This is a genomic window from Pseudomonas sp. IPO3747 (assembly GCF_013385245.1).
GTDB lineage: Bacteria > Pseudomonadota > Gammaproteobacteria > Pseudomonadales > Pseudomonadaceae > Aquipseudomonas > Aquipseudomonas edaphica.
Genome location: NZ_JACAQL010000010.1, coordinates 1 through 115,343 on the forward strand (window position 1 = coordinate 1; position 115,343 = coordinate 115,343).

Below are 115,343 nucleotides of genomic sequence, written 5' to 3' on the forward strand. Positions count from 1 at the left end.
GCTGCCGAAAACTTCGTAACTCGTTGTTTACCAAGGAGTTTTCCGTTTCGGCTGCGCCGGAAGTGGGGCGAATTATAGACAGATATAAAACGCCGTCAATCCTTAATTACGCTTTTGTCGCAGAAAGTGGTTTTTTCGCAATAAGACGGGGAATCCGGCGCATCACTGGCGGGATGCGCAGCACTAGCAGCAGCGCGCCTATAGACGCATAGATCGCCCATTCCTTCAGGTCGGCCCGCACAATCCACAACATGTGCAACAAACCAAGCCCAAGAATCACGTACACCAGGCGATGCAGCTTCTTCCAACGGCTGCCCAACCGGCGCTGGCTATAACGATTGGACGTTACTGCCAGCACCAATAAGCCAAGGAACCCCAGCGCACCGACAATAATGTAGGGCCGCTTACGCAGCTCGACGCCGAACTGCGACCAATCCAGCCCGAGGATGAATACGCAGTACGCAGCCAGGTGCAGTGCCACATACGCAAAACACCACAACCCCAGCTGCCGACGCACGGCAATCCACCCTGCCCACCCGCTGAGTTTCTGCAACGGCGTCATACCTAGCGTTACCAGCAACAGGATCAGGGTCCCAAGCCCCAACCGATCCATCAACACTTTGCCTGGATCAGGCCCGAGCACAGAGCTCCACGCCTCATACAGCCAGAAAAATGGCCAGATCGCCGCGGCTATAAAGACGCCAATACGCCAGATCGGATAACGCATCAGTAGTTCTTCCGCAGGTCGAGGCCCGTATAGAGAGAAGCGACCTCATCCGAATAGCCGTTGAACATCTGCGTCTCTCGCACATTCGGGCTGAACAGACCGCTCGGCAAACGACGCTCACGCGCCTGGGTCCAGCGAGGATGGTCGACGGTCGGGTTCACATTCGCGTAGAACCCATACTCATTGGCCGCAATGCTTTGCCAAGTCGTCTTTGGCTGCTCGCTGACCAGGCTGATCCGCACAATCGACTTCACGCTCTTGAAGCCGTACTTCCACGGCACTACCAGACGCAGTGGTGCACCGTTCTGGTTCGGCAACTCCCGCCCATACATACCCACAGCCAGGATCGCCAACGGATTCATTGCTTCATCCAGACGCAGCCCTTCTACATAGGGCCAGTCGATCAAGCCGAAGCTGGAGCGCTGTCCCGGCATGCTTTTGGGGTCCTGCAGCGTTTCAAAGCGGATGTACTTGGCTTTAGCGGTTGGTTCAACCTGCTTGAGCAAGGCTGAAATAGGAAAGCCCATCCACGGAATCACCATCGACCACGCCTCGACACAACGCAGTCGGTAGATACGCTCTTCCAATTGATAAGGCTTCATGAAGTCTTCCAGGGCATAGCGCCCAGGTTTACCGACTTCCCCATCGATCACCACACTCCAGGGTTCGGTCTTGAGTGAACCGGCGTTCTTCGCCGGGTCGCCCTTGTCCGTACCGAACTCATAGAAGTTGTTGTAGTGGGTGGCGTCCTTGAACGGGGTGATGGCTTCGTCTTTTACCGTAACCGCCTGCCATTGGGTGCTGGGCAGCTTATCTGCAAACCAGCCTGGGGCATTGCCCGGCTCGACATCGGCATAACGCGCGGCATCTTCGGCACTCGCCCAACGCGGCAACGCAGTGGCCGCAACACCGGCCAGCGCACCACCGAGCAAGCTGCGACGCGAAAGATAGAAGGATTCAGGCGTGACATCCGATTCATGACAATCGGACGCTTTGGGGATCTTGATTAACATGGCAACTCCGCAGCATTGGAGAACTGATGCACCAATAGACTGCGGAGTATGGGGGAAATTACATTAAGGCAATGTTTTGTCGCGGCGCAGATGCAGCAGGTACTGAATCGGCCCCGACGCGGCATACACCAGGAACGCCAGCAGCAGAATACGTGGCGGATCACTGAACACGACCGCAAACACCAGCACCACCACCAGGATAGCCACGAAAGGCACGCGCCCCTTGAGGTCAAACTCCTTGAAGCTGTTGTACTTGATATTGCTGACCATCAGCATGCCGGCGGCTGCAACCATCAAGGCCACCAGGAACGACATCTTCGAACCCTGGATGCCGTAGTCACTGAACGCCCAGACGATACCGGCCACCACACCTGCCGCCGCCGGGCTGGCCAGGCCGATGAAGTAACGCTTGTCAGCAGTACCCACTTGGGTGTTAAAGCGCGCCAGACGCAACGCCGCGCCGGCGACATAGATGAAGGCAACCATCCAGCCGACCTTGCCCATATCACCCAGCGCCCAGGCAAATGCCAGCAATGCCGGCGCAACGCCGAAAGCTACCATGTCCGACAGCGAGTCGTACTCGGCACCGAAAGCGCTTTGGGTATTGGTCATGCGCGCCACCCGGCCATCCAGGCCGTCGAGCACCATGGCCACGAAGATGGCGATAGCCGCAAAGCCGAAATACTTGCTGGCACTCGCCGCATCACCCGCCGCCAATGCGCTTTGCGCACTCATGGAGTTGATGATGGAGTAGAACCCGGCAAACAGGTTCGCCGTGGTGAACAGATTGGGCAGAAGATAGATACCACGATGCCGGACCTTGCGACCTTCCGCATCATGCCCTTCTTCGACATGCTCATCGATCGGTAGCAGGCTTTCGGCGTCAGAGGCCTGGTTTGGCTCTTCGGGACGTTCGGTCATGGACTTTACCTTGCAACGGTGTGAAAAGAATTCGACAAATACTTGCAGCGCGTGTTCGCCCGCAAACGATGCAGCTTTATACCAGAACCCGCCCCCAAACGAAAAAACGCGGCCTAAGCCGCGTTTTTTCTGGATACGTACGACTTAGTTTTTGGCTTTGTCGACGATCTTGTTGGCACCGATCCACGGCATCATGGAGCGCAGTTGCTCGCCGATCACTTCGATACCGTGAGCGGCGTTGTTACGACGCTTGGCGGTCATCGAAGGGTAGCCGGTAGCGCCTTCGCTGATGAACATTTTGGCGTATTCGCCGTCCTGAATACGTTTCAGGGCGTTGCGCATAGCCTGACGGGACTCGGCGTTGATGACTTCCGGGCCGGTCACATACTCACCGTATTCGGCGTTGTTGGAGATCGAGTAGTTCATGTTGGCGATACCGCCTTCGTACATGAGGTCAACGATCAGCTTCAGTTCGTGCAGGCATTCGAAGTAGGCCATTTCTGGCGCGTAGCCAGCTTCAACCAGGGTTTCGAAACCGGCTTTGACCAGCTCAACGGTACCGCCGCACAGTACGGCTTGCTCGCCGAACAGGTCGGTTTCGGTCTCGTCCTTGAAGGTGGTTTCGATGATGCCGGTACGACCGCCACCAACGCCAGCAGCGTAGGACAATGCCACGTTCTTGGCGTTGCCGGATGCGTCCTGGTAGATCGCGATCAGGTCAGGGATGCCGCCGCCTTTGACGAACTCGGAGCGCACGGTGTGGCCCGGCGCTTTCGGCGCGATCATGATCACGTCGAGGTCAGCGCGTGGCACAACCTGGTTGTAGTGAATCGCGAAGCCGTGGGAGAAGGCCAGGGTGGCGCCTTTCTTGATGTTTGGCTCGATTTCGTTCTTGTAGAGCGCGGACTGGAATTCGTCCGGGGTCAGGATCATGACCAGGTCGGCAGCGGCAACGGCGGAAGCAACGTCAGTCACTTTCAGGCCGTGGGCTTCAGCCTTGGCAACAGTGGCCGAGCCTTTGCGCAGGCCAACAGTCACGTCAACGCCGGAATCTTTCAGGTTGCACGCTTGGGCGTGGCCCTGGGAACCGTAGCCGATGATGGCGACTTTCTTGCCCTGGATGATCGACAGGTCACAATCTTTATCGTAATAAACTTTCATGAGGTTCCTCTATATATCCAGGCCGTAAGGCCATTCGCTAATTTGGGTTAGATGCTGAGTACTTTGTCGCCACGGGCAATCCCGGTGACACCACTGCGTACGGTTTCCAGAATCGAGGCCGTCCCGATCGACTGGATGAAGCTGTCCAGCTTGTCGCTTGTACCGGTCAGTTGAACGGTATAAACGCTGGCGCTCACATCGACGATCTGCCCGCGATAAATGTCGGTGGTGCGTTTGATCTCGGCACGTTGGGCACCCGTGGCCTTGACCTTGACCAGCATCAGCTCGCGCTCGATGTGGGCACTTTCCGACAAGTCGACCAGCTTGACCACTTCGATCAGCTTGTTGAGGTTCTTGGTGATCTGCTCGATCACCTCATCGTGACCAACAGTAGTCAACGTCAGGCGCGACAGGGTCGGGTCTTCGGTCGGCGCCACGGTCAGGCTTTCGATGTTGTAGTTGCGTTGCGAAAACAGGCCGACAACACGAGACAGAGCGCCGGGTTCGTTCTCCAGAAGCAGGGAGATAATGTGCCGCATGATTAGGTACGCTCCGTCTTGTTCAGCCACATGTCGCGCATAGAGCCGTCTTTGATCTGCATCGGGTAGACGTGCTCGCTGGTGTCCACTTGAATATCGAGGAACACCAGGCGGTCCTTCATGGCGAACGCCTCTTCCATCTTCGGCTTCAGATCTTTCAAATCGGTGATGCGCATGCCGACGTGGCCGTAGGCTTCAACCAACTTGATGAAATCCGGCAGCGATTCCATGTAGGAATGGGAGTGACGGCTGTTGTAGCTCATGTCCTGCCACTGACGAACCATGCCCAGCACGCCGTTGTTCAAGCACACGATCTTCACCGGAAGACCGTACTGCAGGCACGTCGACAGTTCCTGGATGTTCATCTGGATGCTGCCCTCACCCGTCACGCAGGCGACGTCGGTGTCCGGGAAGCTCAGTTTCACACCCATGGCCGCCGGGAAACCAAAGCCCATCGTGCCCAGGCCACCGGAGTTGATCCAGCGGTTAGGCTTGTCGAACTTGTAGTACTGCGCAGCGAACATCTGGTGCTGGCCCACGTCGGAGGTCACAAAGGCGTCGCCCTTGGTCACTTCGCACAGGGTTTCGATCACGGTTTGTGGCTTGATGATGCTGCCGTCGCCCTTGTCGTAAGGGAACAGGCCGCGGTCGCCGCGCCATTCGTCGATCTGCTTCCACCAGCTGGCAACCGATTCCTTGTTCGGCGTTTCGCCGATGTCCTTGAGCGCCGCAACCATTTCGGTCAGCACGCTTTCTACCGGACCTACGATCGGCACGTCGGCCTTGATGGTCTTGGAGATGGACGCCGGGTCGATGTCGATGTGGATGATCTTGGCATTCGGGCAAAACTTGCTCGGTCCGTTGATCACACGGTCATCAAACCGCGCGCCCACCGCCAGGATCACGTCGGCGTGGTGCATGGCCAGGTTGGCGGTGTAGCTGCCGTGCATGCCAAGCATGCCGACGAACTGACGGTCCGTACCCGGGAATGCGCCGAGGCCCATCAAGGTGTTGGTTACTGGCAGGTTAAGCAGCTTGGCCAATTCGGTCAGAGGTGCAGAACCGCCGCCCAGAATCACGCCACCGCCGGAGTACAGCACTGGGCGCTTGGCCGCCAAGAGCATTTCTGCCGCCTTGCGGATTTGACCCGAGTGCCCACGAACGGCCGGGCTGTAGGAACGCAGTTTGGCTTTTTTCGGGAAGACGTATTCGAACTTTTCCGCCGGGTTGGTCATGTCTTTCGGGATATCGACCACCACAGGGCCCGGACGACCGGACTGTGCAAGGTAGAAGGCCTTTTTCATGACTTCCGGGATTTCCGACGCGTGCTTGATCATGAAACTGTGTTTCACGATCGGCCGGGAAATACCGATCATGTCGGTTTCCTGGAATGCATCGGTGCCGACCATGGTGCTGGGCACCTGGCCAGAAATGATCACCATCGGAATGGAGTCCATATAGGCAGTCGCGATGCCGGTAATGGCATTGGTTGCGCCTGGGCCGGACGTTACCAGCACTACACCGGCTTTACCGGTGGCACGGGCATAGCCGTCAGCCATATGGGTCGCGGCCTGTTCGTGGCGAACCAGGATGTGGGTAACAGCCGGTTCCTTGAACAGTGCGTCGTAAACATGCAGCAGAGCACCACCTGGGTACCCGTAGATATAGTCGACGCCTTCGTCACGCAAAAAGCGGACGAGCATCTCACCGCCAGATAAAAGCTCCACGTTGTTCACCTCTAAAACGCCAGAATACCGTCCGTTAAAAACCGACGGGTCTTAATAGGTTTACTTCTCAACAGAGCATGAGCGACGGTGGTCGCCGACTACGTCAGCACTGACTGAGCAAGTATTGGGATCGTCCCAAGTGTTGCGGGCTTTTCCCACCCAGCGCGAGGTAACGCGTTGCGGGTGTTACAGGTCGGCGCGGATATGCGCCTCATGATCTGCTGAGCGGGCCTGCTTCTGGCAGTCCCGATACAGCGGACTTTGGATTCTTCTGTTTCAGCCCCTTCAAGTCAAGCAATAATTGCGCTTTTTTCCAACTAAGCGCATGAGAACGAAGATTAAAGGGGCTTGAGGAGGGATAAAACTCGCCTGAATGTCGTCAAGCGGTAGAAATGTGCGCAAGACTGCCGAAAAACCCGGCAGTCAGGCAATTAACGAGCGTCGACGATCAATTGGTCGAACTTTTTCAGCGCATTGCGTAAGCCTATGCTTTCAAGCGGGCGATCGGCGTAAACCATCTCCGCCATCTCGAGGATCCCCGAAGCATTGGGCAATGGCAGGTCCTGCTCGAGGATCTGCTTCATGCGCACCAGGAAGATCCATTGCAGCCACTGGTGAAAGTCCAGGGTGTCCACCGAAAACGGCTCGACGCTGCTAAGCGCTTCAGCGCTGGGGGGCACTTCGTCCCACCAACCCTGCACACGTAACTCACGCTCAATCAGCAACAGCTGTTCGGCAATTGCCGGAAACCGTGCATCCATCAGAGGCTGACCTTGGCTTTTTGCCGCGCCTGGGCAGCACCGGCGGCGTCGCCTTGTGCGGCACGCGCGTCACCAATCAAAGCCCACAGGTTGGCTTGCAAGTCGGGGCGACCGTTGGCCAGGGTCAGGCCGCGACGGGCGAACTGCTCGGCTTGCGGCGCGTCGCCCTGGGCCATGCGCACCTGTGCCAGGCGATACAGCACTTGCGGCTCACGCGGCGCCACACGCTGGGCACGCTCAAGGCTCGACGATGCCCCGTTCAGGTCACCACCGGCCTGTTGCTGCTGGGCGGTGGTCAGCAAAGCCAGCACCGGCCCGTCCAGTTGCTCGTCAGCCGACAGGCCACCCGCGTTAGACGACGACGGAATACCGCTCGGCGTGGACGGCGGCATGTTGTAAGTGCCCTGGTTGATCGGCGCCGTCTGGATCGGCGCGGAGTTGGCCGGCCCCGAAGTGCTTGGCCCTGGCGTCCAAGGCTCGGCACTGATCGGCGCCGACGTCGCAGCACCGCCGCCCGGCACCATCACCACCACGCCCGAATCCTGCGGTATGGCCTGAGGCGTGGCTTGGGCAGGACGCTTGACCACGGTCTGACGGAAACCGCCAGTGGCCGAGATACGGTCGTTATTGGAAACGTTCGTGCTTGAGTCCACCACGGGAATCGAACCGCGCTGCACGCTGGAGCAACCGCCGAGCATAACCAAGGCGGTAATAGCTGGAATCCACAACTTGTTCACTTGAAACCCTCTTTGCTTAATGCATCCAGCCCTTGACCCAATCCATCACCGAATCCGCGTCAGCGGGGGCACTGCCACCGCACGCAGCACCGGCGGGTGGCTCGCTGCCGCGAATATACGGCATCTGTACCGCGCCCGGACAGTTGGCATCGGAACCCTGCCCGGTATGCGGATCAATCCAGGCCTGCACGATGTTGTCCGGCTGCGGCATGTTAAGCGGCAACGGATCGGCCTTGCGCATGAAACTGGTCCACACCTGCAGCGCACCGGTCGCACCAGTGAACGGGGTTTTGCCGTTATCGTCGCGGCCCAGCCAGACCACGGCCAGCACATCCTGGCCGAAGCCTGCGAACCAGCTGTCGCGCGAATCGTTACTGGTGCCGGTCTTGCCCGCCAGCGTCAGGTTCGACGGCAGCACGCTGTAGACCGAACGCCCGGTGCCTTCACGCATCACGCGCTGCATGGCGTTCTGGATCAGATAGATGGAACCCGCGTCAAAGCGCTGCTGGATCTGGAACGGGTAACGCTTGAGCGGTTCGCCATCGGCGGTCAGCACACTGCGAATGCCGCGCATCGGGGTATTGAAGCCACCGTTGGCGAGGGTCTGGTACATCGTCGCCACTTCCATCGGGGTCATGGCGCCAGCGCCCAGCAGCATAGACGGGAACGCCGGGAACTCACGGGTGATGCCCAGTCGTCCCAGGGTTTTCAGCACATTCGGCACGCCCACTTCAAGCCCAAGGCGCGAGGTGGAGATGTTGTAGGAATGCGCCAGGCCTTGGTACAGGAACACAGTGCCGTGGGAGCGACGATCAAAGTTCTGCGGCGTCCATACCTGGCCATCCGCCCCTTTGACCGACAGCGGGTCATCCGACAACCAACTGGTCAGCGTGTATTTGCTTGGTTTTTCCAGGGCCGTGAGGTAGACCGCCGGCTTGACCAGCGAACCGATCGGCCGCACCGCATCCAGCGCACGGTTGAAACCGGCAAAACTGGCCTGGCGGCTGCCAATCATGGCCTGCACCTCACCGGTTTCCGGGTTGGTCACGACCATGGCTGCTTCGACTTCATCCGAACCTTTACGGCCGGTCAGGCGTTTGAAGGTGTCGTTGACCGACGCTTCGGCTTTCATCTGCAGGATCGGGTCGAAACTGGTAAAGATCCGCAGGCCTTCTTCGGTCAAGTCTTCGTCGCGGTAATCTTCACGCAACTGGCGTTTGACCAAGTCGATAAAGCCCGGGAATGAACTGTCGGCCAGCTTGCCGCGCGTGGTCACACCCAGTGGCATTTTTTTCGCCGCCGCAACTTGTTCAGCGGTGGCTACGCCTTGCTGTTCAAGTACATCCAACACCAGGTTACGGCGCTCAAGCGCACGTTCCGGGTTGCGGCGCGGGTTGTAATAGGACGGCCCCTTGACCATCCCCACCAGCAACGCGACTTGATGCAATTTCAATTCGGACAAGGGCTGGCCAAAGAAGAATTGGCTGGCCAAGCCGAAACCGTGCACGGCGCGCTGGCCGTCCTGGCCGACGAACACTTCGTTGAGGTACGCCTCGAGAATCTCCTGCTTGCTGTAATGCAGCTCCAGCAGCATGGCCATCATGGCTTCGGTGAGTTTACGGGTGAGGCTGCGCTCGTTGGTCAGGTAGAAGTTCTTGACCAATTGTTGCGTGAGCGTACTGCCGCCCTGGGTCATCTTGCCGCCGGAGGTGTTGACCCAAATGGCGCGGGCAATCGACTTGGGCGACACGCCCCAGTGGCTGTAGAAATCGCGGTCTTCCACGGCGATCAGCGTATCGAGCAGGTACGGCGGCACCTGATCAAGCTTGATCAGGATGCGATCTTCGAGGTTCTTGGGGTAAATACCGCCGATCAACAGCGGTTCCAGGCGCACCACGGGCAACTTGGAGCCATTGAGCGACGACAGTTCGGCAACGTAATCGCCGGAGAAGCGCACGCGCACCGGCTGGGCTTTCTCCAGGCCTTCATAGAACTGGAAGCCACGGGTATTCAAATCGACGGTATTGCCGCTGACAGCAGCGGCGCCGGGGCCATTGCTCACGGGTTCGCGGCGATAGCCCAAGGCGTCGAGTTCGGTAAGGAAGTCTTCCTTGCTCAGCTTTTGGCCGGTGAACAATTCCAACGGGCGTGCGTATACCTTGGCCGGGATGGTCCAGCGCTTGCCGGAGAATTTCTCCTGCACCACGGCGTCGAGGTACACCGCGAAGCCTGCGAGCACCACAAGGCCTACCAGGCTCAGCTTGATGGCCCAGCCCAGCCACGGGCGCAGGCCGCGTGAAGGAGGTTTTTTACGGGAACGGGGAGATCGGGTTCGAGTCATGGCGGCGGATTATACGCACTTTATTGAGGATCAACATGAGCCGGACAGCGGTTTGCACGACCGACCGTAACCGCCATAATGCCGGCCATGATTTCCCCCAGACTTTGAAGGATCGCCCGTGAGCCAGTCCCTGATCGCTGCCCTGCAAAACCCGGCTTTGTATCCCCATCCGGTTGAAGCGTTTCAAGTCATTGAGACCCATATTTCCTGGGTCATACTGACCGGCCCCTATGCTTATAAGCTGAAGAAGCCGATGAACTTCGGCTTTCTGGATTTCACCCAACTGGATGACCGCGGCCACTTCTGCCGCGAAGAGCTGCGCCTCAATCAGCGCCTGACCGAAGATTTGTATCTTGACGTGTTGCCAATCACCGGCAGCGCCGAAGCCCCGCAATTGGGCGGTGATGGCCCAATCATCGAATACGCGCTGAAAATGCGCCAATTCCCGCAGAGCCAGTTGCTCAGCACACTGCAAGCCAATGGCGAGGTTACCAGCGCGCACATTGATGATATGGCCAAGCAGATTGCGCACTTCCACCTCACTGCGCCGAAAGTGCCGCAAGACCACCCTGCTGGCACGCCGGATGAGGTGATGGCACCGGTTCGGCAGAACTTCGACCAGATCCGCCCGTTCCTCAGCGACAAAGCCGACCTGGCTCAACTCGAAGCCCTGCAAGCCTGGGCCGAAGCCAGCTTCGAACGCCTCAAGCCACTGCTGGCCCAGCGCAAACTCGAAGGCTTCACCCGTGAGTGTCACGGTGATATCCACTTGGGCAACGCCACCCTGATCGATGGCCAGGTGGTGATCTTCGACTGCATCGAGTTCAACGAGCCGTTCCGCTTCACCGATGTGTATGCCGACACGGCCTTTCTGGCGATGGACCTGGAAGACCGCGGCCTCAAATCCCTGGCGCGCCGTTTTATCAGCCAGTACCTGGAGCTGACCGGCGACTATCAGGGCCTGGAAGTGCTGAACTTCTATAAAGCCTACCGTGCACTGGTGCGCGCCAAGGTGGCGTTGTTCAGCATGCCGAGCGAGGCCAGCCCGGTGCAACGCGCCACCACCCTGCGCCAATACCGCAACTATGCGAACCTGGCGGAAAGCTACAGCACTATTCCATCGCGCTTCCTGGCGATAACCCACGGTGTTTCGGCCGTCGGTAAAAGCCACGTGGCCATGCGTCTGGTGGAAGCCTTGGGTGCCGTGCGCCTGCGTTCGGATGTGGAACGCAAGCGCCTGTTTGGCGAACAAAAGGTCGAGAACACCCCGCAAGCCGGTATCTACGCCGCCGAAGCCAGCGCTGCCACCTACGCTCGGCTCAACGAAATCGCCGATACCGTCTTGCGTGCCGGCTACCCGGTAGTGCTGGACGCGACCTTCCTGAAAGGCGCACAACGCGACGCCGCCGCCAGGATTGCCGAGGCAACGGGCGCGCCCTTCCTGATCCTCGATTGCAACGCACCGCAAGCCGTTATCGCCAGCTGGCTGGCGCAACGTCAGGCGGATAAAAACGATCCTTCCGACGCGACGCTCACCATTATCGAAGAACAACAGGCCAACCGTGACCCGCTGACCGCCGAAGAGCTGCTGCTGAGCAAACGCGTGGAAACCAACGAAAGCGGCACACTCGACGCTCTGGTAGCGCACATTCGCCAGCGCCTGCCCGGTCTGTAAGAAATATTTCTTGGTCGTGTCACCGATCTTCGGTGCACGACCGAGCAATAGTGGCACTATAATGGCGTCATAATTCCAACAGGAGTCGCCGTCATGAGTCAGCCCAAGCTTCTTGATACTCCGCTCTACGCACTCCTGCATAAAGACGACATCCGCGGCTTCAACCAGGAACGCCCCAAAGACGGCCCCATCGACATGCGTGGTGGCGACTTCCGGGGGTTGGACCTGCGTGACCTGAACGCCACGGGCGTGGATTTCACCGACGCCTACTTCCGCTCTGCCGACCTGCGCGGCCTGGACCTGCGCGAGTGCTCGCTGGAAGGCGCCAGCCTGGCCCATGCGCAGATTTCCGGCACCTACTTCTCCCCCGAACTGACGGCTGACGAAATCCTCATGTCGGTCAATTTCGGCACTCGTTTGCGCTACCGCACCAAGTAACTTCATCTTTCGGGCCCCAGCTACGCCTCACGCGTAGCGGCGCCTCCTGCCTGCTTGTCGGCAACACCCTCAAGAATTCTTATAAGCTTTTCAGCCGTTCCTGACCAAAGAACCACGCTTTTCCTACTGAGCGCTACACTCCTTTTCAGGCTTGCCTGGTCACGATACCCACCGCACCATTCGGCCGTCGCAAGGAGGCTTGATGAACGATGAGCTGCAACACCTGAAAAACCTGGGCAAGACGTCGGCGCAGTGGCTGCATGCGGTGGGCATCCACAGCGCGTCCGACTTACGTCGCCTGGGAGCTGTCGATGCCTACCGAGCCGTGCGCACTCGCGGGTTTCGGGCCTCGAAAGTGCTGCTGTATGCAATCGAGGGAGCCTTGATGGACGTGCATTGGAACGACATCCCGACGGAACGCAAGGAGGCATTGAACCGTCAGTTGGAAGCGATTTCAGCGCGTCAGAAAATTTAGGTCTGCAGAATCCCCAATGTTCATGGGCAGTTCGAACACGTGTTTGAGAAAAACGGCAGATCGTTGAAAAACAGATGTTGACTCTCAAATGAGAATCGTTATGATTATCACAACTGATCGCGAGATCAGCCGATAACTGAAAGACCATTGGTTCGGACTCTCAGATTATCTCCTCATCAGGCTAATCACGGTTATTTGACCCGGCTCTTGCCGGGTCTTTTTTTACCTGTAAAAAAGCCGATTCAGCGCGCAATGATCAACGGATGCCCACGCTCCGGGTGCGGCTGTACCAGCACCTCCAAACCAAACACCGCCTTAAGTGGCTCGGGCCGCATCACCTGCGCCGGCGTATCCAACGCGTGTGGGCGCCCCTGCTCCAGCAACAGAATCCGGTCGCAATAACGCGCCGCCAGGTTCAGGTCATGGAGAATCACCAGCACCGCAGCGCCGCGATCCGCGAAAGTACGTATAGCTTGCAGGGTCGTGTGTTGGTGCAAGGGGTCAAGCATCGAGGTCGGCTCATCCAACAGCAGCGTCTGCCCGGCTTCCCCCGGCCATAACTGCGCCAACACTCGCGCCAGATGCACACGCTGGCGTTCACCACCCGACAGCGCCAGGTAGCTGCGCCCGCTTAAATGGCCCACGTCTGCCGCGTGCAGCGCCGCCTCGATGATTTCGTCATCACGCACGCGTCCGGTCTGATGGGGCAAGCGGCCCATGCCTACAACCTCCTCGACACGAAATGCGAAATCCAGCGTGGAAGTCTGCGGCAACACTGCCAAACGTTGGGCACGTTGCGGCCCGCTCCAGTCCGTCAAGGCTTGCTGATCCAGCCACACCTTGCCCTGATCCGGCTTCAGCTCGCCGCACAACGCACCGAGCAGCGTGCTCTTGCCTGCTCCGTTAGGGCCGAGCACACCGAGCACTTCACCCGGCAGCAAGTCCAGGGTGACATCCGCCAGCACGGTTTTATCGCCACGCCGGACCTGCAACGCTTCTACTCGCAGCATCAGGCGCGCCCTCGCAGCAACAAATAAAGAAAAAACGGTGCACCGATAAAGGCCGTCACGATGCCGATCGGCAGTTCAGCCGGCGCCAGCGCCAGGCGTGCCACCAGGTCAGCAAACAGCAACAGGCTCGCGCCCGCGAGCACAGACGCCGGCAACAACACCCGATGATCCGGCCCGGCCAACAAGCGCACCAGATGCGGCACCACCAGCCCGACAAACCCGATCATGCCCGCCGCCGCTACCGCCGCGCCCACACCAAGGGCCGTGCAAAACACCAGTTCACGCTTGAGCCCTTCAACATCAATGCCAAGGTGATTGGCTTCGGACTCGCCGAGCAACAATGCATTCAAGGCTTTTGCACGGCGCGGCAACCACAGCGCCACACCGGCGCTCACCAACAGCAATGGCCACAACCGCGAATAGCTGGCGCCATTGAGGCTGCCAAGATTCCAGAACGTCAGCGTGCGCAAGGTGGCGTCATCGGCCAGATAGGTAAACAACCCCACCGCCGAACTGGCCAGGGCGGTAAGCGCGATACCGGCAAGCAGCATCGTTGCAACGTTGGTCTGGCCGTTGCGGCGCCCCAGGCGATAGACCAGGGCAGTGACGCCCAACCCCCCGAGAAACGCGCACAACGACAGCAGATAAGGCCCGAACGCATCCGGCAGGCCACCAAAAAAAGAACCGCCGACGATAGCAATCGCCGCCCCGAGCGCCGCGCCGCTGGACACACCGACCAACCCCGGATCGGCCAGCGGGTTGCGAAACAAGCCCTGCATCGCCACACCCGACAATGCCAGCACACCACCTACCGCCAAACCCAGCAAGGTTCGCGGCAAACGAATCTGCCCCAGGATCAATTCGGCCTGCTCCAGGCCCTGGGCTTCAATCGGTACGCCCATCAGGCGCAAGGCGGCCTTGAGCGTATCCAGCAACGGCAGGCTGACCGGCCCCAGGGCCAGTGAAAGCCAGATTGCCAGAAGGCATAACAGCGCCAGCCCGATAAACAGCGTTTTCGGTTTAACCAGAGTCGTCATGGGGCAGGTTTAGCCTGGGACGGATAAAACCCGGCAGACAATTGCACCAGGCTTTGCGGCAGACGCGGCCCGAGCCCGCCGACCAGCAGGGTCGGGTCCAGCTCAAACACGCGGCCGTTTTTGGCGGCCGGGGTCGACGCCAGAATCGGGTTTTCCTTGAACAAGGCCGCCCGCGCCGCATCACCGGTGAGAGCGCGATCAGCAAACACCAGCACATCAGCGCTCAGCCCGGCCAGCGACTCCACCGAAAACGGCTTATAGCCCGTGTGGGTCGCCAGGTTATGCCCGCCCGCCTGCTGCAACATCCAATCGGCGGCCGTGTCCTTGCCTGCAATCAGGGGTTTGCCACCTGCATGCCCTAGCAACAAAAGCACACCCGGCGCCTTTTGCGTGGCCTGGGCCTTGGTGACCCAGGCTTGCTGCTGATCCAGCTTTTGTTCATATCCGGTAAACAATTCGTTGGCCTTGGCTTCATCACCCAACAGCTTGCCCAAGTGCTGAAGGTTGCCTTTCAAGGTCGGCAAATCCGGCTCTGCCGAGAACATCTCCACCTGCACGCCCGCGCCGCGAATTTGCGCCAGCACCGTCGGTGGGCCCATCTCTTCAGTCCCGACCAGAACCTGCGGACGCAGGCTCAAAATCCCTTCTGCCGACAACTGGCGCTGGTAACCGATGCTCGGCAACGCCTTGAGCGATTCTGGATGCTGGCTGGTGGTATCCACCCCCACCAGCTTTGACTCCCCGCCCAGCGCCGTCACCCATTCCGATAGCGCCCCACCGGCGCTGACCCAGCGTTGCGGCAGTTCAGAGGCTTGCGCCCCGTGGTTGACCAGCAGTGAGGCAGCAAGCGCAATAGCGCTGGTACTCAGGCGCATAACAGGGTTTCCTTCCAAGGGCGGGGCCACTCAAGCACTCATGGATGTGACAGATAAACCCTGTCTGGCATCGTACAGAGCACCCAATCAGCTAACGGGCGAAGCCGGCATTTGATAATTGTTTGCATTTGAACGTCAAGGCACTTAAGGATTGTTATGAAGCTTCTCTGCCCCTCAGATGCCCTGGCGCCCAACAGCAGCCGTGGTTTTGAAATAGACGGTTGCAAAGTGTTGGCCGTGCGCCGTGACGGCGTGGCGTACTTCTACCTCAACCGCTGCCCCCATCGCGGCATCCCGCTGGAATGGCAGCCCGACCAGTTCCTGGACAGCAGCGCCAGCCTGATCCAGTGCGCCACCCACGGCGCCTTGTTCCTGATCGAAAGCGGCGAGTGCATTGCCGGGCCGTGCGCGGGCCAAAGCCTTAAAGCCCTGCCCGGCCGTGAAGACGCGCAAGGCCTGTGGGTGCAACTCTAGTCGCCGATCATCACGTCCAGGCGCCGGTCGATGATAATTTCCTGCGGCGTGACCCGCGCACCGTAGGCCAACACCTCCACGCCGGCCGCCTTGGCCTCGCGCAGCGCAGCGGCGTAGCCCGCATCGATTTCCACCGCCGGGCGTACAGCGTCGATCCCCGACAGGTTCACGCAATACAACTGCACCGCACGCACGCCCTCACGCGCCAGGTGTGCCAACTCGCGCAAATGCTTGGCGCCACGTTGGGTCACCGCGTCGGGAAACGCTGCCACCGGCGAGCCATCAAAGCCCAAGGTGACGCTCTTGACCTCCACATACGCCGCGCCGTGTGGGTACTCCAGGCGAAAATCGATACGGCTTTTTTCCTGGCCGTAAGGCACTTCGCGCTTCAAGGCGGTAAAACCGTTGAGTTCAGTGATCACCCCGGCACGCAACGCCTCCTCCACCAGTTGGTTGGCACGCGCGGTGTTGACGCATGCCAGCCGGCCTTGGGGGGTTTCGGCAATTTCCCAGGTGCCCGGCAACTTGCGCTTGGGGTCTGTGGAGCGACTGAACCAGACCTGGCCGCCCTCCACCATGCAATTGAGCATAGAGCCGGTGTTGGGGCAGTGAATGGTCAGCAACTCGCCGGTCAGCGTTTCGATATCGGTGAGAAAGCGCTTGTAGCGGCGGATCAGCCGCCCTTCTTCGAGGGGAGGATGAAAGCGCATCAGCCTTGCCAGCTCCGCAAGCCACGGGCGATGCGTTCCACCGCTTCCTGTAGCCGATCGAGGTTTTGCGTGTAGGCAAAACGCACATGATGGCCGGCCTGATAACGACCAAAATCCAGGCCCGGCGTAAACGCCACATGCTCGGTTTCAAGGAAATGACGGCAAAACGCGAAGGCATCACCGCCGAACGCGCTGATATCGGCGTACAAGTAGAACGCGCCTTCGGGCTCTACGGCGATGCCGAAACCCAACTCGCGCAAGGCTGGCAGCAGGAAATCCCGGCGGCGCCCGAACTCGGCGCGGCGCTCTTCCAGAATACTCAGGGTTTGCTCGGTGAAACACGCCAGCGCCGCGTATTGGGCCATGCTCGGCGCGCTGATGTAGAGGTTCTGCGCCAACTTCTCCAATTCGCCCACTGCCGCCGGGGGCGCCACCAGCCAGCCGAGGCGCCAGCCGGTCATGCCGAAATACTTCGAAAAACTATTTAAGACGAAGGCATCGTCGTCGACTTCCAGCACGCTGGCGGCATCGGTGCCGTAGGTGAGGCCGTGATAGATCTCGTCCACCACCAAATGGCCGTTACGCGCCTTGATTGCACTCGACAACCCCGCCAGTTCGTCGCGGGTCAGAATGGTGCCGGTCGGGTTGGCTGGTGAGGCCACCAGCGCGCCAACGCTGTCTGCATTCCAGTGTTTGGCCACCAGCTCAGCGGTCAATTGGTAGCGCACGTCCGGGCCAACCGGCACCAACTGCGCCGCGCCTTCCACCAGCCGCAGGAAATGTCGGTTACACGGGTAGCCTGGGTCGGCCAACAGCCAGTGCTTGCCCGGATCGACCAGCAGGCTGCTGGCCAGCAGCAACGCGCCAGAGCCACCGGGCGTGATCAGAATGCGCTCGGGGTCGACGCTCAGGCCGTAGCGCTGCTGGTAAAAACCACTGATGGCCTGGCGCAACTCGGGCAGCCCACGGGCCGCGGTATAGCGCGTCTTGCCGTTAGCCAGTGCGGCCTGGCCGGCCTGGATAATCGGCTCGGCCGTGGTGAAATCCGGCTCGCCGATCTCCAGGTGGATAACATCATGGCCAGCCGCCTGCAGCTCATTGGCTCGCGCCAGTAACGCCATAACGTGAAAAGGTTCGATGGCGCGACTGCGCGCACTGTAGGGCTGGGCCATTAGCCTTCCTTAAACGGTGAGGACAAAATTCGGATTCTACCGAACCCGCGCGGTAAAACATGCTCTATTGCCTGCTCGGTCCTCCGTGCTGAACCGGGCAAGCGCCTGCAAAACGACTAAAATCAACATTCGAGACACGCTATACCCAGCCATGGCGGGCCATGACAGTTTGCAAGCCTGCCACGTTGGGCCTCGACAACCGGGAGTGGCGCACCCCGAATCTATCTGGTAAGTTCGCCCGCTTGCAGCCGCAGGGCCGGCAGGTGTCGGTGACGTTGCAATCCTGCGCAATGGATTAGAAGAGTGAGAGGCGGTCTATTCATGTCCACCCAAGCAAAGCAACAGCAGACTCAAGGCCTCGGCGGCTTCGAACCCTATGTGGAAAAAAAGGGCGAGGAGTACATGGGCGAGCCCATGCGCGAGCACTTCACCAAGATCCTGAACAAGTGGAAACAGGACTTGATGCAGGAGGTTGATCGTACCGTTGACCACATGAAGGACGAAGCAGCCAACTTTCCTGATCCGGCCGACCGTGCGAGCCAGGAAGAAGAGTTCGCCCTTGAACTGCGAGCGCGTGATCGAGAGCGCAAGCTGATCAAGAAGATCGACAAGACCCTGCAACTGATCAAGGACGAGGAATACGGCTGGTGCGAATCCTGCGGCGTCGAGATTGGTATTCGCCGCCTGGAAGCCCGCCCAACCGCGGACCTGTGCGTAGACTGCAAGACCTTGGCTGAAATCAAGGAAAAACAGGTCGGCAAGTAACCCTGCCGGGCTGAATGCGACAAACAAAAAATGGGGCGTGCAAACGCTCCATTTTTGTTTCTGGCGTTCCGCGGTTTTCCAGTAGTATCCGGCCCATGACAGCCTCTACTTATATCGGGCGTTTCGCCCCCACGCCCAGCGGCCACCTGCACTTCGGTTCGCTGGTTGCCGCCCTCGCCTCCTACCTCGATGCCCGCGCCAATCACGGCCGCTGGCTGATGCGCATGGAAGACCTCGACCCACCCCGCGAAGAACCCGGCGCCCAGGCGGCGATCCTGCACGCCCTGGAAAGCTATGGCTTTGAGTGGGATGGGGAACTGGTCCGGCAAAGCGAGCGGCATGATGCCTACGCCAAAGTCTTGAACGACATGTTCAACCACGGCCTGGCTTACGCCTGTACCTGCTCGCGTAAACAATTGGAGCCCTACCACGGGATCTATCCAGGCCTGTGCCGAAACCTCGGGCACGATCAGCAAGACGCGGCGATCCGCCTGCGCGTTCCGGAGCTGGAGTATCACTTTACCGACCGCGTGCAAGGCGAATTCCGACAGCACCTGGGCCGTGATGTGGGCGATTTCATCATCCGCCGTCGCGATGGCCTGTATGCCTACCAACTGGCAGTGGTACTCGACGATGCCTGGCAAGGTGTCACCGACATCGTGCGCGGCGCCGACCTGCTCGATTCCACGCCGCGCCAGCTTTACCTGCAGGAACTGCTGGGTCTGCGCCAACCGCGCTACCTGCACGTGCCGCTGATCACCCAGCCGGACGGCAACAAGCTGGGCAAATCCTACCGCTCGCCGCCGTTGACACCCGACCAGGCCACACCTTTGCTATTGAGAGCGTTGCGCGCCCTCGGCCAGCAACCCGGCAGCGAACTGCTGCACGCCAGCCCACGGGAACTGCTGGATTGGGGCATTGCACACTGGGACGCCAGCCAGATTCCGCGCACACTCACGCTGGCCGAAGCGCAATTGAGCTGAAGGCGCTTGCAGCTTGCCAAGCATCCGTTACCATCGCGGCAGTTTTTTAATCAGAGGCCAACATGTACATCTATCGATTGGTCCTGCTGCTGGTCGTCGGGATCTACCTGTTTTCCCCGGCCATCATGGATTGGTGGATCGACGCCACGGGCGCCTGGTATCGCCCTTATCTGCTGTGGTTGATCCTGATCGTCGTGACCTTCATCCTGCAGAGCCAAAAAGATGCCGATGAGCTTTAGCCTCACCCAGATGCTGCTGATCAGCGCCGCCTACCTGGCCGCGTTGTTCGGGGTTGCCTGGATCAGTGAGCGCGGAATGATTCCGCGGGCGATCATTCGCCATCCGTTGACCTACACCTTGTCCCTGGGCGTCTACGCCAGCGCCTGGGCATTTTATGGCACGGTGGGGCTGGCCTATCAGTATGGCTACGGCTTTCTGTCCAGCTACCTGGGCGTGTCCGGCGCGTTCCTGCTGGCGCCGGTGTTGCTGTACCCGATCCTGAAAATCACCCGCACCTATCAGCTGTCGTCCCTGGCGGACTTGTTTGCCTTCCGCTTTCGCAGCACCTGGGCCGGCGCGCTGACCACGATCTTTATGCTGATCGGCGTGCTGCCGTTGCTGGCCCTGCAGATCCAGGCGGTGGCGGACTCCATCAGCATCCTCACCCGCGAACCAGTGCAGCACCGCGTTGCCCTGGCCTTCTGCGCACTGATCACGCTGTTCACGATTTTCTTCGGTTCACGCCATATCGCCACCCGCGAAAAACACGAAGGCCTGGTGTTTGCGATTGCCTTTGAGTCGGTGATCAAGCTGATCGCCATCGGCGGTGTCGGCCTGTATGCGTTGTACGGCGTATTCGACGGGCCGCAACAGTTGGAGTTGTGGTTGCTGCAAAACCAGACCGCCCTCGCCGCTTTGCACACGCCGTTGCAGGAAGGCCCATGGCGCACGCTGCTGCTGGTGTTCTTTGCCTCGGCCATCGTGATGCCGCACATGTACCACATGACCTTCACCGAGAACCTCAACCCGCGCTCATTGGTCAGCGCCAGCTGGGGTTTGCCGTTATTCCTGCTGCTGATGAGCCTGGCGGTGCCGCTGATCCTGTGGGCCGGCCTCAAGCTCGGCGCCACCACCAACCCCGAATACTTCACCCTTGGCGTCGGTATTGCCGCCAACAGCAAATCCCTCGCATTGCTGGCTTACGTGGGCGGTTTGTCGGCGGCCAGTGGCTTGATCATCGTCACCACGCTGGCACTCTCCGGCATGGCGCTCAATCACCTGGTGCTGCCGCTGTATCAGCCGCCAGCCGAAGGTAATATCTACCGCTGGCTGAAATGGACGCGCCGCGCGCTGATCGTCGCCATCATCATGGCCGGCTATGGCTTCTACCTGCTGCTGGGCGCTGGGCAAGATCTGGCCAACCTCGGCATCGTCGCGTTTGTGGCGACCTTGCAGTTCTTGCCGGGTGTGTTGTCGGTGCTGTACTGGCCAACCGCCAACCGTCGCGGCTTTATCGCCGGGCTGCTGGCAGGCATTCTGGTGTGGATGGTGACCATGCTGCTGCCGCTGGTCGGCAACTTGCAGGGCTTCTATATTCCGCTGCTGAACATGATCTACGTGCTGGATGACACCAGCTGGCACATGGCAGCGATCGCCTCGTTGGCCGCCAACGTGCTGATGTTTACCCTGATCTCGCTGTTCACCAACGCCAGCCCCGAAGAAACCAGCGCCGCCGAAGCCTGCGCGGTGGACAACGTGCGCCGCCCGCAACGCCGCGAGCTGCACGCCGCCTCACCGCAAGAGTTCGCCACCCAACTGGCCAAGCCGCTGGGCGCCAAGGCTGCGCAAAAGGAAGTCGAGCAGGCGCTGCGCGACCTTTACCTGCCGTTTGACGAGCGCCGGCCCTACGCCCTGCGCCGTTTGCGCGACCGCATTGAGGCCAACCTGTCCGGCCTGATGGGACCGAGCGTGTCCCAGGACATGGTGGAAACCTTCTTGCCCTACAAGGCCGGCGGCGAAAACTACGTCACCGAAGACATCCATTTCATCGAGAGCCGGCTGGAGGATTACCACTCACGTCTCACCGGCCTTGCCGCCGAACTCGATGCCCTGCGCCGCTATCACCGTCAAACCCTTCAGGAACTGCCGATGGGCGTGTGTTCCCTGGCCAAGGATCAAGAGATCCTGATGTGGAACAAGGCGATGGAAGAACTCACCGGCATCGCCGCACAACGTGTTGTGGGTTCGCGCCTGAATACCTTGGGCGACCCTTGGAAAGAACTGTTGCAAGGCTTTATCAACCTGCCCGACGAGCACTTGCACAAACAGCACCTGGCGCTGGACGGCCAGACCCGCTGGCTCAATCTGCACAAAGCGGCGATCGACGAGCCGCTGGCGCCGGGCAACAGTGGCCTGGTGCTGCTGGTGGAGGACCTGACCGAAACCCAGATGCTCGAAGACAAGCTGGTGCACTCCGAACGCCTGGCCAGCATCGGTCGCCTGGCCGCGGGTGTGGCCCATGAAATCGGCAACCCGATCACCGGTATCGCGTGCCTGGCGCAAAACCTGCGGGAAGAGCGCGAAGAAGACGCTGAAATCACCGAAATCAGCGGGCAGATCCTCGAGCAGACCAAGCGCGTGTCACGCATCGTGCAGTCGCTGATGAGCTTCGCCCACGCCGGCGCGCATCAGAACCATGACGAAGCGGTGTGCCTGGCGGAAGTGGCGCAGGATGCCATTGGGCTGCTGGCCTTGAACCGGCGCAATTTCGAAGTACAGCTTTTTAACCTGTGCGACCCGGACCACTGGGTTGACGGCGACTCCCAACGCTTGGCGCAGGTGCTGATCAACCTGCTTTCAAACGCCCGTGACGCAACGCCCGCCGGCAGTGCGGTACGCGTCAAGAGCGAGGCTTTCGAGCACACGGTCGACCTGATCGTGGAGGACGAAGGCAGCGGTATTCCACAGAACATCATGGATCGATTGTTCGAACCTTTCTTCACCACCAAGGACCCGGGTGAAGGTACCGGTCTGGGCCTTGCACTGGTCTATTCCATCGTTGAAGAGCATTATGGACAAATCACCATCGACAGCCCGGCTGACACCGAAAGCCAACGCGGCACCCGTATTCGGGTGACCTTGCCGCGTCATGTCGAAGCGACGTCCGCTGTGAACTGAGACCGTCGAGAGAATTGAATCAATGCCGCACATTTTGATCGTCGAAGACGAAACCATTATCCGCTCTGCCTTGCGTCGCCTGCTTGAACGTAATCAGTACCAGGTCAGCGAAGCCGGCTCGGTGCAGGAAGCCCAAGAGCGTTTCAGCATTCCCACGTTCGACCTGATTGTCAGCGACCTGCGCCTGCCGGGCGCGCCGGGGACCGAGCTGATCAAGCTTGGCCAGGGCACGCCCGTGCTGATCATGACCAGCTACGCCAGCCTGCGCTCGGCGGTGGACTCGATGAAGATGGGCGCGGTGGACTACATCGCCAAGCCTTTCGATCACGACGAAATGCTCCAGGCCGTGGCGCGCATTCTGCGTGACCGTCAGTCGGCTGGCAGTACGCCGGCCGAACAGCGTCCTGCCGGCAAGGCTGCCGAGAAGCCGGGGGCCGACAACAGCAACGGCGAGATCGGCATCATCGGCTCTTGCCCACCGATGCAGGATCTGTACAGCAAGATCCGCAAAGTGGCGCCGACCGACTCCAATGTATTGATCCAGGGCGAGTCGGGCACCGGTAAAGAGCTGGTGGCCCGCGCCCTGCACAATCTGTCCAAACGTGCCAAAGCGCCGATGATTTCGGTGAACTGCGCGGCGATTCCCGAATCCCTGATCGAGTCCGAACTGTTCGGGCACGAGAAAGGCGCATTTACCGGCGCCAGCGCCGGGCGTGCTGGGTTGGTCGAAGCGGCGGACGGCGGCACCTTGTTCCTCGACGAAATTGGCGAACTGCCCCTGGAAGCCCAGGCGCGCTTGCTACGCGTGTTGCAGGAAGGCGAGATTCGCCGTGTCGGTTCGGTGCAATCACAGAAGGTCGATGTGCGCCTGATCGCCGCGACCCACCGTGACCTCAAGAGCCTGGCCAAGATCGGCCAGTTCCGGGAAGACTTGTATTACCGCCTGCATGTCATCGCCCTCAAGCTGCCGGCCTTGCGCGAGCGTGGCGCCGACGTGAATGAGATCGCCAGCGCGTTTCTGCTGCGCCAGAGCGCGCGCATCAACCGTACCGACCTCAAGTTTGCCGCCGACGCCGAGCAGGCGATTCGGCATTACTCGTGGCCGGGTAACGTCCGCGAACTGGAGAACGCGGTCGAGCGCGCGGTGATTCTGTCGGAGAGCCCGGAAATTTCTGCCGAGCTGCTGGGTATCGATATCGAGCTGAGCGACCTGGAAGACGACGACTTCATCGGCCTGGCCCCGCAACAGGGCGGTGGCAGCAATACCAGCCATGAGCCGACCGAAGACCTGTCACTGGAAGACTACTTCCAGCACTTCGTGCTTGAGCATCAGGACCATATGACCGAGACCGAACTGGCGCGCAAGCTGGGCGTGAGCCGCAAGTGCCTGTGGGAACGCCGCCAACGCCTGGGCATTCCACGGCGCAAGACCGGGGTAGCCAGCGAAAGCTGAGGGCGCGCCCCCACAGGTAACACCCTCAGATGTGAAAAAACTGTTACCGCAGTTTTTTCACGTAACAGAAGCCGGGGCTTACGGTAACGAAGCCCCGGCTTTTTTTCGCCCCTCCAAAAGCCAAAACCGGTTCAACCCCCCGGTTTTGCTGGGCGACACAAAAGTTGGCACGCACCCTGCTATATGCTTAGTACAAAAACAATAACAAGCTTTGTACAAGACAATAAAAATAAGACGAATCGACTCACGCATAACAAAAACAACACGGCGGAGGCGCAGCTAACTGATTCTTTTGGAGAGGCGTTGCATTTGGGGCTTGCCCCGCAACCAGGCCGAGAACAACAAAAACTGCCCTAAGGCAGAGCCTGAACTGGTTGGATCGTAGATCAGCAACACAGCGACCAAAGCAATCCGTTTGCTCTTGGCTCCCGATTGGGAGTGTCATGAAGGTGAAACTTCATGGCGAGGGCGATCAACAAAAACAAAAAGCCCGCAACCATAATAAAAATAGAGCACGCAACTACTTCTGGGGGAGCTTCGGCTCCCCTTGTAGTTTCCGGCATTTGACCCGCTCACACCCTTCTTTAAGCTTCTGGCTCAAGCCTTGCAGCTTGTTCCTACACCATCCCTCGACTAAATGCTAGAATCCCGGCCCATCATGCGGTCATTCTTCGTTATGGCCGAACATTCCTTCAAACAGTGCATCCCATGCTGAAGAAGTTGTTCCAGTCATTCCGTTCCCCCTTGCGTCGTACGCAACACATTCGCAGCACGCCTGAAGTGCTTAACAGCAATCAGCATTCATTGCAGCGCGCTCAATTCAGCCGCTATGCAGTGAACATCGTCGAACGTTTGCAGAACGCCGGCTACCAGGCTTATCTGGTGGGCGGCTGCGTACGTGACATGCTGCTCAATATCACGCCCAAGGATTTCGACGTCGCCACCAGCGCCACGCCGGAGCAGGTGCGTGCCGAGTTTCGCAATGCGCGAATCATCGGTCGCCGCTTCAAGTTGGTGCATATCCACTTTGGTCGCGAAATCATCGAGGTCGCGACGTTCCGCGCAGGCCATCCGCAAAACGATGATGAGGAAGACACCAATCAGTCTTCCCGCAACGAGAGCGGCCGCATCCTGCGTGACAACGTGTACGGCACCTTGGAAGAAGACGCGCAGCGCCGCGACTTCACCATCAACGCCCTGTATTACGACCCGGTCAGCGAGCGCATTCTCGATTACGCCAACGGCGTACACGACATTCGCAACAACCTGATCCGCCTGATCGGCGACCCGACGCAGCGTTACCAGGAAGACCCGGTACGCATGCTGCGCGCCGTGCGCTTTGCCGCCAAGCTGAACTTCGGCATCGAGAAACACACCGCCGCGCCGATTCGCGAGCTGGCGCCGATGCTGCGGGAAATTCCTTCGGCACGCCTGTTCGAAGAAGTGCTGAAGTTGTTCCTCTCGGGTTATGCCGCCGATACGTTCGAAATGCTGGTCGACCTGCAACTGTTCGACCCGCTGTTCCCGGCCAGCGCCGAGGCACTGGAATACAACCCCACGTACACCCACACGCTGATCAGCGAAGCGTTGATCAACACCGACCTGCGCATCAAGCAGAACAAACCGGTAACGCCGGCGTTCCTGTTTGCCGCCCTGCTGTGGCCTGCCCTGCCTAAACGCGTATTGCGCCTGCAAGACCGTGGCATGCCGCCGATCCCGGCCATGCAGGAAGCCGCCCACGAGCTGATCGCCGAGCAGTGCCAGCGCATCGCCATTCCCAAACGCTTCACCATGCCGATCCGCGAGATCTGGGACATGCAGGAGCGCCTGCCGCGCCGCAGTGGCAAACGCGCCGACCTGTTGCTGGATAACCCGCGCTTCCGTGCCGGCTACGACTTCCTGCTGCTGCGCGAAAGCGCCGGCGAGCAGACCGACGGCCTGGGCGAATGGTGGACCGACTACCAGGATGCCAATGACAGCCAGCGCCGCGAGATGATTCGCGACCTCGGCAGCAAAGGCGATGGCGAAGGCACTGGCCCGAAAAAACGTCGTCGCAGCGGCACCAAGCGCAAGCGCAGCGCGGCCGATGCCTCGGGCGCTGCGGGCGAATAAACGTGGAACGTGTCTACATTGGCATGGGCAGCAACCTGGCCGCCCCGGACCAGCAATTGCGCAGCGCTGTCGAAGCCCTGGCGCAATTGCCCGGCACGGCCCTCGTTGGCGTGTCGGCGTTCTATCAAAGTGACTCCCTGCTCCCGGGCCAACCGCGCTACACCAATGCGGTCGCCGCCCTGGACAGCGATCTTGCGCCACTGGATTTACTCGATGCCCTGCAAACCATCGAGAACGACCAGGGCCGCGAGCGCCTTGAACGCTGGGGCCCGCGCACCCTGGACCTGGATATCCTGTTGTTTGGCGATCGCCTGATCGACACGCCGCGGCTGAAGGTGCCGCACTATCAGATGCATTTGCGCGCGTTTGTGCTGTACCCGCTGGCAGAGCTGGCACCCGCCGACCTGCAACTGCCCAATGGCCAAACACTTAGCGACTTGCTGGCCGCCTGCCCGTTTGTTGGCCTGGAGCGCGTGCCCCGAGACTGACTCGGTCAATGTGGGACCCGGCTTGCCTGCGATGCGGGCAACTCGGTACACCCGCTATTGCGCGATGCTGCCATCGCAGGCACGCCCGCTCCCACCCGTAACAGGGGTAACACCCCACTCGTAACAATGCGGTAACACATCCAATTGACTTCCCGTGTCCTCATCACGACTATAGGCGTCCCGCTGCCGCCAACCCGGCGCTGAAGGGCGCAATCCAGGCCTTATAAGCACTGCTCTCAAGACAGTGCGCCTGTATAAACGAAGACTCACGCGCGTTACTCGCTGTTTCCAAGCGCCTGAACGAGGACCCTTTCCATGCCAGACATTACCCTGACCACCTTGCAGAGCCTGAAGCTCAAAGGTGAAAAAATCACCATGCTGACCTGCTATGACGCCACCTTCGCCCACGCCAGTTGCGAGGCCGGGGTTGAAGTGCTGTTGATTGGCGATTCACTGGGCATGGTTCTTCAAGGGAATGACAGCACCCTGCCGGTCACCACTGACGAACTTGCGTACCACACGGCCAGCGTCAAACGCGGTAACAACGGCGCCTTCATCATCGCTGACCTGCCGTTCATGGGTTACGCCACCCTTGAACAAACCTTCCAGAACGCCGGCAAGCTGATGCAAGCCGGTGCACACATGATCAAAGTCGAAGGCGCGGTATGGCTGGCGGAGTCGATCCGGCTGCTGGCTGAGCGCGGCGTTCCAGTGTGCGTGCACATGGGCCTGACGCCGCAGTCGGTGAACATCTTCGGCGGCTACAAGGTGCAAGGCCGCAATGAAGCCCAGGCGCGCCAGATGCGTGCGGATGCCATTGCCCTGGAGCAAGCCGGCGCCGCGATGATCCTGCTCGAATGCGTGCCCAGCGAACTGGCGGCCGAAATTACCCAGGCAGTCAAAGTGCCGGTGATCGGCATTGGCGCAGGCTCGGCCACCGACGGCCAAGTGCTGGTGGTACACGACATGCTCGGCCTGTCGCTGACCGGCCGTGCGCCCAAATTCGTGAAAAACTTCATGGCAGGCCAGGACAGCATCCAGGCAGCCCTGGCCGCCTACGTGAGTGAAGTCAAAGCCGTGACGTTCCCTGGCGAAGAACATGGGTTCTCTGCATGAACACCGTTAAAACCGTAAGAGAACTACGCGCCGCCGTCGCCCACGCGCGCAGTGCCGGCAAACGCATTGGCTTTGTGCCCACCATGGGCAACCTGCACAGCGGCCACGCCACCTTGGTGACCAAGGCCGCACAGCAATCGGACTTTGTGGTGGCGAGCATTTTCGTCAACCCGTTGCAGTTCGGCGCTGGCGAAGACCTGGACAAGTACCCGCGCACGCTGGCGGCGGACCAGGAAAAGCTGCTGCAAGCCGGTTGCAATCTGTTGTTTGCGCCCTCCGTTGACGAAATGTACCCCGGCGGCATGACCGGCCAAACCCGCGTCAGCGTTCCGCAACTGTCTGAGGGCCTGTGCGGTGCCAGCCGACCCGGGCACTTCGAAGGTGTGGCGACGGTGGTGAGCAAGCTGTTCAACATGGTCCAGCCGGACATGGCCGTATTTGGCCAGAAGGACTACCAGCAACTGGCGGTCATCCGCGCCATGGTGCATGACTTGAACATGCCCATCCAGATCATCGGCGAGCCCACCGTGCGTGCCGCCGACGGCCTGGCGCTGTCGTCACGCAACGGCTACCTCAACGAAGAACAGCGCGCGATTGCGCCGGTGCTCTACCGCAGCCTCAGCCAGATTGCGGCGGCTATAAAAGGCGGCGAGCAGGATTTCGCCAAGCTGCGTGCCGAGCAGATCGCTCAGATTGAAGCTGCCGGGCTGCGCATGGATTACCTGGAAGTGCGCCAAGGCGTGCACCTGCGTGCGGCCACGCCTGAGGATCGGGATATCGTCATCCTCGTGGCGGCCTATCTGGGTGCGACACGCCTGATCGACAACCTGCATTTGACTCTCAACTGACCCCGCCAGGCACTTCGCCTGTTGCCCTGATCGCTGTGCCGGTATAAAAAAGTACCGGCAACAGCGCAGACAAAGCCAAGACATATCGACACGCTAGGTTTAATGTAATCGCCCTGCGCCATTGTTGGCGCTGACCGGACTCAAACGCCTGATGAAAGACTCAACGTTCCGGATTTAGAAGTGTCCTAAAGGCAAGTCCCCGTAATAAAAGGAAACCCGCAGCGATGGCGTACTACCGCACTCCTCATGACGTTACCGCTCTGCCCGCTTGGCAAGCGCTCAATCAACATCGCCAAGCCATGCAGGATTTCAGCATGCGCGACGCGTTCAATGCCGATCCCCAGCGCTTTTCCCAGTTCACCTTGAGCAGCTGCGGGCTTTTCCTCGATTACTCGAAAAACCTGATCACCAGCGAAACCCGTGACCTGCTGGTGGGCCTGGCCAAAGAAGTCAACCTTAAAGCCGCGATTGACGCGCTGTACGCAGGCGAGCCGGTCAACTCTTCCGAAGGTCGCCCCGCCCTGCACACCGCGCTGCGCCGCCCAGTGGGCGACAAGCTGTCGGTCAACGGCGTAAACATCATGCCGGACGTGCACAAGGTGCTGAACCAGATCACTGACCTGGTCGGCCGCATCCACGACGGCCTGTGGCGTGGTTACACCGAGAAGCCGATCACTGACGTAGTGAATATCGGCATCGGTGGTTCGTTCCTCGGCCCGGAGCTGGTCTCCGAGGCATTGCTGTCATACGCCCACAAAGGCGTGCGCTGCCACTACCTGGCAAACATCGATGGCAGCGAGTTCCACGAACTGACCCAGAAGCTGCGCGCCGAGACCACGCTGTTTATCGTTTCGTCCAAATCCTTCAACACCCTCGAAACCCTGAAAAACGCTCAGGCCGCCCGCGCCTGGTACCTGGCCCAGGGTGGCTCGGAAGCCGAACTGTACCGTCACTTTATCGCCGTATCGAGCAACAACGCGGCGGCCGTGGCGTTCGGTATCCGTGAAGAAAACATCTTCCCGATGTGGGACTGGGTCGGCGGCCGTTACTCGCTGTGGTCGGCCATTGGCTTGCCAATCGCCCTGGCCATCGGCATGTCCAACTTCAAAGAGCTGTTGTCCGGTGCCTACACCATGGACCAGCACTTCCAGAACGCGCCGTTCGAGCAAAACATGCCGGTGCTGCTGGGCCTGCTGGGCGTGTGGTACGGCAACTTCTGGGGTGCGCAGAGCCATGCGATCCTGCCGTATGACCACTACCTGCGTAACATCACCAAACACTTGCAACAGCTGGACATGGAGTCCAACGGCAAAAGCGTGCGCCAGGACGGCACACCGGTGTCTACCGATACTGGCCCCGTTATCTGGGGCGGTGTCGGTTGCAACGGTCAGCATGCTTACCACCAGTTACTGCACCAGGGGACTCAACTGATCCCGGCCGACTTCATTGTGCCGATCGTCAGCTTCAACCCGGTGTCCGACCATCACCAGTGGCTGTACGCCAACTGCCTGTCCCAGAGCCAGGCACTGATGCTCGGCAAGACCCGCAGTGAAGCCGAGGCTGAGTTGCGCGAAAAAGGCCTGCCGGAAGCCGAAGTGCAGAAGCTGGCGCCTCACAAGGTGATCCCGGGCAACCGTCCGAGCAACACCATCGTGGTCGAGCGCATCAGCCCACGTCGCTTGGGCGCACTGGTCGCCATGTATGAACACAAAGTGTTTGTACAAAGCGTGGTTTGGGGCATCAACGCCTTCGACCAATGGGGCGTGGAGCTGGGCAAAGAGCTGGGCAAAGGTGTCTACAACCGCCTGACCGGCGCCGAAGAAACCCTGGCTGACGATGCGTCGACCCAGGGCCTGATCAACTACTTCCGCGGTCGTCACCGCGGCTGAGGCCGGTACACCAAGGCCAACGTCCGTTTGGACGTTGGCCTTGAACCCTCTCCCCACAGCGTGCATCTTTATGCCTTGTCGCTAAAACAAGAATAAGGACCGCTCATGTTCGATATCCGCACATTCCCCCGCGCCGATGACGTCCGCCAGGCCGCGCAGCTCAGTCAAGACGAGTACCAGCGCCTCTACCGCCAATCCATTGAGCAACCCGATACGTTCTGGGCCGAACAGGCCAAGGGTTTCCTCGACTGGATCAAACCCTGGCACACCGTGCAGCACTCGGACATCACTACCGGCGCAGCCCAGTGGTTTGCCGGCGGCCAACTGAACGTCAGCTACAACTGCATCGACCGTCACCTGGCACAACGCGCCGACCAGCCGGCCTTTATCTGGGAAGGCGATGATCCTGCAAAGTCCTCCAAAATTTCCTACCGCCAACTTCATCAAAACGTCAGCCGCCTGGCCAATGTGCTGAAAAGCCGTGGGGTGAAAAAAGGCGACCGGGTGTGCATCTACATGCCGATGATCCCGGAAGCCGCCTACGCGATGCTGGCCTGCACCCGGATTGGCGCGGTGCACTCGGTGGTGTTCGGCGGCTTCTCTCCGGATGCCCTGCGCGACCGCATCCTCGATGCCGACTGTCGCACCGTGATCACCGCCGATGAAGGCGTGCGCGGCGGCAAGCCGGTGGCCTTGAAAAAGAATGTCGACAAAGCCCTGGCCAGTTGCCCGAACGTCAGCACGGTACTGGTGGTGGAGCGCACGGGGGCGAAACTTGACTGGGTAGAAGGCCGCGACCTCAAGTATCAAGCCGCCCTGGACGCCGCCAGCGCTGATTGCCCGCCCGAGCCGATGGACGCCGAAGACCCGTTGTTTATCCTCTACACCTCCGGCAGCACCGGCAAACCCAAAGGCGTGCTGCACACCACCGGCGGCTACCTGCTGCAAGCGGCGATGACCTTCAAGTACGTGCTCGACTACCGTGACGGCGAAGTGTTCTGGTGCACCGCCGACGTGGGCTGGGTCACCGGCCACAGCTATATCGTGTACGGCCCGCTGGCCAACGGTGCGACGTCACTGATGTTCGAAGGCGTGCCGAGCTACCCGGACAGCTCGCGTTTCTGGCAGGTCATCGATAAACACCAGGTGAATATCTTCTACACCGCGCCCACCGCATTGCGCGCGCTCATGCGTGAGGGCCACGGGCCACTGCAGAACACCTCGCGCGCCAGCCTGCGCCTGCTGGGCAGCGTCGGCGAGCCGATCAACCCGGAGGCCTGGGATTGGTACTTTAACGCTGTGGGCGAGCAGCGCTGCCCGATTGTCGATACCTGGTGGCAGACCGAAACCGGCGGCATCATGCTCAGCCCGCTGGTCAGCGCGCAACGGATCAAACCTGGCTGCGCGACCCAACCGATGTTTGGCGTACAACCTGTGCTGCTGGATGAACATGGCAAGGAACTCAGCGGTGCCGGTAGTGGCGTGCTCGCTATCAAGGCCAGTTGGCCGGGGCAAATCCGCAGCGTCTACGGTGACCCGCAGCGCATGCTCGACACCTATTTCAAACCCTACCCCGGCTACTACTTCACCGGCGACGGTGCGCGCCGCGATGAGGATGGCGACTACTGGATCACCGGCCGCATCGATGACGTGATCAACGTGTCCGGTCACCGCATCGGCACCGCCGAAGTGGAAAGCGCGCTGGTGCTGCATGACCAAGTGGCCGAAGCCGCTGTGGTCGGTTACCCCCACGACGTCAAAGGCCAGGGCATCTATGCGTTTGTCACCCCCATGAACGGCGTCGAGCCCAGCGATGAGCTGAAAAAACACTTGCTGGCGCTGGTCAGCAAGGAAATCGGCAGCTTTGCCAAGCCGGAACTGATCCAATGGGCGCCGGCCTTGCCGAAAACCCGCTCGGGCAAGATCATGCGGCGTATTTTGCGCAAGATCGCCTGCAACGAACTCGACAGCCTCGGCGACACCTCGACCCTGGCCGACCCGAGCGTGGTGGACGGTCTGATCGATAAACGCCTGAACCGATAGGAGCCACCCTGAGTCGCCATGGAATTTATCCGCAGCCGTATCGAAACCCAGTTGATGAGCCTCACCGGCTTGTCACTCGGCCAACTGGACCTGGAAAACCCCAAGGGCGACCCCGGCCTGTTCGGGCCGGACTCTGTGAGCTGGCAGGTGCATGGCGACTTCAGCAGCATGCTGATCGGCGGCATCAGCGCGTTGATGCTGCAAGCCTTGCACCCGCTGGCCCTGGCCGGCGTGTGGGACCATTCCAACTTTCGCCAGGACATGCTCGGGCGCCTGCGCCGCACTTCGCAGTTTATTTCCGGCACCACGTTCGGCTCGCGCCAGGACGCCGAATGGCTGATTGAGAAGGTGCGCACCATCCACCTGCAAGTGGTCGGGCATGCGCCGGATGGGCGAGCCTATGCGGCCAGTGACCCGGAGCTGCTGACGTGGGTACACGTGGCGGAGGTCAGCAACTTTCTGGCGGCACACCTGCGTTATCGCAACCCGCATCTGTCTGGGCGCGACCAGGACCGCTACTACAGTGAAATTGCCTTGGTTGCCGAGCGACTGGGCGCACGGCACGTGCCGCGTTCACGCCAGGAAATTTCCGATTATCTGGCGCGCATTCGTCCACAACTGCTGTGCGACGATCGCAGCCGCGAAGTGCTGCGCCTGCTGGTCAATGCACCTGCGCCCAGCACCTTGGCCAAACCCTTTGGCAGCTTGATGATGCAGGCCGGCATCGACCTGTTGCCGGACTGGGCCAGCGCTATGCTCGGGCAACACCAAAGCTCGATGCAACGCTTGGTGATCCGCGCGGGTGTGAAGCGCAGCGCGCCCTTGCTGCGCTGGGCGATGCGCAACGGTTCGGTGCAACGCGCCCAGCGGCGGATGGGGTTGATGTAGACGGCGGCCCATAGCTGTTAAACTTCGCGCCCTCTTTTACCCGCAAGGCGCGCTCCATGACTCCCTTGAATCAGGCGCTGCGCGCCGCTCTCAACCATCGCCAAGACCTGATCAACGAGTTGCACGTCCAAGGCACAGACTGCTACCGGCTGTTCCATGGCAGCCAGGAAGGCGCCGGCGGCTTGACCATTGACCGTTACGGCCCGCAATTGCTGGTGCAAAGCTTCCACCAGTCGCTACAAACCGAGGAGCTGCTGGACCTGCATCAACAGGTCAACCAGTTCATGGGGCTGGAATTGCAGCTCGTGTACAACGACCGCTCCCGTGGCAACTCGCGCATCGACCGTGAAGACACGGTGTACCGCGCCGAGCCTGCGGCATTGGCAGATCAGGTCGGCCACGAATGGGGCCTCAACTACCGTGTACGCGGCCGCCATGCCGGGCAAGACCCGCTGCTGTTCCTGGACCTGCGCAACACCCGTGGCTGGGTCAAGGACCACAGCGCCGGCAAAAGCGTGCTGAACCTGTTCGCCTACACCTGTGGCGTAGGCTTGAGCGCCGCAGCCGGGGGCGCGCATGAGGTGTGCAACCTGGACTTCGCCGAAGGCAACCTGGCGGTCGGGCGCGAAAACGGCCTGCTCAACCCGCACTTGCCGACCATGGAATTCGTGCAGTCCGACTACTTCCCGGCGATTCGCCAACTGGCCGGTTTGCCGATCACCCAGCGTCGTGGCCAGAAGCTGCCGAGTTATCCACGCCTTGAGCAGCGCCAGTTCGACCTGGTGCTGCTCGACCCACCGGCCTGGGCCAAGAGTGCTTTCGGCACCGTCGACCTGTTGCGCGATTATCAGAGCCTGCTCAAGCCCGCACTGCTGACCACCGCCGACAATGGCGTGTTGATCTGCTGCAACAACCTGGCAAAAGTCAGCATGGATGACTGGCGTGAGCAGGTGCTGCGTTGCGCCGAAAAAGCCGGCCGCCCGGTACGTGAGTGGCAAATCATGACGCCTGGGGCTGACTTCCCGTCCCTGGATCAGCAGCCACCGTTAAAAACACTGATCCTGCAGTTGTAGTACTTTTCCCAAGGAGTCCAGTACTTCGGAACCGAAAACCCGTGCCATACTCCAAGGCACTCTCGTTCTACATAGATGGCGTCACTCATGCCCAAAGGATTGATCCGCGCCGCTGGCGCCTTGTTGACCGCCCTGGCTCTGTACAGCTTGCTGGGCTTTCTGATTCTGCCGGGCATTGCCCTTCGCATTGCCAACCAACAACTGGCCAATTACGCCACGGTGCCGGCCCGTATCGAGCGTATCGAGCTCAACCCGTTCAGCCTGGAACTGACGGTGTGGGGCCTGAAGCTCGGCGAGCCGGGTAAGGAGCAAGTCGGTTTCGAGCGCCTGTACGCCAACCTGCAGATCGACAGCCTGTGGACGCGCGCGCTGCACCTGGCAGACGTACAACTGGACCAGCCGAAGACCGAAGTGCTGTTCGACAAAACAGGCCAGTTGAACCTGGCGCAGCTGTTCAAGCTGCCGCCGAGTGAGCCGACCCCGGTCGACCCGAATGCCAAGCCGTTCCCGCTGCGCATCGACAGCATCAAGCTGGCCGGCGGCTATGTGTACTTTCGCGACCTGCGCCCCAGCGAGCCAATCGAATTTCTCTACGACAAACTCGACTTCGAGCTGAAAAACCTCAGCACGTTGCCCGAAGACAATGCCGACATGACCCTGGTGGCGGCCGGCCCAGAGGGCGGTCAGATCGATTGGAAAGGCAATTTCAGCCTGGTGCCAATCACTTCCGAAGGCACCTTGAAAGTCACCGATGGCAAGATGAAAGCCTGGTGGCCCTATGTGCGGGATGCCCTGCCGCTGGTGCTTGAAGACGGCGTGCTGAACTTCAGCACCGACTATAAATTCAGCCTGGCCAAAGAAACCGAACTGAACCTGACCAACACCGCCGCCAGCATCGCGCCCTTTGCGATCAAGGCGCCGGATGGCCGGCCACTGGTGCGCCTGGAGCGCCTGGACGTCAGCGACACCACGGTGGACCTGGCCAAGCAGCAAGTGGTGGTCGGCAAGATCCGCAGCAACAAACTGGAAACCTGGGCCGCCCGCGAAGCCGATGGGCAACTGGACTGGCAGAAACTGTTTGCCAGCCAACCGAGCAAACCGGCCAAGGAACTCAAGCCTGCCAGCGCGCCTGCAACCGCCGATACGCCAAACGCCCCACCTGCCGCACCGAGCAAACCCTGGCAAGTGCTGCTCAAGGACGTGCAACTGCGCAACTATCAAGTACACCTGGCGGACCGAGCTGCCAAACCGGCAGTTGCATTGGAGCTAGGCCCGCTGAATGTCGATATGCAGAACTTCGACAGCCTCAACCGCAGCCCCTTTACCCTGAAGGTCGACTCCGGCCTGGGCAAGCAAGGCAAGATCAGCGCAACCGGCGAGGTCAACCTCAACCCGGTCAGCGCCAAGTTGAAAGTGAACACCCAGGACATCGACCTGCGCGTCGCGCAATCCTATATCAGTCCGTTTATTCGCCTGGAGCTGCGCAGCGGCATGCTGGGCAGCAACCTCGATGTGAACCTCAAAAGCACAGAGCCTTTGGCCCTGCAGGTCACCGGCCGCGCTCAGGTCGACCAGTTGCACACCCTGGACACCCTCAAGACCCGCGACTTCCTCAAGTGGCAGCGTCTGGTGCTTGAAGGTGTGAACTACCAGCACGGCGACAGCCTGTCGATCGACAAGGTCAACCTGCTGCAGCCGTATGCGCGCTTTATGATCAACGATGACCGCACCACCAACATCGATGACTTGCTGATCCCGCAACCGGCCGACAATGGCGCCAAGTCGGCAGCCAAACCGGCGGCGAGCAAAGACAAACCGTTGGGTATTCATATCGGGCAGATTGCGATCAATGACGGCTCGGCCAACTTCGCCGACTTCAGCCTCACGCCCAACTTCGCCACGGCTATCCAGCAACTCAACGGGCAGATTGGCACTATCGACAGCCGCCAGGCCAAACCGGCCAGCGTCGACATCAAGGGCAAGGTGGATCGCTACGCGCCGGTCACTATCAAGGGCAGCGTCAACCCGTTTGACCCAATGGCGGCGCTGGATATCGCCACCAGCTTCAAGCGTGTCGAACTGACCACGTTGACGCCATATTCCGGCAAGTTCGCGGGTTTCCGCATTCGCAAAGGCCGTCTCAACCTCGATTTGCACTACATGATCACCAAAGGTCAGTTGAAGGCTGAAAACAAGGTGGTGGTTGAGCAATTGCAACTGGGTGAGAAGGTCGACAGTGCCGATGCCGTCGATTTGCCGATTCGCCTGGCCATTGCGCTGCTCAAGGACACTGACGGCAAGATCTCCATCGAACTCCCCGTGACCGGCGACTTGAATAACCCGCAGTTCAGCGTCATGCCGATTGTGTGGCAGACCCTGCGCAACCTGGTGGTGCGCGCAGCCACGGCGCCGTTCAAGTTTATCGGCGGGCTGGTCAGCGGTGGCGGTTCGGAAGACCTGGGTAACGTGTCGTTTGCCGCAGGCTCCAGCGAACTGAACAAAGAGGCCGAGGGTGCTCTGAATACCTTGGCCAAGGCACTGAAAGAGCGCCCTACCCTGCGCCTTGAGATTGAAGGCACGGCAGCGGCCAGCAGCGATGGTCCGTTCATCGCCGCAGATCGCCTGGAGCGTGAATACCAGTACAACTATTACAAAATCCTCCAGCGTCGCGGCGACAAGGTGCCAGCCCAGGCGTCATTGCTGGTGGTGCCGGAGAAGGAAAAAGCGCCATTGCTCGAAGGCATCTACCGCACCCGTCTTAAGCAACAACCACCGGCCGAATGGAAAGACCTGAGCAGCGATGACCGCACTGCGAAGCTGCGTGATGGCTTGATCAAGTTCTGGGGCGCCAGTGATGTACTGCTGCGCCAACTGGGGCAGGACCGTGCCAGCACTATCAAGGACTACCTGGTGGACAAAGGCCAGCTGGAAGATGACCGGGTGTACTTCATTGACGCCAGCCTGGGGCAGGCGGAGAAAGACGGTCGAGTGGTAACGCCGATGCATCTGGATGCCGAGTAACCCCTAAGGCCCTATCAAAATGTGGGAGCTGGCTTGTGTGGGAGATAGATTGTGTGGGAGCTGGCTTGCCTGCGATAGCATCACCCGGGTTTAACTGAATAACCGAGGTGTTTGCATCGCAGGCAAGCCAGCTCCCACACAAGCCAGCTCCCACAGTTGATCGTCAGCTGCCCTGCGCAATCCTATTCCCCACACAATAGAACAGGCCCCGACACAAGTGCCGGGGCCTGTAATGACCACATCCGTGTGGTCGGTCGCATGAACTTTAGAGGTGCATCGGGTGGATAACTAACTCACCCTAAGCCGCCGCCGTCTAGCTCAGACGATTCTTTTAGCGTTACTGAACGGTCAGACCATCAGCCGATACAGATTTAACGCCTTTGATTTTCTTGGTGATCGCAACTGCGGTGTCTTTCTGAGACTGGGTCACAGCAGCAGTCGACGACAGCGACACTACACCGTGGTTGGTTTCGACTTTGATGTCGGTACCAGGAATGCCTTTCTCAGTAACCAGATCGGATTTCACTTTAGTGGTGATCCAGGTGTCCGAAGTGCTGGTCTTGGCTTTGTCGACGTTGTCGGCTTTAGCTACGCCGCCAGCCATCAGGCCGTCAGCAGAAACAGCGGTAACACCTTTGATTTTCTTGGTGATCGCTACAGCCGTGGCTTTCTGGGAATCAGAGATAGCGACGGTGGAGGACAGGGAAACCACGCCTTTGTTGGTTTCAACCTTGATGTCCGAACCAGGAATGCCTTTCTCGGTCAGCAGATCAGCTTTTACTTTGGTGGTGATCCAAGTGTCCGAAGTGGACTCTTTAGCCTTGGTCATTTCACCGGCCGCCAGGGTCATTGGGGCTTGGGAAGTCTGAGCAAAGGCTACGTTAGCACCCATGGCCAGAGTCAGAGCGGTAGCAGTAGCGAGAGCGAACTTCTTCATACGAGTAACTCCTGTTTTATTAAAAGTCTGCAGCGTGTAAACCTTGATGCTGCAGCGTTAACAGGGTTATTGCAGGCAGTGTGCCAAGTCGCGAAATCGGAATAACCCCTTTATAAACAACAACTTATAAAAACAGGCAATTTTCGAAATCGTGCAACTTGCATGAAGTCGATCGTGCCTGCATGCAAGTTGCGGCTTTTAGAGTTTACTAAGCGACTGATTTCCCGCTACTTTCCTGTGGGCATAAAAAAGGACTCCGAAGAGTCCTCTTTTTCAGCGTAAAGCCTGCGGGTGATTAAACGCCCGAAGCCTTGGCTGCTGCTACGTCCTTGATGGACAGCTTGATACGGCCGCGGTTGTCCACGTCCAGTACCAGCACTTCCACTTCCTGGCCTTCTTTGAGAATGTCGGTCACTTTCTCAACGCGAGCGTCACTCAGCATGGAGATGTGCACCAGACCGTCTTTGCCCGGCAGGATGTTGACGAATGCGCCGAAGTCGACGATGCGCTCAACCTTACCCACGTAGATCTTGCCGATCTCGGCTTCAGCGGTGATGCCCAGAACGCGCTGACGTGCAGCTTCAGCAGCTTCCTTGGTTTCGCCGAAGATCTTGATCGAGCCGTCGTCTTCGATATCGATCGAAGCCTTGGTTTCTTCACAGATCGCACGGATGGTCGCGCCGCCTTTACCGATAACATCACGGATTTTGTCGGTGTCGATTTTCATCGCGATCATGGTCGGAGCATTTTCCGACAGTTCGGTGCGCGACTGACCAATGATCTGGTTCATCTGACCGAGGATGTTCAGGCGCGCTTCCAGGGCTTGGCCCAGGGCGATTTCCATGATTTCTTCGGTGATGCCTTTGATCTTGATGTCCATCTGCAGCGCGGTAACACCTTTGGCGGTACCGGCTACTTTGAAGTCCATGTCGCCCAGGTGGTCTTCGTCGCCCAGGATGTCGGTCAGGATGGCGAACTTCTCGCCTTCTTTAACCAAGCCCATGGCGATACCGGCAACCGGTGCCTTCATCGGTACACCAGCGTCCATCAGTGCCAGGGAAGCACCGCAAACGGAAGCCATGGAGCTGGAACCGTTGGACTCGGTGATTTCCGACACAACACGGATGGTGTACGGGAACACGTCAGCAGCAGGCAGCATCGCGGAGATCGAACGACGAGCCAGGCGGCCGTGACCGATTTCGCGACGACCAGCGCCACCCATGCGACCACACTCGCCCACCGAGAACGGAGGGAAGTTGTAGTGCAGCATGAACGGGTCTTTTTTCTCGCCTTCCAGGGTGTCCAGCAGCTGTGCATCACGGGCAGTACCCAGTGTTGCAACGACCAGAGCCTGGGTTTCGCCACGGGTGAACAGCGCCGAACCGTGAGTCTTCGGCAGAACGCCGACTTCGATGTTCAGTGGGCGCACGGTGCGAGTGTCGCGACCGTCGATACGTGGCTTGCCGTTAACGATGTTTTCGCGAACGGTGCGGTATTCGATTTCACCGAAGGCCGCTTTGACTTCGCTGGAAGAAGGCTGGCCTTCTTCACCGGACAGCTTGGCTACAACCTGATCCTTCAGCTCGCCCAGGCGCGCGTAACGGTCGGCCTTGACGGTGATGGTGTAGGCGTCGGAGATGGCAGCACCGAACTCGGAGCGGATAGCGCCCAGCAGTTCTGTCGCTTCAGCCTGTGGAGCCCAGGCCCACGTTGGCTTGGCAGCTTCGGCAGCCAGTTCTTTAACGGCCTTGATCACGGACTGGAACTCGTCGTGAGCAAACAGTACAGCGCCCAGCATCTGGTCTTCGGTCAGCTCTTTGGCTTCCGATTCAACCATCAATACGGCTTCAGAGGTACCGGCAACGACCATGTCCAGGCTCGAAGCTTTCTGTTGCTCGTAAGTCGGGTTCAGCAGGTAGCCGGTGCTTTCATGGAAAGCAACGCGCGCAGCGCCAATCGGGCCATCGAAAGGAATGCCGGAGATGGCCAGGGCAGCCGAGGTACCGATCATCGCAGCGATGTCCGGATCGGTCTTCTTGCTGGTGGAAACGACGGTGCAGACAACCTGCACTTCGTTCATGAAGCCTTCTGGGAACAGCGGACGGATCGGACGGTCGATCAGTCGGGAAGTCAGGGTTTCTTTCTCGGAAGGACGGCCTTCACGCTTGAAGAAACCGCCAGGGATCTTACCGGCAGCGTAAGTCTTTTCCTGGTAGTGAACGGACAGAGGGAAAAAGCCTTTGCTCGGGTCTGCGGTCTTTGCGCCAACAACGGTCACCAATACGGTAACGTCGTCGTCAACGGTAACCAGCACTGCGCCGGAGGCTTGACGGGCGATACGGCCTGTCTCGAGGGTAACGGTCGACTGACCGAACTGGAATTTTTTGATAACCGGGTTCACGGTGTCCTACCTTCTTTGTGGCTCTTGGGGGAACTTGTCTTCTTGCGAAATTCTTGGGCAATACCGGGAATCGGCCCGACGCTCGTCCAGGGTAAAACGTGTATCCAGATAAAACTTGAGGCTGGGAGCCTGCCATGGGCCAGCGGAAATCCCACTGACACACGGCAGACAACCAACCTCTAGCGCAATCGCTTATTAGCGACGCAGACCCAGGCGACCGATCAGAGCCTGATAACGACCCAGATCCTTGCCTTTCAGGTAGTCCAGCAGCTTACGGCGCTGGTTTACCATGCGGATCAGACCACGACGGGAGTGGTGATCTTTACCGTTGGCCTTGAAGTGACCTTGCAGCTTGTTGATGTTGTGGGTCAGCAGTGCAACTTGCACTTCTGGCGAACCAGTGTCACCAACAGCTTGCTGATAGTCAGCAACGATTTGTGCTTTTTCTTGAACGTCGAGAGCCATGAGGCAATCCTTTTTTCAGGAAACCACCCAAAGGGCAGTTTCAACAGGCCAGGGACAAATCCCTGTATCTAAAAATGAGTGTTGACCGTGCCTGTTAACAGCCACACTCGTTCGGTCATTCTGACCGAATCAGTCGACGCGGCGCTATACGCCCGTCTTCGCTCACTTCACCGATACCGATAAAGCGACCGTTATGATCCTGTACCCGCACCATACCGAACTTCGGAGCGTCCGGGGCACGTACCGGCTGACCGTTTAGCCAGTAGAACGCGCTGTGCTCCGAGAAGTGCAGCAATGGCCAATCCAGCAAACCGCTGTCCGATGGCATCAGGAAGCGATCAACCGCTTCATTGCCGCCTTCGGCATGTACCGCTTCCAACTCTTCCAGCGTGACCGTCTGGGCCAGGGTGAAAGGTCCGGCTTGAGTACGTCGCAGCTCTGCAACGTATGCACCACAGCCCAGTTGCTCACCGATATCTTCCACCAGGGTACGAATATAGGTGCCTTTGCTGCAGTCCACCGACAATCGTGCGGTGTCGCCCTCACTGGCGAGCAATTCAAGCCGCGCAATAGTAACAGAACGCGGTTCACGCTCCACTACTTCGCCCGCACGTGCCAGCTTGTAAAGAGGCTGGCCATCACGCTTGAGCGCCGAGTACATCGGCGGTATCTGACTGATTTGCCCACGAAAAGCGGGTAAAACGGCCTCGATATCAGCACGACCAACGGTCACGTCGCGAACCTGCAGAACATCACCTTCGGCATCGGCCGTGGTGGTGGTCTTGCCCAGTTGCATGAGGGTTTCGTAACCCTTGTCGGAATCGAGCAGGTATTGCGAGAACTTGGTGGCCTCGCCAAAGCACAACGGCAGTACACCGGTGGCCAATGGGTCGAGGCTGCCGGTGTGCCCGGCCTTCTCGGCATTGAGCAGCCAGCGAACCTTCTGCAGCGCGGCATTGGAGGTAAAGCCAATGGGCTTGTCGAGCAGAATGATGCCGCTGACGTTGCGACGGATACGTTTGACCTGAGCCACCGCTTACTCCTTGGCGTCTTCAGGTGTGGACGGGTGCTGGCTGTCTTCAGCCACGGCGCGCTCGATCAATGCCGACAGGTGCGCACCACGCACGACGCTTTCGTCGTAGTGGAAGTGCAACTGGGGAACACTGCGCAGCTTCATTTCACGGGCCAACTGCATACGCAGGAAGCCTGCAGCCGAGTTGAGCACCTTGATGCTTTGCGCGATTTCTTCGCTGTTGTCCTGCCCCATCACGGTGATGAAGATCTTGGCGTGACCCACGTCACGGCTCACTTCAACGGCGGTGATGGTGACCAGGCCAACGCGCGGGTCTTTGACTTCGCGACGGATCAGTTGGGCCAGCTCACGCTGCATCTGATCGCCGATACGTTGGGTACGGCTGTATTCTTTTGCCATGTCTTGTTACCTGTTACTGCCACACGGTGAAACCCGTGGGGTCTGAAAGCGGCAAACGCCCGGCCTGACAAAAGCCAGACCGGGCGTTGCGTTTAGAGTCCGTACGCTGCGCGGGGCATTTGCATGCCCACACGCGGCGTGGCTCCGGAAGTGCGCGAGTTAGAGGCTGCGAGCAACCTGGACCTTCTCGTAGACTTCGATCTTGTCGCCAGCCTTGACGTCGTTGTAGCTCTTGACGCCGATACCGCATTCCATGCCGGCACGTACTTCGGAAGCGTCATCCTTGAAGCGGCGCAGGGATTCCAGCTCGCCTTCGAAGATAACGATGTCTTCACGCAGTACACGGATCGGACGGTTACGGTACACAGTACCTTCGATAACCATGCAACCGGCGATCGCACCGAATTTCGGCGAGCGGAACACGTCACGCACCTCGGCAACACCCAGGATGTTCTCCCGGACATCGCTGCCAAGCATGCCGGTAAGGGCTTTCTTGACGTCTTCGATGATGTCGTAGATGACGTTGTAGTAACGCATGTCCAGGCCTTCCTGCTCGACGATCTTGCGAGCGCCAGCATCGGCACGCACGTTGAAGCCGAACAGTACAGCGTTGGAAGCCAGTGCCAGGTTGGCGTCGGATTCGGTGATACCACCGACACCGCCACCCACAACGCGCACTTGCACTTCGTCGTTACCCAGGCCGTTCAAGGCGCCGTTCAACGCTTCGAGGGAGCCACGAACGTCAGATTTGAGGACGATGTTAAGCGTCTTCTTCTCTTCCTGGCCCATGTTCTCGAAGATGTTTTCCAGCTTGCCGGCGTGAGCACGGGCCAGCTTGACTTCGCGGAACTTGCCTTGACGGAACAGAGCCACTTCACGGGCTTTCTTCTCGTCGGCAACTACGCTCATCTCGTCGCCAGCGTCCGGGGTACCGTCCAGGCCGAGGATCTCGACCGGGATAGCCGGGCCGGCTTCCTTGATTGGCTTGCCGTTCTCGTCGAGCATGGCACGTACACGGCCGTAGTTCGAACCAACGAGCACCATGTCGCCTTGGCGCAGGGTACCGTCTTGAACCAGAACGGTCGCAACCGGGCCACGGCCCTTGTCCAGACGCGATTCAACCACAACACCACGACCAGGGGCCGATGGAGTAGCGGTCAACTCGAGTACTTCGGCTTGCAACAGAACAGCTTCGAGCAGTTCGTCAACGCCAGTACCCATTTTTGCGGATACCGACACGAATGGCGTCTCGCCACCCCACTCTTCAGAAGTCACGCCGTGAACCGACAGTTCGCTACGGATGCGATCGAGATCAGCGCCCGGCTTGTCGATTTTGTTCACTGCAACCACCAGCGGTACGCCAGCCGCTTTCGCGTGCTGAACGGCTTCGATGGTTTGCGGCATCACGCCGTCGTCCGCTGCAACGACCAGGATCACGATGTCGGTAGCCTTGGCACCACGGGCACGCATTGCGGTAAACGCAGCGTGACCAGGGGTGTCGAGGAAAGTCACCATGCCACGCTCGGTTTCAACGTGGTACGCGCCGATGTGCTGGGTAATGCCGCCGGCTTCGCCTGCAGCAACCTTGGCACGACGGATGTAGTCGAGCAGGGAAGTTTTACCGTGGTCAACGTGGCCCATTACGGTCACAACCGGTGCACGGGAAACAGCCTCACCTTCAAACTTCAGGGACTCAGCCAGGGAATCTTCCAGGGCGGTGTCGCTGACCAGGGTCACTTTGTGGCCCAGCTCTTCAGCAACCAACTGGGCAGTTTCCTGGTCCAGTACCTGGTTGATGGTGGCTGGAGTGCCCAGCTTGAACATGAACTTGATGATTTCAGCTGCCTTGACCGACATCTGCTGGGCGAGATCGCCAACAGTGATGGTCTCGCCGATCTTCACTTCACGCACGACAGGGCCGGTTGGGCTCTGGAAACCGTGGGCGTTGCGTTTTTTCAGCTTGGCCTTGCCGCGACCACCACGACGGAAGCCATCGCTTTCTTCGTCGGTAGTACGTGGGGCAACGCGTGGAGCAGGCGCTTTCTCTTTGACCGAAGCACGATGCGGAGCGTTTTTACGCTCACCATCGCCACCACCACCGCGACGATTGTTATCGTCGGCACGTGGTTTGTCCGGACGACGAGGTTCGTCGCGCTTGCGAGCGTCAGCTGCAGGAGCTGCGGCAACCGGGGCGGCCTCACGCACAGCTTCAACTGGCGCGCTAGGCGCAGCGGCTGCTTCAGTGGCAGCAGGTTGCGCAGCAGCAGGCTGGCGACGCGCTTCTTCTTCGGCGCGACGCTTGGCTTCTTCTTCAGCCTTCTGACGAGCAGCATTTTCTACTGCGCGACGTTCTTCCAGCTCGCGCTTGCGCTCGGCTTCGATTTCTTCCGGGCTGCGCTGTACGAAGACTTTCTTCTTGCGCACTTCAACGCTGATGCTTTTGCTACCAGCAACACGCAGGGTGCTGGTGGTTTTGCGCTGCAATGTAATCTTGCGCGGTTCTTCCACTTTCGCCTTGTGGCTGCTCTTCAAGTGAGTCAGCAAAGACTGCTTCTCACTATCGCTCACACCTTCATCGGCGGCGGTGTGCGGCAGACCTGCCTCACGCATCTGCTGCAACAGGCGCTCTACCGGTGTTTTGACCTCATCGGCCAGTTGTTTCACCGTGACTTGCGTCATGCACTTCTCTCCTCAGGCCGCGCCTAGTTACTCGAACCAATGGGCTCGGGCGGCCATGATCAACTTGCCGGCACGATCTTCGTCAATGCCGTCGATGTCGAGCAGATCGTCAATAGACTGCTCGGCCAGGTCTTCGCGGGTAATTACGCCGCGCACCGCCAGTTCCATCGCCAAATCCTTGTCCATACCCTCAAGCGAGAGCAGGTCTTCGGCCGGATGGGCGTCTGCCAGCTTTTCCTCAGTAGCGATGGCTTTAGTCAACAAGCGATCCTTGGCTCGAGCGCGAAGCTCGTTGACGGTGTCTTCGTCAAAGCCGTCGATGTTGAGCATTTCTTCCAACGGTACGTAGGCAATCTCTTCCAGGCTGGTGAAGCCTTCATCTACCAGCACCTGCGCCAGGTCTTCGTCGACTTCCAGCTCGTCGATGAAGTTGCGCAGGATGTCACCGGTTTCAGCTTGCTGCTTAGCCTGGATGTCCGATTCGGTCATCACGTTCAGGGTCCAGCCGGTCAGTTGGCTGGCCAGACGCACGTTCTGACCACCACGACCAATGGCCTGAGCCAGATTGTCTGCGCCAACGGCGATGTCCATTGCATGGGCATCTTCGTCAACGATAATTGCCGCCACTTCAGCTGGCGACATGGCGTTGATCACGAACTGCGCCGGGTTATCGTCCCACAGCACGATATCCACACGCTCACCGCCCAACTCGCCCGACACTGCCTGGACGCGCGAACCGCGCATACCAATGCAAGCGCCCTGCGGGTCGATGCGTTTGTCCTTGGAGCGGACCGCGATCTTGGCGCGCGAACCCGGGTCGCGAGACGCAGCCATGACTTCGATCAGGCCTTCGGCGATTTCCGGCACTTCGATGCGGAACAGTTCGATCAGCATTTCCGGCGCGGTACGCGACAGGATCAACTGAGGGCCGCGGTTCTCGGTGCGGATTTCCTTGAGCAGCGCACGCAGACGCACGCCGACACGGAAGGTTTCGCGAGAGATGATGTCTTCGCGGGCCAGCAACGCTTCAGCGTTGTTGCCCAGGTCAACGATCACATTGTCACGAGTAACTTTTTTCACGGTGCCGGAGATGATTTCACCCAGGCGCTCGCGATAAGCGTCAACGACTTGAGCGCGCTCAGCTTCGCGAACCTTCTGCACGATGACTTGCTTGGCAGTCTGTGCAGCAATACGGCCGAATTCGATCGACTCGATCTTTTCTTCGACGACATCACCGACCTGGGCGCCCGGATGCGTTTGCGCAACCTTGCTCGGCCAGGTTTCGATGGCCGGATCATCAAGATCGGCTTCTTCGACGACCGTCCAGCGACGGAAAGTCTCATAGGCACCGGTGTGGCGGTTGATTTCCACACGCAGATCAACTTCGTCTTCAAAACGCTTTTTGGTAGCAGTGGCCAGGGCCAGCTCCAGCGCTTCAAAAATCACGTTTGCCGGTACGCCCTTTTCATTGGATACCGACTCAACAACCAGCAGTACTTCTTTGCTCATCGTACGCCTCGCCTTTCGCAAGCCATTGGATCCGCGGGATCCGCGTCTCAGTCAAAACTGGGAATAATGTTGGCCTTGTCGATCATATCGATCGGCAACAGGAACTCATGGTCTTCTACCTGCACCACGACATCCTGTTCTTCTACACCGCGCAGAAGGCCCTGAAAGTTGCGTCGCCCTTCAAAGGGTGAGCGCAGCTTGATCTTCACTTGTTCACCGGCAAATTTTGCAAACTGATCAATAGTGAACAGTGGGCGTTCCATGCCTGGCGAGGAAACTTCGAGGGTGTATTCAACGGCGATTGGATCTTCAACATCCAGCACACCGCTGATCTGACGGCTGACAATGGCACAATCGTCCACCAGCACGCCGCCCTCTTTATCGATATAAACGCGCAACATTGAGTGGCGACCTTGAGCCGAAAACTCAATACCCCAGCATTCATAGCCTAGGGCCACGACCACCGGGGCCAGCAAGGCCTGCAACTCTTCTAGCTTGCTCGACACCTGAACCCCCTCGTGCATGTATGTGCATGCTGTGCAAAATAAAAAAATGGGCGAAACGCCCATCCTTGAAACGCCGTCGAACAGCGGCGTTGAAAGTGTCCAGCTAACAAAAAGCCCCTTAAAAGGGGCTCCGCTAAAACTGGTTGCGGGGGCCGGATTTGAACCGACGACCTTCGGGTTATGAGCCCGACGAGCTACCAGACTGCTCCACCCCGCGACAAAGCTGGGGCGGAAGTATACGACCGATCCCTTACAGGGTCAATGTAACCTTCCACCTACAAGAAAGCCCGCAACAGCGGGCTCTCCTGATAATTGGTACCGAGAAGGGGACTCGAACCCCTACACCCTATGGGCACAACCACCTCAAGGTTGCGTGTCTACCAATTCCACCACCTCGGCAATACAGCGTTTACAACCCTTCTTACTTCTGCTCTTGAGCTGGAGGTACGTCAGTCGCTGGAGTAGCCGACTTTTGCTCTTGAAGCACCGGGACATCATCAGAAGCCGGTTTTGCTTTTGGTACTTCCAACACCGCTGGGTTTGGGAGACCTACCTGAGTCAGCACATGAGCTTTCTCTTTAGCAAAGTAACCTAACCCCAAGCTGGTTATGAAGAAACCGGCGGCAAGTATAGCAGTAAACTTACTAAGAAAGGTAGAGGAACCTTGGCTTCCGAACACAGTATTTGAAGCACCTGCACCGAAAGACGCACCAGCATCCGCACCTTTACCCTGTTGCAACAAAACCAGGGCAACTACGCCCAGGGCAGCCAACAGATGAAAAACGACTACGACTGTTTCCAGCATTTTTTCAGTTTCCCGCGGCGCGACAGATCGCACCGAACTCATCTGCATTCAGGGAAGCTCCACCAATGAGCCCCCCATCGATATCCGGCATGCCGAACAGTTCGACCGCATTGGCCGCCTTCACGCTGCCGCCGTATAGAAGCCGCACACCTTGCGCGACTTCAGAATTCTCTGCCGCTAACTGCGCGCGGATGGCTGCATGCACATCCTGCGCTTGTTGCGGTGTAGCAGTCAGCCCGGTGCCAATGGCCCAGACCGGCTCGTAAGCAATTACTGCCTTTGCAAATGCACCAACACCCAGCTCCTCGATGATGCTGCCCAGCTGACGCGAGACAACCTCAAGAGTCTTGCCCGATTCACGCTGCTCCAGGGTCTCCCCTATGCACAACACTGGAATCAAGCCACAAGCCTGTGCCGCTGCGAACTTGCGGTTGAGTGTCCCATCACGCTCGCCCATCATCTGACGGCGCTCGGAGTGCCCGACAAGCACATAGGAACAACCCGCATCAACCAGCTGACTCGGTGAAATCTCACCGGTCAACGCACCTTGCATGGGTTCCACCGCAGAGTTCTGCGCGCCGACCTGAATCGACTTGCCTTTCAAACCATCAACCACCTGGTTGATATGCAAGCAAGGCGGGAAAACCGCAACATCAACACCGCTAGGCAAGGCCAAGTGACGAAGGCCATTGATCAGCTCAGCGACACTGGCGCGGGTACCGTGCATCTTCCAGTTACCAGCTACCATAGTGCGACGCATGCTGTACCTCGTCGGTCAAAGTGGGCGCAGATGTTACCCAACCACACCATCACTGGCAAGCCGAATTCAGGCGCAAATTTCAGTTACCAGTTTTGCCAGGTCTTCGGCGTGGCCGCGAACCTGTGTTTCGTCCTCGCCTTCGACCATGACACGCACCAGCGGCTCTGTGCCGGACTTGCGCAACAACACGCGGCCACGCCCAGCCATTGCAAGGGTCACACGCTCGCAGGCGTCTTTGACAGCAGGGTGCTCGATAGGGTTTTCGCCACCGGCAAAGCGCACATTCAGTAGAACCTGCGGGCACTTGCGCAGCGCCTGGCGCGCTTGAGCCAGACTCTCTTTGCGACGACGCAAGGACAGCAATACCTGCAGCGCAGCAATAATGGCATCGCCCGTGGTGGTGTGCTGGAAGCAAACCACATGCCCCGAGTTCTCTCCGCCCACCAGCCAGTTACGCTCCAGCAGCTCGGCGATGACATAGCGGTCACCGACATTGGCGCGTACAAACGGAATCCCAAGCTCGGCCAAGGCCAACTCAAGCCCGAGATTGCTCATCAGCGTGCCAACCACACCGCCTTGCAGCTTGTCACGCTCATGCAGGTCGCGGGCAATGATGAACAACAGCTCATCGCCATCAACCACCGCACCGGTGTGATCCACCATCAATACGCGGTCACCGTCGCCATCGAAGGCAATACCGAGGTCAGCGTGCTCGGCCAGGACAGCAGCCTGCAGCTGCTCCATATGCGTCGAGCCGCAGTTATCGTTGATATTCAAACCATTTGGCTGGGCCGACAGCACCGTCACATCGGCACCCAGCTCCTTGAATACGCTGGGCGCCACTTTGTAGGTTGCACCGTGAGCACAGTCGACAACAATTTTGAGGCCGGCAAAGTTGGTGCTGGTCGGCACACTGCTCTTGCAGAACTCGATGTAACGGCCTGAGGCGTCATTGATACGCGAGACCTTGCCCAGCTTGCTGGACTCAACCACGGTCATCGGCGCGTCCAGCAACTCTTCGATCATCAGCTCGATCTCGTCCGGCAGCTTGGTGCCCTGGCCCGAGAAGAACTTGATGCCGTTGTCATCATGGGGATTGTGCGAGGCACTGATCACGATACCGGCTTCAGCGTGGAAGGTACGCGTCAGGTAAGCGATTGCCGGCGTCGGCATGGGCCCCAGCAGCATGACATCGGCGCCTGCGGCAGACAGCCCCGCCTCCAGCGCAGATTCGAACATGTAACCCGAGATGCGAGTGTCTTTGCCCACCAGGATGCGGCAAGCGCCCATGCTGCGGAACGCCATACCTGCGGCCCAGCCCAGCTTAAGCATAAAGTCAGGAGTAATCGGGAATTCGCCGACCCGACCACGAATACCGTCGGTGCCAAAATATTTTTTAGTCATAAGTGCTCCATCGTTCTATTCGGCTGATTCTACCGCGGCCAGCATGCGCACCACATCAACCGTCTCGGCGACATCATGCACCCGCAAAATACGCGCGCCCTTGGTCACGGCAAGTGCCGCCAACGCCAGGCCACCGTACAACCGCTCACCCACAGGGCGATTCAGGGCCAGCCCTATCATGCTCTTGCGCGACACGCCGACCAACAAGGGTCGACCAAGGGCGTGCAAAGCTTCCATATGCTTGAACAGGCTCAAGTTGTGTTGCAGGGTCTTGGCGAAGCCAAACCCGGGATCCAGGATAATCTTTTCGGCTGCGATGCCCACCTTGGCGCATTGAGTCATTCTTTGCGCAAGAAACCCACTCACCTCACCAACCAGATCATCGTAATGCGGGCTGTCCTGCATATTGCCGGGCTCTCCCAACATATGCATAAGGCACACCGGCAGTCCGGTTGCCGCCGCCGCATCCAGCGCGCCATCACGCTGAAGGGAGCGCACATCGTTGATCAGCCCCGCACCGAGGCGCGCTGTCTCGCGCATTACTGCGGGAGTCGAGGTGTCCACCGAGATGATCACATCCAGCTCACGGGCAATCCGCTCGACGATTGGCGCGACCCGCTCCAGCTCCTCCAAGGGAGAAACCACGCGAGCGCCCGGTCGAGTTGACTCACCACCGACATCAATCAAGGTCGCGCCAGCCGCCACCATCGCCTCGGCATGACGCAACGCGGCATCCTGCTGATTGAAGCGGCCGCCGTCAGAAAAAGAATCGGGGGTTACATTAAGAATGCCCATGACATGCGTATGGGCCAAATCAAGAACCCGGTTGCCGCAAGGCAACCGGGTGGAGGATAGCGCAGAAGTCATTTCAAACCTTAGTGATCAGCTGCGGGGCCGCCGATTGGGGCTTCAGGACGTTCGTTCTGTACCACAGGCGGGGTGCCCGAGGTACCCGAACCACCTTCCCAATCACGAGGCTCACGCGGTGCGCGACCCGCCATGATGTCGTCAATCTGATCGGCATCAATGGTTTCGTACTTCATCAGCGCATCAGCCATTGCATCGAGCTTGTCGCGGTTATCCGTCAGGATCTGCTTGGCCGTGCCGTAGCACTGGTCAATGATGCTGCGCACTTCGGAGTCAATCAGCTTGGCTGTCTCACCCGAGAAGCTGGCAGCTTGACCGCCGCCACCACGACCCAGGAATACTTCGCCTTCTTCCTCGGCATACATCAAAGGACCGAGTTTTTCCGACAACCCCCACTTGGTCACCATGTTCCGCGCAATCTGGCTGGCACGCATGATGTCGTTGGAAGCACCGGTGGTCACACCGTCGAAGCCAAGCGTCATCTCTTCAGCAATCCGGCCGCCATACAGAGAACAGATCTGGCTGATCAGCGCACGCTTGGAGAGGCTGTAACGATCCTCTTCCGGCAGGAACATGGTCACACCCAGCGCACGGCCACGAGGAATGATCGACACTTTGTAGACCGGGTCATGCTCAGGCACAACGCGACCAACAATGGCGTGACCGGCTTCGTGATAAGCGGTGTTCTGCTTCTCTTTCTCGGACATGACCATGGATTTGCGCTCGGCACCCATCATGATCTTGTCTTTGGCCAGTTCGAACTCTTTCATTTCCACAATGCGCTTGCCGGTACGGGCAGCGAACAACGAAGCCTCGTTGACCAGGTTGGCCAGGTCGGCACCGGAGAAGCCTGGCGTACCACGGGCAATCACGGCCGGAGCCACGTCGTCACCCATTGGCACTTTGCGCATGTGTACTTTCAGGATCTGTTCGCGACCGCGAATATCCGGCAGCCCCACCACAACCTGACGGTCGAAACGGCCTGGACGCAGCAACGCTGGGTCGAGCACATCCGGACGGTTAGTCGCGGCGATGACGATGATGCCGTCATTCATTTCAAAGCCGTCCATCTCAACCAGCAATTGGTTGAGGGTCTGCTCACGCTCATCGTGACCGCCACCCATGCCGGCGCCACGATGGCGACCCACGGCGTCGATTTCGTCGATGAAGATGATGCACGGTGCGTGCTTTTTGGCCTGTTCGAACATATCGCGAACACGGCTGGCACCAACACCGACGAACATCTCGACGAAGTCAGAACCGGAAATGGTGAAGAACGGCACCTTGGCTTCACCGGCAATCGCCTTGGCCAGCAAGGTTTTACCGGTACCCGGAGGACCGACCATCAGCACGCCGCGAGGAATACGGCCGCCCAGGCGCTGGAACTTGCCCGGATCACGCAGGAACTCAACCAGCTCACCGACTTCTTCCTTGGCTTCATCACAACCTGCGACGTCAGCCAGGGTGGTTTTCACCTGATCTTCAGAGAGCAGGCGCGCCTTGCTCTTGCCGAAGCTCATCGGCCCGCCCTTGCCTCCCGCACCACCTTGCATCTGGCGCATGAAGAACATGAACACGGCGATAATCACCAGGATCGGGAAGCTCGCGACCAATAGCTGAGTCCAGATGCTCTGCTGTTCAGGCTGCTTGCCTTCAACCACTACGTGGTTATCCACCAAGTCGCCGATCAGACCGTTGTCCTGGATTGCCGGACGAATGGTCTTGAAGCTGTCGCCATCGTTGCGCTTGCCGGTGATCACGTAGCCATCAACCGCTACGCGCTCGACCTTGCCATCCTTAACTTGCTGGATGAAGTCGGAATAGTTGAGGGTCTGCGGCTCGTTAGGGCTGGAGAAGTTGTTCATCACCGTCACCAGGACAGCCGCGATGATCAACCACAGGATCAGATTCTTTGCCATATCGTTCAATTAACTACCCTCTGAAGCAAGCTCCGCTACTGGCGCGCGCTTCGCATGATATTCACCGGCCTAACTTACTACATTACCTACAACTCTGGCAGGCGCCGTCTGTAACCCTTTGTGAAACTTTGACTACACAATATTCGTAAAGCTTCGTGACGAAAGCGATATAAAAAAACCTATCGCCCTCCTCGAATTCCTCAAAAACGCTCTTCGCTCTCCGCACCTTCGACACCACGGAAGCCGCGGCACAGCAGGTATTGCTCGCGTGACCGGTCTCGCGAAGAGTCTGGTTTGCGCGTCTGTACCTTGTCGAACAATTTGCGAATGTTCTTGTGGTACTCGTCAAAACCTTCGCCCTGGAAGACTTTCACCAGGAAATCACCACCGGGACGCAAAACCCGACCCGCCAGATCCAGTGCCAACTCGCACAGGAACATGGCTCGCGGCATATCAACGGCCGGTAATCCACTCATATTGGGGGCCATGTCGGAAATCACAAGGTCTACCTGCGAATTTCCCACAGCCTCAAGGATCTCGGCCAACACCGTGTCCTGGGTGAAGTCGCCGTGTACAAAGGTCACATCCGGGATGCTGTCCATCTCAAGGATGTCTGAAGCGATCAATCGTCCTTGCCCACCAATCAGACGACTGGTCACTTGGGACCAGCCACCAGGGGCTGCGCCAAGGTCGATAACGCTCATGCCTGGACGAATCAATTTATCCTTGTCCTGGATCTCCAGCAGTTTGTAGCTGGCCCGGGAACGGTAGCCGTCCTTTTGCGCCTTTTTGACGTAAGGATCGTTGAAATGTTCTTGTAGCCACTTAAGGCTGGTTTTGGAACGGGCCACGGGCCACCTCGAAAATAAAACGGGTCGTGATTAACTGGGCGGTCCCGGACTCGCTCGGGTAAACTGGCCGCCGCTTTTTACAAGATCAGACGCAGGGGTCAGATTATGCCGCTCACTCAAGAGCAGAAGAAACAGTACAAATCCATTGGCCACCATCTGAAACCAGTTCTGATTGTGGCAGACAACGGTTTGACTGAAGGTGTGTTAGCCGAACTGGAACGCGCATTGGGCGATCATGAACTGATCAAGATCAAGGTCAACATCCTTGACCGCGAAGCGCGTTTGGCCGCCATTGCAGAACTGTGCAAGGTCGGCAAAGCGGACCTGGTACAGGTCATCGGCAAGATGGCACTGCTGTATCGCAAGAACTTCAGCGTCAACAAGCAGCTGTCGAACGTACACCGCTTCAAGTAATACAAGGGTCACGGGCGTGCTTCGCGCGCCCCGCCGCTCCATCCCGGTGCCGGCTGTATAACCAGCACCAGGCCGGAGAACCCTAGCACAAGATAGCTGAATAGCTGCCAGCGCAACGCTTGCGGCAGCCACACATGCACCACGCAAAACATTGCGCACGCATACAGCGCCATCAACAGCAGTTGGCCGCGAATATCCCGCCACAAGCTCCTCAAACCCTCGGTCTTGACCAGCACCAATGCCTGGAGCGTCACGCACGCCGCTGAAAAACCCACCAGCAGCGCACTCAGCATTCCGTTGAGCTCATCGATCAGCAGCGGTGCCAGGCCAATCAGGCCCAACACCGGCAGCACACCGATGTGCAACAACCATAGGCCACCCACCCAAAGCATCTGGGCGAGCTGCCAAAGCATGGCGCCCGCACGAAGCGGGCGCCGCCTTTCAGACGTGACGAACTTCAACAATCTCGTACTCGGTAACGCCACCTGGCGTCTTAACGGTCACCACATCACCCTCTTCCTTGGCAATCAAGGCGCGGGCCAGTGGCGAACCGACGGAGATCTTGCCGAGCTTGAAGTCAGCCTCGTCCTCACCGACGATGTGGTAAACCACGCTTTCATCCGTTTCGACGTTGGCGATTTCCACGGTGGTGCCGAAAATCACCTTGCCGGTTTTAGGAATGGTCGTTACGTCGATCACCACCGAGTTCTGCAGGCGGCCTTCGATATCACGGATCCGCGCCTCAACCATACCCTGCTGCTCTCGAGCAGCGTGGTATTCGGCGTTTTCCTTCAAGTCACCCAGCTCGCGGGCCGTACCGATGTCCTGGCTCAGCTTCGGGCGGACGACCTTGGTCAGATGGGCGTGCTCCTCTTCCAGGGCCTTGAAGCCCTGGACGGTCATTGGGTATTTGGTCATGCCTTCAATCCTGCGTGTAGATCCTGCAAGCGACGCACGGTCTTTTCCGGACCGAACTTGAGCGCTTCGCAGATGGCTTCGCCAGCAGCAATGGTGGTGGTGCAGTAGATCTTGTGCTGCAAGGCATTACGACGAATGGAGTAGGAGTCCGCGATCGACTGGCGACCTTCGGTGGTGTTGATGATCAGCGTGACTTCGTCATTCTTGATCATGTCGACCACGTGCGGACGGCCTTCCGTCACCTTGTTCACGCGACGTACTTTCAGGCCGGCAGCTTCGATCAGCTTGGCGGTCCCGGCAGTTGCCACGACTTCAAAGCCCAAGTTGATCAGATCACGGGCCACGCCTGCAACCAGTGGTTTGTCATCATCACGCACGCTGATAAACGCAGTACCGCCGGTCGGCAGCACTTCGCTGGCGCCCATCTGGGCCTTGGCGAATGCTTCACCGAAAGTGTCACCCACACCCATCACTTCACCGGTGGACTTCATCTCTGGGCCCAGGATCGGGTCCACACCAGGGAATTTGGCGAATGGGAACACCGCCTCTTTCACGCTGTAGAAGTTAGGAATGATTTCCTTGGTGAAGCCGATTTCCTTCAGGGTCTTACCCGCCATCACGCGGGCAGCGATCATGGCCAGGGACACACCGATGCACTTGGAAACAAATGGCACAGTACGCGAAGCACGCGGGTTCACTTCGATGACGTAGATGTCTTCGCCTTGCAGCGCCAACTGAACGTTCATCAGGCCGACCACGCCCAGTTCCAGGGCCATTTTCTTGACCTGTTCGCGCATCTCGTCCTGGATGTGCGCTGGCAGCGAGTACGGCGGCAGCGAGCAAGCGGAGTCACCGGAGTGAACGCCAGCCTGTTCGATGTGCTGCATGATCGCGCCGATGACTACGTCGGTACCGTCGCACACCGCATCCACGTCCATTTCGATGGCGCAGTTGAGGAAGTGGTCCAGCAGCACCGGGCTGTCGTTCGACACTTTCACCGCATCACGCAGGTAGCGCTTGAGTTCTTCTTCTTCGTAGACGATTTCCATCGCCCGGCCGCCCAATACGTAGGACGGACGCACCACCAGCGGGTAGCCAATCTTGCTGGCGGCGCGGATGGCTTCGTCTTCGCTGCGCACGGTGGCGTTTGGCGGCTGACGCAGGTTCAGGCGCTCGACCATTTGCTGGAAGCGCTCACGGTCTTCGGCACGGTCGATGGCGTCAGGGCTGGTGCCGATGATCGGCACGCCGGCCGCTTCCAGGGCACGCGCCAGCTTCAGCGGGGTTTGGCCGCCGTACTGCACGATCACGCCTTTCGGCTTCTCGACGCGGCAGATTTCCAGCACGTCTTCCAGGGTTACCGGCTCAAAGTACAGACGGTCGGAAGTGTCGTAGTCAGTCGAAACAGTTTCCGGGTTGCAGTTGACCATGATGGTCTCGTACCCGTCTTCGCGCAGCGCGAGGGCGGCGTGTACGCAGCAGTAGTCGAACTCGATACCCTGGCCAATACGGTTCGGACCGCCGCCCAGGATAATGATCTTGTCGCGGCCCGACGGCGCGGCCTCGCACTCTTCCTCGTAAGTGGAGTACAGATACGCGGTGTCGGTGGCGAACTCGGCCGCGCAGGTATCAACGCGCTTGTAGACCGGGAAGATTTCCAGCTTGTGGCGGTGGGTGCGCAGGTTCTTCTCGGTCACACCCAGCAGCTTGGCCAGACGCTGATCGGAGAAACCTTTGCGCTTGAGGCGGAACATCAGGTCGCGGTCGATAGAGGACAGACCGAGGGTCTTGACCTTCTCTTCTTCCTTGATCAGATCTTCGATCTGCACCAGGAACCACGGATCGATCATGTTCATGCCGAAGATCTGTTCGACGGTCATACCCGCGCGGAAAGCATCGGCCACGTACCAGATACGCTCGGCGCCCGGCACGGTCAGCTCGCGCTTGAGCACGCTCATGCTTTCCGGGTTGCTCAGGTCGAGCTTTTCATCCAGGCCGCAAACACCCACTTCCAGGCCGCGCAGGGCTTTCTGCAGGGATTCCTGGAAGGTCCGGCCGATGGCCATTACTTCGCCAACCGACTTCATCTGAGTGGTCAGGCGTGCGTCGGCCTTGGCGAACTTCTCGAAGGCAAAGCGCGGCAGCTTGGTCACGACGTAGTCGATGGACGGCTCGAAAGACGCCGGCGTAGCGCCGCCCGTGATTTCGTTTTGCAGCTCGTCCAAGGTGTAACCGATCGCCAACTTGGCGGCGATGCGCGCAATCGGGAAGCCGGTCGCTTTCGATGCCAGTGCCGAAGAACGCGACACACGCGGGTTCATCTCGATCACGACCATACGACCGGTGTCCGGGCAGATGCCGAACTGAACGTTGGAACCGCCGGTTTCAACGCCGATCTCACGCAGTACCGCCAACGAGGCGTTACGCATGATCTGGTATTCCTTGTCCGTCAGGGTCTGCGCCGGAGCAACGGTGATCGAGTCGCCGGTGTGCACGCCCATCGGGTCGAAGTTTTCGATGGAGCAGACGATGATGCAGTTGTCCTTTTTGTCGCGGACAACCTCCATCTCGTACTCTTTCCAGCCGATCAGGGATTCGTCGATCAGCAGCTCTTTGGTCGGCGACAGGTCCAGGCCACGGGCGCAGATTTCTTCGAACTCTTCACGGTTGTAAGCAATACCGCCACCGGTGCCGCCCATGGTGAAGGACGGACGAATGATGCATGGGAAGCCCAGCTTTTCGAGAACCGCGTTGGCCTCTTCCATGCTGTGGGCAATACCGGAGCGCGGGCAGTCAAGGCCGATGGACTTCATGGCCTTGTCGAAACGCGAACGGTCTTCAGCCTTGTCGATGGTGTCGGCGTTGGCGCCAATCATCTCTACGCCGAACTTCTCCAGAACGCCTTCGCGCTCCAGGTCCAGGGCGCAGTTGAGTGCGGTCTGGCCACCCATGGTCGGCAGCAGCGCGTCGGGACGCTCTTTCTCGATGATCTTGGCAACGGTCTGCCACTTGATCGGTTCGATGTAAGTGGCGTCGGCCATGTCCGGGTCGGTCATGATGGTGGCCGGGTTGGAGTTCACCAGGATGACGCGGTAACCCTCTTCGCGCAGGGCTTTACAGGCCTGAGCGCCGGAGTAGTCGAATTCGCAAGCCTGGCCGATCACGATCGGGCCAGCGCCGAGAATCAGGATGCTTTTTATGTCTGTACGTTTTGGCATGGGTTTGTCACTCAAATCCGCAGGTCAGTCGGCAAGCCGTCTTGAACAATCGTTGAAGAGCCTGCGGGGGCCACCGAGGTTCGGGGCCGCCCGCAGGCCTCTCAGTCAGCGTCGCTTGGCCATCTCATTGATGAAACGGTCGAACAGCGGCGCTACGTCGTTCGGGCCAGGGCTGGCTTCAGGGTGGCCCTGGAAGCTGAACGCGCTCTTGTCGGTGCGCTCGATGCCTTGCAAGGAGCCGTCGAACAGCGACTTGTGAATGGCGCGAACGTTGCTCGGCAAGGTTGCTTCATCCACCGCAAAACCGTGGTTCTGGCTGGTGATCATCACAACGCCGGTGTCCAGGTCTTGTACCGGGTGGTTGGCACCGTGGTGGCCGTGGCCCATTTTCAGGGTCTTGGCGCCGGACGCCAGGGCCAGCAGTTGGTGACCGAGGCAGATGCCGAATACCGGAATCTCGGTTTCCAGCACGTCCTTGATTGCCTGGATGGCGTAGTCGCACGGCTCAGGGTCACCCGGGCCGTTGGACAGGAACACGCCGTCCGGTTGCAGGGCCAGCACGTCGCTCGCAGGGGTTTGCGCCGGCACCACGGTCACGCGGCAGCCGCGCTCAACCAGCATGCGCAGGATGTTGTACTTCACGCCGTAGTCGTAGGCCACAACGTGGTATGGCAGCTCGCTGGCGTCGATGGTCGCGTGACTGTCGGTCTTCAAGTCCCAGACAGTGGAGCGCCACTCGTACTTCTCTTTGACGCTGACAACTTTCGCCAGGTCCATGCCCTTCAGGCCAGGGAAGCCTTGGGCAGCGGCAATCGCCGCCTCTTCGGAGATATTGTCACCGACCATGATGCAGCCGTTCTGCGAGCCTTTTTCACGCAGGATGCGTGTAAGGCGACGCGTATCGATACCGGCGATCGCCACAACATTGTTGGCTTTCAAGTAATCGGACAGCGACATCGTGTTACGCCAGTTGCTCGCAACCAGTGGCAGATCACGAATGACCAGACCGGCCGACCAGACACGATCAGACTCGACGTCTTCCGGTGTAGTACCGGTGTTGCCGATGTGCGGATAGGTCAGGGTAACGATTTGCTGGGCGTAGGAAGGATCGGTAAGGATTTCCTGATAGCCGGTCATGGCAGTGTTAAACACTACCTCTCCAACGGTTTGACCGTCGGCTCCAATGGCTTCGCCGCGAAAAATGCTGCCATCAGCAAGGGCGAGTATGGCTGGCTTAGTCAAGAAGACCTCCCGTAAATAAAGCCTGAAAGGGCGATCGCAGGTTGTAAAAAAGCGGAGTGACGTATGGACACGTCACCCCGCTTCTTCACTGAATTATTCTGCGCGCTTTTAGTGGACACACTAAAGCTGTAGCTTACAGAAAAAGGCTTTTTTGGTCCACCGCTAATGAGCCTTAAAGGCAGGGGAATGCGACAGGACGTCGCCTAGCGGGTAAAAACGGGGCCTAAGCATAAGCTTGAGGCCCGGTTTTGGCTACTCTTAGTGCAGATCCAGCACGTCGCGCATGTCATACAGACCAGGCTCACGACTTTCCAGCCAGAGCGCCGCACGCACCGCACCCTTGGCAAATGTCATGCGGCTGGAGGCTTTGTGCGTGATCTCCAGGCGCTCGCCTTCACTGGCAAACAGCACGGTGTGATCACCCACCACATCACCACCGCGCACAGTGGCAAAGCCGATGGTGTCATGGGCACGCGCACCGGTATGGCCTTCACGCCCGTAAACAGCGACTTTAGACAGGTCGCGCCCCAGGGCATCGGCAATCGCCTCACCCATGCGCAGTGCAGTACCCGACGGCGCATCGATCTTGTGGCGATGGTGGGTCTCGATGATCTCGATATCCGCCTCATCACCCAACACGCGCGCGGCCAGGTCCAGCAACTTGAGCGACAAGTTCACGCCGACGCTGAAATTGGCGGCGAAGACGATCGGAATATCCTTGCCCGCCTCCACCAGCAACTGCTTCTGCTCGGCATTCAAGCCTGTGGTGCCGATGACCATGGCCTTGCCCGTCTTGCGGCAGAACGCCAGGTTTTTCAGCATCACTTCCGGCAAGGTGAAGTCGATCAGCACATCAAACTCGTCAGCCACCTGCTCCAGGTTGCCCGACAACGAAACGCCGATGCGACCCAGCGAGGCCAGCTCACCGGCGTCCGCACCGATCAGCGTGCTGCCAGGGCGAACAATCGCCGCCGTCAGCCCGGAGGCCGGCGAGCGCTGCTGCACCGCCTCGACCAAGGTCTTGCCCATGCGCCCAGCAGCGCCCATTACGGCTATACGTCGCATATTCACGTCCTTACAAGTCGCCGAAGAAGCGCTTAACGCCATCGAAGAAGCCGGTGGTTTTCGGCGAATGGGAGTCATCGCCTTCCAACGAGCTGCGGAACTCTTCAAGCAGTTCGCGTTGACGGCGACCCAGATTGACCGGCGTTTCCACCGCCACACGGCACATCAAGTCGCCAGCACCGCCACCGCGCACCGGCGCAACGCCTTTGCCACGGATACGGAACTGCTTGCCGGTCTGGGTGCCTTCCGGGATCTTGAGCTTGACCCGACCATCAAGGGTTGGAATTTCCAGCTCGCCGCCCAATGCCGCGTCGACAAAGCTGATCGGCACCTCGCAGAACAGGTGTTTGCCATCACGCTGGAAGATCGAGTGCTCACGCACATTGATCACCACGTACAGGTCGCCCGTCGGGCCACCTTGAGTGCCCGCCTCGCCTTCGCCAGACAGGCGAATACGGTCACCGGTATCAACACCCGCCGGCACTTTCACCGAAAGGGTCTTGTACTCTTCGACACGACCTTCGCCGTGGCAGGAGTCGCACGGATCGGAAATGATCTTGCCCTGGCCATGGCAGCGCGGGCAGGTCTGCTGCACCGAGAAGAAGCCCTGCTGCATGCGCACCTGGCCAATACCGCCACAGGTCGGACAGGTAATCGGCGAGGACCCCTTCTTGGCCCCCGAACCGTCGCACGGCTTGCAATTGACCAGTGTCGGCACACGGATATTGACCGTGGTACCGCGCACAGCCTCTTCCAGGTTCAGCTCCAGCGTGTAACGCAAGTCACTGCCACGCTGGGCACCGCCGCGCTGACCGCCACGGCCGCCACCAAAGAAGTCGCTGAACACGTCGCCGAAAATATCGGAGAAGTTCTGACCACCAAAACCGGCACCGCCGCCACCCATACTCGGGTCGACACCGGCATGGCCATACTGGTCGTAGGCCGCGCGTTTACTGGAATCAGACAAGCATTCGTAGGCCTCATTGGCCTCTTTGAACATCTCTTCGGATTCTTTGCTATCCGGATTACGGTCCGGGTGGTGCTTCATCGCCAGGCGACGGTAAGCCTTTTTCAGGTCCGCCTCGCTGGAGCCGCGCTCCACACCCAACACTTCGTAATAGTCACGCTTTGCCATAAGTCTTTGCACTCTTAAGGACGTTCAGCCCGGCCCTCCTGAGCCTTGCCGAACTCGTTGAGCCCCAATACAGGCCCGGACCCAACTCACGTCAATTCAACGATCCTGGTCATAACTACTTTTTAGCCAGGGACCCGGCCAAAAATGCGGTATTTACTGCTCGGAAAGCAGGAGCATTCCCGATCACACCGCCAGCACCCGAACCTTGTCGCATGCTGTAAAAATTCACATACCCCAGACACGCCAACGCGGGAGCAAGCTCCCGCGCGGCGACATCCTACCAGTCACCGCTTGATAGCGGTCAACCGGGCAACCAACTTACTTCTGCTCTTTGACTTCTTCGAACTCGGCATCGACAACATCATCGTGCTTGGCTTCAGGCTCTGCGTGCTGTGCAGCGCCTTCTGCCGGCTGGCCTTGCTCGGCGTACATTTTCTGGGCAACCGGTGCGGAGACTTTCGACAGCTCCTCAACCTTGGCTTCGATGGCAGCCTTGTCGTCGCCTTTAATGGCGGTTTCCAGGGCAACCACAGCTGCTTCGATCGCGGTCTTCTCTTCGGCGGTCACTTTGTCGCCTGCTTCGGAGACCATTTTACGCGTCGAGTGAACCAGGGCATCGCCTTGGTTACGTGCACCGGCCAGCTCAGCAAACTTGGCATCCGCATCAGCGTTGGCTTCAGCATCACGAATCATCTGTTGAATTTCTTCATCAGACAGACCGGAGTTGGCCTTGATGGTGATCTTCTGCTCTTTGCCGGTCGCCTTGTCTTTGGCACCTACGTGCAGGATACCGTTGGCATCGATGTCGAAGGTCACTTCAATTTGCGGCACGCCACGTGGTGCTGGTGGAATCTCAGCCAGGTCGAACTTGCCCAGGGACTTGTTCTGAGCGGCTTGCTTACGCTCACCTTGCAGCACGTGAATGGTCACAGCGCCCTGGTTGTCGTCGGCAGTCGAGAACACTTGCGATTTCTTGGTAGGAATCGTGGTGTTTTTCTCGATCAGCGCGGTCATCACGCCACCCATGGTTTCGATACCCAGGGTCAGCGGGCTGACGTCCAACAGCAGAACGTCTTTCACGTCGCCGGCCAATACCGCACCCTGGATCGCAGCACCCATGGCAACCGCTTCGTCCGGGTTCACGTCTTTACGTGCTTCTTTACCGAAGAACTCGGTGACCAGCTTCTGAACCAGTGGCATACGGGTCTGACCGCCAACCAGGATCACGTCGTTGATCGAGCCAACATCGATACCGGAGTCTTTCAGCGCAATGCGGCAAGGCTCGATGGTGCGTTGTACCAGGTCTTCAACCAGCGCTTCGAGCTTGGAACGCGAGATTTTCACGTTCAAGTGCTTAGGACCAGTGGCGTCTGCAGTGATGTACGGCAGGTTCACGTCGGTCGACTGAGCCGAAGACAGCTCGATCTTGGCTTTTTCAGCGGCCTCTTTCAGGCGCTGCATCGCCAGCGGGTCACCCTTAAGGTTCATGCCGCTTTCTTTCTTGAATTCGTCAACGAGGTAGTCGATCAGACGAATGTCAAAGTCTTCACCACCCAGGAAGGTGTCGCCGTTGGTGGCCAACACTTCGAACTGGTGCTCGCCATCAACTTCAGCAATCTCGATGACGGAGACGTCGAAAGTACCACCACCCAGGTCATAAACGATCACGGTGTGGTCGCCCTTGGCCTTGTCCATACCGTAGGCCAGAGCGGCTGCGGTGGGTTCGTTGATGATACGTTTTACGTCCAGGCCAGCGATGCGGCCGGCGTCTTTGGTCGCCTGACGCTGGCTGTCGTTGAAGTAGGCCGGAACGGTGATCACCGCTTCAGTCACGGCTTCACCGAGGTAGTCTTCGGCGGTTTTCTTCATCTTTTTCAAGATTTCAGCCGAGATTTGCGGCGGCGACATTTTCTGGCCGTTTACTTCAACCCAGGCGTCACCGTTGTCAGCCTTGGCGATTTTGTAAGGGACCATCTTGATGTCTTTCTGTACGACTTCTTCGTCGAACTTACGACCGATCAGACGCTTAACCGCGTACAGGGTGTTGTGCGGGTTGGTCACAGCCTGACGCTTGGCCGACTGACCTACGAGGATTTCACCGTCGTTGGCGTAAGCAATGATCGACGGCGTGGTACGCGCGCCTTCGGCGTTTTCGATAACTTTAGCAACGCCGTTTTCCAGCACGGAGACGCAGGAGTTGGTAGTCCCCAGGTCGATACCGATAATTTTGCCCATGATTTACTCTCCCGAAACTTTAATTAGGTTGCCGCAGCAGTGGTGGCTAACTGCGGTAGCACTTAAACGCTTGACTTATAGATGGGGCCGTTACGACTGATTTCAAGCCTGCTCATCAATAGAAGGTGCAACGGGTGCAGGAGCCTTGCTCACCACTACCATCGCCGGGCGCAGCAAGCGACCGTTGAGCTGATAACCCTTCTGGAACACTTTCAGTACACTGTTGGGCTCCAGGTCATGGCTTTCCTGCATGGCCATGGCTTGGTGATGCTCAGCATTGAACGGCTCACCGCCTTGCGGATCGATGGCTTCCAACTGATAACGCTTCAGGGTGTCCTGGAACATTTTCAGGGTCAGCTCGATCCCTTCGCGCATCGGACGGATGTTTTCGTCATCCGGGTTGGACAACTCAAGGCCACGCTCCAGGCTGTCGATAATCGGCAGCAGGTCGTTGGCGAATTTTTCCAGCGCGAATTTGTGAGCTTTCTCGACATCCTGCTCGGCACGGCGGCGGACGTTCTGCAGATCGGCGGCAACACGCAAAGATTGATCCTGCGCAGCGGCCAATTGCTCTTCGAGCACTTGCACACGAGTTGCCAGTTCATCACCGGCAGCCGAATTGGCGTCTGGAGTTTGCGTATCCTGCGTCTGTTCGTCAGCCATAGATTTCTCCTTTCAAAATCATGCGCGAACTCAACTCGCGCTTCTGTTCCGGTATATGGGGCCACAATTTTCAGGTTCAAGGGCGCAGGCGTTACCAAAAGTCTTTCGCTTGCTCTGGATCAATTCCGGCAGCGTCATTGCGCTTTGCGCTAAAAAATCCGCGCACTCAAGCAAATTGAGCTAAGCACCAGGATTGCCAGCCCTGAATAAAACACTGTATAAATAACCAGACCTAAAGCCTGGGAGCGGCCGTCATGCTGGTGCACCTGTCCGTACATAACTACGCCATCGTTGAACACCTGGATCTCGAACTGGATCGCGGGATGAGCGTAATCACAGGCGAAACCGGCGCCGGCAAATCGATCATGCTCGACGCCCTGGGCCTGACCCTGGGCGACCGCGCCGACAGTGGCGTGGTACGCCCCGGCGCAGACAAGGCCGACATTCTGGCCACGTTCGACCTGGCCGATATTCCCGAAGCCGAGGCCTGGCTGGCCGAGCGCGACCTTAATAATGAAGGCCCGTGCATCCTGCGACGCGTCATTACGGCGGAAGGTCGTTCACGCGGCTACATCAATGGCACGCCCTGCCCGCTTGGCGATTTAAAGGCACTGGGCGAGTTGCTGATCGATATCCACAGCCAGCACGAACACCAATCCTTGCTGAAAACCGACACTCATCGCCGCCTGCTCGACGAATACGCCGGCGCCACCGACCTGGCGCGCCAGGTGCAGCTTGCCGCCCAGCGCTGGAGGCAAACCCGCCAGGAGCTGGAGCGACTTTCCAATTCCGGCGACGAACAACGCGCTCGCCATCAACTGCTCAGCTATCAGCTTGAAGAGCTGGAGAGCCTGGGCCTTGGCGAAACCGAGCTGGAGCAACTTGAGCAGGAACACAAAAACCTGACCAACGCCGAAACCCTGCTGGGTATCTGCCGCCAAGTGGTGGAGCAATGCAGCGAAAGTGATTCGGGCAATGTACTGAACGCACTGACCGCCAGCCTCAATCGCCTATCGAGCGTGAACAGCGGGTCGGGCTCCTTGAGCGAGGCCACCACCCTGCTGACCAGTGCGCAGATCCAGGTAGAAGAAGCCGTTGGGGAACTGAATCGCTTCCTGGACCACTTCGACGCCGACCCCGCGCGCCTGCAAGAAATCGAAGAGCGCCTGGACACTATCTATACCCTGGCGCGCAAACACCGCATCCAGCCGACCGAAGTGGCGACGATGCAGCAAAAGCTGCTGGATGAGATCGAAACCCTCAACGCCAATGATGAATCCATTGAAAGGCTGGGCGATGAACTCGCCTCCTTCGCCCGCCATTACCAGGAAAAGGCCCGCGAGCTCAGCCACCTGCGCCAGCAAGCCGCTACCAGCCTGGCCAGTGCCGTGGAGCAGGAAATTCAACGCCTGGGCATGCCTGGCGGGCGCTTCACCATTGAGCTGCACGCCAACACCAGCAACGAGCTGCAACCCCATGGCCTGGAACAGGTGGAGCTGCTGGTGAGCGCCAACCCTGGCCAGCCGCTCAAGGCACTGGCGAAAGTGGCGTCCGGCGGTGAGCTGTCGCGGATCAGCCTGGCGATTCAGGTCATTACCGCCCAGACCTCGCGGGTACCCACGCTGGTATTCGACGAAGTGGACGTGGGGATTGGCGGGCCGACGGCGGAGATTGTCGGCCAACTGCTGCGCCGCCTTGGGGAGCGTGGCCAGGTGCTCACCGTGACTCACTTGCCGCAAGTGGCCGCCCAAGGGCATCAGCATTTATTTGTACACAAAGTGCGCGGCAGCGATGCGACGCATACGGCCGTGTCCAAGCTGAACAAATCGGAGCGGGTAGAAGAAGTGGCGCGGATGTTGGGCGGCATCGACCTGACGAAAGAGTCCCTGGCCCACGCGAAGAAGATGGTAGTGGCAGCCAAGGCTTGAACCGAGCTTTTTTCGCTCTATTTTCTCTCTTATAGAAAGCACGAAGGCGACCCTAGGGTCGCCTTCTATCGTTTCACAGAGCAAATCTGTGTCGATTTTTACTTTTTCTTACGGATGTACAGGACCAGATTATGGTCCACCAAATCGAATCCATGCTGCTCAGCGATCTGGTGCTGGAGCTTCTCGATTTCCGGGCTGGTGAACTCGATAACCTCATTGGTATCCAGGTCAACCATGTGATCGTGATGACCACCGTCAGCCAATTCGAACACTGCATGACCGCCGTCGAAATTATGACGAACCACCAGCCCTGCGGCTTCAAACTGGGTCAGCACACGGTAAACCGTGGCCAGGCCAACGTCCTCGTTAGACTCCATCAGCGCCTTGTAAACATCCTCGGCACTCATGTGGCGCTGCTCAGCAGAATCGAGCATTTGTAGAATCTTGACTCGTGGCAGAGTCACTTTAAGACCGGCTTTGCGTAGTTCGCTATTTTCAACCATGGTTAGCTTTCTCGCGGATGCTGCTTCGCAGCTTCTCTTAATACGGGTATGATCGGCGTTTACGTTGTCCCAGCCAAGATAGTGGAAGTCGCCCACCGATGCAAAACACCAAGCTCTTGCTAACCAGTTTCACCCTTGTGGGACTGCTCGCACTCGCCGGTTGTTCATTCCCCGGGGTTTACAAAATCGACATCCAGCAGGGCAATGTCGTCACGCAGGACATGATAGACCAGTTACGCCCGGGAATGACCCGACGGCAAGTACGGTTTATTATGGGCAACCCCCTGCTGACCGACACTTTTCATGCCGATCGCTGGGATTATCTCTACAGCATCCAGCCAGGTGGCGGTGAGCGCCAGCAGGAGCGCGTCAGTGTCATCTTCAATGGCAATGACCAGCTTGTGAGCCTGTCCGGTGACTTCATGCCCGGCGTAAGCCGTGATGAAGCCTTGCTCGGCAAGGACAACGGCACCAATGTGACTGCGCCAGCGCAGGAAGCAGAGAAGCCTAAGTCCGAAGTACCGGCCAAGCCTGGCTCCTTGCTGGATCAGATCCAGAAGGACGTCGACGGCGTGCAGACCGTTCCTGTCCCGACGCCACAGCCTCTGGACACCAGCCCGCAGTAATTTTGCGGCGCTCGATAAAAAGCCCGGCATACCGGGCTTTTTGTTGCCTGCCGATTGGCAGCCTTATGGGTTCTGCTGCCGCGCCAAGGCCGCCTTGGCCGCACGCAGCCTGCGCACTTCCTTGGGGTCTGCCAGCAAGGGCCGATAAATCTCAATTCGATCACCTGGCTGCGCAACACGCACGTGCGCATCGGCGACCACTTTGCCGAATATGCCCAGTTGGCAATCCGCCAATACCAAGCCTGGAAATTGCTCAGCAATCCCCGACGCCAGCACCGCGGCCCTCAGGCTGGTGCCCGCAGGCACCGTCACCGCCAGCAAGACCTGGCGATCCTCAGCGGCGTACACCACTTCAATCTCAACCATGCAGTTGTTTGGCCCGCTGACAGAATGCATCCACCAGGGTGTTGGCCGCCTGGTTGAACAAAGGCCCCAAGGTCGCCCGCACAATCGGGCCGGCGTAATCAAAGGACAGGTCCAGGCTGATCTTGCAGGCCTTGTCGGTCAGCGCCTTGAATACCCATACCCCATGCAACTGGGTGAACGGCCCTTCCTGCAGGTTCATCTCAATGGATTTGCCCGGCACCAGCACATTGCGCGTAACAAAATGCTGGCTAAGCCCACCCTTGGCTACCCCGACACTGGCGACCATATGCTCATCACTGCTTTCCAGCACTTCGGCGGTTGAGCACCAAGGCAGGAATTCCGGGTAACGCGCTACGTCATTGACCAGGTCATAGAGCGCCTGAGCCGGATAAGGCAATAAAGCCGAACGTTGAATATGCGTCGTCATGTGAGCGTTACTTCCACTGCTTGAGGCAAACATCGCGAAAGAACAGCCCGATCCGCGAGAGAAAAAAACCAGAGAACTGCCGGTATTGTCCGGGATTCGTCCAACACGCTCAAGCACGCAGGTTGACCGTAGCCGATACGCTCGCAACTCCCTATAATGCCGCCCCTATGGCTAAACAAAAGAAACACCCCACAGGGACCATCGCGCAAAATAAAAAGGCGCGACACGATTACTTCATCGAACATCGGTTCGAGGCTGGTCTGGTCCTGGCCGGCTGGGAAGTAAAAAGTCTGCGCGCCAGCAAGCTGCAACTGGTCGACAGCTACGTATTGCTCAAAGATGGCGAGGCATGGCTGCTGGGCAGTCATATCACCCCGCTGACCACCGCGAGCACCCACGTGATTGCCGACCCGGTGCGCACGCGCAAGCTGTTGCTCAACGCCCGCGAACTGGAAAAGCTCGCTGCCGCCGTACAGCAGAAAGGCTATGCCTGTATCTGCCTGTCCTGGTACTGGAGCAAGCACCTGGTCAAGTGCGAGATCGCGCTGGGCAAGGGCAAGAAGGAATACGACAAGCGCGATACCGAGCGTGAGCGCGACTCCAACCGTGAGTTGCATCGCGCCGTGCGCAACAAGGGCAAGGAAGAGTAATCCTTGTGACGGTGTAGCCCACGCGGGCTACATCCCTTTACGTCGCTCCGCCCTAGCCACGCGCTGAACTTCCTGCCGCACCTCCTCCAACACTTCCTGCACATACAGCAGGTGACGTGTTGAGACTTCCCGCGCCTGTTCGGCCCGCCCTTCGATAATTGCCAAATACAAATCCCGATGCTGACTGATGAGCATGTCGCGGGTTTCTGTACGCTGCTGGTACATGCCGCCGATATTGGTCACCACGTTACGCTTGAGCAAATCGAACAGCCCACGAATGGTGTGCAGCAACACGGCGTTATGGCTGGCCTCAGCGATGGCCAGGTGAAAGCGCGCATCCGCTGCGCCCTCTTCCAGCCGGCTAACTTCATCGGCGCGGGTGTAGCAATCCTGCAGCGCCTCAAACGCTGCGGTCAGCCGCTCGCGGTCGACCTCAGTAGCACGCAATGCGGCGTAGTAAGCACAGGACGCTTCCAGGGTCTGACGAAACTCCAGCAAATCCCGCTGAGCCTCCGGGTTATTTTCCAGCAGGTGCAGCAACGGATCACTGAAGGTCGAACCCAGAGAATCCGCCACATAGTTACCGCCGCCCTGGCGGCTGACCAACAACCCCTTGGCCGCGAGTTTCTGAATCGCCTCCCGCAGCGAAGGGCGCGACACGCCAAACTGTTCAGCCAAAGCGCGTTCGGCTGGCAAGCGTTCGCCCGACTTGAGCGTGCCCTCAAGGATCATGCCCTCAAGCTGCTCGACAATATCGTCAGACAAACGGCGCTGACGCACCTGATCAAACCCCATAACTCACTCTCCACAAACCCGACCACTCGCCAGGCCCTCTATTCTCGCCTATCGCCGCGCTTGCGGCACCTATCAGAACGCCTTCGATTGACCCAACCAGAACACCTCACCCACACCGCTACGACCAAAGTTTCGTGGGCGGCAAATTGACACACCCCTGCCAAGGCTTTTACTCTAGCCGACAGCGACTGTAAATTGGTATTACCAATTATCCAAGCTGACCAAACAACAACAATCAGGGGCCACCCCATTATGCAAACCTGGCAACAGCTCTACAGCCCACTCGGCAGCCTTGGCCTGTCCGCACTGGCCGCCGTTATCCCGATCGTATTTTTCTTCCTGGCACTGGCCGTGTTCCGCCTAAAAGGCCACGTGGCAGGCAGCATCACCCTGGCGCTGTCGATCCTGGTGGCGATTTTCGCGTTCCAGATGCCGGTAGACATGGCGCTGGCCGCCGCCGGTTACGGGTTTGCCTATGGCCTGTGGCCCATCGCCTGGATCATCGTCGCTGCCGTATTCCTCTACAAACTGACGGTCAAGAGCGGGCAGTTTGAAATCATCCGCAGCTCGGTCCTGTCGATTACCGATGACCAGCGCTTGCAGGTGCTGTTGATTGGCTTCTGCTTCGGCGCCTTCCTTGAAGGCGCAGCCGGTTTTGGGGCCCCTGTGGCAATTACTGCCGCACTGCTGGTGGGCCTGGGTTTCAACCCGCTGTACGCCGCCGGCCTGTGCCTGATCGCCAACACCGCGCCTGTAGCGTTCGGCGCGCTGGGCATTCCGATCATCGTCGCCGGGCAAGTCACCGGTATCGATTCGTTCAAGATCGGCGCCATGGCCGGCCGCCAGTTACCGCTGCTGTCGTTGTTCGTGCCGTTCTGGCTGGTGTTCATGATGGACGGCCTGCGCGGCGTTCGCGAAACCTGGCCAGCCGCACTGGTAGCGGGCCTGAGCTTTGCCGTCACCCAATACTTCACCTCCAACTTCATCGGCCCGGAACTGCCGGACATCACCTCGGCCCTGGCCAGCCTGGTAGCGCTGACGCTGTTCCTGAAAGTCTGGCAGCCCAAACGCAGCGCCGGCGCACAAATTGCCGGCGCCACCTCCGCCGCAGCGGTCACCGCCAGCGCAGGTGGCTTCGGCCAGCCACGCCAAACCGTCGCCTCGCCTTACAGCCTGGGGCAGATTTTCAAAGCCTGGTCGCCGTTCCTGATCCTCACCGTGCTGGTCACTATCTGGACGCTCAAGCCGTTCAAAGCGATGTTCGCCGCCGGCGGTTCGATGTACAGCTGGGTGTTCAACTTCGCGATCCCGCACCTGGATCAACTGGTGATCAAGGTCGCCCCGATCGTCACCAACCCCACGGCGATTCCGGCCGTGTTCAAGCTGGACCCGATTTCAGCCACCGGCACCGCGATTTTCTTCTCTGCACTGATTTCGATGCTGGTGTTGAAAATCAACCTCAAGACTGGTCTTACCACTTTAAAAGAGACCTTCTACGAACTGCGCTGGCCGATCCTGTCCATTGGCATGGTGTTGGCGTTTGCCTTCGTCACCAACTACTCCGGCATGTCCTCGACCATGGCCCTGGTATTGGCCGGCACCGGCGCTGCCTTCCCGTTCTTCTCGCCGTTCCTCGGCTGGCTGGGGGTTTTCCTGACAGGCTCCGACACTTCGTCCAACGCCCTGTTCAGCTCGCTGCAAGCCACCACGGCGCATCAGATCGGCGTCAACGACACCTTGCTGGTAGCAGCCAATACCAGCGGCGGTGTGACCGGCAAGATGATCTCGCCACAATCAATCGCGGTGGCCTGCGCCGCCACCGGCCTGGTGGGCAAAGAGTCCGACCTGTTCCGCTTTACCCTCAAGCACAGCCTGTTTTTTGCCACCATCGTCGGGCTGATCACGCTGGCGCAGGCCTACTGGTTCACCGGTATGCTGGTGCACTAAAACCTGCGCGTAACAGGGTAAGAATCGACGCCGGACAACGATGCCGGCGTCAGCTATTTCTGGAGGACCGATGAGCCTGCCTGCTGCTTTCCTGAGCGACGTCGCACAACTGATCCCGAAAGATCGTCGCTTCGACGACCCTCTTTCCACCCTCGCCTTCGGCACTGACGCCAGCTTTTACCGACTGATCCCACAGCTGGTGGTTCGCGTGGAGTCAGAAGACGAAGTCGTGGCGCTGCTGCACCTGGCCCAGCGCGACCGCGTACCCGTGACCTTCCGCGCAGCCGGCACCAGCTTGTCCGGTCAGGCCATCAGCGACTCGGTGCTGATCGTGCTGGGCGACAATTGGAATGGCCGCGAAATTCGTGGCCAAGGCACGCAGATCCGCCTGCAACCCGGCGTGATCGGCGCCCAGGCCAATGCGTGGCTGGCGCCGTTCGGGCGCAAGATCGGCCCCGACCCGGCCTCGATCAACGCCTGCAAGATCGGCGGCATCGTCGCCAACAATGCCAGCGGCATGTGCTGTGGCACCGCGCAAAACACGTATCACACCCTGGCCGGCATCCGCCTGGTACTGGCTGATGGCAGCCGCCTGGATACCGAGGACGCGGCCAGTGTCAGCGCCTTTCGCCAACAGCATGGCGAGCTGCTGGAGCGCCTGGCCACGCTGGGCCGGGAGACGCGGGCAAATGCCGAACTGGCTGCAAAAATCCGCCACAAATACCGTCTGAAAAACACCACCGGCCTGTCACTCAACGCCTTGGTGGATTTCGATGAACCCCTGGATATCCTCAGCCACCTACTGGTGGGTTCCGAAGGCACCCTCGGTTTTATCAGCGCAGTGACCTACGACACGGTGATCGACCACCCGAACAAGGCCTCGGCGCTGATTGTGTTCCCGGACGTGGAAACCTGCTGCAATGCCGTGACGGTGCTCAAAACCCAACCCGTCTCCGCCGTTGAGTTGCTGGACCGGCGCAGCATGCGCTCGGTGCAGGACAAACCCGGCATGCCGGCTTTCGTACAGCAGCTATCGGAAAACGCCTGCGCGCTGCTGATCGAATCCCGTGCCGCATCACCTTCATTACTCCAGGAACAACTGGCGCTGATCATGGCGTCCCTGGCCGCCTTCCCGGTAGAAAAACAGGTCGACTTCACCCAAGACCCGCTGGAAAACGCCCGCCTGTGGGCCATCCGCAAAGACACGTTCCCGGCCGTCGGCGCCGTGCGTAAAACCGGCACCACGGTGATCATCGAAGACGTGACCTTCCCGGTCGAGCAACTGGCCATCGGCGTAAACCGCTTGATCGAGCTGTTCGACAAACATCACTACGACGAAGCAATCCTTTTCGGACACGCCCTGGAAGGCAATCTGCATTTCGTGTTCACCCAAGGCTTCAACAGCAGTGAAGAAGTCGCACGCTACCAGGCGTTCATGGACGATGTGGCGCAGTTGGTAGCCGTGGAGTTCGGAGGTTCGCTGAAAGCCGAACACGGCACCGGCCGTAATATGGCGCCCTTCGTCGAGCTGGAATGGGGCAGCGATGCCTACCAGTTGATGTGGCAGCTTAAACGCCTGCTCGACCCCAACGGCATCCTTAACCCCGACGTGGTGCTGAGCGAAGACCCGCAAATCCACCTTAAGCACCTTAAACCGCTGCCTGCGGCCGACGAGCTTGTGGATAAGTGCATCGAGTGTGGTTTTTGTGAGCCAGTGTGTCCCTCCAAAGGCCTGACGCTCAGCCCGCGCCAGCGCATCGTGATCTGGCGCGATATCCAGGCAAAGAGACGCGCAGGCGTCGACACCACCGAACTGGAAGCGGCCTACCATTACCAAGGCATCGACACCTGCGCCGCCACCGGGTTGTGTGCGCAACGCTGCCCGGTCGGCATCAATACCGGCGACCTGGTGAAAAAGCTGCGTGCTCGCGACGCCGACCGTACGAAAACCGCCGACTGGCTGGCCGGCCATTTCTCCACGGCCATGCAAGGTGCGCGCTTTACCCTGCATGTCGCCAATGGCGCGCGCATGCTGCTGGGCGCGCCTCGCCTGGCGAAGCTCTCGGCAAAAATCACACAGCTGTCCAAGGGGCAGATCCCGCAGTGGAGCAATGCCATGCCACAGCCGGAAAAAGCCATCCGCTTCAGCCCGGCAGTTGAAGACGAGCGCCCGCGCGTGGTTTACCTGGCCGCCTGCGTCTCACGCGCCATGGGCCCATCAGCCGACGATAAAGAGCAGATGTCGCTGTACGACAAAACCCGCGGCCTGCTGGAAAAAGCCGGTTACCAAGTCGTGTTTCCCGACAACCAGGACAGCCTGTGCTGCGGCCAGCCATTTGCCTCCAAAGGCTACGCCGAACAAGCCGAGCACAAGCGCCAGGAGCTGATCGGCGCCCTGCTCCACGCCAGCCGTGGCGGCCTCGACCCGATCTACTGCGACACCAGCCCCTGCACCCTGCGGCTGGTGCAAGACCTCGGCGAAACCCGCCTGGACCTCTACGACCCGGTGCGTTTTATCCGCACCCACCTGATGGACCGCCTCGACTTCACGCCACAGCAAGCCCCCATCGCCGTGCATGTCACCTGTAGCACCCAGCACCTGGGCGAAAGCCAGGCCTTGATCGACCTTGTGCGGCGCTGCGCCACCACCGTGGTGATCCCGGAAGGCATTCACTGCTGTGGCTTCGCTGGCGATAAAGGCTTCACCACCCCGGAACTCAACGCCCACTCACTGCGCTCGCTCAAGGACGCGGTGCAACATTGCAGCGAAGGCATTTCCACCAGCCGCACCTGCGAGATCGGCCTGAGCCAGCATGGCGGTATCGATTACCACGGCCTGGTCTACCTCGTAGACCGCGTCACCCAGGCCCGCGCCCATGAAACCTGCAAATAAAACAGAACCCCTGCGTGCCGGCGCAGTCACTTGAATAGGCCTCGGCGAACGAGGCTCATCCGTGACCTCGCTGGCTGCCCCGCCTCGGCGCAGCATCGAGCCTTATTTGCTCAAGGAGATACCCCATGAAGCGTACTGCTCTTGCTGGCGTGTTCATCACCGCCGCAATGTTGGCCTCGCCTGTTTTTGCTGCCGGCGAGCCGGACCTGTGCAAAATCAACCTGGACAAAATCAACAACGGCCAAGCCCTGCTCGCCACCGACACCAGTGGCAAAAAGGGCGAAATTGACACCGCCGTGTCCCAGGCCAAAGCCGCGCACGCCGCTGGCGATGACAAAAAATGCATCGAGATCACCTCCAAGGCCCTGCAAGATCTGCAGAACGGCGACAAAGGCGGCCAATAAGCGGTTCACTCGCTGAGGGCCAACCTTCGGGTTGGCCTTCCGTGACGGTTTGGCGTACACTGCACAGGCTTGTCACTCACTAAGAAACAACGAGTTACAAGCACGGGGCCGTTTAGGATTCGACGCCGGTCGCGAAACTTTAGGTGCATGCCGAGTTGGTAACAGAACTCGTAAATCCACTGTTGCAACTTCTTATAGTTGCCAATGACGAAAACTACGGCCAGGAATTCGCTCTCGCTGCGTAAGCAGCCTTAGCCCTGAGCTTCTGGTACCTTCGGGTCCAGCAATCACCAGGGGATGTCTGTAAACCCAAAGTGATTGTCATATAGAACAGAATCGCCGTGCAGTACGTTGTGGACGAAGCGGCTAAAACTTACACAACTCGCCCAAAGCACCCTGCCCTTCGGGTCGCTGAGGGTTAACTTAATAGAAACGGCTACGCATGTAGTACCGACAGCGGAGTACTGGCGGACGGGGGTTCAAATCCCCCCGGCTCCACCAATTCGAAGCATCGACAAAACCCGCCTAGTGCGGGTTTTGTTGTTTCTGGAGGCTGGAAAGCCCAGCCGGCGGGCCTTCGGATTTTTCCTTCAAGATGTCGCGCCGTTGGTGAACTGGCGCAGCACCCACCACAACGCTAACGTTCCCCCGTCGCTGCTCATCAGCGACCGGCTTTGACAGGCCGAAAAGTGTAACCTTTCACACCCCATGATTTAACGGCATGCTTCACGCATCCCGTCTCGTTCATGGCGGCTGTGCGTGGGGCATCTTCGGGTGCGCCGGGTTCCTACACTTCCGGCCTGTCAACCCGCGTACAGCTGCCACCCAATCCTGTTTGACAGCAGGGGGCGGCAGCTCCTTAAACAGTGTGGGAGCTTCATCATGAAAAAAATCACCCCAAATCCCCCAGCGAACCTTTTCACGGTCGCTCAAGACATCGACCCAGAAACCCTCTTGATTCAAGCCAGCGAAACCCTGGCCTCGCTGAACGCTATCACCACTGACCTAGCCTTCGAACTCGAAGGCGAAAACCGTCAAAAGCTTTTGGGCAGCCAACAATTAATCGTGCTAGGTGAGTTATTGATCGAGCGGGTGCTGTCCGTACTGCACCCCACAACCGCCACATCACCTTCCCCGCAGTAGTAAAAATCAAAAGGCCGATTTGCTACGCAGCAACTCGGCCTTAAGAACCTTCAATCCTCGGCGCACCTTGGTTCAAAACAAGCAGGCTATCGGCGGCCGTTGACCCGCTGGGCAGAGCTCGAGGTATGGACTGCACATGGCTGACGGCCAGTCATTCTCCTGCCACCACATAAACATCGCACCCGACTAAGGATCTGGCGGCACTGGCCTGGCACTCATCTTGGCATGCAGGAGGGTCCCCCCTTTGTAACCAGCTTCTATCTGTCGACGAGGACCAGTTTCCTTCTCTCGATTGGTACCGATAAAACGATGCTGGTGCGCGTTTCGCCATAATTATTAATCTTCGCGATAACGTTCTCAATGTCTGCCATCGACTTGGCATAGATTCTAATAAGGTAAGAGTCATTACCCGTAACGTGCAGGCATTCAACGACCTCTGGGATGTCGTTGAGCGTCGCGATCAACTTGGATTTTGATGGTTTGAAGGTCGTCATGCCGACAACGGCTGATATGCCAAACCCCAGCTTCGCAGGATCAACCTGAGCACAATAGCCAGAAATGATTCCCCCATCCTCGAGCTTTCGCAGACGGTCAGTTGTGGCAGGAATGGAAAGGCCCGCGTGCTTTGACAATTCGGTAATGGAAATGCGCCCCAAATCTTGCACCACGCTCAAGATTTTGATGTCTATACGATCCATGAAGGTCTTCCGTGAAAAAAGGTGAAAATTTTAATGAAGCTCATACAATTTCCATTAAAAAATAATCCATCAAAAAAGTAGTAAGTGCTAGCCTATTTTCAGCCCATGAAAACTCTACAAAAAACAAACGACGAACTGCTTCACTTTTGAAACGCTGCCCAACAGAGTGAAGATTACCGAGCTTCTGCCGCATAAGTGGAGTCCTGTCGAAGCGACTATTTTCCAAGCGTCTAATTTTTAGGAGAAAACCATAAAGGCTTTATCAATTGTACGGCCCAGTGGCGGCCGAATCGCTTCTGGCGAGAAAATCCTCGAAGTCCGTCGTTGGCTTCCAGACTTAGATCCTTCCGAGGATCTCCTGATTGTGGAAAACGAGCGATTTCTCCATAACGATGGGGACGAAGACGATAACGGTATTGCCGTGGCAATTGTGCGCGTGAAAGCCGTGCGTCCCTTCATCCTCGCTGATATGCAAGCGGCCTGTGCAAGCTATTTTGAGGACGGCTGGCTCGCATGGGAGTTGAGTGACATAAGGCCAGTCACACCCCCTGTGACCATCCGTGCGGCACGGGGTATCTACGAGGTAGATTTCCTTCTCCCAGACAAACGCTGAACATTGAGCAAGATGTGTTGGGCAGACGCTTACTTTTAGCAGTGCAACCGTATCAGACATCTATCTCGCGATAGGACGTTTGAAAGCCTATATCGAGTTAAAAATGCAGCCACTAGCGCTTTAATAGGGGCCGCTGCACGCACCCTGTGGCCCTCATGCAGCAGCGGCAAGCATGACACCGGTGACCACTTGATACGCACCAAGGACGGTGATGGTCGATCCGGAAAAGTAGTTAATCAATTTGAGTTTTGACTTGGATATTCTGGTTTTGAATGCGGAGGAAAAACCGCTTAATCCAAGCCACCAAACCGCGGAACCTAGAAATATACCGGCCACCATTGGCCACACTGAAGGCTGGCCTTGGTCGCCGACCATGCCATCGCTCATTGACGCGAATATGGCGATGAACGACAAGATGGTCATCGGGTTCGATAAGGTCAAAAGCAATGTCGTCGAATAGGCTTTCATCATGCCGGCCCGTTCGCCCGACAAGGCGGTTGCAGGCTCCTTTGACTTTATCGTCTGGTAGCCGATGTACGCCAGAAAAAGCCCGCCGAAAATGCACAGCCAGGGTTTGAACATAATCAGTGTTGTGATAATCGCGGTGATCCCTAACGCGCCTATAAAGCCATACATTGCGTCGGCGGTTGCTGCCCCTAACCCTGTTGCAAAACCTGACCTCCAGCCTCGCATAAGGCTGCGCTGTATACATAAAAGGCCTATTGGGCCGACGGGGGCTGCTATGCACAGTCCGATAATCATCGACTTCATAAAGATCAACATAAATTCCCCTCCGTAATTGAGTTTATAGATTAGATGCTGAACGCGCGCAGATGAATTAAATATTCAACTATTTTTGACAAGTTTATATATATTTTAAAGGCATAAATAAAAAACAACCTTACTTATTAAGGAAAGCAAAAAAAACCTTCACATAGCGAAATCATTCACTCATCGGGTCAATTGACGCCCCTCTGCTTCAGCAATAGACCTGCTGAACTCCACTCGACGAGAGCGTCAAAAAAGAGGTTCCGAGTCGATCCGTCTATTCTTGGAGCGCCCCCAGCAGAATGAACACTGCTTGATTTCACCCCTTCTTTGTGGCGAGAATTTTCGCCAAATGAAACATCCAATTTTAGTAAACCACCATACCTACAGCTCAACGGCATTTACGCCGAAGGCCCTTCAACAAAAAAGACGTCCACGGACGTCTTTTTTTGTACCTGAAATTCGCCCCCAATCACCCCCGCGCCGGATCTCTACGCACCACCAACATCCCCACAAAAACCACCCCCACCACCCCCACCGCAATCATCAACCCATCCCCACTCACATAAGAAACCATCGCCCCCGTAGCAATCGGCCCCAACACACTCCCCAACGTATAAAACATCGCAATCGCCGTCATCGCCGTAGACACCTGATGCTCCCCCACCCTATCTCCCGCTTCGATCACGGCCAGGGTGTTCATGCCGCCAATCGCGCCGCCCCAGAGGAATACGATGAGCGTCGCCCAGGGAAGCGGCTGGCTGAATGGGATGGCGAGGGTGCCTAGCAGCAGGATCAATCCGCAGACCAGTTGGCCGATTTTGTAGGAGCTGCGGTCGGCCATCCAGCCGATGGGCAGTTGCAGCAGGGTGCCGCCGATGCCGAAGACTGAGATCAGCAGGGTCGCGGCGGTGAGCAGGTAGCCGGCCGAAAGGCTGTAGCTGGCCAGGAATGATACGGATGAGGTTTCGGCGAAGCCGGCGATAAACGCGCCGCAGAGTGCGGTGGGGATGACGCTGAATAATTTGCCGTGGCGTTTTTCTGCCGGGGTTTGTGGTTGGGTGTCGTAGGGCTTGAGAGTGAGTGCCAGTAGGCCGGAGAGCAGGACGATGACGGCGCAGGCGTAGTAAGGCGCGGCGCTGCCGACGCCGAAGGCCACCAGCAGCAGCGGGCCGACGGCGATGCCCAGGCCCATGAGGGTTTCGTGTACGCCAATCGCGCGGCCGCGTTCGTCTTTGGAAGCGACGGCGACGATCCAGGTATCGCAGGCGATCCAGCGCAGGATCAGGCCGATACCGAGGACAAAATTCAGCGCAAAAATCAGCACCAGGTGGTGGGTCAAGGTCATGCCGATCAGTGCGCCAACGGTGAGCAGCGCACTGAGGATGTTGGTCTTGACCAGCCCCAGGTGGGCGAGCAAACGCGGCACCCATTTGTACAGCAGCAGAATCGCCAGCCACGAGGCGCTGACGATCACGCCGATCTTGGCCGGCTCCACGCCTTGCTGTTCCAGCGACAGCGAAAGCAGCGGCGTAACGGTGCCGATCTGCACGATCTGCGAGAGTGCCGAGAGGGTATTGATCTTGGTTAAGGCAAACCAGCGCTGTTTGTCGGTGTATTCGATGCTCGGACTTTCCATGGGTGACAGGCCTTGGTTAGGCAGCAGTAGAACGCCCGAACTGCCAAGGGGCAAAGTAGCGATTAGTACCCTGCCAACCTGCCAGGCACCAATATTCTTAATGACTAAGGATATAAAAACCGAGAGTTACCTTATCTAAAAAGAAGGTGTTTGAATCGCCCCAGGTTTCGTAGACACCTCTTTCCCATTACCCTGACGACCTTTATCAGACAACCGGAAGTCAGATACCCGTGCTCAAGCCCCTCGCCGTCATCGCCCTCGCCTTCACGCCTTTCCTCGCCAACGCCGCCGACCTCGCGGGCGTGTGGCAGGGCTCGCTGGGTAAATCCGCCATCACCGCCTGTTTCAACGGCGCCGACGGCGAACAGGGCAGCTACTACTATCAGCGCATTCTCACACCGATCCAACTGACCCAGGCCAACGACAACGCACCGTGGGTGGAAGCCGGCAATACCGGGCTGTGGAAGCTGGACAAACCTCAGGGCGATACGCTCGCGGGCGCCTGGAGCAAAACCAAGGACGCCAAATCGCTGCCACTGGCCTTGAAACGCATCAGCACCGACGGCTGCGGCAGCGACGCCTACAACGCGCCCATGGAAGCCGCGCCGCTGCCGGTGAAGACCGAGAAAAAAGGCTTCGAAAACCACGCTTATTTGCTCAAGGCCCAAGGCGCACAGGTCACGATCAAGCTCGAAGGCGACAGCCCGGCGATTCAGAAGATCAACCAGCAACTCGCCGCCCTGGCCGTCAGCGATGAGGCGCAGGCGGACTATTTCCAGGAGCGTCGTGAGTACCTCGGGCGAAACGGCTCGGGCTACACCAGCGAAATCGACGTCGAGCCTGTGTATTGGTCGTCGCAATTCATCACGGTAAAGTTTTATCGCTGGGCGGCGGGCACTGGCGCGCGGGGCATCAGTTGGGGGCTGCACTCCTGGAACCTGCAAACCGGCGAACGTGTTGACCCGTGGACCTGGCTCGGTGGCCAACAACAAGGGTATGACGTCTACTCCGGGCACGTGAAGTTGCCTGCCACCTTCAGCGCCTGGCTGGCCAAACAAACCACCACCGACGAGGGCTGCCCGGCAATCACCAGTTACGACAGCTTCGACCTGAGCTTCAACACCCAAGGCTTGCAACTCTCCACACGCGCCACGGGCGACGGCTGCGACAATGACTTGAGCTTCACCTGGGCGCAATTGGAACCGGTACTCACCGAGCCAGGCAAAGCGGCGCTGCCCAGCTTGAAACTGCCTTGAATACGGGGCTGAGCGAGCCTTACAAAAACCCCACACTCGTTCACGAAATGTTAAGAAACGGATACATATACTGACCGATTAACATGGCCGCTCCCCCGAGCGGTCCCCTGCTTCGGTAGCCAGAACCATGACGCGTCCCGTTCCTCTGCTGCTCCTTCTCGTTGCTGTGTTGTTCTTCTTCGCCCTTGGCAGCCATGAGCTGCAAGGCTCCACCGAAGCCCGCGTCGCCGGGATCGCCATGGCCATGCACCTGGACAATGACTGGGTGATCCCGCGCCTGTTCCGTGAACCCTTCCTGGAAAAACCACCCCTGAGCCTGTGGCTGGATGCTGGCGCCATTCGCCTGTTTGGCGGCACCAGTTGGGCGGTGCGCCTGGCGTCGGCGTTCGCCGGGTTGTTCAGTGTGATGCTGTTTTACGCGATGCTGCGCAAGTTCGGGCGGCCGCAAACCCTGGCGTTCTGCGCCGCGCTGATCCTGGCGACCATGGCCAGTTACTGGGGCAATGTGCGCGGCGTGGGTGAGGACTCATTGCTCAGCCTCGGCGTGACCACAGCGCTGCTGGGGTTCTACCAGGCCGTGCGGACTGATCGCGAAGGCTCAAGTGGTTGGGCCTGGGCGATGTTTACCGTCGGCATGGTCATCGCCACGTTGAGCAAAGGCGTGCTGGGCCTGGCGATGCCGGGCATTGTGATTTTTGTGTATTTGCTCAGCACCAGCCTGATGGATAAACGCCTGCGCATCGGCGACTGGCTCAAGCCGGCGTTGTTCACGCTGCTGGCGCTGGTGCCGCTGTTGATCTGGCTGGGCTTCCTGTTCCAGCGCGGCGGTATACAGGCGGTGGCTGAAGTGCTGTGGACCAACAGCGTAGGACGCTTCAGCGGCTCCTTCGTCGAGGCCGGGCATTACGAACCGATCTACTACTACATCGCCAAGCTGCCCGAAGCCTTTTTGCCGTGGAATATCCTGGTGTACCTGGGCCTGTGGCACTTTCGCAAAAGCCTGGTGCGCAACCGCTACCGCCTGTTTTTCAGCGTGTGGCTGGTGGCGCAGTTCACCCTGCTGACCCTGGCGTCGAGTAAACGCACGGTTTATTTGATGGCCCTCACGCCAGCCGCCGCCGTGCTGGCCGCGGAATATGCCGGGGTGTTGCTGGAATGGCTTAAAGCCCACAAACCGGCGATTTACCGCTACCACCGGCGTGTGATCGTCGGTGCTTTTACCCTGGCCATCCTCAGCTATATGAGCGCCGCGTTCTGGTTCGCGCCAAAGGCCGACAAACGCGAGTCGTTCGTGCCGGTGATCAGCCAGGCCAAAGCCTTTCAAACCGAAGGCAAGGACGTGGTGCTGTTCCAGCCTAACGAGCGTATCGCCGGGGCCAGCGTGTTCTATCTGCAGGCGTACTTGCCGATCCTGCAGACCGAAGCCGAGTTGCGCAGCTTCCTCACCGCCAAGCCCGGCAACATTGCGTTGCTGGACCGCACCGAACAGTTGAGCGAGAAGGTCAACGTGATCAAGGAAATGAAGATCGGCCGCCAGCCTTACTACTTTGTGACGCAGTAAGGCTAACGCGGGGCATCAGTGCTTGGTGAGCTTGTCCAGGTAACCCATGGCAAACGCCGAGACCACGAAGGTCATGTGGATGATCACGTACCACATCAAATGCTGCGGATCGACGTTCTTGGCGTCCATGAAGATGCGCAGCAGGTGGATGGACGAAATCGCCACGATGGAAGCCGCCACTTTCATCTTCAGCGACGAAGAGTCCATGGTGCCCAGCCAGTTGAGCTTCTCTTTGTTCTCATCGATATCCAGCTGCGAGACGAAGTTCTCGTAGCCGGAAATCATCACCATCACCAGCAAACCGCCGACCAGCGCCATGTCGATCAACGACAGCAGCAACAGGATCACTTCCGATTCCAACATGGTGAAGATGTTGGGCAGGACGTGGATGATTTCCTGGAAAAACTTCAGCGCCAGGATCAGCAGACCCAGGGAAAGCCCCAGGTAAATAGGCGCCAGCAGCCAGCGCGAGGCGTACATCGTATTTTCGATAAAGCGTTCCATCAGATCTCACACAGCCAGGCTAAAAATGGCCGCGAGTATACCAGCCGCCTCCAAACAGCTGGAACCACGAGAAAACTGATCTGTACGGCATCTGTAAGAGAATTTTTCTGCTAGTGTCGAGTCCTCTCACTCGGCTCGATGATGTCGGACAGGAAGATTCAGATGACGGATGTGCGATCCCCTTTGGCCACCCTTGGCCTGTGTGCGGTGTTGCTGATGGCTGGTGGCTGCTCCCCGAAAGAAGAGCAGAAGCAGGCCACCCTCGAAGAGAAAACCGCAAAGTTCGAACAATCGCTGGACAGCATTCAAGACCCCAAACTCAGAGATGCCATCGCCGACCTCGGCGGCTCCCTGCTGTTGCTGGAACGGGCGCGCGTCAAGCTCGCCAACAAGCCCATCGAAGCCGAATACGGTGAAGATACCCTGGCCCTGCTCACGCACTACCCCACGCCCCAAGCCTTGGTCGACACCTACATCAACGGCCTGTTCGTGCTGCGCAAAGCCTCGCACTCCGACTACCTGACCGATTTGCAGCCGGTATTCCCGTTCAGCTTCAACAGCCCCGACCAGTTCCCCTTCCCCCACGGCCTGGAATGGCAGTCGGTGACCTTGAGCAACAATAAAGTCATCCCCTTCCAGCCGGAATGGTCGGAAACCGACCCGGGTATCCAGTTGAGCCCCAGCAGCTCCAACCTGACCAACCCCGATGACTTGACCGTGACCTACCCGTTTATCGAAGGCGTCGAGACCGACAACAAGAGCCAGCCGCAGCCCGTCAGCCTCAAAGGCTCGGTTGAAGTGGTCGCGCCGGGCAAGGTGCTGACCTTCGACCTGTCGAAAAAAGACGTAGGCCACAAGCGCACCGAAGGCAATATCACCCTCAACCTGCTGTTGCTTGAAAAAAACTACGCCGAGATTGAACTGACCAACAGCGAACCGCTGGCGCCGGAAGTCGGCGATGAATCGCCCAACCCATTGCTGGTGCAGGCCCGCGACAGCACCGGGCAGTACCTGACCCGCTCGGGTTCAATCAACGAAAATGCCGCGCAAGTGGCGTTCTACGAGAAACAACTGGCCGAGATGCAAAAGCAGAAGGCCTGGTCGGATGCCTTTGAAAAACAACTCACCGACGAACAAAAAGCCTTCGAGCACAAACAGAGCAGCCACTACGCCAAGGTGTATTTCAATGGCCTGATCGACACCCTGCAGGTCGATGTACTGGACTTCTCCAAAGCCACCCTCACCCGCAAAGACCTGGACCTGCCGGTGCAGCGCTTCGACAAGAACAGCCTGCAAAGCAGCGTGCAAGCGCTGCCGATGCCGGTCACCGTGTACGACGACAGCGCCGCCAGTTGGCTTAAAGACGCCGCCATGACCGAGGACCAGCTGAAAAAAAGCGTGACCATCACCCAGTCGACCGAAGACGCCAGCGCGGCAAAGATCGTGTTTGACCACCCGTTCACGTTCAATGACGACCTGGTCGGTGCTGATCGCAACAACAGCGACGCGCCCATCACCTTCTTCACGGCGGACGACAAAGGCGAGCGCGGCGAGCCGATTGAACTGCCCACCGAGGCCTTCGAGCTGAACGCCGGCAGCGGCACACTCACCTATGACCTCAACCTGTTCCCGGAAAACCCGGCCTTTGTGGTGGGCTCGGTGCCGCTGTTTTTGGCCACCATCGAAAAAAACACGATAGACGTGGCCAAGCTGCCTAAAGGCCTGTCGCTCAAGGACAACGCGCTGATCGTCGACCAAAAGGAATTCCCCGCCGACAGCTGGCGCTTCTACGCCAAGGACGCCACGGGCAAGTACCTCAAGGAAATCCTCGGCGTGAGCCACCGCGCCGAGGAATACGGCACGGCGCTGTTTGATGTGCATTACTTCTACGGCCAGCCCACCAGCCTGGAAAGCTACCAGCGCACCGAACTGAACACCGTGCAATACGGTTTTGAGGTCAAGCTGGATAAGCCCGAGAGCAAGTAACCCCGCCGATCGTCCCCACGCTCCGCGTGGGAATGCATCCTGTGACGCTCCTCGTCACCTGCCCACGGCTTGAACCTGCGCTGGCTGCGGGACGCGGAGCGTCCGGGGCGGCATTCCCACGCGGAGCGTGGGAACGATCATCACAGCGCCAATCGCCCTCGCCCGCCGTTGAGTTGTCGCAGATCTGCAGGTCATCAGCAGCGCATAGCCATGCAACGTCAGGCTATCGATCGTTCCCACGCTCCGCGTGGGAATGCATCCCGTGACGCTCCGCGTCACCTGCCCACGGCTTGAACCTGCGCTGGCTGCGGGACGCGGAGCGTCCGGGGCGGCATTACCACGCGGAGCGTGGGAACGATCAGTGGTGAGTATCGCTGACCGGGTGCGAGCGCCCGCCGTTGAGTTGTCGCAGATGGGCCTGCAGGTGCAGGCACCAGATCTGCGGGTCATCGGCCAGCGCATAGCCGTGCAGGGTCAGGCTTTGCACAATCGACTCCAGAATGGTTTCCGCCACGAATGGCCCATGGAACGGGCCTTGGGACTTGATGGTGGACGGCTGCTCGCCGGTCATGCCGGCAGCAAACAATAAGGTCCACATGCCGTTATCCCCCGCGAGCGGGCGAATGGAGCATTCGATACGGGTGACCAGGCCCAGGCATTGGCGGGTAAGGCAAAGGTTGCGCGACATGGCGGCGACCCTCGGTAGATCGGTGTTCAGCCTCAATCACGCGGGGAGGCTGTCTCTGTCCTGCGACTCCTGTGGATATCCCTAAAAGTCAGAATAGAAGAAAACCAGTACAAACCAAGGTTGTAGGGACCAACGGGCGTTGGTCCCTGAAATGGGAGTCAATTTTGTGACGAAACACCACCGATCCAATGTGGGAGCTGGCTTGCCTGCGATGACTGACTCATAGCCGACACTTCTGCTGGCTAACCCACCGCTATCGCAGGCAAGCCAGCTCCCACATTTACCGCGTTCCGAACTGCAGATCAGGTTGGCTGGGTTTGCGCCAACGCCTGCTGCGCCAGCTCCTTCTCCGCCTCCTTCAAATCATCCTCACTGATCATCTCGGCGATAGCACGCAACCGCTCAACCACGCGCGCATTCACTGTGCCTTCGGGGAATTGCCCTTCTTCGTCCGGCTCACCGGCAGGCTCGCCCACCAACAGGCTCAGCGCCTCGTCGGCCTGACGCACGGCATAGATATGGAACTGCCCGTCGCGCACGGCTTGCAGCACCTTCTCGTCGAGCATCAGCGTGGCCACGTTGGCCTGCGGGATGATTGCGCCCTGCTCGCCAGTCAAGCCGCGGGCTTCGCAGAGGCGGAAGAAGCCTTCGATCTTCTCGTTGACCCCACCCACCGCCTGCACTTCACCAAACTGGTTGATTGAGCCGGTGATGGCAAAACACTGCTTGAGCGGCGTTTTCGACAAGGCCGAAATCAAGGTACACGCCTCGCCCAACGACGCACTGTCACCGTCCACGTAACCGTAGGACTGCTCCAACGCGATACTGGCCGAGATCGCCAGCGGGAATTCCTGGGCATAACGACTGCCCAGGTAACCGGTGAGGATCATCACGCCCTTGGAGTGGATCGGCTGGCCGAGGTTAACTTCGCGCTCGATGTCGACAATGCCGCTGCCGCCCGGGTACACCGTGGCGGAAATCCGCGCCGGCACGCCGAACGCCGAATCACCGACTTCCAGCACGGTCAGCCCGTTGCACTTGCCGACCGCCGCACCGGCGGTGTCGATCAGGATGACCCCGGCGAGCATGTCGTCGAGAATCCGCGCCGATACACGCCCGGTGCGCGTGGCCTTGGCCTTGAGCGCCCGTTCGATATGGCCGGCATCAGTCATCTCGTCGCCCGCCAGGTGGCGGATAAAGTCCGCCTCGCTGACCAGTTGGAACAAGTCGCCAATGCGCGCCGACAGACGCCCTTGGTGTTCCGCCAACCGAGCGCTGTAAGTGGCCAACCGCGCCACCGCGTCCGAGGTCAACGGCGCCATGCCTTCTTCCGAGGTGCGGGTTTTGAGCAACTGGGCGAACTGTTCCAGGCTTTCGTCGACCATCGGGATGTCTTCGTCGAAGTCCACCAGCACGCGGAACATCTCCTGGAAGTCCGGGTCGGCGTCCTGCAACGCGTAGTACAGCTGGCGCGAGCCGATGATGATGACCTTGACCTGCAACGGGATCATCTGCGGGTTGAGGGTCACGGTGGCCAAGCGGCCCAGCTCGCCCAGCGGCGATTCCATCTTCAGCTTGCGCGACTGCAAGGAGCGCTTGAGCGCGTCCCACACAAACGGCTCGCTGAGCATTTTCTCGGCTTCCAGGATCAGGAAACCGCCATTGGCACGGTGCAACGCGCCCGGACGCAACTGGCGATAGGTGGTGTAGAGCGCGCCTTGGTCGGTGCTGTATTCGATACGGCCGAACAGGTTGTCGTAGGTAGGGTGCGGCTCAAACACCACCGGCGCGCCGCCATTGACCGAATGGCCCACCACCAGGCTTGGGCAATATTGCTCCTCGAGCAGCTTGCGCGCCTGGGCGTCGGTCTTGGCGTCGTCGACCAATTGCTCAACCACGGTTTTCAGCAGGTAGACCTGCATGGCTTGCAGGTAACCGCAAACGCCTGCGTTCTCTGCGTATTTTTCCGACAGAGGCGCCAGCAAAGGTTGCAGGGCCAGGGTGATGGTTTCTTCGTTGAATTGGCGCAGTTGGTTATTGGACTCACGCTTCCACTGCGGCAGGCTGGCCAGTTCTTCGTTGAGGCGCTCTTCCAGCTCGGAAATATCCGTGTGGAAGCGCTCGCGATCGACTTCCGGCAGTTGCGAGAACTCGGCTTCGTCCAGCGCCTTGCCGTCGAGCATCGGCGTGAAGGCGATGTTGGAGCTGTCGCGGTACAGCGCCACGTCTTTTTCCAGCGCCAGGCGCTCGATCACGTCCAACGCCTTGTCGTAACGCTGGTTGAAGGCGCGGTCGATGGCGCTTTTGCGCTGTTGATAGGTCGGGTGTTCGAACACGGCCGGGAACGTGGCGACAAGGTTGTCGACCAAGCCGTTGATATCGGCGATGAACGCCGCCGCAGCGCCGCCCGGCAATTCCAGGGCACGCGGTTCGCGCGGCTCGTCAAAATTGTTGACGTAGACCCAGTCCGCCGGGGTCTGCAGGCGTTTGCCTTCGGCTTTCAGGTAGCGTTTGACGAACGAAAAGCGGCCGGTACCGGGCTCGCCCATGACAAACACGTTGTAACCGGGGCGTGGCATCGCCACACCGAACTGCAACGCTTCTACTGCGCGTTCCTGGCCAAGCACACCGCGAAAGGGCTCCAAATCATTGGTGGTCGAGAAGCTGAACTGTTCAGCGGAGAAAGGGCGAGTCAGCGCTTCGGGCGCTAGACGCAAGCTGGCAGCAACAGGATCAGGCATCGGGCTTCCTTACATCAGGCGGGGCAGATGACGGCATTCTGGCTCTCGCTGACGCGCTCTGGCAAGGCGAGGCTGTGGGAAAGCATAGACAGGGCATGCGTCTTACAAAAAAATCGCTGCCACGCTCGACAACCACACGGATTGTTTTATAAAAAATAACGGAACCCTAGGAACGTGCCTAAACTCCAAACTGCGCGGGTTGGACTAATAACTGGCCCCTAGGGCGCTGCGACGCGCCTGAACCCTTGTCCATTGGTTTGCACACAAAGAGAACAAAGCTATGAAACGGATCCTTCTTGGTACTCTCTTCACCGTTGTCTCCCTCAATGCAATGGCTGAATCGCCAGGTGGCCCGAACTGCGGTTGGGGCAACATGCTGTTCGAAGGCCAGCGCGGTACTCCCGCTCACTTCCTTGCTTCCACCACCAACGGCACCTCGGGTAACGCCACCTTCGGCATGACCTCGGGCACCAACGGTTGCAGCACCAACAGCGCCCTGACCTACGGCGGCAAGTCCTGGATTGCCATGAATGGCATGATGAACGAGCTGTCCGAAGACATGGCCAAAGGCAACGGCGAAGCGCTGACCACTTACGCGGTGGTACTGGGCGTTGCACCGGAAGATCGCGAGCACTTCGCGGCCGTGACCCACGAGCACTTCCAGCAGATCTTCAGCAAAGCTGACGTGACCGCCGACGACGTGCACAACAACACCCTGGCTGTACTGAAAAGCGATACCCGCCTGGCCAAATACGCCACCCAGGCTTAAGCTCGACTGGCCCGCGCCTTTCGAGGCGCGGGTTTTATTTCTGGTTTTATTTTTGGTTCTATTTTTGGGCCCGCCTCCCCTTTGGGTCTCACTACTTCCGACTTAAGTTGCCCTTATGCTCAAACGCTTTGCCTGGCTGGCACTCTTCGCCTGCGCCCCGCTGTACGCGGCGCCGCATATTGATGATCAACGTTTGCAGCAACTGGCCAACGATCCGTTCTGGCTGTCTTTGGGCCATTACGAAGCCGGCAAGCTCAAGGGCTGGCGCAGCTATGTCAGCGACAAAAAGTTCTTCCTCGCCCCCGATGGCGCCCACCACCCGGACCAGGAACTGCAGGCCACCGTGGAGGCGCTGTACGCCCCGGCCAGCCTCGGCGAAAAGCACGCCCAATGCGTTTACCCCGCACGTACCCGCTGGCTCAAGAGTCAGTTGAACCTCACCGACTTGCCCGCGCTGGAGTGCAAAGAATTCACCCAATGGTTCAAAGACGTCGCGCCCCACAGCGCGGTGATGATCTTCCCGGCGGCCTACCTCAACAGCCCGTCGTCGATGTTCGGCCACACCCTGCTGCGTATCGACCAGGCTGACGTGCAGAGCAACAACACCGCGCTGCTGAGCTACGCGATCAACTTCGGCGCCTATATCGAAGGCTCCGACAACAGCATCCTCTACGCCTGGAAAGGCCTGATGGGCGGCTACCCCGGCCTGTTCGCGCTGGTGCCGTACCAGGAAAAACTCTCGGAGTACCGCAGCCTCGAGAACCGCGACCTGTGGGAATACCGCCTGAACCTCACCGAAGTCGAGACCAAGCGCATGGTCGAGCACGTGTGGGAGCTCAAGCAGATCCAGTTCGACTACTTCTTCTTTGATGAAAACTGCTCCTATCGCCTGCTGGAGCTGCTGCAAGTGGCGCGCCCGAGCCTGCGCCTGACCGAGCAATTCCCGCTCACGGCGATCCCCACCGACACCGTCAAAGCGGTAAAAGAAGCGGGTTTGGTGGAGAAAATCGACTATCGCCCGTCCCGCGAACGTGAACTGCTCGAACGCGCCAAACCGTTGGATGGCGACGAGCAGCAATGGGTGCTGAAAATCAGCGACGACCAGAAGCAGTTGCAGGAACCGGCCTTCAAGGCCCTGCCCCGCGAGCGTCAGGCACTGATTATCGACGCCGCCTATCGCCTCGGCCGCTACCGCGCCAATGGCCTGGAGCGCGACACCGAACGCTCGCAACGCAGCTTCGAACTGCTGCGCGCGATCAACCAGAACCCGGCGCCCGACCTTAAAATCGAACGCCCCGGCCTGCCCGAAGACGGCCACGAGTCGCGCACCTGGCAAGCCGGCATCGGCACCCGCGGCAGCAAAACCTTCGGCGAATACGGCCTGCGCATGGCCTACCACGACCTCAACGACAACGCCGAAGGCTTCCCGCTGGGCGCGCAGATTGAAATTTTGCAGATGAAACTGCGCCAATACGAAGGCAACCACTGGCAACTGCAACAGCTGGACCTGGCCACCATCCGCTCCCTGACCCCGCGTAATGCGCTGTTGCAGCCGTGGTCATGGCAAGTGACCGGCGGCCTGGAGCGCGTGCCGGGCAAGCACGACGACGAAACCCTCGTCGCCCACGTCAACGGCGGCGCCGGCGGTACCTGGCAACTCACCGACGACATGCTGGGTTTTGCCCTCGGCACCGTGCGTGTGGAACATAACAACGACTTCAGCGAAGCCATCTCACCGGCTGCCGGGTTCAACACCGGCGTGCTGTGGAAAAACCCGCTGGGGAATCTGAGCCTTGAGGCCAAGGGTGATTTCTTCACCAATGGCGAAGTGCGGCGCAGTATCAGCCTGAACCAGCAGTGGGAGTTGTCGCGCAACCTGGGCCTGCGGTTGAGTGCCCAGCGTGAGTACAGCCATTTGTCGACGCCAGTGAATGAAGTGATGCTTGAAGTGAAGTGGTATCACTACTAACCACCCCGGATCGCTCCCACGCAGAGCGTGGGAACGATCAATGGCGGAGTGTCAGTTGTTGATTTTTGGCTGACATACCGCCATCACAGGCAAGCCAGCTCCCACACTTTTTTGCGCCTGACTTGAGCTCTGCGCCGTTCACAGTTCAAAGGTGGGAGCCGGGCTTGCCCGCGATGGCGGTCGTCCAGGTAATGATGCATTGACTGACCCACCGCTTTCGCGAGCAAGCCCGCTCCCACATTTGGTCCGTGCATATCCCGACACATCGCAATCAGGAGTTCCATCAACATGGCTGTTAACTGCACCTCCCTTGAACAAGTCCGCGAAAACATCGACCGCCTCGACCAACAAATCGTCACCCTGCTGGCCGAGCGCGGCCACTACGTTTCCCAGGCTGCGCGCTTTAAGAAAGACGCCGATGGCGTCAAGGCGCCACAACGGGTTGAACAGGTGATCGCCAAAGTGCGGGGTTTATCCGAGGCGGTGGGCGCCAACCCTGAGGTCACTGAGCAGGTGTATCGCGCAATGATTGCGGCGTTTATTCAGCAAGAGCTGGCTGAACATGCCGCATTGACGACCGACCAGACGACATAACCCCCTTTGTGGCGAGCAGGCTTGCCCTGCGTTGGGCTGCGCAGCAGACCCGATCTTTTGGGGCCGCTCCGCGCCCCAGCGGGAGCAAGCTCCCTCGCCACAGGACAGCGCCTGTCTTTAGATCGTTCCCGCGCAGAGCGTGGCCTGGCCCTTTAACTCAACACTTTTCTCACCGCCCTTTCACGCCTCCCCGACAAATCCCTGACTAGACTTCCCCTATCAGCCGTAAAGCGGCCAGGGAGTACGCCATGTGGCGGTCTGCGGTAATGCTGTGTGCGCTAGTGTGGTTGTCGGGTTGCCAGTCCACCCATCAGGATTTGATCGCCAAGGGTTATCCTCCGGCCTTTGCCGATGGCTTTGACGACGGTTGCAGCAGTGGTCGCCAGGCCGCTGGGGTCATCAGTGGGGAGTTTCGCAAGAATGTGCCGCGCTATCTCAAAGACCGTCAATACGCCGAAGGCTGGGAAGATGGCTTTCGCCAGTGCAAGGCCATGCGCGAGAACGAGGAGTTGCGCGACTACAAGGACAACCACTGGGATGACCGTGAACGCGCCTGGCAACAGGAGAAGGATCGCGACGCTGCCCGCGTCTATCGCCAGTAGTAGGTGGTTTTTCTGAAAAGCGGACGCAGAGCGTCCAGGGCTGCATGCCCACGCAGAGCGTGGGAACGATCACGCGGCGATCATGGCCCAAACTCCATAGAGGGAGAACTCCATGAGCCGAGCTTTTGTAAATGAGGACAACGCCGCCGCCCAGGCCGACCAGCCGGTGGAGCGCCTGGTGAGTGAACAGCCCAATCGTCTCACCGCGCAAGGGTTAGCGCAGTTGCAGGCCAAGGTTGCGCAGTTGCAGCAGGAATACAGCCTCGAATCCGCCCGGGACAATAAGCAGCGGCTGGCGGACCTTGAGCGCGATTTGCGCTACTTCAACCAGCGTGTGCAAAGCGCCCAGGTGATGCCACCAGCGACGTCTACCGACAAGGTGCAAATCGGCAGCTGGGTCACCTTTGCCAACGAGCAGGACGAGCAGCAGCGCATTCAACTGGTCGGCGAAGACCAGGCCGACGCCCACGCCCATCTGATCAACTGGGGCTCACCGCTGGGCCGCGCATTGCTGGGCGCCCAGGTCGGCGACGAAGTACTGTGGAAGCGCCCCGTCGGCGATCAGTTGATCGAAGTGCTGCGGGTCGAACCCGAGGCCTAGACGATGCCTTGGGCCAGCATCGCATCAGCGACTTTCACAAAGCCCGCGATGTTCGCGCCCTTCACGTAGTTGACCCGGCCGTTTTCTTCGCCGTAATGCACGCAGGCATGGTGGATCGACTGCATGATGTTGTGCAATTTGCTGTCGACTTCGCCCGCGGTCCACAGCAGGCGCATGGCGTTCTGCGACATTTCCAGGCCACTCACGGCCACGCCACCGGCGTTGGAGGCTTTGCCCGGTGCGAACAGAATGCCCGCCTCGATAAAGATATCCACAGCCTCCAAGGTGGTCGGCATGTTGGCGCCTTCGGCCACGCAGATACAGCCATTGCGCAGCAGCGTGCGGGCGGCGTCGGCGTCGAGTTCGTTCTGGGTCGCGCAGGGCAGCGCGATGTCGCAGGCCAACTCCCAAGGCGTTTTGCCTTGGCGGAACTCCAGGCCGAAACGCCCGGCCAGTTCGCTGATGCGGCCGCGCTGCACGTTTTTCAGCTCCAGCAGCGCCGACCATTGCTCCTCGGTCAAACCGCTTTCAGCGTACAAGGTGCCTTCGGAGTCGGAGAGGGAAACCACCTTGCCGCCCAGGTCCATGACTTTGCGCGCTGCGTATTGCGCGACGTTGCCGGAACCGGAGACGGCCACGCGCTTGCCCTCAACCCGCTGGCCGTTGCGCTTGAGCATTTCTTCAGCGAAGTACACGCAACCAAAGCCGGTGGCTTCAGGGCGGATCAGGCTGCCACCGTAGGCCATGCCTTTGCCGGTCAGCACTGAGGTGAACTGGTTGCTCAGGCGTTTGTACTGGCCAAACAGGAAGCCGATTTCACGCGCACCCACGCCGATATCGCCAGCCGGCACATCCACATCTGCGCCGATGTGGCGGTACAACTCGCTCATGAACGCCTGGCAGAAGCGCATCACTTCGGCGTCGCTCTTGCCCTTGGGGTCGAAGTCCGCGCCGCCTTTGCCGCCGCCCATGGGCAGCGAGGTCAGGGAGTTTTTGAAGGTCTGTTCGAAGGCGAGGAATTTCAGCACGCCCAGGTTCACCGACGGGTGAAAACGCAGGCCGCCTTTATAGGGGCCGATGGCGCTGTTCATCTGGATGCGAAACCCGCGATTGACCTGCACCTTGCCGTGATCATCCACCCACGACACTCGGAAGGTGATCGCGCGTTCCGGCTCGCAGATGCGCTCCAAAATGCCCGAGGTCAGGTAGTGGGGGTTGGCTTCAAGAAACGGCCACAGGCTGCGCAGGACTTCTTCTACGGCCTGGTGGAACTCCGGCTGGTCGGGGTCGCGTTTCTTGAGGCGCGAAAGGAAGGATTCGACAGATTCGATCATGGAAAAGTCTCGGCAAATTGATTGTTTTTAAATGAGATTGAGCCGGACCTTAGCAATTCATGTTGCACCTGAAAAGCGCAAAATGTCGCCTTTGTGAATTTAAATGGTGCTTTATATATAAATTACTATGATTTTTTGCACCATTAAGGGGATTTCAAATCAGTAAATGCACCATCCGTGAAACCGCTATCGCAGGCAAGCCAGCTCCCACATTTGATCGGGTTGCCAATGTGAAATGCGGTCGAAGGTGGGAGCTGGCTTGCCTGCGATAAATCCACCTCGGTCCTCCTGAAACACACGCAAAAAAAAGCGGAGCCCGAAGGCTCCGCTTTTTCAAACCAACCCAACTCAGGCCAGTTTTTTGTGCCGTACACGGTGCGGCTGGGCAGCAGCATCACCCAAACGCTTCTTACGGTCCGCTTCGTACTCGGTGTAGTTACCTTCGAAGAACACCGCTTGGGAGTCATCTTCGTACGCCAGGATGTGCGTCGCGACGCGGTCAAGGAACCACCGATCGTGAGAGATCACAATGGCGGCGCCCGGGAAGTCCAGCAGGGCTTCTTCCAGGGAACGCAGGGTTTCAACGTCGAGGTCGTTGGACGGTTCGTCGAGCAGCAACACGTTGCCGCCTTCTTTCAGGGTCAGTGCCAGGTGCAAGCGACCGCGCTCACCACCGGACAGGTCCTTGACGAACTTCTGTTGATCGCCGCCCTTGAAGTTGAAACGGCCGACGTAAGTGCGCGACGGAATCTCATAGTTGCCGATGCGGATCTGGTCGGACCCCTCGGAGACTTGCTGGAATACCGTTTTGCTGCCGTCCAGGTCTTCGCGGCTTTGATCCACGCAGGCCAGTTGCACGGTTTCACCGATTTCGATGCTGCCCGAATCCGGGGTTTCCTTGCCCATCAGCATGCGGAACAGTGTGGATTTACCCGCACCGTTACCACCGATAACGCCGACGATCGCGCCTTTTGGCATGGAGAACGACAGGTTGTCGATCAACACGCGGTCGCCATAGCCTTTGCAGACGTTCTTGAATTCGATGACCTTGTCACCCAGGCGCGGGCCGGCCGGGATGTAGATCTCGTTGGTTTCGCTGCGCTTCTGGAATTCCTGCGACTGCATTTCTTCAAAGCGTTGCAGACGTGCCTTGGATTTGGACTGGCGGGCCTTGGCGCCTTTGCGCACCCACTCCAGTTCTTCCTTCATGGCTTTTTCGTGGGCCGATTGCTGCTTGGATTCGGCGGCCAGACGGTCGGACTTGGCTTCCAGCCAACCGGAGTAGTTGCCCTCGTAAGGGATACCGGCGCCACGGTCGAGCTCGAGGATCCAGCCGGCGACGTTGTCCAGGAAGTAGCGGTCGTGCGTGATCGCTACCACGGTGCCCGGGAAATCGTGCAGGAAGTGCTCCAGCCAGGCGACGGAATCGGCGTCCAAGTGGTTGGTCGGTTCGTCGAGCAGCAGCATGTCGGGAGCCGACAGCAGCAGGCGGCACAGGGCCACACGGCGTTTTTCACCGCCGGAGAGGAATTCGACCTTGGCATCCCACGCTGGCAAACGCAGCGCGTCGGCGGCGACTTCCAGCTGGCGCTCCAGGTTGTGGCCGTCGCCAGCCTGCAGGATGGCTTCGAGCTTGGCCTGTTCAGCGGCCAGCTTGTCGAAGTCGGCATCTTCTTCGGCGTAGGCGGCGTAGACCTCGTCCAGGCGGGCCTGGGCGTTCTTGATCACGGCCACCGCTTCTTCGACCACTTCACGCACGGTCTTGGTCGGGTCCAGGATCGGCTCTTGCGGCAGGTAGCCGATGTTCAGTTCGGGCATCGGGCGCGCTTCGCCTTCGAACTCGGTGTCGACGCCGGCCATGATTTTCAGCAGCGTGGACTTACCCGAACCGTTGAGGCCGAGCACGCCGATCTTGGCGCCAGGGAAGAAAGACAGCGAAATATTTTTCAGGATTTCCCGCTTCGGCGGAACAACTTTTCCCAGCCGATGCATGGTGAAGACGTATTGAGCCATGGTGAACCTAGCGTCAGTGACTGATGAATTAAGCGGGCGAAGCCCGTGCAGGCCATGCGCCGCGCGGGCCGTTGACTATCATCAATGCCTGCGAGCGGAAAAAGCCTGAATGTCTGGGGCTGGAACGCCCCCGCGTAACCGGCAAAGCTACCTGAATGCGCTTGGGCAGTCCAGCCAGGCGGGGCTGGCACTTTGCCACAAGGCAAGGCATGCTAGCCGCCCTCCGGGCGTCCGGCTTATAGTGCACGTCGCGCGCCAGTCCAGCCAAACCGCAGGATCACAGCTTGTCCAAAGTCACGCCGCCCACGCCCTTGCGCGCCGCTCATATAGCGCCGGGCGCGCCCCTGCACGGCACTTTAAAAGGCGCACTGGCGATGCTGGTGCTGGTGCTGCTGGCGTTATTGTTCTGGCAGCTGTTGGACCAACTGCAGCAAAACCAGAAAAACCAACAGCAATACACCATCGATTACAGCGCCGACCTGGCTGAACAGATCAGCCTGAACATGGCCCTGAGCGCGAAAATCGCCTTGAACCTGCTGCCGATGGTCGAGCCGCCGCGCAACGACGAGCAACAACAGGCGCTGATGCGCACCTTGCAACGCTCGTTGCCGGAGCTGCGCAGTTTCGCCCTGCTCGCCCCCAGCGGCGCGCTGATCAGCGACAGCGCCAAAGGCAGCCAGGACCGCGCCTGGCTTGAAGAGCTGGTGCAGCGCAGCCACTCACAACCTTATTACTTGAGCAACAGCCCCGACGGCACCCTGATCTATCTGTTGCTTCAGCAGCCCAGCGGCGGCTCGAAAATGTACTGGGCCTTGCGCCTGGCGCCCAGCTACCTGAGCAACCTCACCCGCCAGGACGGCCAGGGCCAGCGGCCGATGTGGGCCATCGAGAACCGCCTGAACCACCGCGTGGTCAGCCGCGACAGTGGCATGCCTGCGCAATGGGCCGCGGCGCTGACGCCGGATGAATTGAACAAAAGCGTGCTGGTTACGCCCCTGAGTAAAAGCGATTGGCAATTGCGCGGCCTGTTTGACCGCAGCGCGGTGCTGGAGCAACTGCTGCCGGCGTTTATCGGCAAATGCCTGCTGGGCCTGGCGTTCTCGCTGATCCCGCTGATCGTGCTGCTGAACATGCGCCGCCGCCAGCGCCAGGTGCATGAAGGCCGCCGGCGTTATCAGGATATTTTCGAAGGCACCGGCGTGGCCCTGTGCGTGTTGGATCTGTCGGGGCTCAAGGCGTTTTTTGACAAGACCCACGTGCAGACCCGTGAGCAATTGCAGGTCTGGTTGCTCAACAACACCGCCGGGCGCCAGCAACTGCTCAAGGAACTGCGCATTACCGAGGTCAACCAGGTGGCCGTGCGCCTGCTGAATGTCGGCTCATGCGAGCAGGCCTGGGAACGCTTGATCGATGATTGCCCAAGCAATGCCACCGCCATCGGCTATCAAGTGCTCGAAGCCGTTCTGACCCAGCAAAAACAGCTGGAGCTGGAAATCCAGCTCAATGACGTGGCCGGCAATGACCAATATCTGTGGCTGGTGATGCGCCTGCCGGAGCAGCAGGACGACTTCAAGGCCGTGATTCTCAGCATCAGCGATATCACCAGCCGCAAGCTGATCGAACTGTCGCTGGTGGAGCGTGAGAGTTTCTGGTCGGACGTGGTGCGCACCGTGCCTGATCACCTGTATGTGCAGGACGTGATCAGCCAGCGCATGATTTTCAGCAACCACCATTTGGGCCATACCCTCGGCTACAACAAGGCCGAACTGCAGCAAATGGGCGAGTACTTCTGGGAAATCCTGCTGCACCCCGAGGATGCCGAGTATTACCACGACTTGCGCCTGCAACAGCGCGAGGTCGGCTACACCACCCAACTGCAATGCCAGCTGCGCTTTCGCCATCGCAATAACCAGTGGCGGCGCTTTGATATCCGTGAGCAAGCGCTGGCGCGGGATAAAACCGCTGTGGTCACGCGGATCATCGGCGTGGCCAAGGACATCACCGACCAGATCGAAGCCAGTGAATCCCTGCGTGACAGCGAGCAGCGCTACCGCATGCTGGCCGAAAGCATCAGCGACGTGATCTGCTCCACCGACAGCCAGCTTGCGCTCAATTACATCAGCCCATCAGTCAACGCCGTGCTGGGTTATGACGTGGACTGGGTGTTCAAGAACGGCTGGCAGTCGATCATCGCCAACCCGCAGCAACTGACCGGTATCTACAGTTTGGTGGAACAGGTCAGCCGTGCGCTCGGCGACCCCGAGGCGCTGAACAGACTGCGTGATGATATCCACACCCAACTGTTCCTGTTCGACTGCCTGCGCGCCGACGGCCGCAAGGTGCCGATCGAGTTGCGCCTGGTGCTGGTTTGGGACGAACACGGCGCGTTTGAAGGCATCCTGGGTGTGGGCCGCGATATCAGCCAGCAACGCCGCGCCGAAAAAGACCTGCGCATGGCGGCCACGGTATTCGAGCACTCAACCTCGGCGATCCTGATCACCGACCCGGCCGGTTATATCGTGCAGGCCAACGAGGCGTTCAGCCGGGTCAGCGGCTATGCAGTGGCAGACGTGCTGGATCAATTGCCGAACATGCTCACGGTGGATGAACAGCAGGAGGCGCACCTGCGTTACGTGCTCAAGCAGTTGCATCAGCACAGCACCTGGGAAGGTGAAGTGTGGCTCAAGCGTCGCAATGGCGAGCATTACCCGGCCTGGGTCGGCATTACCGCCGTATTCGACGATGAAGGCGACCTGGCCAGCTACGTGTGTTTCTTCAGTGATATCAGCGAGCGCAAGGCCAGCGAGCAGCGCATCCACCGCCTGGCGTATTACGACGCCCTGACCCACCTGCCCAACCGCACACTGTTCCAGGACCGCCTGCACACCGCGCTGCAGTCGGCCGAACGGCAAAAGTCGTGGGTGGTACTGATGTTCCTCGACCTCGACCGTTTCAAACCGATCAACGACTCCCTGGGCCACGCCGCCGGCGACCGCATGCTCAAGGAAATGGCCACCCGCCTGCTGGGCTGCGTGGCCGAAGACGACACCGTGGCACGTATGGGCGGCGACGAGTTCACCTTGCTGCTGCAACCGCGGGTCAGCCGCGAGATGGCGCTGAACCGTGCAATTACCGTGGCCGAGCAGATCCTGGCAAGCCTGGTGAAGCCATTTGTGCTGGAGGGCCGCGAGTTCTTTGTGACAGCCAGTATCGGCATCGCCTTAAGCCCGCAGGACGGCAACGAACTGAGCCAACTGATGAAAAACGCCGACACGGCGATGTACCACGCCAAAGAGCGCGGCAAGAACAACTTCCAGTTCTACCAGGCGGACATGAATGCCAGCGCCCTGGAGCGCCTGGAGCTGGAGAGCGACCTGCGCCACGCCTTGGACCAGAACGAATTCGTGCTGTATTACCAACCGCAGTTCAGCGGCGACGGCAAGCGCCTGACCGGCGCCGAAGCCCTGCTGCGCTGGCGTCACCCACGCCGAGGGCTGGTGCCGCCGGGGGATTTCATCCCGGTACTGGAGGAATTGGGGCTGGTGGTAGACGTGGGCGACTGGGTGATCGCGGAAGCCTGCCGCCAGCTCAAGACCTGGCACCAGAACAAGGTGCGCGTGCCGAAAGTCTCGGTGAACATCTCGGCGCGTCAATTCTCCGATGGGCAGTTGGGCGAACGCATCGCCACTATTCTCAAGGACACCGGCCTGCCGCCGGCGTGCCTGGAGCTGGAGCTGACCGAAAGTATCCTGATGCGCGAAGTCAACGAGGCCATGCAGATCCTCGCCAGCCTGAAAAACCTGGGCCTGAGCATTGCGGTGGACGACTTCGGCACCGGTTATTCGTCGCTCAACTACCTCAAGCAATTCCCCATCGATGTGTTGAAGATCGACCGAACTTTCGTCGACGGCCTGCCGTCCGGCGAGCAGGACGCGCAAATTGCCCGCGCGATTATCGCCATGGCCCACAGCCTCAACCTGGCGGTGATCGCCGAGGGCGTGGAAACCCATGAGCAGCTGGATTTCCTGCGTGAACATGGCTGTGATGAGGTGCAGGGTTATCTGTTTGGGCGGCCAATGCCGGCAAATCGGTTTGAAGCGCAGTTCAGCAATGATGCGCTGTTCATGTTCGACTGAAGCCTTGTGGTGGGGCTGATGGCCCTATCGCAGGCAAGCCAGCTCCCACATTTTGAATTGTGAATACCTTCAGGTGTGGGAGCTGGCTTGCCTGCGATAGGGCCAGTACAGGCACCGCCCATCCCTGGATGAGCCCCACTTGTCCGCGACATGATGTCCTTTCATATGCCATCTAAAACCCATTGGGTTAGAATGCCTTCCTTTTCTGCCCCCGATCCTTGAGGACCGCCATGTTCAGCCGTGATTTGACTATTGCCAAGTACGACGCCGATCTCTTCGCCGCCATGGAGCAAGAAGCCGTGCGCCAGGAAGAGCACATTGAGCTGATCGCTTCGGAAAACTACACCAGCCCTGCGGTGATGGAGGCTCAAGGTTCGGTTCTGACCAACAAATACGCCGAAGGCTACCCAGGCAAGCGCTACTACGGTGGTTGCGAGTACGTCGACGTGGTTGAGCAACTGGCAATCGACCGTGCCAAGGAACTGTTCGGCGCCGATTACGCCAACGTTCAGCCACACGCCGGTTCCCAAGCCAACAGCGCCGTGTACCTGGCCCTGCTGCAAGGCGGCGACACCATCCTGGGCATGAGCCTGGCCCACGGTGGTCACCTGACCCACGGCGCCAGCGTTTCCTCCTCCGGCAAGCTGTACAACGCCGTTCAATACGGTATCGATGCCAACGGCCTGATCGACTACGACGAAGTCGAGCGCCTGGCCGTTGAGCACAAGCCAAAAATGATCGTGGCCGGTTTCTCTGCCTACTCGCAGATCCTGGATTTCCCACGTTTCCGCGCTATCGCTGACAAAGTCGGCGCTTATCTCTTCGTTGATATGGCTCACGTAGCCGGTCTGGTCGCCGCTGGCGTCTACCCGAACCCGGTGCCTTTCGCTGACGTCGTGACCACCACCACGCACAAGACCCTGCGCGGTCCACGTGGCGGCCTGATCCTGGCTCGCGCCAACGCCGAGATCGAGAAGAAGCTGAACTCTGCCGTATTCCCTGGCGCCCAAGGCGGCCCGCTGGAGCACGTGATCGCCGCTAAAGCGATCTGCTTCAAAGAAGCCCTGCAGCCTGAGTTCAAGACTTACCAGCAGCAAGTGGTGAAAAACGCCCAGACCATGGCCAGCGTGTTTATCGAGCGCGGCTTTGACGTGGTGTCCGGCGGTACTGAAAACCACCTGTTCCTGCTGTCGCTGATCAAGCAGGACATCTCCGGTAAAGATGCTGACGCCGCACTGGGCAAAGCCTTCATCACCGTGAACAAAAACTCCGTGCCGAACGACCCACGTTCGCCGTTCGTCACCTCCGGCCTGCGCTTCGGCACCCCGGCTGTGACCACTCGTGGCTTTAAAGAAGCAGAGTGCAAGGAACTGGCCGGCTGGATCTGCGACATCCTGGCTGACCTGAACAACGAAGCCGTGATTGACGCGGTCCGTGAGAAGGTCAAGGCCATCTGCAAAAAACTGCCGGTGTACGGCGCTTGATTGCAGTTGCTTGAATAAAAAGCCCGGCTCTTGAGCCGGGCTTTTTTATGGCCGTTCTCAAATTGAAATACGGTTCAATGTGGGAGCTGGCTTGCCTGCGATAGCGGCCTGTCAGTTGGCACATCATTAGCTGACCCACCGCCATCGCAGGCAAGCCAGTTCCCACATTTTGAATGCATTTCGAGTCAGGGTTGGTAGACCCTGGCAAAGCCCTCGCGAATCTTGGCTTCCGGCAACTCATCAGCAATAAACACAATCACACTTTCGCGCGCCTCGCCCTCGGCCCATTCGGTGTCCCAATCGAAACCGTAAAGCTTGAGCACGCCCTGGAACACCATGCGCCGGTCTTCCCCGGCAATATTCAGTACGCCTTTGTAGCGCAGCAGTTGTTTGCCATGGTCCTCCAGCAGTTCGTTCATAAACTCGCTGAGCCGGTCGATATCCAGCGGCTGGTCGGTGCGCAGCACCAGGCTGGAAATACGGTCGATGGACGGCGCGGCACTGACCGGGCGCAGGGTCATGCCCGCGTTGAGATTAAAGCCGCGCACGTCGAGCAGTTCGGCCAGGTCGATTTTGCCGTGGTCGACCACGCGAATCGGCGCACGGCGGTTGATGCGGGTCAAGCGCTGGCTGAGGGCGTCGAAGGATGCCTCATCCACCAGATCACGCTTGCTCACCAGCAGGCGGTCGGCAAAACCGATCTGAGCCTGGGCGATGGTCTGGGTCAGGTGGTGCTCAGCATGGGCCGCGTCCACCAAGGTGATGATGCCGTCGAGGATGTAGCGCTCGCGCAGCTCCTCGTCGATGAAAAAGGTCTGGGCCACAGGCGCAGGGTCGGCCAGGCCGGTGCACTCGATCACCAGGCGGTCGAAGGCGATCTCGCCGCTGTCCAGGCGCTCGAGCAGCAGGTACAGGGCTTTGGTCAGGTCGGTGTGGATAGTGCAGCACACGCAACCGTTGGACAGGGTCATGACTTGCACCGGTTCGGCGCCCAACAGTTGGGTGTCGATACCGGCATCACTGAATTCGTTTTCGATCACGGCGATTTTGAGGCCGTGCTCAGCCTTGAGCAGGTGGCGCAGCAAGGTGGTTTTGCCGGCGCCGAGGAAGCCGCTGAGGATGGTGACGGGGATGGGAGAGGACAAAAAATTCTCCTTGAAGGAACACAGAAACAAATGTGGGAGCAGACCCATGTGGGAGCTGGCTTGCCTGCGATGCAGGCAACTCGGTCTATCAGGCAGACCGAGGTGATGCTATCGCAGGCAAGCCAGCTCCCACATAAAGCCTTGCTCCCACAGGGAGAAGCGCTAACCCGAATACCGGGTCAGCAGCACTTAGGCCCACCCTTGCCACCGTAACGGGCTTCCTGGCGTTCGCGGAAGAACGCCTTGTAGTCCATCACCGGTTTGTCCGGGTGCTTGGTTTGCATATGCTCGACGTAGGTGTCGTAGTCGGGCATGCCGACCATCAGGCGCGCGGCCTGACCGAGGTATTTACCGAGGCGACTGATGTCATTGAACATGGTTGCAATCCTCGTTTACGCGTCCGGTACAGCCTGAAACGGGGCTTCTTTGTCCGTGCGCTCTTTGTTGCCCCAGGCGGCGACGCCGACCTTGAGCGCATAGAACAGGATGCTGAAGACCACGAACAGGAACAGCGCCGTCAGCGTTGCGTTGGTGTAAGCGTTCCAGATCACGTGCTGCATCTGGTCGATGTTCTTGGCCGGTGCGAGGATCTGGCCGTTGGCCAGGGCATCGCTGTACTTCTTGGCCAGCGACAGGAAGCCAATCGCCGGGTTAGCGTCGAACAGCTTGATGAAGCCTGCGGTGGTGGTGCAGATCAGCAGCCAGACTGCCGGCAGCATGGTCACCCAAATGTAGCGCTGGCGCTTCATTTTGATCAGCACAACGGTGGCGAGCATCAGCGCGATACCGGCGAGCATCTGGTTGGAGATACCGAACAGCGGCCACAAGGTATTGATGCCGCCCAGCGGGTCGATCACGCCTTGGTACAGCAGGTAACCCCACATCGCCACGCAACCTGCCGTAGCAATCAAGTTAGCGGTCCAGGACTCGGTACGCTTGAGCGACGGTACGAAGGAGCCGAGCAAATCCTGGAGCATGAAGCGCCCCGCACGGGTGCCGGCGTCGACTGCGGTCAGGATGAACAATGCTTCGAACAGGATCGCAAAGTGGTACCAGAACGCCATGGTGTTTTCACCCGGCAGCACACTGTGCAGGATCTGCGCGATACCCACCGCCAGGGTCGGCGCACCGCCGGCACGCGCCAGGATGGTGGTTTCGCCGATGTCATGGGCCACGGCCGTCAAGGCTTCCGGGGTAATTGCAAAGCCCCAGCTGCTGACGGTTTGCGCCACAGTCACCACATCACCACCGACCACCGCAGCCGGGCTGTTCATGGCGAAATACACGCCGGGCTCGATCACCGAGGCGGCAACCATGGCCATGATGGCCACGAACGACTCCATCAGCATCGCGCCGTAACCGATGTAGCGCGAGTTGACTTCGTTATCCAGCAGCTTGGGCGTGGTGCCCGAGGAAATCAGTGCGTGGAAACCCGAGACCGCGCCACAGGCAATGGTAATGAACAGGAACGGGAACAGGCCGCCCTTCCACACCGGGCCAGTGCCGTCGATGAATTGGGTGAGGGCCGGCATTTTCAGCTCTGGCATGGTGACCAGAATGCCGATCGCCAGGGCGATGATGGTGCCGATTTTGAGGAAGGTGGAGAGGTAGTCACGCGGTGCCAAAATCAGCCACACCGGCAATACCGCCGCCACGAAACCGTAGCCGATCAGCATCCAGGTGATCTGGATACCGGTGAACGAGAAAGCCTTGGCCCACACCGGGTCAGCGGCAATCTGCCCGCCCAGCCAGATCGAACCCAGCAGCAACAGCACGCCGATGACCGAAATTTCGCCAATGCGGCCCGGACGGATGTAGCGCATGTACACGCCCATGAACATCGCGATCGGGATGGTCGCCATCACCGTGAAGATGCCCCACGGGCTCTCGGCCAGGGCCTTGACCACGATCAGCGCCAGCACCGCGAGGATGATGATCATGATCAGGAAGCAGCCGAACAGCGCGATGGTCCCCGGAATGCGGCCCATCTCTTCGCGAACCATGTCCCCCAGGGAACGCCCATTGCGACGAGTGGACAGGAACAGCACCATGAAGTCCTGCACCGCACCGGCCAGCACCACACCGGCAATCAGCCAAAGCGTGCCGGGCAGGTAGCCCATTTGCGCCGCCAATACTGGGCCGACCAGCGGACCTGCGCCGGCAATCGCCGCAAAGTGGTGCCCAAAGAGGATGTGTTTGTTGGTCGGCACATAGTCCAGGCCGTCATTGTTGAGCACTGCAGGGGTGGCCCGCCGTGGATCGAGCTGCATCACATTGTTAGCGATGAACAGACTGTAGTAACGGTACGCAACCAGGTAGATGGCGACAGCAGCAACCACAATCCACAAGGCGTTGATCGCCTCGCCGCGGCGCAAGGCCACTACGCCCAAGGCGCACGCTCCTACGATTGCCAGCACCAGCCAGGGTAGGTGGCGTAGCAGGCTATTATTATTTTTCATTTTTATATTCCAGCCAGGGTGGACAGAAAGACAGCCAGCCCGAGTTTAGCGCTGTTGGCCTTAAAGGCCACCCCCCTACGTTGGTCTAGAGCCTTGCAACCGTAAAAAAAGCAGAAATAAAGGCCCGATGATGGCGCAGGGCTACAATCCCCTTATCTCCAGAGGGTTTGACCATGAGCGAGCAACCGTCAGATCGGCGCCGTTTTCGGCGTATTGCCTTTGATGCCCGAACGACCATTGCGCAAGACCGCTGGAATTGGCCGGTGCAATTGGTGGACCTCTCGCTCAAAGGTTTGTTGGTGCAGCGCCCTGATGACTGGCAGGGCAATCGCGCTCAGCCGTTTGATGTGGATATCCGTCTGGATCCGCAGGCGCATATAAAGATGCAGGTCAGACTGGCCCACGATGATCATGGGCAGTTGGGGTTTGTGTGTGAGCACATAGACCTGGAGTCGATCGGCCATTTGCGGCGGTTGATTGAGCTGAATGTGGGCGATCATGAAGAACTGGAGCGTGAGCTGGGCGCCTTGTTAGAGATTTGAAAACCCTCTAAACCGCAGAGGCTACGGGTGTCTGAATAGATCCACTCACCCGCCAGCCTCCGCTACATCCTCATCAATAAAAGTCATACCTTTAGATCAAATCATCATAACAACCCCGCCTGCACGACCACCTGGAAACATATAAACCCTTCACAAAAACGACATACGTCATTTTAATTAAAACTGTAACAACTCAATCCACATTGAATTCGGTGGGAAAAATAAGCAACGCCGCTCCTTTCTTTAAAAAGCAACACTTCCAATAATGAAATTATTTTCATGATCGATCATTAAGACGATACGGTTCGCGCGCTTGATAAAAACACAGTTAATAAACTACATTTCACCTGCCCTTCCAGCCCGGCCCTCTAACAGGATGTTAAAGCATGCTTATTGCCAAAGCCGAAATCTTCTTGACCGAAATCCCCTATAAAAACCCCTACCAAACCGCTACCAACATAACCCCGAAGGGGCGGCATATAGTATTAAAGTTAACCACCGATACTGGCTTGGTAGGTTGGGGAGAGTCCGGAACTATCTCAAGACGCTATCCTGCTCAAGGTGATACTCCCGAAACCATGTTGGCCGTCCTTGAAAGTTATCTATGCCCGGCAATCATTGGAAAAGACCCTTGCGCATTCGAAGTTATCATGAGCCAACTCGACACGCTGATCAAAGGGCATCTATTTGCCAAGTGTGCGATTGATCATGCTCTGTTAGACCTCGCGGGCAAAGTGCTTAACATTCCAGTCTGCAACTTGTTGGGCGGTGCATACAACCTCAGCTATACCGTCAGTCGAAGTTTGCCATTTGCCTCCGCCATAGCGCAAGTAAAGCGTAATGTAGCGACGGGCGCTGCGGTATCACTGAGACATGTCTACTGATTACAAATCTTCATTTCAATTCAATATTGTGCAGCGGCAAAAGCCAAAAGGTATTAAAACTCAGTAGTCTTGTTTCAAAAGCGATGGGCGACACCTTTGATCGCCGTCGTCCGATCATTGGTGAATATAGCTTTGTGCACACCGCAAAACTGCACCTAACCGCTAATAGTAGGGACCGCAATTGCAACCATTGGGTAGACCCCCTCTACTTGAACGAATAACAATTAATGCACGTCATCAGGGATGCAGGTCTTTCAATATGATTGAGCATGAGTGGCTGATAGGCGCAGGGTTGGTCGTACTGGGTGTTATGACGGGTTTTATCGGCACCAATACCGGCGGCAGTGTATTTCTAACAGTGCCGGTGATGATCTGGCTCGGAATATCCCCACAGGCGTCGATAGCGACAGCCCGCCTGGCATCGGTAGGGACGATGTTTGCCGGATTAAGACACTTTCATAACAATGGAAAAGTGGATTACAGGTTAGCGGCCCCCGCAGCCGCACTTGGGTTGGCTGGCGCCTTGGTCGGTGCAAGTCTGCTCGTGCAAATAGATCCGGCGCTGCTGCATAAAATCATTGGCGGTCTGACACTGCTACTGGTGGGGCTTTCACTCATCAGGAAGCCTCACTCGCCGAAGACGGCCCCTTCTTCGCTCAGGCGCTTTTGCGGGTATATCCTGTTTATTCCCGTCGGCATGATCGGCGGCCTGTTCGGCGGGCAGGCCAAGCTATCAACTTATTTGTATATTATATTTTTTAAGAAAACGATCAGTGAGTCAATTGGCACACGTAAGGTGGGTGGCCTCATCCTCTCAGTCGGCTCGTTAATAATATTCGGTGTCAGCGGAATTATTAATTGGCAGTACGGGTGTTGCCTGATCATAGGCACGCTATTTGGCGCCAATGCGGGCGCCAAGTTTGCTCTTCAGAAAGGCGATAAGTGGATGGAAAGCGCTTTCAACGTAGTCGTGATTGCCTTGGCGTTGAAAATGATCTTCTGGTAGTGACGCTCTCACGGAAAAGCGACACTCAGGGAAACGCGGCACTCGGGGGGAATTCGCTTTCCGTGTCCCAATAACCCGCCTTCTGACGCGACACGGCCTGCCATTGCCCATCGATAAAACGATAGGTCGTGTAGCGGGTTGCGAAATCATCGTCGCCGTCACCGTCCATAAAGGACGAGACCTGCAGTAACTCATCCGTACCGCCGGCGGCTGGCGTGGCGATCTGCCAGGCGGCTTTGCCGGTCTGGGCCAGGGTCAGCGGCTCGACCTTGCCGGCCGCGCCCTTATAGCGCATTGGTTTGAGTTGCTGTTTGGCCGGCATCAGCAACTGAGTCGCCGGGCCGCTGTAACTGCCCATCGGCGCCGTCTGGTCGACGCTCAAAAAGTACACCGTGTCCGGCAGGCCTTTAAGCGGGGCCTTCTTGACCTTGGCCAAGGGGTAGCCAAGATCGTCGTGCGCCAGTACAGCGCCGGACGCCGACAGCAAACGTACCTGGGCGTTGAGCAACGGGTTTTCCACCAGATCGCCGGGCTCGTCAAATGAGTCCTCATCCAGGCCATTGCCCCAGATGTCTTTGTGCAACTGCGCGCTGATGCGCTGGTCTTCCAGCACCTGCAGCACGCTGCCGTCTGCTGTCGCCAGTTCCTGGGCCAGGCGGTAACCGGCCGGCAGTGGGGCCGACTCAGCCAAGGCAATGCCCGACAACCCGAGCAAGGCCACGAACAGGGCACATACCCCCCAACGATTGGTCTGTTGCATTGCGTTCATCCCTGATTGCTTCACGGTTATTCGAACAGTGCATCCAGCGCCTGTTCAAGGCGCGTGACGCCAATGACCTTCAACCCTGCCGGCATTTCCTTCGGCGCATTGCCCTTGGGCACGATCGCGCGCTTGAAGCCGTGCTTGGCCGCTTCTTTCAGGCGCTCCTGGCCACTCGGCACCGGGCGTACCTCGCCCGACAGGCCGACTTCGCCGAATACCAGCAAGTCATGGGGCAGCGGGCGATTGCGCAGGCTCGACATCACCGCCGCCATCAGCGCCAGGTCGGAAGCGGTTTCCAGCACCTTGACCCCGCCGACCACGTTGAGGAACACGTCCTGGTCGTGGGTAGGAATGCCGCCGTGACGGTGCAGCACCGCCAGCAGCATCGCCAATCGGTTCTGATCCAGGCCGAGCGTGACCCGGCGCGGGTTGGCCAAGTGGCTGTCATCCACCAGTGCCTGAACTTCCACCAGCATCGGGCGGGTGCCTTCCCACGTCGCCATCACCACACTGCCGGGGACTTCTTCCTGGGCGCGGGTCAGAAAAATCGCCGAAGGGTTGGAGACTTCTTTCAAGCCTCGGTCAGTCATGGCGAACACGCCCAATTCGTTGACCGCGCCGAAACGGTTCTTCACCGCCCGCAGCAAACGCAGGCGGCCATCGGATTCGCCTTCGAAATACAGCACGGTGTCGACCATATGCTCAAGCACTCGCGGCCCGGCCAAGGCGCCCTCTTTGGTCACGTGGCCCACCAGAAAAATCGCCGTACCGCTCTGCTTGGCATACCGCACCAGCAGCGCCGCACTTTCGCGCACCTGGGACACGCCGCCGGGTGCCGATTGCAGCTGCTCGGTGAAAATCGTCTGGATCGAGTCGATCACCATGACCTTGGGTTTTTCGATACGGGCCGTGGCGATGATGCTTTCGATGCAGGTTTCGGTCATGACCCGCAGTTGATCCTGGGGCAAGCCCAGGCGACGGGCGCGCATGGCCACTTGCTGCTGGGACTCCTCACCCGTGACGTACAGCGCCGGCATGCGGCTGGCAATGCTGCACAGGGTTTGCAGCAGGATGGTCGATTTGCCGATGCCGGGGTCGCCGCCGATCAGCACCACCGAACCGTCCACCAGCCCGCCGCCGAGCACTCGGTCCAGCTCGCCGGACGCCGTGGAGAAACGTGGGATTTCCTCGACGCTGACTTCAGCCAACGTCTTGATCTGCGCCTGTTGCCCGGTCCAGCCGGCGCGGCCGGTGGGGGCTGCGGCGCCGCCGCTTTCGATCATGGTTTCCGTCAGGGTGTTCCACGCGCCGCACTCGGTGCACTGGCCGGCCCACTTGGGAAAGGTCGCGCCGCACTCGGTGCAGCCGTACATGCGCTTGGCCTTTGCCATTTGAGAACCTCCAACCGAAAAACCGCGATGATAGCTCAGCGCGGCGCCGGGGTCCGGATTTCACCACTGGCCAAACGTGAAGCGCTGTTGCCGATCGGGTCTTCGGCGTTTAGGTCGGCGCCTTTGGCCTTTAACTCATCCAGCAATTCAACGCGCTTGAACAGCCCGGCGTACATGGCGGCGGTCTGCCCGGCGCCGTTGCGCTGGTCGGGGTTGCAGTCGGTGGCGAGCAGGCGCCGGGCGATTTTCAGCTCGCCTTTGAAGATCGCGCCCATTAATGCGGTGTTACCGCGCTTGTCCTGCACACAGGCGTCGGCGCCGGCGTTGAGCAGGCGTTCCACGAATGGAGCCTGGCCGTGGTAGGCGGCAAGGATCAGCGCGGTGTAACCCTTGTCGTCCTGGGTGTTGAGGCTGTAGCCAGATTCTATGAAGGTGTTGAGCATCTCGATATCGCCACGACGGGCAGCATCGAAATAGTAGTCCTGCAACTGAGCCTTGAGCGCGACCGGGTCGGGTGACTCGGCATGGGCGACAAAGGCCAGCATGGCCATCAGTAAACCGATAGAAATTCGCATGAGTTTTCTCCAGCTCGGGGTCGACGCCTATCAGCGGGCGCCGACCGTAACCAACGTCAGTCAGTCAGTTTTTCTGCCAGCGCCTTGACGCGCGCCAGGTCGCCTTTGGCAACCTTGGTCACGCCAGTGCCGTACTCAGGGTCAGCCTTATAGAGGAACGACAGGATGATGTGCTTGCTCTCGTCATCGGTGGTGGCCAGGGAGCCGCCGAAGTTTTCGATCAAGTCCTGACGCTCTTTCTGGCTATAGGAGCGGTACAAGTCACCGGCCTGCTTGAAGTTCTGCTCGCGCTGGATCTTCGCCTGCTGGGTGCTGCCCGACAGCGCCGACTGGCTGTAACGCGCGGCTTGTGGTTCGTCACGTGGCAGCAGGCGGCTTGGTTGGTAGTTCACGCCCGTGGTGGTCTTGCCGGCGTTCATTGCGCCATCCTGGTTACCGTTGTTGACGGTGACACGCGGTGCGTTGATCGGCAGTTGCAGGGCGTTCGGCCCCAGGCGGTACATCTGCGTGTCGGCGTAGGAGAACACTCGACCTTGCAGCAGGCGGTCTTCCGACGGCTCGATGCCCGGCACCAAGTTGGCCGGGGCCATGGCCACTTGCTCGGTTTCCTGGAAGACGTTGGCCGGGTTGCGGTTCAGCACCATTTGCCCGACTTTGCGTTCCGGTACATTCGGCCAGATCTTGGTGGCGTCCAGCGGGTCGAAATCAAACTTGGCCAAATCCTCAGGTTTCAGCACTTGCACGTAAAGGTCCCACTTGGGGAAATCGCCCTTGTTGATGTGAGTGACCAAGTCGTTAGTCATATGGCTGTAGTCACGCCCCTGCACGTCGGTAACTTGCTTGGGGTCAAGGTTCTTGATGCCCTGCAGGCTCTTCCAGTGGAACTTGACGTAATGCACTTCGCCCTTGGCGTTGATCAACTTGTAGGCATGTACGCCGTTGCCGTCCATTTCGCGATAACTGGCTGGCGTGCCGGAGTCGGAATACAACTCGGTGAGCGTGCGGGTGGACTCTGGAACATGGGAGAAGAAGTCAAAACGACGCGAGTCGTCGTCAAGGTTAGTACGCGGGTCCGGTTTGAACGCATGGACCATGTCCGGAAACTTGATGGCGTCGCGGATAAAGAACGTCGGGAAGTTATTGCCCACCAGGTCCCAGTTACCTTCGCTGGTGTAGAACTTGGTGGCGAAACCGCGTGGGTCACGCAGGGTTTCCGGGGAATGGTTGCCGTGCACCACGGCAGAGAAACGCACGAATACAGGGGTGGCTTCACCGGCTGCGAAGACTTTGGCTTTGGTCAGGTCGCTGAGGTTATCGGTGACGGTAAAGGTGCCATGGGCGCCGGTGCCACGGGCGTGAACCACGCGCTCCGGGATGCGTTCACGGTCAAAGCGCTGCAGTTTTTGAATGAGCTGCACGTCTTGCAGCAGCACCGGGCCATTGGCCCCGGCGGTTTGTGAATTCTGATTGTCCCCCACGGCGGCACCGTTATCGCGGGTCAGGTTGGCGGCTTGTACGGAAAGGGACAGCAGACTGGCAGTGACCAATCCCAGCGCATATCGCGCGGAAACAGGCCTGCGGCTCATTGACGTGTTCATCGGGGTTTCCTCTGGCTTTTTTAGTGCACATTCAGTTGTGCTTGCCAGAGGCTAGTGACCTGCGAGTCAGAAGATAAATAGAAAAACACCACCGGGCTGATTAAGAAAAAAGTGTGGCAAGCCCCTGAAGTAGCGCGTATTTCGCGCGCGATTGGTGGCACTTTGCAAACTATTTACGATTTAATGGGTCGATAAAAATTGACAGTGTTAACGGTTGTGTCGAGCAAGCGGGCTACGACTGACTTACACTGACCTCCACCCTCCTCAACTGTAACAAGGAATAACCTATGGGCGTGATCAGTGAGTTCAAGGCCTTCGCGGTCAAAGGTAATGTGGTCGATATGGCCGTCGGTATCATCATCGGCGCCGCCTTCGGTAAAATCGTTTCCTCGTTTGTAGGCGACGTGGTGATGCCACCTATTGGTCTGTTGATCGGTGGTGTGGACTTCGCTGACCTGGCGATAACCCTCAAGGCCGCGCAGGGTGATGTGCCCGCTGTGGTCCTGGCCTATGGCAAGTTCATCCAGAGCATCATCGACTTCGTGATCGTCGCCTTCGCCATCTTTATGGGCGTGAAAGCCATCAACCGCCTGAAGCGCGAAGAAGCTGTGGCCCCAAGCCTGCCGCCGACGCCGACCAAGGAAGAGCTGCTGCTGGGTGAGATTCGTGATCTGCTCAAAGCACAAAACGACAAACCGCTTTAACCCGCGTTTGCCTGGAAGAGGCGCCTGTTTCAGGCGCCTTTTTTATTACCAGTAATTTTCCACCGCCACTTGCCCTGGGCGCCGGCTCAGGCTCAGTTGCAGGTCGCGCTGCTTGAGCAATTGGCGCGTGTCATCGACCATCTGCGGGTTGCCGCAAATCAGCACGCGGGAGTGCTCCGGGGTCAGTTCTACACCAGCAGCGCGCTCCAACTCGCCATTCTCGATCAGCGTGGTGATGCGCCCGTTCAGTGCCCCAGGGTGCTGCTCACGGGTGACGATGGGAATGTAGGTGAGTTTATGCGCGTACTCGGCCAGGTACTCACGCTCGCCGAGCGTGTTAATCAGCGACTGATACGCCAGCTCCTTGGCCTCTCGGGCGCTGTACACCAGTACGATGCGCTCGAATTTTTCCCAGACCTCGAAGTCCTGCAGGATCGACAGAAACGGTGCCACCCCCGTGCCGGTGCCCAGCAGCCACAGATCACGCCCGTCCACAAAACGATTCAAGGTCAGATAGCCTGTGGCCTGACGCTCAACCATCAAGGTATCGCCCACCTGCAGACGGCTTAATTCACTGGTGAACTCGCCCCCCGGAACGACGATAGAGAAGAAGTCCAAGTGTTCATCAAATGGCGAGGACACAATGGAATAGGCGCGCCACACCGTGCTGCCGTCCGCCTTGGTCACGCCCAAGCGCACAAACTGGCCGGCGGTAAACCGAAAGCCCGGGTCACGGCTGGTGCGCAGGGTAAACAGGCTGGGCGTCAGCGATTGCACTTCGAGCAGGGTCTGGCGGGTAAATTTCTCAGCGCTGGCCGTCATGGGGGGCTCCGTTGAACAGGTGCCCTAGTGTCTCTCAAAGTCGCGCAGGGAAACACCAGTGGTTTGTACTGGCATTGCCAGTGCGAGCAACAGCTATGCTGTTACAGCGCAAGCGCTCGGATCGGAGCTATCCAGTCCCAACTAATTATTTAGCTATTTCTCCCCTTCTAACAGGCCATTAGATGTCGCAGTGCAACTAAACAAATGCCAATTTAATATCACCACCAACCCATTGAACTTATAGGAATAACCCGAACATAAAGCACTATATGTACAAACGATCACTCATTGTATAAGTAATAAACAAACAAAATACGGGCATTCAGTAAAATTTTTTCACATTACGATGTGTAGGCTTTGTCCTACACTGATTTCCGTACCTCGCTGGGATCCGGGACGTGCCCAGGCAACAACACCCATGGAGAGTTACAAATGGTCAACTGGCGCAATACACGACTCCCCAAACTGGAAGGTGAGAACAAGATCACCACTATTTATGAGATGGTCGTCAATCACACCTATGAGCTAGGATTCGAATACTGCTCATTTACGATGAGTTCGCAACAACAAGCTACCCAAACCAAACCGATTCACTTTAATAACTACCCCAATGAATGGAATGCCGTTTACAAACAAGCGCATTTTTTTGACATCGATCCGGTAGTCGCCCACTGCAAACGTAGCGTGCTGCCTATCGTGTGGGATGAAAAAACCTTCAGCGCCGCACCCCACCTCTGGTCGT

At 58.9% G+C, this 115,343-nt stretch carries 99 protein-coding genes, 2 tRNA genes and 1 other RNA gene (1 of these 102 running past the window's edge); 43 read left to right on the plus strand and 59 right to left on the minus strand.

All coding sequences use genetic code 11. From position 1 onward, the window contains the following. Positions 1–106: 106 nt before the first annotated feature. The 9 genes from msrQ to mrcB form a co-directional block, all read right to left on the minus strand. Positions 107–727, minus strand: a complete 621-nt coding sequence (gene msrQ / locus HX790_RS15870; RefSeq protein WP_017139218.1) for a protein-methionine-sulfoxide reductase heme-binding subunit MsrQ — start codon at positions 725–727, stop codon at positions 107–109. Next, positions 727–1,740 carry a protein-methionine-sulfoxide reductase catalytic subunit MsrP gene (gene msrP, locus HX790_RS15875; RefSeq protein WP_017139219.1) on the minus strand — a complete coding sequence of 338 codons (1,014 nt, stop codon included), beginning with the start codon at positions 1,738–1,740 and terminating at the stop codon, positions 727–729. The genes msrQ and msrP overlap by 1 nt, the downstream gene beginning before the upstream one ends. A 63-nt stretch (positions 1,741–1,803) precedes the next feature. Beyond that, a complete protein-coding gene (gene pssA / locus HX790_RS15880) occupies positions 1,804–2,661 on the minus strand; it encodes a CDP-diacylglycerol--serine O-phosphatidyltransferase (protein WP_056859782.1) in 858 nt (285 codons plus the stop codon). A 144-nt stretch (positions 2,662–2,805) separates the two neighbouring features. Beyond that, the gene (gene ilvC, locus HX790_RS15885; RefSeq protein WP_003176099.1) at positions 2,806–3,822 is read right to left on the minus strand and encodes a ketol-acid reductoisomerase; all 1,017 of its coding nucleotides are present in this window, start codon (positions 3,820–3,822) and stop codon (positions 2,806–2,808) included. Positions 3,823–3,869: 47 nt separating this feature from the next. Further along, the gene (gene ilvN / locus HX790_RS15890) at positions 3,870–4,361 is read right to left on the minus strand and encodes an acetolactate synthase small subunit (protein ID WP_003176102.1); all 492 of its coding nucleotides are present in this window, start codon (positions 4,359–4,361) and stop codon (positions 3,870–3,872) included. Positions 4,362–4,363: 2 nt separating this feature from the next. Continuing rightward, positions 4,364–6,088: an acetolactate synthase 3 large subunit gene (locus tag HX790_RS15895; protein WP_099547656.1), complete on the minus strand. Its 1,725-nt coding sequence runs from the start codon at positions 6,086–6,088 to the stop codon at positions 4,364–4,366. A gap of 431 nt (positions 6,089–6,519) precedes the next feature. After that, positions 6,520–6,849: a YqcC family protein gene (locus HX790_RS15900; protein WP_017139221.1), complete on the minus strand. Its 330-nt coding sequence runs from the start codon at positions 6,847–6,849 to the stop codon at positions 6,520–6,522. Beyond that, positions 6,849–7,586, minus strand: coding sequence for a M48 family metallopeptidase (locus HX790_RS15905; protein WP_017139222.1), 738 nt, complete (start codon positions 7,584–7,586; stop codon positions 6,849–6,851). Before HX790_RS15905 ends, HX790_RS15900 begins: the two co-directional genes overlap by 1 nt. A 16-nt stretch (positions 7,587–7,602) precedes the next feature. Further along, positions 7,603–9,927, minus strand: coding sequence for a penicillin-binding protein 1B (mrcB, locus tag HX790_RS15910; RefSeq protein ID WP_099547652.1), 2,325 nt, complete (start codon positions 9,925–9,927; stop codon positions 7,603–7,605). A 118-nt stretch (positions 9,928–10,045) separates the two neighbouring features. Here mrcB and HX790_RS15915 point away from each other — a divergent pair, with 118 nt between their 5' ends. The 3 genes from HX790_RS15915 to HX790_RS15925 all read left to right on the plus strand — a co-directional run bounded on the left by HX790_RS15915 (position 10,046) and on the right by HX790_RS15925 (position 12,515). Next, a complete protein-coding gene (locus tag HX790_RS15915; protein WP_169987293.1) occupies positions 10,046–11,602 on the plus strand; it encodes a bifunctional aminoglycoside phosphotransferase/ATP-binding protein in 1,557 nt (518 codons plus the stop codon). 93 nt (positions 11,603–11,695) lie between these two features. Then, positions 11,696–12,040 (plus strand): pentapeptide repeat-containing protein, encoded by a 345-nt coding sequence (locus tag HX790_RS15920; protein WP_017139225.1) that lies wholly within the window; start codon positions 11,696–11,698, stop codon positions 12,038–12,040. 202 nt (positions 12,041–12,242) lie between these two features. Beyond that, positions 12,243–12,515, plus strand: coding sequence for a TfoX/Sxy family protein (locus HX790_RS15925; protein WP_017139226.1), 273 nt, complete (start codon positions 12,243–12,245; stop codon positions 12,513–12,515). Between the two features lie 242 nt (positions 12,516–12,757). Here HX790_RS15925 and HX790_RS15930 read toward each other — a convergent pair whose 3' ends face one another. The 3 genes from HX790_RS15930 to HX790_RS15940 are packed head-to-tail and all read right to left on the minus strand — an operon-like array spanning position 12,758 to position 15,437. Next, positions 12,758–13,525 (minus strand): heme ABC transporter ATP-binding protein, encoded by a 768-nt coding sequence (locus tag HX790_RS15930; RefSeq protein WP_017139227.1) that lies wholly within the window; start codon positions 13,523–13,525, stop codon positions 12,758–12,760. Beyond that, complete coding sequence (locus HX790_RS15935) at positions 13,525–14,562, minus strand: iron ABC transporter permease (protein ID WP_099547649.1); 1,038 nt, start codon at positions 14,560–14,562, stop codon at positions 13,525–13,527. Before HX790_RS15935 ends, HX790_RS15930 begins: the two co-directional genes overlap by 1 nt. Next, positions 14,559–15,437 (minus strand): hemin ABC transporter substrate-binding protein, encoded by an 879-nt coding sequence (locus HX790_RS15940; protein WP_017139229.1) that lies wholly within the window; start codon positions 15,435–15,437, stop codon positions 14,559–14,561. The genes HX790_RS15935 and HX790_RS15940 overlap by 4 nt, the downstream gene beginning before the upstream one ends. 156 nt (positions 15,438–15,593) lie before the next feature. On the opposite strand from HX790_RS15940, the gene HX790_RS15945 reads away from it, so the two are divergent. Then, entirely contained in the window at positions 15,594–15,911 is a 318-nt protein-coding gene (locus tag HX790_RS15945) for a Rieske (2Fe-2S) protein (protein ID WP_017139230.1), read from the plus strand. On the opposite strand, the gene sfsA is transcribed toward HX790_RS15945, so the two are convergent. Continuing rightward, positions 15,908–16,621, minus strand: coding sequence for a DNA/RNA nuclease SfsA (gene sfsA, locus HX790_RS15950; RefSeq protein ID WP_017139231.1), 714 nt, complete (start codon positions 16,619–16,621; stop codon positions 15,908–15,910). The genes HX790_RS15945 and sfsA overlap by 4 nt on opposite strands. After that, entirely contained in the window at positions 16,621–17,793 is a 1,173-nt protein-coding gene (locus HX790_RS15955) for a pyridoxal phosphate-dependent aminotransferase (RefSeq protein ID WP_017139232.1), read from the minus strand. Before HX790_RS15955 ends, sfsA begins: the two co-directional genes overlap by 1 nt. A 321-nt stretch (positions 17,794–18,114) precedes the next feature. Here HX790_RS15955 and dksA point away from each other — a divergent pair, with 321 nt between their 5' ends. The 14 genes from dksA to HX790_RS16025 all read left to right on the plus strand — a co-directional run bounded on the left by dksA (position 18,115) and on the right by HX790_RS16025 (position 37,649). Then, the gene (gene dksA, locus HX790_RS15960; protein WP_003194150.1) at positions 18,115–18,558 is read left to right on the plus strand and encodes an RNA polymerase-binding protein DksA; all 444 of its coding nucleotides are present in this window, start codon (positions 18,115–18,117) and stop codon (positions 18,556–18,558) included. A 95-nt stretch (positions 18,559–18,653) separates the two neighbouring features. Continuing rightward, positions 18,654–19,541: a tRNA glutamyl-Q(34) synthetase GluQRS gene (gluQRS, locus tag HX790_RS15965; RefSeq protein WP_017139234.1), complete on the plus strand. Its 888-nt coding sequence runs from the start codon at positions 18,654–18,656 to the stop codon at positions 19,539–19,541. A 62-nt stretch (positions 19,542–19,603) separates the two neighbouring features. Further along, positions 19,604–19,780, plus strand: a complete 177-nt coding sequence (locus HX790_RS15970; protein WP_003176118.1) for a hypothetical protein — start codon at positions 19,604–19,606, stop codon at positions 19,778–19,780. Next, complete coding sequence (locus HX790_RS15975) at positions 19,764–22,718, plus strand: sensor histidine kinase (RefSeq protein ID WP_176991786.1); 2,955 nt, start codon at positions 19,764–19,766, stop codon at positions 22,716–22,718. The genes HX790_RS15970 and HX790_RS15975 overlap by 17 nt, the downstream gene beginning before the upstream one ends. Positions 22,719–22,740: 22 nt before the next feature. Next, positions 22,741–24,171 (plus strand): sigma-54 dependent transcriptional regulator, encoded by a 1,431-nt coding sequence (locus HX790_RS15980; RefSeq protein ID WP_099547645.1) that lies wholly within the window; start codon positions 22,741–22,743, stop codon positions 24,169–24,171. Between the two features lie 708 nt (positions 24,172–24,879). Then, positions 24,880–26,283 carry a polynucleotide adenylyltransferase PcnB gene (locus HX790_RS15985; protein WP_017139237.1) on the plus strand — a complete coding sequence of 468 codons (1,404 nt, stop codon included), beginning with the start codon at positions 24,880–24,882 and terminating at the stop codon, positions 26,281–26,283. 2 nt (positions 26,284–26,285) lie between these two features. Beyond that, the gene (gene folK, locus HX790_RS15990; protein WP_017139238.1) at positions 26,286–26,771 is read left to right on the plus strand and encodes a 2-amino-4-hydroxy-6-hydroxymethyldihydropteridine diphosphokinase; all 486 of its coding nucleotides are present in this window, start codon (positions 26,286–26,288) and stop codon (positions 26,769–26,771) included. A gap of 315 nt (positions 26,772–27,086) precedes the next feature. Continuing rightward, entirely contained in the window at positions 27,087–27,887 is an 801-nt protein-coding gene (gene panB / locus HX790_RS15995) for a 3-methyl-2-oxobutanoate hydroxymethyltransferase (RefSeq protein ID WP_017139239.1), read from the plus strand. Further along, positions 27,884–28,735, plus strand: coding sequence for a pantoate--beta-alanine ligase (panC, locus tag HX790_RS16000; RefSeq protein WP_058419971.1), 852 nt, complete (start codon positions 27,884–27,886; stop codon positions 28,733–28,735). Before panB ends, panC begins: the two co-directional genes overlap by 4 nt. Positions 28,736–28,959: 224 nt before the next feature. After that, the gene (gene pgi / locus HX790_RS16005) at positions 28,960–30,624 is read left to right on the plus strand and encodes a glucose-6-phosphate isomerase (RefSeq protein ID WP_017139241.1); all 1,665 of its coding nucleotides are present in this window, start codon (positions 28,960–28,962) and stop codon (positions 30,622–30,624) included. 105 nt (positions 30,625–30,729) lie between these two features. Then, complete coding sequence (gene acs / locus HX790_RS16010; RefSeq protein WP_017139242.1) at positions 30,730–32,667, plus strand: acetate--CoA ligase; 1,938 nt, start codon at positions 30,730–30,732, stop codon at positions 32,665–32,667. An 18-nt stretch (positions 32,668–32,685) separates the two neighbouring features. After that, a complete protein-coding gene (locus HX790_RS16015) occupies positions 32,686–33,555 on the plus strand; it encodes an oxygenase MpaB family protein (RefSeq protein ID WP_099547641.1) in 870 nt (289 codons plus the stop codon). A gap of 56 nt (positions 33,556–33,611) precedes the next feature. Continuing rightward, positions 33,612–34,628 (plus strand): class I SAM-dependent rRNA methyltransferase, encoded by a 1,017-nt coding sequence (locus HX790_RS16020; RefSeq protein ID WP_017139244.1) that lies wholly within the window; start codon positions 33,612–33,614, stop codon positions 34,626–34,628. Between the two features lie 87 nt (positions 34,629–34,715). Beyond that, positions 34,716–37,649: a DUF748 domain-containing protein gene (locus HX790_RS16025; protein WP_017139245.1), complete on the plus strand. Its 2,934-nt coding sequence runs from the start codon at positions 34,716–34,718 to the stop codon at positions 37,647–37,649. A gap of 337 nt (positions 37,650–37,986) precedes the next feature. Here HX790_RS16025 and HX790_RS16030 read toward each other — a convergent pair whose 3' ends face one another. From HX790_RS16030 to rlmE, 16 genes are all read right to left on the minus strand, one after another. After that, on the minus strand, positions 37,987–38,586 hold the full coding sequence (locus HX790_RS16030) for a BON domain-containing protein (protein ID WP_017139246.1): 600 nt from the start codon (positions 38,584–38,586) through the stop codon (positions 37,987–37,989). Between the two features lie 295 nt (positions 38,587–38,881). Next, on the minus strand, positions 38,882–40,987 hold the full coding sequence (gene pnp, locus HX790_RS16035) for a polyribonucleotide nucleotidyltransferase (protein WP_017139247.1): 2,106 nt from the start codon (positions 40,985–40,987) through the stop codon (positions 38,882–38,884). Positions 40,988–41,182: 195 nt separating this feature from the next. Further along, positions 41,183–41,452: a 30S ribosomal protein S15 gene (rpsO, locus tag HX790_RS16040; protein WP_003176135.1), complete on the minus strand. Its 270-nt coding sequence runs from the start codon at positions 41,450–41,452 to the stop codon at positions 41,183–41,185. 115 nt (positions 41,453–41,567) lie between these two features. Next, complete coding sequence (gene truB, locus HX790_RS16045; protein WP_017139248.1) at positions 41,568–42,485, minus strand: tRNA pseudouridine(55) synthase TruB; 918 nt, start codon at positions 42,483–42,485, stop codon at positions 41,568–41,570. Between the two features lie 3 nt (positions 42,486–42,488). Continuing rightward, a complete protein-coding gene (rbfA, locus tag HX790_RS16050) occupies positions 42,489–42,884 on the minus strand; it encodes a 30S ribosome-binding factor RbfA (protein WP_003176137.1) in 396 nt (131 codons plus the stop codon). 159 nt (positions 42,885–43,043) lie between these two features. Next, positions 43,044–45,563 carry a translation initiation factor IF-2 gene (infB, locus tag HX790_RS16055; protein WP_017139249.1) on the minus strand — a complete coding sequence of 840 codons (2,520 nt, stop codon included), beginning with the start codon at positions 45,561–45,563 and terminating at the stop codon, positions 43,044–43,046. 27 nt (positions 45,564–45,590) lie between these two features. Next, on the minus strand, positions 45,591–47,072 hold the full coding sequence (nusA, locus tag HX790_RS16060) for a transcription termination factor NusA (protein ID WP_017139250.1): 1,482 nt from the start codon (positions 47,070–47,072) through the stop codon (positions 45,591–45,593). Between the two features lie 47 nt (positions 47,073–47,119). After that, the gene (gene rimP / locus HX790_RS16065; protein ID WP_032865935.1) at positions 47,120–47,578 is read right to left on the minus strand and encodes a ribosome maturation factor RimP; all 459 of its coding nucleotides are present in this window, start codon (positions 47,576–47,578) and stop codon (positions 47,120–47,122) included. A 140-nt stretch (positions 47,579–47,718) separates the two neighbouring features. After that, a tRNA-Met gene (locus HX790_RS16070) sits at positions 47,719–47,795 on the minus strand. A gap of 96 nt (positions 47,796–47,891) precedes the next feature. Further along, positions 47,892–47,977: transfer RNA gene (locus tag HX790_RS16075), tRNA-Leu, on the minus strand. Positions 47,978–47,999: 22 nt separating this feature from the next. After that, entirely contained in the window at positions 48,000–48,383 is a 384-nt protein-coding gene (secG, locus tag HX790_RS16080) for a preprotein translocase subunit SecG (protein WP_010206600.1), read from the minus strand. Between the two features lie 4 nt (positions 48,384–48,387). Continuing rightward, the gene (gene tpiA, locus HX790_RS16085) at positions 48,388–49,143 is read right to left on the minus strand and encodes a triose-phosphate isomerase (RefSeq protein WP_003194193.1); all 756 of its coding nucleotides are present in this window, start codon (positions 49,141–49,143) and stop codon (positions 48,388–48,390) included. Between the two features lie 66 nt (positions 49,144–49,209). Then, the gene (gene glmM, locus HX790_RS16090; protein ID WP_017139252.1) at positions 49,210–50,547 is read right to left on the minus strand and encodes a phosphoglucosamine mutase; all 1,338 of its coding nucleotides are present in this window, start codon (positions 50,545–50,547) and stop codon (positions 49,210–49,212) included. A 15-nt stretch (positions 50,548–50,562) separates the two neighbouring features. Further along, positions 50,563–51,414, minus strand: coding sequence for a dihydropteroate synthase (folP, locus tag HX790_RS16095; protein ID WP_017139253.1), 852 nt, complete (start codon positions 51,412–51,414; stop codon positions 50,563–50,565). An 8-nt stretch (positions 51,415–51,422) separates the two neighbouring features. Beyond that, positions 51,423–53,333: an ATP-dependent zinc metalloprotease FtsH gene (gene ftsH, locus HX790_RS16100; RefSeq protein WP_032865933.1), complete on the minus strand. Its 1,911-nt coding sequence runs from the start codon at positions 53,331–53,333 to the stop codon at positions 51,423–51,425. 200 nt (positions 53,334–53,533) lie between these two features. Beyond that, on the minus strand, positions 53,534–54,184 hold the full coding sequence (rlmE, locus tag HX790_RS16105) for a 23S rRNA (uridine(2552)-2'-O)-methyltransferase RlmE (protein WP_017139255.1): 651 nt from the start codon (positions 54,182–54,184) through the stop codon (positions 53,534–53,536). 105 nt (positions 54,185–54,289) lie between these two features. Here rlmE and HX790_RS16110 point away from each other — a divergent pair, with 105 nt between their 5' ends. After that, positions 54,290–54,598 (plus strand): YhbY family RNA-binding protein, encoded by a 309-nt coding sequence (locus HX790_RS16110; RefSeq protein ID WP_017139256.1) that lies wholly within the window; start codon positions 54,290–54,292, stop codon positions 54,596–54,598. 8 nt (positions 54,599–54,606) lie between these two features. Here the strand turns inward: HX790_RS16110 and HX790_RS16115 are convergent, their stop codons facing one another. The 8 genes from HX790_RS16115 to grpE form a co-directional block, all read right to left on the minus strand. After that, positions 54,607–55,011 (minus strand): hypothetical protein, encoded by a 405-nt coding sequence (locus tag HX790_RS16115; protein ID WP_026013857.1) that lies wholly within the window; start codon positions 55,009–55,011, stop codon positions 54,607–54,609. 28 nt (positions 55,012–55,039) lie between these two features. Then, positions 55,040–55,516, minus strand: coding sequence for a transcription elongation factor GreA (gene greA, locus HX790_RS16120; RefSeq protein ID WP_017139258.1), 477 nt, complete (start codon positions 55,514–55,516; stop codon positions 55,040–55,042). Beyond that, positions 55,513–58,734, minus strand: a complete 3,222-nt coding sequence (carB, locus tag HX790_RS16125; RefSeq protein ID WP_017139259.1) for a carbamoyl-phosphate synthase large subunit — start codon at positions 58,732–58,734, stop codon at positions 55,513–55,515. Before carB ends, greA begins: the two co-directional genes overlap by 4 nt. Before the next feature lie 105 nt (positions 58,735–58,839). After that, positions 58,840–59,976: a glutamine-hydrolyzing carbamoyl-phosphate synthase small subunit gene (carA, locus tag HX790_RS16130; protein ID WP_017139260.1), complete on the minus strand. Its 1,137-nt coding sequence runs from the start codon at positions 59,974–59,976 to the stop codon at positions 58,840–58,842. A gap of 258 nt (positions 59,977–60,234) precedes the next feature. Further along, entirely contained in the window at positions 60,235–61,041 is an 807-nt protein-coding gene (gene dapB / locus HX790_RS16135; RefSeq protein ID WP_176991787.1) for a 4-hydroxy-tetrahydrodipicolinate reductase, read from the minus strand. 10 nt (positions 61,042–61,051) lie between these two features. After that, positions 61,052–62,176 (minus strand): molecular chaperone DnaJ, encoded by a 1,125-nt coding sequence (gene dnaJ, locus HX790_RS16140; protein WP_017139262.1) that lies wholly within the window; start codon positions 62,174–62,176, stop codon positions 61,052–61,054. A gap of 318 nt (positions 62,177–62,494) precedes the next feature. Next, positions 62,495–64,411, minus strand: coding sequence for a molecular chaperone DnaK (dnaK, locus tag HX790_RS16145; RefSeq protein WP_017139263.1), 1,917 nt, complete (start codon positions 64,409–64,411; stop codon positions 62,495–62,497). Positions 64,412–64,513: 102 nt separating this feature from the next. Continuing rightward, the gene (grpE, locus tag HX790_RS16150) at positions 64,514–65,074 is read right to left on the minus strand and encodes a nucleotide exchange factor GrpE (protein ID WP_017139264.1); all 561 of its coding nucleotides are present in this window, start codon (positions 65,072–65,074) and stop codon (positions 64,514–64,516) included. Between the two features lie 254 nt (positions 65,075–65,328). Here grpE and recN point away from each other — a divergent pair, with 254 nt between their 5' ends. Then, positions 65,329–67,002 (plus strand): DNA repair protein RecN, encoded by a 1,674-nt coding sequence (gene recN, locus HX790_RS16155; protein WP_099547634.1) that lies wholly within the window; start codon positions 65,329–65,331, stop codon positions 67,000–67,002. 98 nt (positions 67,003–67,100) lie between these two features. Here recN and fur read toward each other — a convergent pair whose 3' ends face one another. After that, positions 67,101–67,505, minus strand: a complete 405-nt coding sequence (gene fur / locus HX790_RS16160; protein ID WP_017139266.1) for a ferric iron uptake transcriptional regulator — start codon at positions 67,503–67,505, stop codon at positions 67,101–67,103. A gap of 98 nt (positions 67,506–67,603) precedes the next feature. On the opposite strand from fur, the gene HX790_RS16165 reads away from it, so the two are divergent. Beyond that, the gene (locus tag HX790_RS16165; RefSeq protein ID WP_017139267.1) at positions 67,604–68,131 is read left to right on the plus strand and encodes an outer membrane protein assembly factor BamE; all 528 of its coding nucleotides are present in this window, start codon (positions 67,604–67,606) and stop codon (positions 68,129–68,131) included. Positions 68,132–68,194: 63 nt separating this feature from the next. Here HX790_RS16165 and HX790_RS16170 read toward each other — a convergent pair whose 3' ends face one another. Continuing rightward, the gene (locus HX790_RS16170) at positions 68,195–68,497 is read right to left on the minus strand and encodes an RnfH family protein (protein WP_017139268.1); all 303 of its coding nucleotides are present in this window, start codon (positions 68,495–68,497) and stop codon (positions 68,195–68,197) included. Further along, positions 68,490–68,924, minus strand: coding sequence for a type II toxin-antitoxin system RatA family toxin (locus tag HX790_RS16175; RefSeq protein WP_005791512.1), 435 nt, complete (start codon positions 68,922–68,924; stop codon positions 68,490–68,492). Before HX790_RS16175 ends, HX790_RS16170 begins: the two co-directional genes overlap by 8 nt. Positions 68,925–69,091: 167 nt before the next feature. Between HX790_RS16175 and smpB the strand changes: the two genes are divergently transcribed. Continuing rightward, positions 69,092–69,574, plus strand: coding sequence for an SsrA-binding protein SmpB (smpB, locus tag HX790_RS16180; RefSeq protein WP_003176160.1), 483 nt, complete (start codon positions 69,092–69,094; stop codon positions 69,572–69,574). Between the two features lie 27 nt (positions 69,575–69,601). On the opposite strand, the gene HX790_RS16185 is transcribed toward smpB, so the two are convergent. Then, a complete protein-coding gene (locus HX790_RS16185) occupies positions 69,602–70,369 on the minus strand; it encodes a GntR family transcriptional regulator (RefSeq protein WP_017139269.1) in 768 nt (255 codons plus the stop codon). 252 nt (positions 70,370–70,621) lie between these two features. On the opposite strand from HX790_RS16185, the gene HX790_RS16190 reads away from it, so the two are divergent. The 5 genes from HX790_RS16190 to HX790_RS16210 all read left to right on the plus strand — a co-directional run bounded on the left by HX790_RS16190 (position 70,622) and on the right by HX790_RS16210 (position 76,756). Then, positions 70,622–72,316 carry a lactate permease LctP family transporter gene (locus tag HX790_RS16190; protein ID WP_017139270.1) on the plus strand — a complete coding sequence of 565 codons (1,695 nt, stop codon included), beginning with the start codon at positions 70,622–70,624 and terminating at the stop codon, positions 72,314–72,316. 70 nt (positions 72,317–72,386) lie between these two features. Further along, entirely contained in the window at positions 72,387–75,209 is a 2,823-nt protein-coding gene (locus tag HX790_RS16195) for an FAD-binding and (Fe-S)-binding domain-containing protein (RefSeq protein WP_099547632.1), read from the plus strand. 125 nt (positions 75,210–75,334) lie between these two features. Further along, positions 75,335–75,613, plus strand: a complete 279-nt coding sequence (locus HX790_RS16200; protein ID WP_017139272.1) for a hypothetical protein — start codon at positions 75,335–75,337, stop codon at positions 75,611–75,613. Positions 75,614–75,717: 104 nt separating this feature from the next. Further along, positions 75,718–76,114, plus strand: a transfer-messenger RNA (tmRNA) gene (ssrA, locus tag HX790_RS16205). A gap of 381 nt (positions 76,115–76,495) precedes the next feature. Continuing rightward, positions 76,496–76,756 (plus strand): DUF6124 family protein, encoded by a 261-nt coding sequence (locus tag HX790_RS16210; protein ID WP_017139284.1) that lies wholly within the window; start codon positions 76,496–76,498, stop codon positions 76,754–76,756. A 257-nt stretch (positions 76,757–77,013) separates the two neighbouring features. Here HX790_RS16210 and HX790_RS16215 read toward each other — a convergent pair whose 3' ends face one another. Together HX790_RS16215 and HX790_RS16220 are read right to left on the minus strand one after the other, a co-directional pair. Further along, complete coding sequence (locus HX790_RS16215) at positions 77,014–77,454, minus strand: Lrp/AsnC family transcriptional regulator (protein WP_176991788.1); 441 nt, start codon at positions 77,452–77,454, stop codon at positions 77,014–77,016. 40 nt (positions 77,455–77,494) lie between these two features. Then, on the minus strand, positions 77,495–77,647 hold the full coding sequence (locus HX790_RS16220; RefSeq protein ID WP_176991789.1) for a hypothetical protein: 153 nt from the start codon (positions 77,645–77,647) through the stop codon (positions 77,495–77,497). A 72-nt stretch (positions 77,648–77,719) separates the two neighbouring features. Between HX790_RS16220 and HX790_RS16225 the strand changes: the two genes are divergently transcribed. Next, positions 77,720–78,067 (plus strand): ASCH domain-containing protein, encoded by a 348-nt coding sequence (locus tag HX790_RS16225; RefSeq protein WP_371318503.1) that lies wholly within the window; start codon positions 77,720–77,722, stop codon positions 78,065–78,067. A gap of 153 nt (positions 78,068–78,220) precedes the next feature. On the opposite strand, the gene HX790_RS16230 is transcribed toward HX790_RS16225, so the two are convergent. Together HX790_RS16230 and HX790_RS16235 are read right to left on the minus strand one after the other, a co-directional pair. Further along, entirely contained in the window at positions 78,221–78,850 is a 630-nt protein-coding gene (locus HX790_RS16230) for a LysE/ArgO family amino acid transporter (RefSeq protein ID WP_176991790.1), read from the minus strand. Between the two features lie 457 nt (positions 78,851–79,307). Then, positions 79,308–80,474, minus strand: a complete 1,167-nt coding sequence (locus tag HX790_RS16235; protein WP_176991791.1) for an MFS transporter — start codon at positions 80,472–80,474, stop codon at positions 79,308–79,310. Positions 80,475–80,704: 230 nt separating this feature from the next. On the opposite strand from HX790_RS16235, the gene HX790_RS16240 reads away from it, so the two are divergent. Both HX790_RS16240 and HX790_RS16245 read left to right on the plus strand, forming a co-directional pair. After that, the gene (locus HX790_RS16240; protein ID WP_176991792.1) at positions 80,705–81,730 is read left to right on the plus strand and encodes a hypothetical protein; all 1,026 of its coding nucleotides are present in this window, start codon (positions 80,705–80,707) and stop codon (positions 81,728–81,730) included. A 127-nt stretch (positions 81,731–81,857) separates the two neighbouring features. Next, positions 81,858–83,291, plus strand: coding sequence for a glycosyltransferase family 39 protein (locus tag HX790_RS16245; RefSeq protein ID WP_176991793.1), 1,434 nt, complete (start codon positions 81,858–81,860; stop codon positions 83,289–83,291). A 15-nt stretch (positions 83,292–83,306) separates the two neighbouring features. On the opposite strand, the gene HX790_RS16250 is transcribed toward HX790_RS16245, so the two are convergent. Then, positions 83,307–83,795, minus strand: coding sequence for a TIGR00645 family protein (locus HX790_RS16250; RefSeq protein WP_017139291.1), 489 nt, complete (start codon positions 83,793–83,795; stop codon positions 83,307–83,309). 162 nt (positions 83,796–83,957) lie between these two features. Here HX790_RS16250 and HX790_RS16255 point away from each other — a divergent pair, with 162 nt between their 5' ends. Next, entirely contained in the window at positions 83,958–85,781 is a 1,824-nt protein-coding gene (locus HX790_RS16255; protein ID WP_017139292.1) for a hypothetical protein, read from the plus strand. A gap of 358 nt (positions 85,782–86,139) precedes the next feature. Here the strand turns inward: HX790_RS16255 and HX790_RS16260 are convergent, their stop codons facing one another. Together HX790_RS16260 and HX790_RS16265 are read right to left on the minus strand one after the other, a co-directional pair. Then, positions 86,140–86,469, minus strand: a complete 330-nt coding sequence (locus HX790_RS16260; RefSeq protein WP_099547625.1) for a hypothetical protein — start codon at positions 86,467–86,469, stop codon at positions 86,140–86,142. A 302-nt stretch (positions 86,470–86,771) separates the two neighbouring features. Then, positions 86,772–89,210: a Lon protease family protein gene (locus tag HX790_RS16265; RefSeq protein WP_056858239.1), complete on the minus strand. Its 2,439-nt coding sequence runs from the start codon at positions 89,208–89,210 to the stop codon at positions 86,772–86,774. A 280-nt stretch (positions 89,211–89,490) separates the two neighbouring features. On the opposite strand from HX790_RS16265, the gene HX790_RS16270 reads away from it, so the two are divergent. The 5 genes from HX790_RS16270 (at position 89,491) to HX790_RS16290 (ending at position 93,745) form a co-directional block, all read left to right on the plus strand. Then, a complete protein-coding gene (locus HX790_RS16270; protein ID WP_017139294.1) occupies positions 89,491–89,979 on the plus strand; it encodes a DUF3015 domain-containing protein in 489 nt (162 codons plus the stop codon). A gap of 115 nt (positions 89,980–90,094) precedes the next feature. Continuing rightward, entirely contained in the window at positions 90,095–91,948 is a 1,854-nt protein-coding gene (locus HX790_RS16275) for a DUF4105 domain-containing protein (RefSeq protein ID WP_065911148.1), read from the plus strand. 288 nt (positions 91,949–92,236) lie between these two features. After that, positions 92,237–92,542, plus strand: coding sequence for a chorismate mutase (locus tag HX790_RS16280; protein ID WP_017139296.1), 306 nt, complete (start codon positions 92,237–92,239; stop codon positions 92,540–92,542). Between the two features lie 248 nt (positions 92,543–92,790). Further along, on the plus strand, positions 92,791–93,144 hold the full coding sequence (locus HX790_RS16285) for a hypothetical protein (protein WP_099547623.1): 354 nt from the start codon (positions 92,791–92,793) through the stop codon (positions 93,142–93,144). A 112-nt stretch (positions 93,145–93,256) separates the two neighbouring features. Then, positions 93,257–93,745, plus strand: coding sequence for a GreA/GreB family elongation factor (locus tag HX790_RS16290; RefSeq protein WP_017139298.1), 489 nt, complete (start codon positions 93,257–93,259; stop codon positions 93,743–93,745). On the opposite strand, the gene gdhA is transcribed toward HX790_RS16290, so the two are convergent. After that, positions 93,742–95,079, minus strand: coding sequence for an NADP-specific glutamate dehydrogenase (gene gdhA, locus HX790_RS16295; protein ID WP_176991794.1), 1,338 nt, complete (start codon positions 95,077–95,079; stop codon positions 93,742–93,744). The two genes, HX790_RS16290 and gdhA, sit on opposite strands and share 4 nt — an antisense overlap. Positions 95,080–95,427: 348 nt before the next feature. Further along, positions 95,428–97,092 (minus strand): energy-dependent translational throttle protein EttA, encoded by a 1,665-nt coding sequence (ettA, locus tag HX790_RS16300; protein ID WP_056858231.1) that lies wholly within the window; start codon positions 97,090–97,092, stop codon positions 95,428–95,430. 284 nt (positions 97,093–97,376) lie between these two features. On the opposite strand from ettA, the gene HX790_RS16305 reads away from it, so the two are divergent. Together HX790_RS16305 and glyA are read left to right on the plus strand one after the other, a co-directional pair. Then, entirely contained in the window at positions 97,377–101,228 is a 3,852-nt protein-coding gene (locus HX790_RS16305) for a bifunctional diguanylate cyclase/phosphodiesterase (RefSeq protein ID WP_017139301.1), read from the plus strand. 230 nt (positions 101,229–101,458) lie between these two features. Beyond that, positions 101,459–102,712, plus strand: coding sequence for a serine hydroxymethyltransferase (gene glyA / locus HX790_RS16310; protein WP_053137906.1), 1,254 nt, complete (start codon positions 101,459–101,461; stop codon positions 102,710–102,712). 185 nt (positions 102,713–102,897) lie between these two features. On the opposite strand, the gene yjiA is transcribed toward glyA, so the two are convergent. From yjiA to HX790_RS16325, 3 genes are all read right to left on the minus strand, one after another. Continuing rightward, positions 102,898–103,905, minus strand: a complete 1,008-nt coding sequence (yjiA, locus tag HX790_RS16315; RefSeq protein ID WP_017139302.1) for a GTPase — start codon at positions 103,903–103,905, stop codon at positions 102,898–102,900. A 131-nt stretch (positions 103,906–104,036) separates the two neighbouring features. Continuing rightward, positions 104,037–104,234 (minus strand): YbdD/YjiX family protein, encoded by a 198-nt coding sequence (locus HX790_RS16320; RefSeq protein ID WP_003194308.1) that lies wholly within the window; start codon positions 104,232–104,234, stop codon positions 104,037–104,039. A 15-nt stretch (positions 104,235–104,249) separates the two neighbouring features. Then, on the minus strand, positions 104,250–106,316 hold the full coding sequence (locus HX790_RS16325) for a carbon starvation CstA family protein (RefSeq protein ID WP_017139303.1): 2,067 nt from the start codon (positions 106,314–106,316) through the stop codon (positions 104,250–104,252). Positions 106,317–106,489: 173 nt separating this feature from the next. On the opposite strand from HX790_RS16325, the gene HX790_RS16330 reads away from it, so the two are divergent. The 3 genes from HX790_RS16330 to HX790_RS16340 all read left to right on the plus strand — a co-directional run bounded on the left by HX790_RS16330 (position 106,490) and on the right by HX790_RS16340 (position 108,748). Continuing rightward, entirely contained in the window at positions 106,490–106,858 is a 369-nt protein-coding gene (locus HX790_RS16330; RefSeq protein ID WP_017139304.1) for a PilZ domain-containing protein, read from the plus strand. Between the two features lie 386 nt (positions 106,859–107,244). Beyond that, the gene (locus HX790_RS16335; RefSeq protein ID WP_017139305.1) at positions 107,245–107,742 is read left to right on the plus strand and encodes a hypothetical protein; all 498 of its coding nucleotides are present in this window, start codon (positions 107,245–107,247) and stop codon (positions 107,740–107,742) included. Between the two features lie 259 nt (positions 107,743–108,001). After that, a complete protein-coding gene (locus tag HX790_RS16340; RefSeq protein WP_017139306.1) occupies positions 108,002–108,748 on the plus strand; it encodes a sulfite exporter TauE/SafE family protein in 747 nt (248 codons plus the stop codon). Between the two features lie 25 nt (positions 108,749–108,773). On the opposite strand, the gene HX790_RS16345 is transcribed toward HX790_RS16340, so the two are convergent. From HX790_RS16345 to HX790_RS16360, 4 genes are read right to left on the minus strand one after another with little or no spacing between them, the layout of a single operon-like run. Then, positions 108,774–109,508 (minus strand): hypothetical protein, encoded by a 735-nt coding sequence (locus tag HX790_RS16345; RefSeq protein WP_176991795.1) that lies wholly within the window; start codon positions 109,506–109,508, stop codon positions 108,774–108,776. A 26-nt stretch (positions 109,509–109,534) separates the two neighbouring features. Then, positions 109,535–110,902, minus strand: a complete 1,368-nt coding sequence (radA, locus tag HX790_RS16350) for a DNA repair protein RadA (protein WP_138451911.1) — start codon at positions 110,900–110,902, stop codon at positions 109,535–109,537. A 35-nt stretch (positions 110,903–110,937) separates the two neighbouring features. Continuing rightward, the gene (locus HX790_RS16355) at positions 110,938–111,477 is read right to left on the minus strand and encodes an ankyrin repeat domain-containing protein (RefSeq protein WP_176991796.1); all 540 of its coding nucleotides are present in this window, start codon (positions 111,475–111,477) and stop codon (positions 110,938–110,940) included. Between the two features lie 56 nt (positions 111,478–111,533). Next, positions 111,534–113,075, minus strand: a complete 1,542-nt coding sequence (locus HX790_RS16360; RefSeq protein ID WP_017139310.1) for a catalase — start codon at positions 113,073–113,075, stop codon at positions 111,534–111,536. Between the two features lie 287 nt (positions 113,076–113,362). Between HX790_RS16360 and mscL the strand changes: the two genes are divergently transcribed. Further along, entirely contained in the window at positions 113,363–113,779 is a 417-nt protein-coding gene (mscL, locus tag HX790_RS16365) for a large-conductance mechanosensitive channel protein MscL (protein ID WP_017139311.1), read from the plus strand. Positions 113,780–113,824: 45 nt separating this feature from the next. Here mscL and HX790_RS16370 read toward each other — a convergent pair whose 3' ends face one another. Next, the gene (locus tag HX790_RS16370; RefSeq protein ID WP_099547617.1) at positions 113,825–114,601 is read right to left on the minus strand and encodes a ferredoxin--NADP reductase; all 777 of its coding nucleotides are present in this window, start codon (positions 114,599–114,601) and stop codon (positions 113,825–113,827) included. A 432-nt stretch (positions 114,602–115,033) separates the two neighbouring features. Here HX790_RS16370 and HX790_RS16375 point away from each other — a divergent pair, with 432 nt between their 5' ends. Continuing rightward, positions 115,034–115,343, plus strand: the 5' end (the start) of a protein-coding gene (locus tag HX790_RS16375; protein ID WP_017139313.1) for a LuxR family transcriptional regulator. 401 nt of this gene lie beyond the right edge of the window; only the first 310 of its 711 coding nucleotides appear in the window; it begins with the start codon at positions 115,034–115,036; its stop codon lies beyond the right edge, outside the window.

Excerpts from the sequence above, each read along its gene's own strand:
- msrQ (WP_017139218.1), bottom strand. The coding sequence starts at position 727 with ATGCGTTATCCGATCTGGCGTATTGGCGTCTTTATAGCCGCGGCGATC.
- msrP (WP_017139219.1), bottom strand. The coding sequence starts at position 1,740 with ATGTTAATCAAGATCCCCAAAGCGTCCGATTGTCATGAATCGGATGTC.
- pssA (WP_056859782.1), bottom strand. The coding sequence starts at position 2,661 with ATGACCGAACGTCCCGAAGAGCCAAACCAGGCCTCTGACGCCGAAAGC.
- ilvC (WP_003176099.1), bottom strand. The coding sequence starts at position 3,822 with ATGAAAGTTTATTACGATAAAGATTGTGACCTGTCGATCATCCAGGGC.
- ilvN (WP_003176102.1), bottom strand. The coding sequence starts at position 4,361 with ATGCGGCACATTATCTCCCTGCTTCTGGAGAACGAACCCGGCGCTCTG.
- HX790_RS15900 (WP_017139221.1), bottom strand. The coding sequence starts at position 6,849 with ATGGATGCACGGTTTCCGGCAATTGCCGAACAGCTGTTGCTGATTGAG.
- mrcB (WP_099547652.1), bottom strand. The coding sequence starts at position 9,927 with ATGACTCGAACCCGATCTCCCCGTTCCCGTAAAAAACCTCCTTCACGC.
- HX790_RS15920 (WP_017139225.1), top strand. The coding sequence starts at position 11,696 with ATGAGTCAGCCCAAGCTTCTTGATACTCCGCTCTACGCACTCCTGCAT.
- HX790_RS15925 (WP_017139226.1), top strand. The coding sequence starts at position 12,243 with ATGAACGATGAGCTGCAACACCTGAAAAACCTGGGCAAGACGTCGGCG.
- HX790_RS15930 (WP_017139227.1), bottom strand. The coding sequence starts at position 13,525 with ATGCTGCGAGTAGAAGCGTTGCAGGTCCGGCGTGGCGATAAAACCGTG.
- HX790_RS15935 (WP_099547649.1), bottom strand. The coding sequence starts at position 14,562 with ATGACGACTCTGGTTAAACCGAAAACGCTGTTTATCGGGCTGGCGCTG.
- HX790_RS15940 (WP_017139229.1), bottom strand. The coding sequence starts at position 15,437 with ATGCGCCTGAGTACCAGCGCTATTGCGCTTGCTGCCTCACTGCTGGTC.
- HX790_RS15945 (WP_017139230.1), top strand. The coding sequence starts at position 15,594 with ATGAAGCTTCTCTGCCCCTCAGATGCCCTGGCGCCCAACAGCAGCCGT.
- sfsA (WP_017139231.1), bottom strand. The coding sequence starts at position 16,621 with ATGCGCTTTCATCCTCCCCTCGAAGAAGGGCGGCTGATCCGCCGCTAC.
- HX790_RS15955 (WP_017139232.1), bottom strand. The coding sequence starts at position 17,793 with ATGGCCCAGCCCTACAGTGCGCGCAGTCGCGCCATCGAACCTTTTCAC.
- dksA (WP_003194150.1), top strand. The coding sequence starts at position 18,115 with ATGTCCACCCAAGCAAAGCAACAGCAGACTCAAGGCCTCGGCGGCTTC.
- gluQRS (WP_017139234.1), top strand. The coding sequence starts at position 18,654 with ATGACAGCCTCTACTTATATCGGGCGTTTCGCCCCCACGCCCAGCGGC.
- HX790_RS15970 (WP_003176118.1), top strand. The coding sequence starts at position 19,604 with ATGTACATCTATCGATTGGTCCTGCTGCTGGTCGTCGGGATCTACCTG.
- HX790_RS15975 (WP_176991786.1), top strand. The coding sequence starts at position 19,764 with ATGCCGATGAGCTTTAGCCTCACCCAGATGCTGCTGATCAGCGCCGCC.
- HX790_RS15980 (WP_099547645.1), top strand. The coding sequence starts at position 22,741 with ATGCCGCACATTTTGATCGTCGAAGACGAAACCATTATCCGCTCTGCC.
- HX790_RS15985 (WP_017139237.1), top strand. The coding sequence starts at position 24,880 with ATGCTGAAGAAGTTGTTCCAGTCATTCCGTTCCCCCTTGCGTCGTACG.
- panB (WP_017139239.1), top strand. The coding sequence starts at position 27,087 with ATGCCAGACATTACCCTGACCACCTTGCAGAGCCTGAAGCTCAAAGGT.
- panC (WP_058419971.1), top strand. The coding sequence starts at position 27,884 with ATGAACACCGTTAAAACCGTAAGAGAACTACGCGCCGCCGTCGCCCAC.
- pgi (WP_017139241.1), top strand. The coding sequence starts at position 28,960 with ATGGCGTACTACCGCACTCCTCATGACGTTACCGCTCTGCCCGCTTGG.
- acs (WP_017139242.1), top strand. The coding sequence starts at position 30,730 with ATGTTCGATATCCGCACATTCCCCCGCGCCGATGACGTCCGCCAGGCC.
- HX790_RS16015 (WP_099547641.1), top strand. The coding sequence starts at position 32,686 with ATGGAATTTATCCGCAGCCGTATCGAAACCCAGTTGATGAGCCTCACC.
- HX790_RS16020 (WP_017139244.1), top strand. The coding sequence starts at position 33,612 with ATGACTCCCTTGAATCAGGCGCTGCGCGCCGCTCTCAACCATCGCCAA.
- HX790_RS16025 (WP_017139245.1), top strand. The coding sequence starts at position 34,716 with ATGCCCAAAGGATTGATCCGCGCCGCTGGCGCCTTGTTGACCGCCCTG.
- HX790_RS16030 (WP_017139246.1), bottom strand. The coding sequence starts at position 38,586 with ATGAAGAAGTTCGCTCTCGCTACTGCTACCGCTCTGACTCTGGCCATG.
- rpsO (WP_003176135.1), bottom strand. The coding sequence starts at position 41,452 with ATGGCTCTCGACGTTCAAGAAAAAGCACAAATCGTTGCTGACTATCAG.
- rbfA (WP_003176137.1), bottom strand. The coding sequence starts at position 42,884 with ATGGCAAAAGAATACAGCCGTACCCAACGTATCGGCGATCAGATGCAG.
- infB (WP_017139249.1), bottom strand. The coding sequence starts at position 45,563 with ATGACGCAAGTCACGGTGAAACAACTGGCCGATGAGGTCAAAACACCG.
- nusA (WP_017139250.1), bottom strand. The coding sequence starts at position 47,072 with ATGAGCAAAGAAGTACTGCTGGTTGTTGAGTCGGTATCCAATGAAAAG.
- secG (WP_010206600.1), bottom strand. The coding sequence starts at position 48,383 with ATGCTGGAAACAGTCGTAGTCGTTTTTCATCTGTTGGCTGCCCTGGGC.
- tpiA (WP_003194193.1), bottom strand. The coding sequence starts at position 49,143 with ATGCGTCGCACTATGGTAGCTGGTAACTGGAAGATGCACGGTACCCGC.
- glmM (WP_017139252.1), bottom strand. The coding sequence starts at position 50,547 with ATGACTAAAAAATATTTTGGCACCGACGGTATTCGTGGTCGGGTCGGC.
- folP (WP_017139253.1), bottom strand. The coding sequence starts at position 51,414 with ATGACTTCTGCGCTATCCTCCACCCGGTTGCCTTGCGGCAACCGGGTT.
- ftsH (WP_032865933.1), bottom strand. The coding sequence starts at position 53,333 with ATGGCAAAGAATCTGATCCTGTGGTTGATCATCGCGGCTGTCCTGGTG.
- HX790_RS16110 (WP_017139256.1), top strand. The coding sequence starts at position 54,290 with ATGCCGCTCACTCAAGAGCAGAAGAAACAGTACAAATCCATTGGCCAC.
- HX790_RS16115 (WP_026013857.1), bottom strand. The coding sequence starts at position 55,011 with ATGCTTTGGCAGCTCGCCCAGATGCTTTGGGTGGGTGGCCTATGGTTG.
- greA (WP_017139258.1), bottom strand. The coding sequence starts at position 55,516 with ATGACCAAATACCCAATGACCGTCCAGGGCTTCAAGGCCCTGGAAGAG.
- carB (WP_017139259.1), bottom strand. The coding sequence starts at position 58,734 with ATGCCAAAACGTACAGACATAAAAAGCATCCTGATTCTCGGCGCTGGC.
- dapB (WP_176991787.1), bottom strand. The coding sequence starts at position 61,041 with ATGCGACGTATAGCCGTAATGGGCGCTGCTGGGCGCATGGGCAAGACC.
- dnaJ (WP_017139262.1), bottom strand. The coding sequence starts at position 62,176 with ATGGCAAAGCGTGACTATTACGAAGTGTTGGGTGTGGAGCGCGGCTCC.
- dnaK (WP_017139263.1), bottom strand. The coding sequence starts at position 64,411 with ATGGGCAAAATTATCGGTATCGACCTGGGGACTACCAACTCCTGCGTC.
- grpE (WP_017139264.1), bottom strand. The coding sequence starts at position 65,074 with ATGGCTGACGAACAGACGCAGGATACGCAAACTCCAGACGCCAATTCG.
- recN (WP_099547634.1), top strand. The coding sequence starts at position 65,329 with ATGCTGGTGCACCTGTCCGTACATAACTACGCCATCGTTGAACACCTG.
- fur (WP_017139266.1), bottom strand. The coding sequence starts at position 67,505 with ATGGTTGAAAATAGCGAACTACGCAAAGCCGGTCTTAAAGTGACTCTG.
- HX790_RS16165 (WP_017139267.1), top strand. The coding sequence starts at position 67,604 with ATGCAAAACACCAAGCTCTTGCTAACCAGTTTCACCCTTGTGGGACTG.
- HX790_RS16170 (WP_017139268.1), bottom strand. The coding sequence starts at position 68,497 with ATGGTTGAGATTGAAGTGGTGTACGCCGCTGAGGATCGCCAGGTCTTG.
- HX790_RS16175 (WP_005791512.1), bottom strand. The coding sequence starts at position 68,924 with ATGACGACGCATATTCAACGTTCGGCTTTATTGCCTTATCCGGCTCAG.
- smpB (WP_003176160.1), top strand. The coding sequence starts at position 69,092 with ATGGCTAAACAAAAGAAACACCCCACAGGGACCATCGCGCAAAATAAA.
- HX790_RS16185 (WP_017139269.1), bottom strand. The coding sequence starts at position 70,369 with ATGGGGTTTGATCAGGTGCGTCAGCGCCGTTTGTCTGACGATATTGTC.
- HX790_RS16190 (WP_017139270.1), top strand. The coding sequence starts at position 70,622 with ATGCAAACCTGGCAACAGCTCTACAGCCCACTCGGCAGCCTTGGCCTG.
- HX790_RS16195 (WP_099547632.1), top strand. The coding sequence starts at position 72,387 with ATGAGCCTGCCTGCTGCTTTCCTGAGCGACGTCGCACAACTGATCCCG.
- HX790_RS16200 (WP_017139272.1), top strand. The coding sequence starts at position 75,335 with ATGAAGCGTACTGCTCTTGCTGGCGTGTTCATCACCGCCGCAATGTTG.
- HX790_RS16210 (WP_017139284.1), top strand. The coding sequence starts at position 76,496 with ATGAAAAAAATCACCCCAAATCCCCCAGCGAACCTTTTCACGGTCGCT.
- HX790_RS16215 (WP_176991788.1), bottom strand. The coding sequence starts at position 77,454 with ATGGATCGTATAGACATCAAAATCTTGAGCGTGGTGCAAGATTTGGGG.
- HX790_RS16220 (WP_176991789.1), bottom strand. The coding sequence starts at position 77,647 with ATGCGGCAGAAGCTCGGTAATCTTCACTCTGTTGGGCAGCGTTTCAAA.
- HX790_RS16230 (WP_176991790.1), bottom strand. The coding sequence starts at position 78,850 with ATGTTGATCTTTATGAAGTCGATGATTATCGGACTGTGCATAGCAGCC.
- HX790_RS16235 (WP_176991791.1), bottom strand. The coding sequence starts at position 80,474 with ATGGAAAGTCCGAGCATCGAATACACCGACAAACAGCGCTGGTTTGCC.
- HX790_RS16245 (WP_176991793.1), top strand. The coding sequence starts at position 81,858 with ATGACGCGTCCCGTTCCTCTGCTGCTCCTTCTCGTTGCTGTGTTGTTC.
- HX790_RS16250 (WP_017139291.1), bottom strand. The coding sequence starts at position 83,795 with ATGGAACGCTTTATCGAAAATACGATGTACGCCTCGCGCTGGCTGCTG.
- HX790_RS16255 (WP_017139292.1), top strand. The coding sequence starts at position 83,958 with ATGACGGATGTGCGATCCCCTTTGGCCACCCTTGGCCTGTGTGCGGTG.
- HX790_RS16260 (WP_099547625.1), bottom strand. The coding sequence starts at position 86,469 with ATGTCGCGCAACCTTTGCCTTACCCGCCAATGCCTGGGCCTGGTCACC.
- HX790_RS16265 (WP_056858239.1), bottom strand. The coding sequence starts at position 89,210 with ATGCCTGATCCTGTTGCTGCCAGCTTGCGTCTAGCGCCCGAAGCGCTG.
- HX790_RS16270 (WP_017139294.1), top strand. The coding sequence starts at position 89,491 with ATGAAACGGATCCTTCTTGGTACTCTCTTCACCGTTGTCTCCCTCAAT.
- HX790_RS16275 (WP_065911148.1), top strand. The coding sequence starts at position 90,095 with ATGCTCAAACGCTTTGCCTGGCTGGCACTCTTCGCCTGCGCCCCGCTG.
- HX790_RS16280 (WP_017139296.1), top strand. The coding sequence starts at position 92,237 with ATGGCTGTTAACTGCACCTCCCTTGAACAAGTCCGCGAAAACATCGAC.
- HX790_RS16285 (WP_099547623.1), top strand. The coding sequence starts at position 92,791 with ATGTGGCGGTCTGCGGTAATGCTGTGTGCGCTAGTGTGGTTGTCGGGT.
- HX790_RS16290 (WP_017139298.1), top strand. The coding sequence starts at position 93,257 with ATGAGCCGAGCTTTTGTAAATGAGGACAACGCCGCCGCCCAGGCCGAC.
- gdhA (WP_176991794.1), bottom strand. The coding sequence starts at position 95,079 with ATGATCGAATCTGTCGAATCCTTCCTTTCGCGCCTCAAGAAACGCGAC.
- ettA (WP_056858231.1), bottom strand. The coding sequence starts at position 97,092 with ATGGCTCAATACGTCTTCACCATGCATCGGCTGGGAAAAGTTGTTCCG.
- glyA (WP_053137906.1), top strand. The coding sequence starts at position 101,459 with ATGTTCAGCCGTGATTTGACTATTGCCAAGTACGACGCCGATCTCTTC.
- yjiA (WP_017139302.1), bottom strand. The coding sequence starts at position 103,905 with ATGGGTCTGCTCCCACATTTGTTTCTGTGTTCCTTCAAGGAGAATTTT.
- HX790_RS16320 (WP_003194308.1), bottom strand. The coding sequence starts at position 104,234 with ATGTTCAATGACATCAGTCGCCTCGGTAAATACCTCGGTCAGGCCGCG.
- HX790_RS16325 (WP_017139303.1), bottom strand. The coding sequence starts at position 106,316 with ATGAAAAATAATAATAGCCTGCTACGCCACCTACCCTGGCTGGTGCTG.
- HX790_RS16330 (WP_017139304.1), top strand. The coding sequence starts at position 106,490 with ATGAGCGAGCAACCGTCAGATCGGCGCCGTTTTCGGCGTATTGCCTTT.
- HX790_RS16335 (WP_017139305.1), top strand. The coding sequence starts at position 107,245 with ATGCTTATTGCCAAAGCCGAAATCTTCTTGACCGAAATCCCCTATAAA.
- HX790_RS16340 (WP_017139306.1), top strand. The coding sequence starts at position 108,002 with ATGATTGAGCATGAGTGGCTGATAGGCGCAGGGTTGGTCGTACTGGGT.
- HX790_RS16345 (WP_176991795.1), bottom strand. The coding sequence starts at position 109,508 with ATGCAACAGACCAATCGTTGGGGGGTATGTGCCCTGTTCGTGGCCTTG.
- radA (WP_138451911.1), bottom strand. The coding sequence starts at position 110,902 with ATGGCAAAGGCCAAGCGCATGTACGGCTGCACCGAGTGCGGCGCGACC.
- HX790_RS16355 (WP_176991796.1), bottom strand. The coding sequence starts at position 111,477 with ATGCGAATTTCTATCGGTTTACTGATGGCCATGCTGGCCTTTGTCGCC.
- HX790_RS16360 (WP_017139310.1), bottom strand. The coding sequence starts at position 113,075 with ATGAACACGTCAATGAGCCGCAGGCCTGTTTCCGCGCGATATGCGCTG.
- mscL (WP_017139311.1), top strand. The coding sequence starts at position 113,363 with ATGGGCGTGATCAGTGAGTTCAAGGCCTTCGCGGTCAAAGGTAATGTG.
- HX790_RS16370 (WP_099547617.1), bottom strand. The coding sequence starts at position 114,601 with ATGACGGCCAGCGCTGAGAAATTTACCCGCCAGACCCTGCTCGAAGTG.